Raw genomic sequence first — 115,343 nt, forward strand, 5'->3', positions numbered from 1 at the left:
TGTTGGTCTTTTGATGGGGAGAAAGAGTGGTCTTGCTCTAGAGACGTTGAATTAACAGATTCTGTCGGCTTTTTATCCATCGCGATTTCGTCTTGCGTACTACTGTTTTCCATAACAGGCTTTGGTACAACCGTATCATTTGTTGATGTAACAGATGATTTATCCTCAGTTGAGGTGTCTTTTGGTTGATCAGTTGAATCCTGATTCATGTGCATTTCCCCAGTCTAAGTTTAACGGATGTAATCGGTGTGTGATTGATTGATATAGCTTTGGAACTGGTCAATGCTCCCGTGACTTTGTAGCAGTGTTGCGAGTGACATCACGTATTTATAAGCATTGAGCGCCATTTCACTTTGTAGCCCACTCAGTGCATTTTGTGCATCAATCACTTGTGTGGCTGTTCCCATATCTTCCTTAAATGAAAGTTGTTGGATTCTTAAATTTTCTTGTGCGGCTTTTAGATTTTGCTGTAACAACAGGTGACTTTGCTGAGCGCTGGTGACTTCATTAAACGAGCTATAAATCAGACTTTCAATTTCTTGTTTGGTACGTTCAGTCATTAACTCAGAAGCATAGCGTTGAAGTTCGGCAGCTTGTACGGATTTGTTTTTATCAATACCTGAAAATAAGTTGTAGCGAGCGGCAACACCAACGATCCAGTTTTGTTTATCGTCGAGACTATATTCGCCAAATGCAAAGACGTTGGGTTTTTTTGCTGCGCTTTGGGCTTTCACATTGGCACCGGCCAATTGACTGTCCAATTGCATTTTACGCACCAAACTAGACTTATCCTGATAACTTTTTAGTAAGGCGGTTATATTTTGATTGTGTTGCTGATTGATAAATAATGGTGTTGAAAGATCAGTAATTTGGCTGCTTTGCATTAAGTTGTTTAACTTAAATAAGCTAGAGCGGAGATTCGCTTCAGTATTTTGAAAAGTGCTGAGCGCATTATTCTTCGCCACTTCAAATTGCATACGCTGGCCTTTGCTAATGAAACCCTGTTGTTCCATTTTGAGTGCATTGGCATAGTGTTGTTGCATCGCATTTAAATTGAAGCGGCTGCTTTCGACTAATTTTTTTTGTAATTGAGCATTGAAGTAGGCTTGGATTAATTCAAAACGTTGCACATCTTGTTGTTGTTCACTGCTTATCGCGCTGCGTTTGGCTTGGATATTGGCAATTTCCTTGGCGCTAGACGTTAACCCACCGGTATACAGCGGCATCATTACGGAAACGGTAGGGCGGATCACTTGATCATCTAAGACCACTTGGGAAGAATCTGGAATTAATCCGACACCATCACGGATTGGCTGTTGCAGACTGTCTTTTAATGGGTCTGCCAAATCACTCGGTAAGCTTTCATCAATTTTATTATTAATGCCATTACTCAGCGTTTGTTCTAAGTTGTTTTTTAAGGCGCCGAGAGGAATATCGAGTTCATTATGAAAGGCATAGGCACGGACGTTTAAATCCACACGAGGTAAACCAAGGCCTTTAATGGCCTGAGCTTGAAGTTCGGCAGATTGTTGTAGCGCTTGGTTGGCCTGAGTACTATACGAACTAGTGAGTAGACTTTGTTCTGCTTGGCTATAACTGATACTTTGCGCAAGTACCGTGGGGCTAAAAAAGCCACTGAAACAACCAAGGCCAAGCAGTAAACCTGAACGAAATGTATGTTTAATTTTTATAGAATAATCTGTTCGAGGTAAAGGCATAAAAATACACTCACAGCTAGGATGGGTTCATTATAGTCATTGTGATGAAGTTGGGTAAATTCACTAAGTTGTTGTATTGTTTCATATACATATGTAAATAAATTTTATCTTTGTAGCGCACATCATTTTTCTCACATCAAGACCTTAAATTAGCATCAATTCAAGGGATAAAAAATATCAGTAAATCTAATAATTTGAATTAATAAGAATTAATTTTGATCTTTATTGAAAATTTGACTTCAAATGTCAGACAGCATTGGAATATTTTCAGCTTTAACTACTGCAAGCACGCGTCAGATATGGTTAAATGCCATCATTTTATTGTGTTTCACTTTGAAAGGAAAACTCATGCGCGCGTACAACTTCTGTGCTGGTCCTGCTGCATTACCCACTGCCGTTTTAGAAAAAGCTCAAGCTGAAATGCTTGACTGGCAAGGCAAAGGCCTTTCGATCATGGAAATGAGCCACCGTAGTAAAGACTATGTCGCTGTGGCAGAGAAAGCAGAAGCTGATCTTCGTAAGCTGATGAATATTCCAGACAACTATAAAGTGTTATTCCTTCAAGGTGGCGCATCACTTCAATTCTCTGCGATCCCATTAAACCTATTGGGTAAAAACAGCAAAGCAGACTATATCCACACTGGTATTTGGTCTGAAAAAGCGTTGAAAGAAGCACAGCGTTATGGCGACATTAATGTTGTTGAAGCGGGTACCACCATTGACGGTAAACTTGCGATTACTGATCAAAGCACCTGGAACTTATCTGATGATGCGGCTTATGTGCATTATGCAGATAATGAAACCATTGGTGGTCTTCAGTTTGCCAACATTCCTGAAACAGACAAACCATTGGTTGCCGATTTTTCATCAAGCATTTTATCTGCACCATTAGACGTATCTAAGTTCGGTTTAATCTATGCAGGCGCTCAGAAAAATATTGGTCCTGCTGGTTTAACTTTGGTGATTATTCGTGATGATTTATTGGATCAGGCGAAAGCAGATATTCCAAGTATCTTGAAATATTCAGCTCAAGCAAAAAATGGTTCAATGGTGAATACACCATCAACCTATGCATGGTACTTATCTGGCCTTGTTTTTGAGTGGTTACTTGAGCAGGGTGGTGTAGACGCAATTTATAAAGCGAATATGGCAAAAGCTGAATTGCTTTATGGTTATATCGATTCAAGCGATTTCTATGCGAACCCAATTGCAAAAGAATTCCGTTCAATCATGAACGTACCATTTACTTTGGCGAACCCAGAATTGGAAAAACAATTCTTGAAAGAAGCTGAAGAAAACCACTTGCTGAATTTAGCCGGTCACCGTTCAGTGGGTGGTATGCGTGCAAGTATTTATAATGCTGTTCCACTTGAAGGCGTTCAAGCACTTGTTAACTTTATGGATGACTTTGCGAAACGCAACGCATAATTGTAAAGGCATAAAAAAACCGGCAAATGCCGGTTTTTTTATTGAATAGATTAAAAAATAAAAGTATGTAAAACGTATGCACAAATCAGCATACCTAACATAAAAAATAAGCAGGACATTGGCTCGATTTGATATCGAGATTCCATGTGATGGTCAACTTGCGATAAGTTTTCTTCTTGCACGACTTTCATAGATATTCTTTCCGATCTATTTATCGTTAATAACTGTTTCTTAAACGCATTTTTAACATAATTATTTGATTAAATAAAGTACTATCTGCCGTAAACTTACTAAACTATTTAGTTTATTTAAAAATAAGCAACTGAATTGATAAATTTAGTTTCATAAATTTCCTATCTTATTTATTTATATTAAATTTTTATATTTTATCCTTTGCAGATGGATTTATTTAGCAGCATTATTTTGAATTTAATATTGTGGATAAGTTATTTTAATTTGAATTTAAAAATAGAATATATTGACTGGCTTGTGGATAAGAAATAATCAATCATTTAAATATTCAGCGAATACACATGATTAGCGAGAAATAAAAAAACCGCACTGAGGCGGTTTTTTTTATTTGAAATTGGGTTTTTGAATTTAAATTAGGCAGATTTCGCGTAAATATTGGCTTGTATCCACAGGTTGCCACGAATATATTGCCCAACATTGAAATCTTTATGCGCTGGATTTCGTGTTGCAACACGAACAATCACCGCTTCTTGGTTTTCTTCGTGGATTAAGGTCACATCATACAGCGTATAGTCTTGCTCTTTAAATTGCATGGCGGTTTTGCCAACTATATGCCCTTGGAACCATGCTTCATCTTCTTGTCCAAGATTTTCACCATATAGGTATGCAACCATTTTAGAAAAATCGACGGTCACTGGCGCTTTGTCATCTTCAGACTTTGGTTGCCATGCTTTAATTTGTTCGTGTAAGTCTGCAGGGGCAACACCGTTGTTTGCTGCCAAGATATCGTTTAAAGCACGATGATGTTTAATCGATGCAGGATCGTCAACGACAAGCTGTTCATGTTCTGCGACAGCTTCGAGTTCATAGGCCCAAGCATTGAGTTGCACACTGTAGCTTGCATCTTTTTCATATTGGTCGTGATTGACGCTATATAAACTATCAAAAGCATACACACTGGTATTTGCGCCTAAGTCGAGGCAAAGCACAGCTTGCGTATTGGATTTACAGGTAATAATACGTTCAATGGTGGCTTTGGTTTTATATGGGCTATCAAAACTTGGAAATGCAGTTTTAACGGCTTTAGGTTTATTATTTTCTACAGCAATCACTTGGCAAAGTTGAATAGACGCTTGAGATGGACCTTGAATCAGCCATGTACTTTGATCCATATCAGATTCTTGTGCACATAAGCCCATCGGCATAATGGGTGCATCCAATGCCTGACCCAGCCAAACTGGTACATCTGTTGTCGGGTTGCCGGTGAGCAAATTCCAATGTTCAACATGACTACCAAAAGTTTGATCTTCAATAGTGATAATTTCAGGGCTATTTTGTTTTTTCATATGCACAATTGATATTGGGTTGGTTTCATAGTTAATAAATCGAGGGTTATTTGAAATTTTCAAGTCACCGACGTCATATTTATCATGAAATCATGCATAAAAAATGTTTTCAGTAGGATTTAAATGTAAAAGCATTGGAAAATAAGCCCAAGTTGGAGTCATTTTGCAGCTTTTCGATTCTCATGATTAGAGAAATGTAGATCCATTCAGCGGATGCAGATTCCCAAATTGTCATGTAGATTTGTTACTATGGGCCATGTTTAAAAGTGAATGGAAAATCAGTGCTGCCATTTAAATTATGGGTGGATGCAGATGCGTTACCACGCATTTTACGTGATGTAATTATTCGTGCTTCTGATCGTTACCAGTTAGAAGTCACTTTTGTCGCCAATCAAAATGTTGGGATAACGCCTTCGGTGCGAATTAACTCGATTCAAGTCATGAGTGGGGCAGATGCAGCGGATAAAGAAATTATTCAGCGCATGAAAGAGCACGACATCGTGATGACACAGGATATTCCACTTGCTGCTGAAGTGATTGAGCGGGGCGGTATAGCGATACATCCACGCGGAGAGATTTATACCACAGCAAATGTCAAAGCACGTCTACACTTACGCGACTTTATGGATACTTTACGGGGCGCAGGTGTGCAAACCGGTGGTCCAGCACCGATTTCTGAACGTGATAAGCGCGAATTTTCCAGCAGCTTAGATCAAACCATTCAAAAGCAAAAACGTAAAACGGCGCAGAAGTAAAAACTATGCCATCTAAAACAAATCTAGCGACGACTTATGCGTTGTTGGTGTTCATTTGGTCAACCACGCCACTTGCCATCGTTTGGAGTGTAAGTGATATCAATGCGTTTTGGGCACTGACATTACGCTTTTTTATCGCATTACCCTTGGCTTTCGCATTATTGTTTATTTTTAAACATAAACTGCCGATGGATAAAACCTCCCTGCACAGTTATTTGGCAGGGGCGTTTAGTTTTATTGGTTCTCAGATTTTTACCTATATGGCAACGGCCTATCTTAGCTCAGGCATTATTGCCCTGATGTTTGGTTTGGCACCAATTATGACGGGTCTGATTGGTCGTTTCTTCTTTCATACCTATCTGCATCGCTTGCAATGGATGGGGATGTTGATTGCCGTCTGTGGTTTAGCCATTATTTGCTTAGGCGGCAGTGATCAGCACGTACAGCCTGTTGGTATCGTCTTAATGTTAATGAGCGTATTCGTCTACTGCATGTCGATTTTTTGGGTGAAAAAAGTCAATGCGCCATTACAGCCCATGTCTCAAGCCACGGGTTCGATTCTTATCTCAGCACTATTTTCTGCTGCAATGCTACCTTTTATTTGGCAGTATGCACCTACACAGATGCCTTCGACCAAAGCACTCATTGGCTTATTTTATGCAGTGATTATGGCTTCATTGATTGCAATGTTTTGTTATTTCAAACTGGTACAAAACATCAAGGCGACAACTTTGTCTTTAACAACGGTACTCACACCCATGCTTGCTATGCTCTTTGGTGCTTTACTGAATGATGAAAAATTATCATTGATGGTTTTACTTGGTGCTGTGATTCTATTATCAGGCTTGTTTGTTTATTTTTATAAAGATTTTCGGGCGAACAGAGAGCTCGCCCACAAATTAAAACATTGATTAAAAATCACTCTTTGTTTTGGGTCAGTGCGATACACTCTGCAAGTTTGACGCGGTCTTGAGGGAGCAGTGTGATAAAATAGGCACCCGTACGGTATAAGTTGCTTTCTTCTTCACGGCTATAAACCACTTGCGCAGTTGCCGCAATATGGAAGAAATTTTCAGGGTGGCTTAAGGTCACATGGATATAAGTACCTTCTTTAATCGCGCGTTCGCTAAAAAAGCTCAAACCAGTCTCTGAAAAATTCACATGCTCAGGCACTGGTAACATGCTTTGTACAATTGCGTCGTATAAAGAACCCGTAATAAGGTTTAACTTTTGGTTAAATAAGGATAAGATTCGAGCAATTTGTTGATCTTTCTCAGCTAATTGTTCTAATTCGTAGTTGAGTGCATGATCAAATTGATCTAATTCAGCAAGTAGTAGAAAATAGCGCGGCAATACAAAATTAGGATCGTAAGGATCATTCAGTGCAACATCATCAGAGATAATCTGATAGTTGATGCGCAAAGCAGCATCGATACGCGACATTACACGGCGTTCAGTTTGAACACTTTGATGCTGTAAATTTTCCATAATATATTACCTCGGACTAGATGGTTATGTTTAAACCAATCTCGCTGTATATAGGGTTGAGATACACTCGCGCTCGGCGCAGTAACCACTTTATTTCTTTTATTGCTCTGGTATCCATGATCGGCCTCACGCTTGGTGTGGCAGTCCTTATTACAGTTTTATCTGTGATGAATGGTTTCGATCGTGAGCTGAAAACTCGTGTCTTAGGAATGATACCTCAAGCCACTGTTTCTTCAACACAAATTTTAACAAATTGGCCTGAACTTGCAAAAAAAATTGAGCAGCATGAGCATGTTCAAGGGGTCGCACCATTCACCCAATTACAGGGAATGTTGACGGCACAAGGTCAAGTGTCTGGCATTATGGTCAGTGGGATTGAACCGCAGTATGAAAAAAAGGTATCAATTATCCAAGACCATATGGTGGAAGGCAGTATCGATAACCTGAAAAAAGGTGAGTTTGGTATTGTCCTTGGCAAGCAAATGACAGATGCCTTGGGCTTAGGTTTAAATGACAGTGTGACCTTGGTGCTTCCCGAAGCAACACCTTCTCCGGCTGGCGTTGTTCCGCGTTTTAAACGATTTAAAATTGTGGGTATTTTCAGTATTGGTGCAGAAGTTGATTCGATGATGGGCTATGTAGCCCTGAACGATGCGTCGACTTTATTAAGACTGCCAGATGGTGCACAAGGCATCCGTATGAAGTTGGATGATATTTTTGCAGCGCCACAAGTGTCTCAAGAAATTGTGCGTGATTTACCTGCAAACTTTTATGCTTCAGATTGGACTTATACGCACGGTAATCTGTTCAGTGCGATTCAAATGGAAAAGGCAATGGTAAGTTTATTGCTGTTCCTGATTGTATTGGTTGCAGCATTTAATATCGTGTCTTCATTGGTGATGGTGGTCACTGATAAAAAATCCGATATTGCCATTTTGCGTACTCTAGGTGCTTCACCGGCTACAATCACGCGGATCTTTATGGTGCAAGGTACAGTGATTGGGGTGATTGGTACGGTGTCTGGGGCAATTTTAGGGATTATTGCTGCATCTAGTATTAGTAATTTAGTCGGTTGGTTGAATACAACATTGGGCTTAAATATGTTTGATGCTTACTTCATCAACTATTTACCGTCTTATTTAAGATGGCAAGATGTTGTGGTGATTGTGTCCTTATCATTGGGTCTTAGCTTTATCGCGACTATTTATCCGGCTTTACGTGCAGCTAAAGTTCAACCTGCAGAGGCTCTACGCTATGAGTAATTTAGTTTTAGATGCCCAAAACATTACCAAATCTTTTACTGATGGGAAGTCTACAGTCGATGTGATTCGTGGACTTTCATTACAAGTCAAAGCAGGTGAGTTTGTTTCGATTGTGGGGTCAAGTGGTTCTGGTAAAAGTACGTTGTTGCATGTATTGGGTGGCTTAGATCGTCCAACATCGGGTCAAGTGTTGATTAATGGTCAACGCTTTGACACTTTAGGTGAAGCAGAGCGTGGTTATATCCGTAATGAGCATTTAGGTTTTGTATACCAATTCCATCACTTGCTGCCTGAATTTACCGCCTTTGAAAATGTGGCAATGCCATTGATGTTACGTAAGTCGAGTAACTTCAAAGAAGTGAAGCAGCAAGCTGAATATCTTTTGGAACGCGTTGGACTTTCCCACCGCATGACGCACAAACCGGGTGAGCTTTCAGGCGGTGAACGTCAACGTGTGGCTTTGGCTCGTGCATTGGTAGCAAGACCTAAGTTGATGATGGCTGATGAGCCAACAGGGAACTTAGACCGCAAAACCGCGGTGAAGATTTTTGAGTTGCTATCTGAGTTGCGTAAAGAATTTAACATGGCAATGCTAATTGTGACCCATGATGAATATTTAGCTCAATCTGCTGATGCGATTTTGCATATGCAAGATGGTTTATGGGTAGATGACTAAGCGCTAAATTGATTTTGTAAAAAAAAATTAGTGGATTAAGATTGTTTGATTGAAGCTCACCGCGGTGGGCTTTATTATTGCCAGCACATAATAAAAATAATGACGACTCATGTTACAAAGTTTTTGTATTGGCTGGATTTTAGGTATTTCTTTTATGGGGTTCATGTTTTGGAATCCACAACTCTCGACAGCTCAGTTGCTTTTTATTGTCCTGATTTGGCTAGTGCTACAGCTCTACATTTCACCAAAACTAAAAAGTATCTTTTCGAAAATCTTACAGCTCAGTGCAAATCTTTGCATAGGTGCAATTCTCGGCTTTAGTTTCGCCAATACTCAACTCGATCAGCGTTTGGCATTGGTTGAACATCAGAGCAGACAAGGCGAGTTTATAGCGTATATTCCACAGATCAGCCAACTCAAAGACCAAGCAATTCAGCAAAAAATTGAAGTGCTCAATGTGAATCAGCAGATTCAATATTTTATGGCGTATTTACCCAATTCAATTTTGCAAAATAATGAACAGACGATTCAGTTGGTCCCTGGACAATACTATCGTATGTATGGTGAGTTACGACCTACCCAAAGCTATGTGACAGAAGGTGCATTTGACCAAGAGCGGTGGAGCGTACAGCAAAATATACATGCCAGTTTAAAGGTGAAGTCGGTGGAATTAATACCACCTCAACATGTGATTGCGATGGGCTATGGGCAGCAGTATCAACGACATCAAGGTGTGTTGCATCAGTTCAAAATAAAAGTCGAACAGCAGCGTTTATATTTAAGAGCATTTATATACCAACAGCCGCTGCGGAATCATGGCTTACTGCTAGCATTGCTTACAGGTGATAAAAGTTTACTGACTGATGGAACCAGTGAATTATTTCAACGTTTTGGCATGAGTCATTTACTGGCGATTTCTGGACCGCATGTACTGGTTTTTGCCAGTATGTTCTGTTGGGCGATGCAGTTGGGTATCCGTAAATATTGTCCCAAAATTTATCTCAAATGGCCTAAACAATATGTATTGGTCGTGCCCTTTATCTTCTGTGTCCTTCTATATTGCGCATTTACTGGCTTTGAAATACCTGCACTGAGAACGCTGACGATCTGCCTAGTTGCCAGTAGCATGCTTTTGTTACGGCAAACCATTCAGCCTTTTCAACTGCTGGTTTTTAGTGCAGCTATTTTATTGCTCGTGGATCCCTTTAGTATTTTATCCGCGGCATTTTGGTTGTCTTATGGCGCCTGCTTTATTTTACTGCGGATTTATCAAACCTTAAGGAAGCATTTACTGGCTCAAACGGACGCCAGTTTTTGGCAAAAGTTAAAGCATTCAATGTGGTTGATGGTGGAATCACAATGGAAAATCTTTGTCGCCTTATTTCCATTGATGGTGATTTTTTTCAAGCAAGTGACTTGGATTAGCCCATTAAGTAATTTATTCGCCATCCCGTGGTTAGGGGCTGTGGTGGTTCCTTTAGATATCATCGGAGGGGCACTTTCTTATATTTCTACACCTTTGGCGCATTTGGTTTTTTTATTCAATGATCTGTGTTTGGAAATATTGCATGTGTTTCTCTATGGCTTAGATCGACTCTTTGCACCAAAAATGCAAGATGTCGCATTGACGTCAACTCAAATCATACTGTTGATACTCGTTATAGTAATCTTATTTTTACCTGAAGGTATCTTGCCAAAATATTGGACGGTCATTGCCTTTTTTGCTCTGTTTATCCCATGGAGAAATTCAGCAAATTTTCAGCTTTCAATTTTAGATGTGGGGCAAGGGCAGGCGATTTATATCCGATCTGTAGATCATCATATGATGGTGGACTTCGGTGGAAACTATGATGAAAATAAATTTAGTGTCGGGCGGAATATCATCCGACCATTTTTGAGTGTGCAAGGTGTCCATCGACTAGATCGGGTGTTATTGACTCATTTAGATCAAGACCATAGTGGTGGCTTTTTCTCATTGGAGCAACAACTTGATATTGGGCAGCTTTCAAGTAATGAGCGGGTACAAACCATAAACCAAGCTCCACAGCGCTTATGTCAGCGTGGTCAGCAGTGGAATTGGGATCAGCAAGTCTATTTTGAAATACTCTCGCCAAAGCCTGAAGATCTGACAGATGCCAAATGGAATGCCAATGAACGTTCTTGTGTTCTATATGTCACGGTCAAAGACGTCAATGGCCCACGACATTTTCTATTGATGGGGGATGCGGGTTGGGAGACTGAATATCAAATATTAAGTGATTATCCAGACCTAAAAGTCGATGTCTTGGTGCTCGGACACCATGGTAGTCGGCACAGTTCATCCTATGCGTTTTTAAACCATTTTAAGCCCAAGTTGGCGATTGCTTCTGCAGGGCGCTTTAATCGTTATGGACATCCTGCAAACATGACCCAAACACGCCTCAAACAATTAGACATTCCACTTTTGCAAACTGCACAAAGTGGAAGTATCCATTTCAAGCAAAATAAACAGCAAATTGAACTAATTGAAGAGCGGACAAAGTATAAATGGCTCGATCTATATCGCAGGCTATCTAAAGAATCCGAATAGAAAAACTACTTCAAGTATATTGTTTGAAAATGTCATTCTGCCACATTTTTAATTTTTTGCTGTCTTTGATATTCCTCACGAATATCACGAATGCGTTGAGCGGCTTCTTCATCACTAATATTGTATAGATTTCTCAATTTTGGATTGGCTTTAAAGCGTTTATAGCTCCAGTGATAATGCTCTGGATAACGATGAATTAAATCTTCCACTGCTTTAAAGATAACTATAGAGCCATCATCTGCATTGCCTTGATAGATATTCTCATCCATAGGTTCGATATGCATATCAAAACCATGATTATCGTTACGAATGGCATACAGTAAGAGCGCACGTGCTTTGGTTTTTTGAATTAATTTTGCACTTAAGTTGCTGGTTTTTAGTGGAATACCAAAGTATGGAATCATTTCGCCGCCGGCATTGGGGGTATGATCTGGCAAGATCACAGTCGTCCCACCTTGTTTTAAGGCTTTGAAAATCTGACGTACACCTGATTCATCCGTAGGAACCAATATTGCTTGCTCACGGCTTCGAGCAGCACGGACAAAATTGTTGGCAGATTCGCTTTTTACCGGCTTGTACATGATGGTCATTTGAGTGTACTGCGCAACCCATGCATTCATGATTTCCCAAGTACCAAAATGTGGTACTACGAGTACAACGCCTTTTTGTAGGGCGAGCGCTTCATGTAAATATTCAGCGCCATGTACGTGATGAATTCGTTGAATATTTTTTTCTGTACTTGCACCCCAAATGTTAAAAAATTCAAAATAAGAACAAAGTTCGTTTCGAATCGCTTGTTTAGTGAGTTGAATGCGAGCTGACTCTGATAATTCAGGCAATGCAATTTTAAGATTGCGTTGAATCGTAGAGTAGGTTTTAGAGATTTTTAAAACATTGACTAACCCAGCCAAACCTTTTGCAATTAATCTTGAAATTTGAATAGGTTGACGGCTGATAAATTTTAACAGGTGATATGTGGTGTCCTGTGAATTTTGGTCGGTCATCTTATTTAAGTCTGAAAGAAATGAAAGAAAATTTAAAATAATTATAGGGGAAAATGAATTGATTAGACAGTTATAGCGATTAGCGTGTATATAATGACTACAAATTAACGATCAAATGGGTTTTTTTATGTCCGAATGGCCACCAAAACCTGAAGAAAAACAGCAAAGTTCTTCAAACAATATTCAGCAGCCAACTGGAAATGAATGGAAAATATTAGAAAAAGCCGTGCTTTCTTCCGTTGAAGAACAACGTAGAGCACGTAGATGGGGTATATTTTTTAAATTTTTAACCTTTGCTTATTTGTTATTTATTATCATTGCGATGGCAAAAAGTTGCAGCATGTCGTCATCTGATCCAGCAGCGACAGCGGGTTCACATATTGCTGTGGTTGATATCATTGGGACCATTGCGGCGGACAAGCAAAGTGTAAACAGCGCAAATACCATCAAAGCTTTGAAAAAAGCCTATGAAAACAAACAAAGCAAAGCGATTGTTTTAAATATTAATTCACCAGGTGGTTCACCTGTTCAGTCTGATGAAATTTGGCAAGAAATTCAGTACTTGAAAAAAGCCCATACTGATAAAAAATTGTATGCCATTATTGGTGATACAGGCGCTTCAGGTGCGTACTATATTGCGTCTGCGGCAGATGAAATTATTGTCAATCCTTCAAGTTTAGTGGGTTCGATTGGCGTGATTATGCCGAATTATGGTGTTAGTGGTTTGATGCAAAAATTCGGTGTAGAAGATCGCACCATGACTTCGGGTGAGAACAAAGCCATTTTATCCATGACTCAACCTGTAGATGCAGCACAAAAAGCACATGTTCAAGGTGTACTTGATAATGTTCATGCGCATTTCATTAATGCAGTGAAGGAAGGTCGCGGTAAGAAATTAAAATCAAATGATCCAGCTATTTTCTCAGGTTTATTTTGGACGGGTGATCAGGCTGTGAAGCTAGGTATTGCTGACCGTACAGGTAGTTTAAATAGCCTGAAACGTGAATTGAAAACTGAAAAAGCCGTGAACTACACCATTGAAAATAGTCCGTTTGATTCTGTACTAGGTCGTATGGGAAGTTCATTTGGTCAAGGTTTGGCAAGCGCATTGTCACAACAGGTTCAATCTGAAAACAGCACGAAATTACAATGAAACCGTTAATTCATTTTGCGCACGCCAATGGCGTGCCATCACGGGTTTATCAAAAATTGTTTGATTTACTGAGTGATGAATATGATGTGATCTATGTGCCGTTACTTGGGCCAGATAAGCGTTACCCAATCGATAACCATTGGAAAAGCTTAACACAGCAAGTCATTGACAGTATTGTACGTCAGGCCAATGGTCGTAAGGTGATTGGATTAGGTCACTCATTAGGTTCGGTTTTAACATTTCAGGCTGCTTTACAACGCCCAGAATTATTTGAACAAGTGTTAATGATTGATCCGCCTATGATCATGGGGAAAGAGTCTTTTGCTTTGCACATCGCAAAACTCCTCAAACTTAAAGTCCTCGATAAAATGTCCCCAGCAGGATTGTCGAAGCGTCGTCGTGATCATTGGGACAGCCGTGAACAAGCAGCAGAGCTTTTAAGGCCGAAAGGTTTTTATAAAGATTTCGATCCAGACTGTTATCAAGCTTATATTGATCATGCCTTGATGGACGATAAACTGCGTGGTGGGGTGGAGTTGACGATTTCACGTGATGATGAAGTTCATATTTTTCGAACCAATCCTTCACTGTGGTGGTTACCTCATGCTCAACCGCAAGTACCTGTACAGCAGTTAATTGCAGAGCAGGGACCATTTTTAGCTCGGCACTTTCCACAAATGGTAGAGAAAAAATTTGCGATTCCATTTAAAGTTGCTGCGGGGAGTCATATGTTCCCCTTAGAACATCCTGTAGAAACTGTGGAATTGATCAAAGATTTACTTAAATCGTCTAAGCGTCATCATTGAACCTTAAAAACGACAACACAAAAAAAGCACTCTATAGAGTGCTTTTTTTATGAATGAAACATTCTACTTTCTACTTTTGAGATTTATTTCGCATTTTCAAATTGTAAAACAACTTTGTTGTTGGCATCTAAAAATTTCAAATGATCTTTAGAGGCATCATAATGAGTGACTTGGCTCAATGCCTGCGAAAAATGTTGAGGAATATTTGTCGCAGTCAAACACGCTCTTTGTGTTGTAGCAAGGTTTGAAAATTGGATTTTTGTGTTTTGCACAGCGTAACCGCCCATGAATCGATTACAACCATCAGAACCACTTACACGAGTATCGTCGAAAGTGATGGTGGGTACGTTCGAATTGTTAGGGTCAGCTTCAAGCTTAACGCCTTGAATTTCACTCGCAACCCAATTTTTGTTTTGTAATTTATCTAAATTACGATCAGTAGCCGGATTTGATGTCGTAGCACAACCAATCATACCCAGTGTTATACATGCACAAGTCGCCAGTGTGATGGATTTTAACATGTGATTTTCTCCACTTTTTTTTGACGGATGTAATATTTCAAGATTTATAAGGTTTACTAATTGCAATATAAGCTTATTATTTTAATGATGCTAAAAGCTTTAATTTAACTAAAAACTACATATTGATCATAAAGTTGAACATTCTGCAAAAATGGATTTTAGATTTTAGATTTTAGATTTTAGATTTTAGATTTTAGATTTTAGATTTTAGATTTTAGATTTTAGATTTTAGATTTTAGATTTTAGTAATAAATAGAGTTTTATTTGGCACTGAAAAAACAAAACGCACCCTAAGATGCGTTGATTGTTAAGTTATACAGTTGCTTAGAACTTACAGAATTGAACAGGTTGTTGCAAAGGCTCGCCACGATATAAAACACCGTTTTCAGTGTGTTGAATGGTGCCATTACAAATCCATTCTGCCACTTGAGGGTAAATCACATGCTCAAGCACGTGAACCCGATCTGCCAGACTTTCAGCATGATCATGCACATTGACTTTAAGTACGCCTTGAGCAAGCGCTTGACCAGCATCCAGCTCTGCAGTTACATAGTGAACTGTACAGCCATGGAAGACATCACCGGTGTTTAAAACACGTTGATGAGTATGCATTCCTTTATAATTTGGCAGCAGAGAAGGGTGGATGTTAATCATTTTTCCTTCCCATGCTTTGACAAATTTTGCGCTTAAAATGCGCATAAAGCCTGCCAAAATGACCAAATCAACATCCCAGTCGAGCAGTTGTTGATGCATCACATCATCAAAAGCTTCACGACTTGGATATTGCTTATGTTCAATGACTGCATTTGCAATATTTGCTTTTCTTGCACGTTGCAGTGCAAAAGCGTCAGGTCTATTGGAAATCACCCCAACGATTTGACCTGATAGATTGGCATCGATCAGGGCTTGCAGGTTAGATCCACTGCCTGAAACAAGTACAGCAATTTTAATCATGAACGTTGCTTATGCGAAAACTACACGGATTTTTTCGTCAGCGCCTTCAACAGATTCAGCATTATCTGCAATGTGACCCATTGTGAATGCTTTTTCGCCAAGGCTATTGAGTAATTCAACAGTTTTGTCAGCATCGGCTGCATCAACCACGAGAACCATACCTACGCCACAGTTAAATGTGCGGTACATTTCAAATTGTTCAACACCACCTTCTTTTTGAAGTAGTTTGAATAATTCTGGCCATTCCCAAGATGCTTCATTGACTACCGCTTGAGCACCATTTGGAAGTACACGAGGTAAGTTACCCGGTAAACCGCCGCCTGTGATGTGCGCCATAGCGTGTACATCCACTTCTTTCAATAACTGAAGAATTGGTTTTACATAAATACGTGTTGGTTCCATTGCTGTATCTGCAAGTGGACGACCATCAACGATTTGAGTAAGGTCAACGTTTTTCACATCTAAAATTTTACGAAGAAGTGAGTAACCGTTTGAGTGTGCGCCAGAAGATGCAACACCAACTAAAACGTCACCCGCTTTAACTTTAGAGCCATCAATAATTTTACTTTGCTCAACTACACCTACGCAGAAACCTGCAAGGTCATAGTCTTCGCCTTCATACATACCTGGCATTTCAGCAGTTTCACCGCCAACCAATGCACAGCCTGCAAGTTCACAACCCGCACCGATACCAGTCACCACATTTGCTGCAACGTCAACGTTGAGGTGGCCAGTTGCATAGTAGTCAAGGAAGAACAGTGGTTCAGCACCACATACAAGAAGATCGTTTACGCACATTGCAACCAAGTCTTGACCAATTGTGTCATGACGGTTCAAATTCAATGCTAAACGTAATTTTGTACCAACACCATCTGTGCCAGATACGAGAACAGGTTCTTCATAACCTTTAGGAATTTTACAAAGAGCGCCGAAGCCGCCTAGGCCGCCCATTACTTCAGGACGTGCAGTACGTTTCGCGACAGATTTGATACGATCGACTAACGCGTCGCCCGCTTCAATGTCGACACCTGCATCTTTGTAGCTTAAACCAGTGTTTGGGGTAGAAGTTGAGTTGCTCATAATGAAGTCTCCGCATTCGCGCGGGGATTATAACCTGAATATGCAAAACTCTTATGCTATTTCGCACTAAAATGTTATCTTTATTAAAATATTTTCCTTTCTATAACGATTACATTGAAAAAAGGTGACTTTATATGGGTGATCGCACCTTGCGCCGAATATTTATTCTTGCTGGGATAGCATTGATCATATGGGTTTTATACTTATTAAAGCCTGTAGTTGTTCCTTTTATCGGCGCATTTCTAATTGCATATTTATTTAGCCCTTTAGTCGATAAATTACATAATATTGGCTTGCCGCGCTGGTTATCTATCAGTTTGGTCTTTATTGGAATTGGTGTCGCTATATTCCTTTCAATGTGGTTCCTCGTACCACTGGTATGGGAACAGTTGATGTATGCGAAAAACAATATTCCAAGCAATATTCATTGGGTCAACTATACATTCCTGCCGTGGTTATCAGAGACATTTAATCTTGTACCGATGGAAATTGATACAGAGCAAATGTCAGCAGCGATCATGGAGTATATTCAAACCAACTATAGTGCAGACAGTATCCAAGCCATGTTGTTAAAAGTGGCACAATCGGGTCTGAATTTCATACAGATTGGTGGCACGATTGTCTTAATTCCAATCATAGCTTTCTATTTCTTATTAGATTGGGAACGAATGTTAGAAAACATGCGTCGACTTATTCCACGTAAATATGAAAAAAGCACGCTCACAATCGTGGGCGAATGTCATGAAGTTTTAGGTGCATTTGTAAAAGGCCAATTCTTGGTAATGTTCTTATTGGGCGTTGTTTATGCGGTTGGACTCCAATTAGTCGGTATTGAGGTTGGTATCATCATTGGGATGATTGCGGGTCTAGCCAGTATTATTCCGTATTTGGGTTTTGCGGTTGGTATTATTTCGGCAATTGTGGCTTGCCTGTTCCAATTCGGTTTGGATTGGGTGCATTTGGCCTTAGTACTGGTGGTATTCATGGTAGGGCAGGCAATAGAAGGTTATATTTTACAGCCTTTCTTATTAGGCGACAAAATTGGTTTGTCTCCTGTGGCAGTGGTATTTGCAGTCCTTGCAGGCGCGCAATTGGCAGGACTCCTCGGAATGCTCATTGCACTACCCGTTGCAGCGATTATTGTAGTCTTATTACGTCATGCACGCGAAAATTACGAGAAAAGTAATTTATACCGAAATGATGTACTTGTCGTAAATGATGCTGCAAGTGGCACTTTAAACGTAGAAACCAATCAAGTTGCTGTCGATATTGAGCTCAAAAATCAGTCTGCAAATTCGCTGCAAGATCCTGAAATTTCGAGTAACATTGAAAGATCAGAACATAAAGATTGATAAGGCCAAAATATAGATATGCGTCAATTGCAGCTAGATATAGAACCACAACTCGATGCCCGAATTAGTGATTTTTCTGGGCCGAGTTGGGGGCATGTAATCGATGGTGTTCGTCAGTTACATGCTGGTTTAATGAATCGTTTCTATATCTATGGTGGAGCTGGCACAGGAAAAAGCCATTTACTGTCTGCAATATGTGACTCCTATTTAGAAATTGGCAAATCAGCAATTCAAGTTTCATTGCTTGAATTGCTAGATGCTCCCACTGAAGCGATTACTTCGCTCGATCGCTATGACTTAGTGGCTTTAGATGATATTGAAGCCATCAGTGGAGTTCCACATTGGCAAAAAGCTGTTTTTCACCTGATTAATTATAATAACGAAGAAGGGGGGCAATTGGTCTTTTCATCTCGGCTGGCGCCCATTGAACTCAAACTTGAATTGCCAGATTTACAGTCTCGATTAACTCAGGCTGTCAGTGTAAAAGTACCAAATGGTAGTTTATACGCAGACCGACAAGCACTCGTAAACTCTGTTTTGGCGCGACGTGGCATCCATATGGATCAACAAATTGTAGATTATTTGTTGGCACATGGGCCGCATCAGGCATCCATTTTACTTAGATCTTTAGAACAACTGATTCAGATGTTAAAAGGTGAAAAAGTCAAATTGAGTCATGCCAATTTAAGACAAATTTTTGCCCTAATTGATGAATATCGGTAAGCAATAAAAATTCTTGAGTAATTACTCAAGCTGTGACAAAGTACGTAAAAATATTTTAATGTTGCAAGGATTGTGCAACTTAAGAATAAAAAGATAAAAAATATTTAAGGAGATGGATATGCTCAAACAGAGCATAGGTATTGGCATGCTTCTCATAGCAGGTCATGCATTTAGCGCAGAAATTATCGTTACAACCACTGAAGATGTTGTAAAGGATGACAAGGAATGTTCACTTCGTGAAGCCATAGAATATATCAATAATGGTATGCCAGAAGCCGGATATAATGGTTGCGGAGGTAAAGACGCCTATGCCTCAATTTCTCTGAAAAAAAATGAAGTTTATAAACTCACTAAAAAAATTGATATTAAAGCAGAACTGAATCTGAAAACGGCGTATGACAGTAACGTCAATGAAGATGTCGTACTCGGTCTTAATAATGCCGTCATTGAAATGACGGGTAAGGATCAAATTTTTAATATTAATGATGGCGAAAAAGAACTACTTGCGATCAATTTTAAAGAAATTTCATTTAAAGGATGTAAGCAAGATCAATGTGCTGATAAAGGCGGCATCATTTTTAATAATGAAAAACTCACACTTGAAAATGTAAAGTTTGAAGATGGCTATGCACGACTTGGTGGTGCAATCTACAATGTTGGATTCTCAGAAGATGGCGCAGCTGTAGCAAGCCGTCTATATATACGAACCACGATTTTTCAAAACAACAAAGCGGTAGATGGTGGTGCAATTTACTCAGAAGCACCGGCTTATGAAATCTATACATCTTTGTTCAAAAATAATGAAAGCACTTCAGGTCGAGCGATTGTTTACAATCAAAATGGGCTCGCGGACATCAGCAAGTTGGTGTTCAGTAACCCTCAAAATATCATTGCCAATAGTACCTTTTTCAAAAACAAAGGTTTTGCTGTCAACTTACGTGATGGTTTAGCACTCAATAATATTACAGTACTGAAGAACAGTGGCGGTATCGAACTAAATAGTACCTCTGAGCATGCTTATTTAGCCAATAGTGTGGTGATTGGTAATGCGCTCAGTGGTACCGCTCAAGATTGTAAAGTCGTGAACTCAGGAACAGACCAATCTGTTTTTTATAACAACTTAGTGGCTGCGAGTTGTCCTGTTGGGCCTGCTGCAAATTTAAATGATGTATGGTCTGGGACGAGTTTAATTGCGGGTGAAGATGAAGGTAGCTGTAAAACCTTAACAGAAGATCGTAATGCACTTTTCTGTCCATTTACCACAGCAAATAACGCATTTATTGGTTATTTACGTCCTCGTATTTTATTAGATTACGAAACGATTTTCTCAAGCCCGATATTAAATAAGGGGAAGACCACAGCAGATGGCAATGAGCATCATGTGTATTGCGAGTCTTCTGATCAGCGAGGAAAAAATCGTAATTTGGATGATGTTTGGTGTGATCGTGGTGCAATCGAAATTGTGGTTCCTGTGAGCATGCCTCGATTAGGTAAAGACATTCGTACAGGTGAAGTGGCCAAGTTTAATATTTTAGATGCATTAGGTGACAGTGATTTAATTCCAAAAGAAGAATGTACAAAAGTGATGGGTATGGCAAATCCAACGGGTGAGCCATGGCAAGATGGTTGCCCAATAATTGTACAAAGCACCGAATCTAAAGGTAAATTTACACTGAATTTGAATGGTGATTTTGAATACACGCCAAATGGAAATTGGCATGGCGCAGATATTTTTGAATTGCGTGTGGTGACGTCTTCAACCCGTTTTAATACTTCGGCAAAAAATTATTTAGCTGCAGTAGTGCGTATTTTCCAAGAACCAAACAATGAAATGGAAAGTAAAACTGTTAAAACATCGGGTGGTGCTCTAGGCTGGGCGAGTATTTTTGCGCTGCTTGGCTTAGTTGGATTTCGTCGCTTTAAAAAATAGTCTGGATAGAATTAAGGACAGCACATGAAAAATTATAAAAAAGGATTGCTGGCGGTCATGGTCCTTGCGGCTATGTCATCTATGGCAGCGACAAGTAACATCATCAAAGTTACGACCTTTGATGATGAAAATGGTGAAAATCTCAATCAATGTTCTTTACGTGAAGCGATTGAAACTGCACGTAAAAACAAATCTTTTGGTGGATGTAATGTCGGTAATCCAAATAATGGGCAGACCGATTATATTCAACTTGAAGCAGGTGAATATCTTCTGACTAAAGGTGAGTTAGTTCCGCTCAATCAGATCGTGATTGAGGGGAAAATTCGCTTTAACTATGATTCAAAAAATTTACTGACGCAGAAATTTCCTGCCTATGAGGATATTAGAACGACGATTAATGCCCAAGGCAAATCGCGTATTTTTAATACTTCACGCTCAGAAGCCAACTTTATCGTCAATAATGTACGCCTTACTGGCGGGATGGCAGAAGACCGTGGTGGTGCCTTGTATTTAGGGGGAGCATTTACCTTAAATAATGGTGCAATAGAAAACTCTCAGGCCAAAGTTGCTGGCGGTGCGATCTACTCCGTTGCGCATAATATGTCGAAAAAAACATTATTGGTGAGCAGTTTAGTTCAGGGCAACATTGCACCTAAAGGTAGTGTTGTCGCTATGGATTGTATCGGGAACTTGGGGGATACCCAGCCTGAAATTGTGTTCCAGCAAAGCAGTATTATTCAAAATGGTTCATCGACGAGCAATAGTGTGATGGACTTCTGTGGAAATGCCAAGGTTGAACTGACAGCAAATACGATTGCAAAAAACCAAGCAAATCCAAGTACGGGTAGTATTATCCGTGCCATTTCTCAGGGAACGGATCGTTTAAGTGCTTTTTCTAGCTTCGTTTTAACCAGTAATACAATAGTCGAGAACAATGCGGCTAGTACCTATTATTATGATAACAATGGTACAAAGGCTTGGTATTTCAATGTATTGGCCTACAATACTGGTGGAAAATCTTGTCGTTATCTGAATAATGCAGTACCTGATAATGGTCAAAAATTTGTGGCAAGTAATAATGCATTTGAACTGGCAGCCGCACAGTGTGATTTACCAGAAAGTGTGCTGAATAGTACGGAAAGCTTTCTGCAAAACCATGATGTAAGTAGTTATGCTATGGGGACTTTATTAAGCGCCCTACAAACAAAATCTGCTTATAATTTGTATTTACCTTTGTATTACCCGAAAGCAATCGGCAGTGGTTTTGACTTGATCAATCTGGGCTTAGACGGCTGTAGTGATGCGGATCAACGGGGCATTTTGCGGATCACAGATGGTACTTTACAGTTATCACCTACGCAAAGAAACACATGTGATATTGGTTCGGTTGAGTTAATGAATTTAACCGCAGCAGATATGGCAGATATTACCAATGAGTCTTTAACAGCTCTGCAAGATAAGTATCAAAATACAATTGATGCTTTGAAAAAGGATATCGACGATCCAGATTATGCAGAATACAAAGTTGCCAATCAGGATGATTTAACAAAATACGAAGCGGCATTCAGTGCATTAAAAAATAACCTCAAATATCGTGCGGTTTATTTTGATCCATTCCCAGCATCATTACCTCAAGAAGAGTCTGTGAACGGAAGTGCTGAAACACGACAAATTGCCTTAAATGCTGACAACTATACCGTGACGACTTCACCAATCGGCATTGGTAGTGAAATTACGGTGTCTAGTACAGGCGAAGCAAGTATTGTGGGTAATCCACCACATGACCTGCACTGTGATTGGGATGCTGGAATAAAACAAATCGTTATATATCGCACCAGTGGGGCAACAACAGCGCCTACCGAATACGGTTTTTGTAAATATACGCTAAAACAAAAGACAGGGAGTCAGGCGGAATCCTCTGGTGTAGTACGTGTGGCATTTAAAAATATGACCCCAGTGGCCAAAGCTGCTCAATACACAATTAGTCCGTCAAATAATTTGTCTGTTACCGTCAATAATTTATTAGAAAATGCTAATGATGATGGTGATGGTCCAGTTGCATCTATGCCAGCGGGTAAATCGGTATGGCATAAAAATGAAGAAGGCCAAATTATTCCAATTCGTTTTACGAAAATCCCAGCAGGTTTAAACTTTGAAGCTGAGTATAGTGGCAGTTGCCCAGCAAGTTATTTAAAGGAAACTTGCTACGGTGGAAAAATTACCTTCTCAGTAAAAAATGGCTTTAGCCAGTTTGACTATCCTGTTGAATATAGTGTTGTCGATAGTGATGGCATTGCATCAAGCAATGCAATTCTGACTCTTAAGAATACCGCGAAGAACACCAACTCTTCTTCTAGCGGCGGTGGTTCGATGGGATTATTTGGGCTGTTGACACTGATTGGTTTAGGTATGTATCGTAAGCGTCGGTTGAGCAAGTAATACAATAAAAAAGCCTCGATAAGAGGCTTTTTTATGGCTTAACTAATGTAATTGATTTGATTTTCGCAACATGCTGCTGTTTTAGATTAGTGAGTGACAGCGATAGGCTGTAAATATTTGTTGATATACTCATCGCGAATAGCTGGTCGTTCATCAGGACTAGCTTTTTGCATACGTGTCGCGAGTTCTTTACGTTCTAAAGTACTCATTTTTTGCCAAGTTTCGCGCATACGTTGCTTTTCACTATCTGGAAGTTGAGTGAACCAATCCATGCGCTGTTGCAAGCTGACACGTTGATCTGCAGGAATCTCTTTGAGTGCCTGATACTTTTTAATTAAAGCCTGTTGTTCTGCTTCAGATAGCGAATCCCAAGTTTCATTGACTTGAGTATCTGCATCTTTTGAAAATATCCAAAAGCGATCAAAGCCAGCAAAACTGGTTTGCAAAAAACTAAAAGCACAGAATGCAATTGCTAATTTTTTAGCTGCCATGTGGAACTTTGTCCTCACCCAGAACCATCAACATTTCAAGATCTTCTACCATTTGAGGGGAGAGCTTAGGGGTTGAAATCACCTGATTTTGTGGTTTGTCATCCAGTACAGTCGCATTCGGTAAAATGACGAAACCTGCAATTGCTGCTGCAAGTGCAAAGCCAGACATTTTCCAGAAACCATAACGAGAAGTTTCGCGCTGATGAATATCTTCAAGCACGTTATTCATGACAGTTGCTTTGTCTTTATGGTGCTGTGCGAGTCCATCAAGTTTGGAAGTTACTTGCTTTAAGAAATCATCTTGTTTCATTCGGATGATCCTCCCATATGTGGATTCAAATGTGCCAAAGCGGTACGTAAACCTTGAATGGCACGGTGGTAATGTGTTTTCACACTGCCTTCGGAACAATTCATAATTTCTGCAGTTGTATGCGTATCAAAGCCTTCCCAAGCTCGCAACATAAATGCTTGTTGCTGGCGGACTGGAAGTTCTGCGATAGCATCTTGTATTTCCTCTGCAGTGACAGCCTGATCCAGAAAGTCGAAAGGGTTTGGTGTAGTTTCATCTACCACATCCTGTATCTCGACATCGTCGTCATCTAGGCTGACTTTTCTAAATAGGGAAAACGGCTGTGAACGACGTGCTTCTTTTCGACGCCAGTCTTGCAGCTTGTTATTTAAAATGGTGTAAAACAGGGGATACCATTCCTCTGTGGACTTTTCAGCATAAGCTTTATGTAAGGAAATAAAGGCTTCTTGCACCAAGTCCATGGCAATGCCATGTTGACCGTGCGTTGCACTTTCCATCATTACTAAAGCACGCCCCGTCACTTCATTCATGAAGTTTTTCAGGCGAGACTCAGCCGTGCTTTTTAAAACACTGCTGTCTTGCGTCTCGGACTTTTTGGGTGCTAAATCCATAGAGATGGAAAATCCTGTCATCGGATACCCACCATTATTTCCATATTCATATACAAATAACGATGGAAATAACGGTTAGGTTGACAAAAAGAATTATTATTTTTTCTAGTGTAGTCTATTTTTTTCAGGCTTAAGCGCTAAATACAATAAAATAACGATTTTACTGACGCTGACGTACCATTTCAAAAAAACAGATCGAGCCAGCAATGGCTACGTTTAGTGATTCTTGACCACCCGGTTGAGGAATCGCAACGGCTTCTGCATGTTGTAATGCATACTCAGAAACACCTTGACCTTCATTGCCTAAAATCCACACACATTGTTTGCGTAAATTTTTGCTATATAGGTTTTCAGACTGATGTGAGCTTGTTGCATACACTGGAATTTTGAATTTAGTCAAAATATCTTCAAGGGCAATATTTTCAAAGGTATTTAATGAAAAATGTGCGCCCATACCTGCGCGTAATACACGCGGTGACCAGAGCGATGCAGAGCCTTTGGTACAAACAACTTGCTCAATACCCGCCGCGGCAGCAGAACGGAGTAGGGTGCCTACATTACCGGGGTCTTGAATATTGTCTAAAATTAAGGTGTCTTCACTGAAGTTAAGCGCTTCACTTGAACTTGGTAAATCCACAATTGCTAAGCAAGCAATAGATGTTCCAAGTGTACTGATATCTTTATATAAAGATTCACTTAGAATGAACACCGCACCTTGATATTGTTCCGCAATGCGGTCGAAATCAGCATGGTTAATTGCTTGTTCAGTGGTGAAAATCGATTTGATTGGACGTTTTGAGTCTAACCATGACAACACCAAGTGTGTGCCTTCCAAAACAGTTTGACCTTGTTTTTTACGGTAGGCATTTTGTTCGATTAAGCCACGGAGGTGTTTAATTTTAGGGTTGTCTTTTGATTCGAGATAAATCAGAGCCATGAGGGAGATATCCACGAAAGTCAGCAAAAAATACTGACTTTCGTTATAAGAAATTAATTATGGTATGACGTAACTAGGTCAACTTCGTTTTTAGAACCAATAATCACAGGAACACGTTGATGAAGTTCTGTAGGTTGGATGTCTAGAATGCGGACACGGCCTGTTGTAGAAGCACCGCCAGCTTGTTCCATCAACATACTCATTGGGTTTGCTTCATACATTAAACGTAGACGGCCTGCTTTTTTCGGATCTTTGAAGTCGTATGGATACATGAAGATACCGCTACGGCAAAGAATACGATGAATATCACCCACCATACATGCGACCCAACGCATATTGAAGTCTTTTTCACGCGGGCCAGTTTTACCTGCAAGAAGTTCGTCGATATAACGTTTTACAGGCTCTTCCCAGTGACGTTGGTTCGATGCATTAATTGCATATTCTTTAGTGTCTGCTGCAACCGCAATCGCATCTTTAGTTAATAAGAATTCTTTGCTTTCTGGATCAAAAGTAAAGAAGACTACACCAGCGCCAACAGTTAGAGCCATCATTGTTGATGGACCATACAGTACATAACCTGCAGCCGCTTGGTTAACACCCGCTTGCATGAAATCTTCAGCTTGCGTTACCGCATTTTTTGAAGGAAGAATTGAGAAAATTGTGCCAACACACATGTTGATATCGATGTTGCTTGAACCATCTAATGGGTCGAACAAGACAAGATAATCGCCATTTTCTTGAGCTGGTGTGAATTCATCTAATTCTTCAGATGCCAAACCACCGACATGTGGATGAACTTTTAATGCATCGATGAGGTAATCATTTGAAATGACATCAAGTTTCTTTTGTTCTTCACCTTGAACGTTTTCGTGTTGCGCGCTACCCAATACACCAGCCAAAGCACCTTTTTGTAAAAGAAGGTCGATGTCTTTGCATGTATTACCAATTGTTTCAATAACTTGTGCTAATGCAGGAGTAAGATTACCACTTTGTTGTTGTAGAAATTGGGAAAGGGTGAGATTTGACATAACCGGAAAACTCCAAATATTAATTTATCAAAAATGATAAAAATGTGATTGTGCAACATTTTAGATGAGAACGAAGGAAAAGAAAAATTAAACTAGACTATTTGTCGTGATTTTACCCTTGCAAGTCCTGAATAACATGCTATGTTGAATCTAATGTATAAATCGAAAGACAGGGAGTACAACAATGACCACACAAAAATTTGATGCGACTCCAACTGCAACTGAGGGATTGAATTTAGACGATATTTCTGCGGATACCGTTAAAGCTGCATGGAGCAGTTACGAAGCTAAAGCAGAGTATAAAAAGTTCAATAAACATGATCTCATTGAGTCGATGCAAACAGAAAAAGAAAATGCTGAACATCCGGAAGCAGAAGCATAATGATTTGGATTGTTAAGCTAATTTTCTAGTTGGTAAAGCTAAGGATATCGTTTTAAAAGTCGTTCATTTGCATTTTTAATTGGATATTTTTTTAAGTTCTAAAGCCGCTAATCGAATTTATCCTGAGTTAAAGGGCTAAATTGAGTTAAAGCAAAGAACATTGCAATAGAACGGTGCAAATGAAACGATATAAATTAAATGATATAGGTTAAATCAAAAAAGCACTCATCAATGAGTGCTTTTTTTAGCTCAGACTTATTCAAGTCTTATTCAAGTCTTATTTAAGTAGTGGAGGAACCGCTTCGTAGTTAATTTCTACACGGCGGTTTTCTTTCCATGCATTTTCATCATGACCCGCATTGATTGGCATTTCTTTACCATAACTAACTGCTTCAAGCTGATTTGGACTTACGCCTGTTGTAATCAGAAAGCTTTCAACAGCTTTGGCACGACGCTCACCAAGCGCCATGTTGTATTCACGAGTACCACGTTCATCGGTATGACCTGTTAAAGCCACGCGTGAGTTTGCATTAGCAACAAGAAACTGTGCATGAGCTTGAAGGGTTTGTAAGTCTTCATTGCTAAGCTCTGTACTGTCGTAGTCAAAGTGTACTACGCGCTTCGCTAAAAAAGCTTTATTCGCTTCAGTTACACCTTTCGATGATGCACCCGCTAGGTTTTGTGCATTGAGTGCTGCATCTTCACTTAAACCAGAAGTGTTTACAGTGGTTGAGCTATTTGGGTTTTGTCCTGCTTGTACGTCTGCTGCAGGTTTACGGCTGGCACAACCAGTCATTACTAATGCTGTAGCTAAAACAGGTAATGCAATCAGTTTTATCGCTTTCATATTGATCTCCATGACGGTTATTTATGATGTTTCATTAAAAAGTTATTGTTGAATAAATCATGCAGTGTTTATTTCGGTGCCCAAGCTGGTTCACGAACTTCACCTTGTTCACTTGGTAAGTTCATGCGGAAACGACCATCTAAAGACATGATCGAGAGCAAACCACGGTTTGCTTCACGTGTTGCATACACCACCATTTGACCATTTGGAGAGAAGCTTGGGGATTCATCTAAACTTGTTGGTGTTAAAATATTGGTTACACCAGAACCAATGTCTTGAACCGCAACTTTATAGTTACTACCGCTAGGACGATGCACCAAAGCTAATTTTTTACCATCAGCACTTAAAGTGCCACGGGCATTGAAAGCGCCACGGAAAGTCAAACGTTTTACGCTTTCAGTACTTAAGTTGTAGGTATAAATTTGTGGAGAGCCACCACGGTCAGAGGTAAAAATAAATGATTTACCGTCAGGGGCATAACGTGCTTCTGTATCAATCGCTGTGTCATTGGTCATGCGTTTTAATTGGCGAGTCTGTAAATCCATTTGATAGATTTCAGGATTGCCATGCATTGAAGCGGTAAACAACATAGATTTACCGTCAGGTGAGAAGCTTGGAGCACCATTTAAACCACGGAAACTTGCAACTTTTTCACGGTTACCACTTGCTAAGTCTTGGATGTAAATTGCAGGGCGTTTGGTTTCAAAAGAAACATAAGCTAGCTTTTTAGCATCAGGTGTCCAAGCAGGGGACAAGATTGGATCACGTGAAGTCAAAATGGTACGGGGTTGTTCACCATCCGTATCTGCAATTTGTAGGGTATAGCGCTGATCTGGTGTTGCTGCATTACGCAATACATAGGCAATACGGCCGCTGAAGTCACCTGGAATGCCAGTTAAAGCTTGATAGATTGCATCACTGATCATATGCGCTGCTTGACGGTAACGTGAAGCAGGTACAGTGAGTAGTTCATTTAACAGGTATTGTTTTTTTTCAACATCATACAGTTGGTAGTGAATTTCATAAGAGCCATCTGCTGTTGTTTTTGATGTGCCTGTCACGACATAGGGTACGCCCGCAGCTTTCCATGCTTCTGCATTAGGTGAATTTATTGTTGCAGTTGCAGGTAAGTTTTTAGAGGCACTGGTAAATTTACCTGAGCGGTTCAAGTCATTTTCAACCACTGGATAAATATTTGAGTCATTACTAAAAGGCACGATCGCAATTTTAGGTGCCTCTTCAGGCGCCTTGGTGATTTCAAGATGAAGCTGTGCATGTGTTTGAGTGATTAAAACTGGACTCAAAGCGGTCATAATTGCTAAGCAAAGAAGATGTTTACGCGTCATTTCCATCATTCGCTAACTACTCTAAAAATGTGAGTTATTGTCTGTATTAGGTTGTGTCACATAATGGCATGATTTTGGATTATTAAAAGCATGAAAATATGACTGAACTGTTATAACACTGTGAAAAATGCAGAGATTTTATTCGAGTTCACTGAAGTTTATCTTAAAATTGGTGCAGACAACATCACATTTTGAATTGGAAATGATAATTCTATATAGTTGAAATTTAATTTTTGAATCAAATGTTTAGAAGAAATAAGTAGCTCTTGATTAGGCTGAGTTAGTAAAACTTATATATATGTCATTTTATGAAAAGTGTCGACCAAATAGAATTTGTTTCATTCAAAAAATCAGTGAATGAACCCATCTAATCAATAAATTTTCCAAAGTTTGCCATATTCAGAAGAAATATAAAAAAATCCCCGCAATCAATGCAGGGATTTATCAAACTTAATTTGAAGATCTAAATGTAGAGGTAAAGCTTTGTGCTTCACGTCTAGCATCAGGGTCGCTTGGCATTGGGTACGGTGCTGCAGCACGAACCGCGGCTTCAATACTGGCTTTCATATCAGGGTCACTAGAGTTCACAATAACTGATCGGACTGAACCACTTTCTGATAATGTCACCCGAGCAGTTGCCGATTTACCCGCAGAGTCAGAAGGTGTGTCCCATGCACGACGGATTTTATTTTCAAAATCTTTCTTTGCAGTAGATGCAATCTTCTTCGCTTCAGCCTTTTTCTGTGCGGCTTCTTCAGCTGCTTTTTTAGCTGATGAAGCTTTGGCTTCTTCGGCTGCACGTTCGCGTGCTTCGGCATCGGCTTTAGCCTTTGCATCTGCCTTGGCTTTTGCATCGGCATCTGCTTTACGTTTTGCAGCTTCTGCATTGGCCTTGGCTTTCGCATCAGCATCTGCTTTACGTTTTGCAGCTTCTGCATTGGCCTTGGCTTTTGCATCAGCATCTGCTTTACGTTTTGCAGCTTCTGCATTGGCCTTGGCTTTCGCATCAGCATCTGCTTTACGTTTTGCAGCTTCCGCATTGGCTTTAGCTTTCGCGTCTGCATCTGCTTTACGTTTTGCAGCATCCGCATTGGCCTTGGCTTTTGCATCTGCATTGGCTTTTGCCGTTGCTGCAGCTTTGGCTTTGTCAGCTTCTGCTTTTCTTAAAGCATCGGCACGGATTTTTTCAGCCTTGGCTTTGGCATCAGCATCTGCTTTACGTTTTGCTGCTTCAGCATTGGCTTTCGCCGTAGCATCTGCGTTTGCGTTTGCGTTTGCTTTTGCCTTGGCCGCATCCGCTTCGGCTTCTTGTTGTGCTTTTAGTTTTGCAGCTTCAGCCGCTTTAGCTTGTTCTTGAGCACGCTTTGCATTGTCCGCAGCTTTTTGTTCAGCAAGTTGTTGTGCTTTTGCCGCAGTGAGTGCCTGTTGAGCAGCAATCTGTCGATCTGCCTTAGGTGGTTCTGCTGGCTTAGGTGGTGCAGCCGTTGGAATCTCGGGTGCTGGTTCAACGCTAGGTTCTGCTGTTTGCGTGATTTGTTCAGCTACATTTTCATGCGCGGTTTCATCAAACTCAGTGACTTCACGTGTTACAGGTTTTAAATCTTCCGGTTTTACCAAAACAGTGGTTATTTTTTTAGGGGGCTCAGGTGGTTTACTCATGCCAAGATAAAGTAAGCCAACCACAGCGACGATATGCACACCTAGTGTGAAACCAATCGCAACGGCTTTTTGTTTAAAAGGCGGCTTGTTGAAATCTTTCATAAATTATTTTAATGGCTCAGTCAGTAAACCTACTTGTGTTAAACCTGCATCTTGAAGGGCAGACATGAGTTTCATGACTTCACCATAAGGACGAGATTCACTGCCGTTAATCAGGACACTCATTTGCTTTTTCTGTTCGCTCGCTTCATTTTGCGAGGTCGTTAAAACAGATTTAAGTTCATCGAGTGTGAGTACATCATCTTGATGATTTTTATCTTCGAGAGTGATCGTGCCATCTGCTTTCAGTGTAACAATCGCTCTACTATCTTCCGCTTGCATAGGCGTGCCATTTGCCTGTGGTAAGTCGACTTTGACGCCTGTGGTGATCATAGGTGCAGTGACCATGAAAATCACCAAAAGAACTAACATGACATCAATATAAGGTACGACGTTCATGTCACTTTTTAATGGTTTTTTGATGCGCTCAAAGCGTCCAGAACGTTGAATAGCCATTAGTCATTGTCCTGAGTTGAACCTACAGACTGGCGTTGTAATAACGCAACCATTTCTTCGGCAAAAAGCGCACGATCGTTATAAACGGCTTCACCTTTGGCTGTGAAATGGTTAAATGCAAGTACAGCAGGAATCGCTGCAAAAAGACCAATTGCCGTTGCAATCAATGCCTCTGCAATACCAGGAGCAACCGTAGCAAGGGTGACTTGGTCAACATCTGCCAAACCAATAAAGGCGTTCATAATGCCCCAAACGGTACCAAATAAACCGACATAGGGTGCAACCGAACCAATACTCGCAAGCGCACCTAAACCATTTTCTAAATGTCCTTGGTCGCGACTTAAACCCACACGAAGAATACGTTCTGTACCTTCAATTGATTGTTCTGCACTGGCATTACGCTTTTTAAGTTTGAAAAACTCGCCTAAACCTTGATAGAAAACATCTTCAAGGCCAACACGTTTCGAGTTGAGTTGAGCATTGTTGTATAAAGTGTTGAGTTCGGCGCCAGACCAAAAGATTTTTTGGAAATGTTCATCATCAGCCTGCGCTTTTTTATAACTCATGTGTAACTTGGCAATCAGATACCAACTGAATAACGAAGCTAAGAGCAGCAGGAGCATTACCAGTTGTACGACAGGACTTGCTTGTAAGATGAGGTCTGAAACTTTGAGTGTTGATTCGAGTTGAGTTGCCATAGTTACTACATGTGCCAAATAATTTTTTTAATCTTGTTCCAATTCTTTCAGAATCAGTTCACGTATTTCATCAGGAAGGCGACGGGGTTTCATCTCTGCACTGATACATGCCAATTCTACCTCACCTGATGCCAGCATAATATCACCACGATAAATATTTTGTTGCAACACAAATGACGTAGCCTTACACGAAACTACACTTGCTGTAACAGTAATTAGGTCATCCATTAATATAGGGCGTGAATATTTCACATTAATTTTATGAACGACAAAGTTGTAATCTTTTTGATGCCAATAATGGTCTACACCTGAAGCGCGCAGCCATTCTGTGCGGGTACGTTCCATAAAGCGAATATGATTTGCGTGGTAAACAATGCCACCTGCATCTGTATCTTCAATATATACACGAATGTTGAATTCGAATTTATTCGCCATGAGAGTGTTCCGTCTTTATAAAATCTGAAAAATATTGTTCTGCACTTCAGCAAAGAATTAGAGCATTTAAAAATGGCGATAATTCAATGATTCGTCAAGTGCTTCAATGACGGGCAGTTTAGCACCGTGAGTCATCAGTCCAATGGCACAAGGTTTCAACTCACGTAAATCTTTAACTTTCGTAGATGTTATTATTGATTAAAAAAGAGACTGCTTTTAATTTGTTTGTTCATCTAATTTAAATTTTGCATCGACAAAATCCTGTAGATGAGCTGCTAAATATCCCGCAATATGAAAGTGAGTTTCTTCCATTTTCTTTTTCTGTTGCTTGGGGAGTAATGCCTTCAAAGATTCATACATATACGTTAAGCAGCAAAAGCCAAGGCCAATAACTAACATGAGTAAAAGTTCATTAGCTAGATCTATCCAGAAAAACACATAAACGAGTATGACTAAAGCAAAGAATGAGAAGCTGAAATACAACGTATTAATTTTTGCTGGTTTAAAGTTTTCCTTGACCAAAACTTGTACGTCGTCGTGATAGTACGTCCCAATAAAAATGAGGGCAGAAGTATAGTTGAAGCTCAGGTTTTTTATACGATATGCAGAAGGCGATTGTTTAATAGTTAAGATATTATCTTCACTTACTTCTATGGTTTCTTTGCTGAGAATTTTTTCACATTCGACAGTGATAAAATAATTGTATTCGGCGTGAAATAAGCTTTCAAAATCACTCATTTGTTTAGGGCTAAATGAACTGATGGGTTGTTCTCTGGGAATGTTTTCAATGGCACTGTCTAATGGAAGGTTTTGAATGTATTCGCTATTAATTTTGTTAATTATTCTATTCTCAAGATTTATCATTTTAGTTTGCTGTTTGTAGTGGATTGAATTTATTTTAAAATTTAAATAAACATTCAGGGAGCATTTAACTCCCTGAAGTCGTTCAGTGAATAATCGTCTATTTATCTTTCGGCTCTGGTGGTGTCATCCCAAACTGTAAATAAGCCATATTGGTGGCAATACGTCCACGTGCAGTACGCATGACATAGCCTTGCTGAATGAGGTAGGGTTCGATCACATCTTCTAGGGTCCCTGAGTCTTCTGCCATAGCAGCAGCTAAAGCTTCTACACCTGCAGGGCCACCATCAAAACGCTCTAGTAGCATTGATAAATAACGGCGGTCTAGCGTATCTAAACCATCTTTATCGACATTTAGCATGTCCAAAGCACGTTGAGCCATCTCTTGGGTTACTTCACCCGTACCTTTAACTTGCGCATAATCACGGACCCGGCGTAATAAACGGTTTGCAATACGAGGTGTCCCACGAGCACGGCGTGCAACTTCTTGAGCACCTTCGGCAGTCATGGGTACATCCATCAAGTTTGCAGATCGAGTCACAATATGCGTTAAGTCTTTGACAGAATAGAACTCTAAACGTTGTACGATACCGAAACGGTCACGTAAAGGAGAGGTCAGTAGGCCTGCACGAGTCGTCGCTGCAACAAGAGTGAAGGGTGGTAAATCCAGTTTGATCGAACGGGCAGCAGGGCCTTCACCAATCATGATGTCGAGTTGGTAATCCTCCATCGCTGGATAGAGAATTTCCTCAATGACAGGTGAAAGACGATGGATCTCATCAATAAATAAAACATCACCTTCTTCGAGGTTGGTTAGCATCGCAGCCAAATCGCCTGCACGCTCAAGGACAGGGCCTGATGTAGATTTTAAGTTGCCGCCCATTTCACGCGCAATAATATTGGCCAGTGTGGTTTTACCTAAACCCGGTGGGCCAAAAATTAAGGTGTGATCGAGTGCTTCTTCACGGCCACGTGCAGCACCGATAAAGATTTCCATTTGTTCACGGACGACAGGCTGCCCGATGTAGTCATCGAGGGATGTTGGGCGAATGGCACGGTCGAAGTGGTCTTCGGGTTTTTCTGAACCACTGATAAGACGGTCTTGCATAATTATTTAACTAATCTCTATATCGTTGTGGAAGAATCACAGCCTCAAAAAGCGATTGAACTTTAAATGCCATTGTATAGGCGATTCTCACTTTTGACTGGGCAAAAGTGACAAAACCCATTTGTTAAACTGATGCTACGTCCTTGTAGCACAGTTTAACGGCGACATCCTTGTCGCCTGCGTGATTCACATACTGTCTATAACCCTAAAAGGCAAAGGATGCGGTGCTCATTAGAAACTACAAATTATTTATTCATCGACTTTAATGCAGCACGGATAATGTCGCTGGCTTCAGTAAAGTCACCTTTGGCAGCATTCACTAATTTTTGTGCTTCAATTGGTTTGTAACCTAATGATTGCAATGCCGCCTCAGCTTCGGCAACTGCAGAGTTGCCTGTAAATTGAATTTGTTCAACAGTTGAATTGGTTGGTGCAGTGCCTGAAGCCATGGCTTTAAAGCGATCACGAAGCTCAATCATGAGGCGTTCAGCGGTCTTTTTACCCACACCCGGAACTTTGACTAAGGTGTTTACATCTTCGTGTTCAACCGTATGAATTAGCATTTCAACACTTAAGGTCGACAAAATGCCCAGTGCCATTTTAGGGCCTACGCCGTTAACTTTTAACAGTGTGCGAAAGATCAGTTTTTCTTGAGCATTGCTAAATCCATACAGCAGTTGTGCATCTTCACGAACAGCCAAATGTGTCCACAGGGTAATTTTTTGACCTTTTTGTAGTTGGCAAAATGTTGAAAGTGGGGTGTCAATTTCATAGCCCACACCATTTACATTGAGTAATACCGTTGGTGCTTCCAATGCCAGCACTTCGCCAATTAAACATCCGATCATGTCATTTATTCACTTTATTTCAGTTTAGTCTGAGCCATTTGCTCAATTTCAATTTGTTGTGAGATTAGCGTGAAGGCCAGCGAATTACTAGCCTTCACATTTTTTCAGCTTTAAAAGAAACCAACTTTATTGCCTTGAAGTTCCTGTGCAAGGTTATAAGCCTGATGGTCTGAAAATTTAGAGATAATATCCAATACTTGCATGATGTTTTCATAATGCAACGGCCCAAAATGTGCCCCCGAACGGTGGAGAATGGACATCAGTCGCTGTTCTTTAAAACTCAAGGTTTTATTTGGCGTAGTTAGAGGAATAAATGCGTCTAAAATATTTTGCAGACTTTGGTGTGCAATAATCTCTAAGCCTGCTTTTTGTGGATGTTCAAAAATTTTATCGCGAGCTAATTCTTTCGCTCGGTTAATTCCACACTCGATATCTTCACTGCAATACTGCAATAAACTGCCTTTAAGTTGACCTGACAAAATTTCATGATGATGGCGGGCGAAGGCTGTCGTGACTTCTTCGACTAGACGTTTCATCACTCGACCACGTAATGCGGCAATTTTTTGTTGCCAAGTGGTATCAGTCATCGCCAATTCGGCAGGTATGCCATAGTCACCGACCAAATCAAGGAAAATTGGCTCAACTTCATTATAACTCAACATATTGAGAATAATGCCATCTTCCAAATCAATCAGGGCATAACAAATATCATCTGCGGCTTCAAGCAAATAGGTCAACGGATGACGACAGTAGTGATATTCGCCCAGTTGAATTAAACCCAATTGTTCTGCAATTTGCTGCAAGATTTCTTTTTCTGCTTGATAACAACCAAACTTTGCTCGTTGGCTTGCAGGTTTATTGCCTTGCGATGCAATGGTTTTTGAAAGCCACGGGTATTTTAAATATGCACCTAAAGTTGCATAGGTTAAACGCATACCACCATCATTCGGGTGATAGTCAATTTTAGTCAGTAAACGTAAGCCTTGTGCATTACCTTCAAACTGACGCACATCGGCTTCTTCTTCAGGGCTTAAGTCCTGTAAAAAGTTGGTATGCGATGCGTCATCAAACCATTCTCGAATGGCATATTCGCCTGCATGGCCAAAAGGTGGATTACCAATATCGTGTGCCAAGCACGCAGCTTGAATAATTGCACCGACATCGGCAGGTGAAATCCACATCGGGAGTTCATCTTTAATTTTTTCAGCCGCCAGCATCCCCAATGAACGTCCAATACAAGACACTTCTAAAGAGTGAGTCAGGCGAGTATGAATACCATCGTGTTGGGTGAGGGGATGGACTTGGGTCTTGCGGTTTAATTGTCGAAAGCTTTGCGAAAAAATAATGCGGTCGTAGTCTTTGTGGAAGGGGCTACGTGCCTGTTCAGAACTGTGTTTATTGCTACCAATACGAACTGTAGAAAGAAGTTCAAGCCAACGCATTTGAGTCATTTATCATTATTCAATTATTACTTGAATTGAATAATGCCAAACTTAGCAGAAAAGCACTAGTGTGGGACGACACAACTTGTCTTAAAAGATGTATGAGTGATTTGCCTTAATGAAATGCAAAACAAAACAGAAATTTAAAAATGGGCTGCTAGTATAGATGGGCAAATTTTACCTTTTATCCCATTTTTTAATTTTTAATGAGAATAATTTAAATGTATAGAAAACAATTTCTTCCTACGTTGACTGCACTAAGTTTGGGCGTGACATTTTTTTTGTCAGGTTGTACAAGTTTCAATACAGAAAAAAATATAACGAAAGTGCAGCCAAACCAAAATGTTGCTGCATCTGAAAATAGCATGATGCATCATTTACAAACATTTGAAGAAATTGCGGAACAAAATGGTGGCAATCGTGCAGTAGGTACAGCAGGTGGATTGGCTTCTGCACAATATATTCTTGAACAAGCCAAGAAAGCAGGCTTGCACGCGCAAATGTTGCCATTTGAAAATCGAGAAAAGACCGTTGGGCAAAATATTGTGATTGAGATTGAAGGGCAATCCAAAGATACCGCTGTTATTGTCGGCGCGCACTATGATTCGGTGAAAATGGGGCCTGGGATTAATGATAATGCTTCAGGCGTTGCAGTATTGTTAGCATTATTACAAGACTATGCGAAGCAAAAGGTAAAACCTAAACACACACTATATCTTGCTTTTTGGGATTCGGAAGAGGTTGGTATTGCAGGTTCACAAGCTTTTGTGAAATCACTCAGTGAGAAACAGCTTCAAGGCATTCAAGCCTATATCAATGTTGATATGGTGGGAACAAAGAATCCGAATATCATGATTGCCGATGGTGACCATTCATCAATTGCAGAAATGGCGGCACAGTTTAAAGCCAATGGACTTGCACAAAGTGATTATCAGCCAATCTTAGACAGCATGAGTCAATTACCTAAGCACCCGCAGGATGCTGCATTAGAACAAAGTATGCGTCAATATTTTAAAACCAATAATATGCAGATTAAAGATGATGTAACGACTTTAACAGCAAGCGATACTTTGCCATTTTTAGGGAAAGTTCCCGTTACTTCACTAATTTTATTTAATGAGCAAATGAAAGGTGATGAACTCGAATTTGCACCGTGCTACCACAAGGCTTGCGATACGATTGATGGTGTAGATGTAAACTCACTGAACTTAGCCCTTAATGTAATTCAACATCTATTGTCAGATTTGAATAAATAAAATGTTTCAATTTCAAATGTGAATTGATTTTAGTCTTTTATGAATTTCAGGTTTAAATCTCACACATTTAGACCTGAAATTCATTTTCAAATATGGTTTGAACGCTTGATTAAAAAGTGATTTTTTGTTGAAAAATAAAAATTTTTATAGTTTGAATATTATTCTTAGGGTGAAATGAAAAAATCAGATAATTTTGTGTTAATCTGTGCGACTAAATTCAATTTTATTATTTAAAAATAAAAGCATTATTGCCTAAAGTTGCCGATATAAGCACTACAATTTCACTTTCACATCTAGCTGATTTAACTAATACACAGTAGAATATGCGCTCTCTCAAGTCACATTGTGGCATGGTCTTTTCGATCATCCCGTGGAGCCAAAATCAGCATGTTTATCGTTGCCGGTGCACCTGCACATTCTTCATTTAAGAAAACTCAACTATTATCACGTTTAACGTCAATTAGTTCTGTTCAATCAATTGAAAGTCAATGGGTTTACCTTTTTGACCAAGCGCTCAACGAGCAACAACAGCAATCCGCTTTACAGCTTCTCAACGATGGTCAATCTTTTGAATTGCACCAAGCAGCAAGTGACGAAGTCCAAATTTTAGTGACGCCACGTGTTGGAACCATCTCTCCGTGGTCGTCTAAGGCAACAGACATTTTTGCCAACTGTAATACACCGGTTCATCGCCTTGAACGCGGTGTTTTGTTTACTTTGAAGGGCGTAAATGCTGTTTCTGATGAAGTAAAACTAGCATTACATGATCGCATGACCGAAAGTGTTTTCAATGCTATTGAAGATGCTGCGGCACTTTTCTCTGAAACTGAACCAAAGCCGCTAAATGCAATTGATATTTTAGGTCAAGGCAAAGACGCTTTAGTGAAAGCAAACTCTGAGTTTGGTTTTGCACTATCTGACGAAGAAATTGATTATTTAGTTGCGGCGTTTAACAAGCTTGGCCGTAACCCGCATGACATCGAATTGATGATGTTTGCCCAAGCGAACTCAGAGCATTGCCGTCACAAAATTTTCGGTTCTGAATGGACAATTGATGGTGAAGTTCAACCATTGTCATTGTTCCAAATGATTAAAAACACCTATAAAGAATCACCTACAGATGTATTGTCGGCATATAAAGACAACGCTTCTGTAATTGTTGGTTTTGACACACAGCGTTTTTATCCAAAACAAGACGCTGAAACAGGTCACCACGTTTATAAATACAAGAGTCAAGCCGCTCACATCTTGATGAAAGTGGAAACACATAACCATCCGACAGCGATTGCACCATTTGCTGGTGCAGCAACAGGTTCGGGCGGTGAAATCCGTGACGAAGGCGCAACAGGTCGTGGTGGTAAGCCAAAAGCAGGTTTAACAGGTTTCACTGTTTCTAACTTGAATATTCCAGGCTTTGAACAGCCTTGGGAAGAAAACTACGGCAAACCATCTCGTATGGCATCTCCACTTCAAATTATGATTGAAGGCCCATTGGGCGGTGCAGCCTTTAACAACGAATTTGGTCGTCCTGCGTTAAACGGTTACTTCCGTACATTTGAACAAAATGTCAATGGCGATGTAAAAGGCTTCCATAAGCCAATTATGATTGCCGGCGGTTACGGTAACATCCGTCCTGACCATGTAGAAAAAGATGCGATTCAACCAGGCGATTTACTCATCGTACTGGGTGGTCCTGCAATGCTCATCGGCTTAGGTGGCGGTGCAGCGTCTTCTGTAGACAGCGGTAAGTTGGGTGAAAACCTAGATTTCGCTTCTGTACAACGTGAAAACCCAGAAATGGAACGCCGTTGCCAAGAAGTCATCGATGCGTGCTGGCGCATGGAAGATCATAACCCAATCGTGTCTGTACATGACGTAGGCGCGGGCGGTATCTCAAATGCAATGCCTGAACTTGTGAACGATCACGAGTTAGGTGCGGTACTTGATCTGCGTAAAATTCCATCGCTTGAAAAAGGCATGTCTCCGATGGAGATCTGGTCGAATGAAGCGCAAGAACGCTATGTATTGGCAATCCGTCCATCATCTTTAGAACTCTTTGAATCACTATGTGCACGTGAACGCTGTCCATTCGCCGTACTAGGTGAAGCGACTGAAGCGCGTCATTTGACTGTTGAAGATCCATTATTCGGCAACAAAGCTGTGGATATGCCAATGCAAGTGATGCTTGGCGGCACACCGCGCATGAGCCGTTCATACGAAACGATTGAACGCAAAGGCGATGACTTTGATGCGTCTAAAGTGACTGATCTAAAAGATGCAATTTACCGCGTTCTTAAGAATCCAACTGTTGCATCTAAATCGTTCTTAATCACCATTGGTGACCGTTCGATTACAGGTATGGTTGCACGTGATCAGTTCGTCGGTAAGTGGCAAGTGCCTGTAGCGGATGCTGCGGTAACAACAACTAGCCTTGTAGGTTATACAGGTGAAGCAATGGCAATGGGTGAACGTCCGCCAGTTGCATTGTTAAATCCTGCTGCGTCTGCACGTTTATCAGTAGCAGAGTCCATTTCAAACATCATGTCTGCAAAAATCGACCAGATCAGCGACATTAAATTGTCTGCAAACTGGATGGCTGCTGCAGGTCAACAAGGTGAAGACCAAGCATTATTCGAAGGTGTTAAAGCCATCGGTATGGAAATGTGTCCTGCACTAGGTATTGCAATTCCAGTAGGTAAAGACTCATTGTCTATGCGTACAACGTGGAATGACGAAGGCATCGATAAATCTGTAACTTCTCCAATGTCAGGCGTGATCACTGCATTTGCACCTGTGACTGATGTTCGCAAAACATTGACACCTGAATTGAAAAATATCGAGTCTGTACTGGTACGTATTGATTTGTCTAAAGGTCAATTCCGTCTTGGCGGTTCGATCCTTGCTCAGGTTTATAAAGCAATTGGTTCTGTAACACCTGACGTAGACAGCTTCGATGACTTCAAAGCATTCTTTGCATTGGTTCAAGACTGGAACAACCGTGGTCTAATCAAGGCTTACCATGACATCGGTGATGGCGGTCTGCTGGCAACTGTTGCAGAAATGATGTTTGCTTCACGCCTAGGTGTAGCACTTGAAGATCAATCTACTGCAAGCTTGTTTGCAGAAGAAATTGGTGCAGTGCTTCAAATCAGCAAAGCGGATTGGGCTGCCTTAGAAGCTGAAGTTGCAGCGTCTAGCCTTAAAGATGCAATTGCGGTTGTAGGTACTGTAAATGATACAGATATTTTAACTGTAAATGGTTTGTGCTTAGACCGTGCTGAATTACAGCAAGCATGGACAGAAGTGTCACATCAAATCCAACGTCTGCGTGACAACGTAGAAACTGCGGATCAAGAATATGCGCTGATTGCTGACAAATCACATGCAGGTTTAATTGCAAAACCAACATTTGATTTGAACGAGCCTATCGAAGCACCGTACATCAATGAACGCCGTCCAAACATGGTGATTCTGCGTGAACAGGGTGTAAACGGTCATGTAGAAATGGCTGCTGCATTCGATAAAGTCGGCTTCAACACTGTAGACGTACACATGAGCGACTTGCTTGCTGGCCGTATCAGTCTTGATGACTTTGAAGGTTTAGTTGCATGTGGCGGTTTCTCTTACGGTGACGTATTGGGTGCAGGCGGCGGTTGGGCTAAATCTGTATTGTTTAACCCGAAACTTCGTGACCAATTTGAGAAATTCTTCAACCGTGATGAAACTTTCTCTCTAGGTATTTGTAACGGCTGTCAAATGCTGTCTCAGCTTGCACCATTAATTCCGGGTGCAGAAGCTTGGCCTCGTTTCCACCGCAATACTTCAGAGATGTTTGAAGCACGTGCTGTCAACGTACGCGTTGAAAAATCGAACTCTGTATTGTTAGAAGGTATGGAAGGTTCGATTCTTCCTATCGCTGTAGCACATGGTGAAGGCCGTGTAGTTGCTAGCGCGGAAAACATTGCAGCATTGAATGCTGGCGATCAAGTGATCTTGCGTTATGTAGATAGCCAAGGCAACCCAACACAGCATTACCCAATGAACCCGAATGGTTCGCCAGAAGCGATTTCAGGTGTAACGTCTAAAGACGGCCGTGCAACAATTATGATGCCGCACCCTGAACGTAACTTCCGTGCTATTCAGCATTCTTGGAAACCAGAAGATTGGGATCAAGATGGTGCTTGGTTACGTATGTTCCGTAATGCACGTAAATTTATTGGTTAATCTTAGATAGATGAATCATAGAAAAGAGCCGCCTTCGGGTGGCTTTTTTTATGGTTAAAATTTACCAAAAGATATATTAATTATTGTGAATGCTTGTTTTTACACATATAATCGCTTTCGATTTTTAACCACCTGCGGGTGGTTTTTTGTTGGTTTTAAATTTTTATTTCTCCCACTGAACTTGGTTTAGATTTTGCTTTTATACTTGTAGAAACATGCTAGTGTGTATTTTATGCACAATAACTATGCAAGATTAAAGACAGCAAGATAAAAGAAAGATGGATAACTAAACAAGTTCGGTATCAACACTCATGATGAGGTGATGACATGATTAAAACAGTAGAATATTCGGCAGTGGATAAGTCTGCGCTGCGTAAAAAGGGCTGGAAGCTTTTTGGTGCAGTGGTATGTTTGCAGTTGGTGTTTTTAGTTTTGGGCTATGCTTTAAACTAAAGCAATGATTTTAAAAAAATATATACCGCCAAGAGGCGGTTTTTCTATACAATTTAATAAATTATTAATACTCTTTAAGTATATGAATCAGATTGAAAAATTAGAATTGCTACAACAAATTTTGATTGCTAGAGCTACTCATAAGCATCAGGAAGGTGATAATCAAGAGTATCAATTATTACGAAAAGAATTTTATAACTCTGATTTTAAAGAATATTTACCAGCAATGGTCAAAACCTCAAGAAATTTTGATCAATTTTGGCAATTTATAAAAGTAAAATTTCAACATTATGATGAAAGAAGAAATTTTATATATACTGAGTTTCAGTCAACATTTGAACGTTGTGAAACATCAAATATTGTGCCTCTTGATAAAGTAATTGAGCAGGCTATTTTAAAAATAGATTCTAATTATATTCATGAAACATGGAACAAAGCATTAGAGCGTAGGCAAGTTGATCCTCAAGGTGCAATAACTATTGCAAGAACTCTATTGGAATCAACTTGTAAATATATATTGGATAATGAAAAGATTGATTATGGAACAACGCCAGATTTGAATCATTTATATAGAATGACTGCAAAATTGTTAAATATTGCGCCATCAGATCACACAATGCCTATTTTTAAACAAATTTTGGGTGCTTGTACATCTGTTGTAGAAGGTTTGGGTGCCCTTAGAAATAAAATTGGCGATGCGCATGGACAAGGTAAAGTGAATTTTAAACCTGCGCCAAGACATGCAGAATTAGCCGTAAATTTAGCTGGAACAATGGCTGTCTTTTTATTTTCAACATGGGAAATTAAAATAAGTGAATTATAAAAAAACCACCCGAAGGTGGTTTTTTTGATTAAACAGCCAATTGAATCTGTTTTAGCACCGCTTTTAAGGTATTTTCATAATCAAATGCAGCATTGGTACTGTCTTGGTATCGCCAAGCGACATAACCATCTGGACGGACTAAGACTGCGCCTGATTCATGGATTTCAGATTTCGCATTCCATGTACCATACACATCACGGTATTCACGTGAACCAATTTGAATCACATCTAAATAAGGCAGATTCAACGATTCGGCAGCAGTTTTCCAACCTTTGCCTGAAAGACCTGTCAGTAGGGTGAAACGACCATGCCCTGTAATATCTAACGTTGATTGCTTATCGCCTTTGGCATCAATAATCCAAGTATGTGGAACTTTAGCCCCCGGACGCGTGGTTGCTTGCAAGTAAAGCTGTTGATCTTTGGCAAAGATCTCAGGTTCAGATTCAGCAATCATGGCATTGGATGTATAGCGCTGATTCAACTCTACACCTTGGGCATTAAACTCAAAGTTTTTAATTTCTAAGGCTTGATATAGCTTTTGACGAATTTCTGCAGCTTGTTCATCTTCCGCAAAAATACGTTGCATCATTTGAGCTTGAGTTGTGATGCCTTGGTCAAAGCCAAATACCTCTTTGAGATGCTTATAGTCAAAGCGAGATTGATTGGCACGCGCCACGATTTGCTTGCCGACAGGCGCACGCTCAGTGGTATAAGATTCAAGTAGAGCTGGAGCAGCCCAACCTTTGATGGCATACGCCAATTTCCAACCGAGGTTAAAGGCATCTTGCATACAGGTATTTGAACCTAAGCCACTTGATGGTGGATGACGATGCACCGCATCACCACCGCAGAATACACGACCTTTTGAATATTCAGTTGCCCATGTTTGGTTCACATACCAATAAGACAATTTTTGAATTTCGACATTTTCTACTTCAGCACCGACAAAGGCATTTAAACGCGCACGAACTTGCTCTTCGGTGACTTGTGGTTCGCCTTTGGAAATATCAAAGCCCCAACCCATAATCCATTCATTCCAAGGTGTAATGGCACGGAGTAAGCCCATGCCCAGATCACCAAAGCTCGCTTCAGGGTTAACAATCCATTGCAAAATAGCAGGGCGGTTTTTCACATATTGAGAGAGATCTGCTTTAAAAGTCACATACACCGTTCCTGCACGAGCCATGATCCCTTCGAGGGGTAAATCAAGCTCTTCAAGCACTTTAGAGCGAGCACCATCCATACCAATTAAATATTTGGCACGTAAGCTAAATTCAGTTTGGGTAATGCGATTAAGGAATGTTGCTGTTACGCCATGTTCATCTTGTATATGCGATAAATATTCAGTATTAAAATTATAAATCGCACCACGCTCGGCTGCATTTTTTACCAACAAAGCTTCCATTTTCGGTTGAATAAGATCGACTAATGGACAGGGGCTACCTTTAATATAATCGCCATGACGTTCATCGCCCGTGCCCCAAGCACTCATACGGGCAATTTCTTCACCGACAAGACTTGTGGTAATGAGGCTTTCACCCATCTGCTCCCAAGGCGTTGCAATTTCTTTGACCTGTTCTTCGATACCTAAGTCACGCAACACTTCCATCGCACGTTGGTTGGTAATATGGGCACGAGGACTATTGGCTAACCAATTAAATTGGGTAAAAAGCTGAACCTGAATACCGTAATTTGCCAAGGCTAAACCTAAAGTAGAACCTGCAGGCCCTGTGCCAATAATCAGAACATCGGTATCGTATTGCTGTGTCATACAAAACTCCATGTGTATGTGAAGCGCAAACTTGGAATAGTTCGCAGTCTAGGCAAATGATTTTCCGAGTAGAATGGATATTCATATAAACTATAGATCTATTGGTATTTTGACTGCATGACACGGGTGATGTAGTGAGTGTGTGGAGTGAAGCGAATGGAATTACGACATTTACGTTATTTTGTGACGGTGGCGAAAGAACAGAGTTTCACTAAGGCAGCGGAAAAACTATTTACAGCACAACCATCGCTCAGTCAGCAAATTAAAGACTTAGAGCAGGAGGTTGGGGTGCAATTATTTGAACGTTCTGCCCGAAAAGTCTTACTGACCGATGAAGGGCAGGCTTTTCTCAAATATGCCGAGCAAGCAATTCAAAATGCCAAACAAGCTGTAGCTGCAGCTCGCCACGTGGCGCAAGCTAAAAATAACCAAATACATATTGGCTTTTTAAATGTCGCAGAATTGAAAATTATGCCGAGTATTTTGGCGCAATTAAAACAACATATCCCAGATTTAAAAATTCATTTACATAGCTTGACGTGTACAGAGCAAATCCAAAAACTCAAAAATACTGAATTGGATATTAGTTTTACTCGTTATCACTTAAGTCATGACGACTTTACCAATATTCAGGTTTTAAGTGAGCAGATCTATCTAGTCGGTGCAGCGCATCTGCATCCATCAGATCGCATCTTAAAACTTCAAGAGTTAAAAAATCACACCATTATTATGTGTGAACAAAATGCTTCTCCTGTTTTTTACGATACCTTAAATGCCTTGATTCCTTTTGATCAGCATCAACATGATCACATGCTGTGGGTGACTAATGTCATGCAGCATTTAAATTTGATTAATATGGGCATGGGACTGAGTTTTGTGCCCGAGTATTTACTCAAGTTTTTAAATGATTCGGTCAAAGTTATTCAAACAGATGTGGATTTACCGAAATTAGGTTTATATGCAACCTATCCGCATGCATCGAATAATGTTGCATTAAAAATGATTTACAGTGCTTTAAATAATGTAACTGCACAATAGCGTCTGGAATAACCAATGTTAAAACTGATTTATTATGTACCTGAGTCTCACTTAGAGTCGACTAAACTGGCCGTATTTGAAGCAGGAGCAGGCGGTATAGGCAACTATGAACACTGCGCTTGGCAAGTAATTGGAACAGGGCAGTTTAAACCTGTAAAAGGTGCAAATCCATTTATTGGTGAGTTGGATCAGCTTGAATCTATCCCTGAATGGCGTGTGGAAACCATCGTGCCTGAAGAGAAGGCGAGTGAGGTCGCAAGGGCTTTAAAAGCAAGTCATCCTTATGAAGAGCCGGCATTTGAGTTTATTCAAATGGTGGATATTCAATTTTAATGATGCTTTTAAATTTTTAAGTTATAGAAAAAAGTAGATACACGAAGGGTGACATGGATGTCAACCGTTAGACAGAGATTTAAGGATGAATCTTCTGTCTAACAAGGGATTTTGGTTACTTTGATCCTTCAAAGTAACGTAATACCTACGCGTTATACACTAAAGTCACGTAGCTAATTGAGGTTGTGAGTATTCAATTGAAAGCAAGTTAAACCTTCTGAATAAATAAATCACGATCAAAACGATACTGCGGGAAGAACACACCATCTTTAGCACGTTCACCTGCACCAATCACCATCACTGGGTATTGCTGAGCATTTAATCCTAAAATCTTCTTCACCAAAGGTTCATCAAAACCTTCCATCATACAACTGTCAAAACCATAGGCGCGTAAAGCCAAAACTAAGTTTTCACAAGCCAATGCTGTAGTTTTGCTCGCCCAAAGTTTAGCATCTGCTTCATTAAATGCTGTTACAGGCAATTGTTTATCCAGTGTACGTGCAACTTTGAAAGCAACTTTCTTAAAGTTACCTAGGGCGTTGAAGTAACCAGTTTTATAGTTATAAGGAATAAACTTGTAATACTTCTGTACCGCTGCAGGTGCTTCAGGAAATGGAAATTCCGAAATATTCCGTTTTGCCATTTCATCTACACGGTCGGTACGCGCGACACAGACAATCAATTCAGCAGCAGTTTTTGCAGCTAATTGCCCTAAGCAAGCTTTCACCAATTGTTTTTTCTTTGCGGGATTCTGAACGACATAGAATGTCCACGGTTGTAAATTCGATGAATTCGGTGCAAGCAGGGCAAGGTCTAAGCATTCATCTAAAACGTCGTTTGGAATGGCCTTGTCGGTAAACTTACGTACAGAACGACGGCTTTGTACAACTTTTTTAAAATTCTCGATATCGATGCCTTCAGGCGCAGGCTCGTAGTAGCGTTTCTTTTCAGGTTTAGTTTCAGTTTGTGATACTGCAGTCATGTGGAAACATCCAGTTTTTTAATTTAGAAAATAGATTGGGGCTGAGATGAAAAAAACCACCCAAATATGAGTGGTTTTTTAGTTCCATTAAAACATTAATTGAACTGAGAGAAGTCAGGTTTGCGTTTTTGCATAAAGGCGGCAACAGCTTCCATCATTTCTGGAGAGCCTACTCGATCCATGAAAATTTCAGCTTCATGGTCAATCCATGCCACGATTTCATCTACATTATGTTTCATTAATGCTTTTGATTGAACCAAAGATGCTAGTGGAAGTGCAGATAACTGTGCTGCTTTTTTCGCAGCTGTCGCATAAGCATCTTCTTCAATGCTATTGACCAAATTTGCTGAAAGCGCTGTCGCACTATCAAACTTCTGAGCAGTTAACAGTAATTCCGCCGCTTTATGGTAGCCGGCTTGTTGAACCAATAGCTTGCTCGATGCACCTTCAGGCGATAGACCAAGGCTCACAAACGGAATTTGGAATAGGGCAGTATTGTCGCTGTAGACTAGATCGCAATGAAGCAGAATCGTAACACCAATCCCAATGGCAACACCACGAACCGCAGCAATCAGCGGCTTAGAAAATTGAGCAGCAGATTTTAACAAAATAAAAGGTGCGCCTTCTGAAGCTGGAGCTTGTCCTTTTTGAGCAGCAGATTTCATAAAATCTTGCATGTCATTGCCCGCACTGAAGTCTGCATCTTGACCACGGAGTACTACTACACGCACTGAAGTATCTTGATCAGCTTCATCTAATGCTTTTGCAATCCACAGATATAATTCTGTATACAGCGCGTTCTTCGCCTGAGGTCGGTTAATGGCTAAGGTCAGTACGCCATTGTCCAAATTCGCATTCAAATGTTCATGGGGTTGTTGAATACAGCTCAGTGTCATCGTACTATCCTTGCGTAAAAGTTTCGTTTTGATTTTATGCTCGACATTATGTCGCATATTTCAGCCTGTGGCACAACTGCTCAGTTCATAAAAAGTTTGATTTGATATGAAATATACATTTGATTATTTGGTTTTCATTGGGCGTTTTCAGCCGTTCCATTTAGCGCATTTGCAAACCATTAAAATTGCCTTACAACAAAGTCAATATGTGCTTTTAGCACTGGGTTCGGCGCAAAATGAACGTAATATCAAAAATCCATTTTTGGCTGTAGAACGTGAGCAGATGATCCTGTCGAATTTTTCAGAGCAAGATCAGAAGCGAATCAAGTTTGTGCATGTGATAGATGTATATAACGATGAAAAATGGCAAAAGTTAGTCAAATCTTTGGTGAATGATGTAATTGAAACGAATGCAAAAGTCGGTTTGATCGGGCATTTTAAAGATGATTCTTCTTATTATTTAAAATTCTTCCCCGAGTGGGAAATGGTTGAGCTGGATAGTCTAGAAGGGGCGATTTCTGCGACACCAGTACGTGAAGCGTATTTTCGTGGTGAAATTGAACGAGATGCCTTTCCTCAAGGTACCATTGATTTTTTGCAAAAATTTCAACAGACAGACATTTATAAACAACTTCAACACAAATTTATGACTCAGGATAAAACAAATCTGCTATAAAAAAACGCTAAATTTCTAGCACCACAATGGAGTAAAAAAATAAACATTGTAGTGCTTTTAGGCTGTGTTTTATTCAGGAGAAAAACATGAATTTGCGTCAGGGAACGTTTGCAAAATATATGGGAGCCTTCGCTTTATGTTGCGTATTTCCCCTACATGCTGCTGAATGGACGCTAACGCCTAATAGTCAGGTCACTTTTGGTATTAAATCTGTGGGGCTGTCTATTGTAGAAGGCCGCTTTAATAAGGTTCAATCGAACCTAAAATTTGATCCTGAAATTCCGCATAAAGGTTCAGCGCATTTAGTGTTAGATGTCGATAGCATCAGTTTTAATAACCCAAGCTTGAAAGGATTAATCTTGGGGAGCGAATATTTTGATGCTGCTGAATTTAAGCAAGTGAAGTTTGTCAGTAAACAAATCGAACCAGTCGCTTATGCCAAGTATATGATTCGAGGGGATCTCACCATTCGTGGCATCACTAAACCTGTGATCTTTGATACCACACTTGCCCCTAGTCCACAAAATCCAAAAGTGTTGGATGTTCAATCTTTAGCAACCATTAAACGTAGTGATTTTGGTATGCGTAAAGCACTTGGTGGTGTAGGGGAGCAAGTATTAATACAACTCAAAGGCCAATGGCGGATTGAATAACCCTATTTTGCTGGCTTCAACACATATGATCTTTGGCGTGTTGTAGCATAAAAGCAGTTATTTTCTGTAATTGAATTGATTGTTGGTTCCAATGATGCCAATACAAGGCTAAATCAATACTGAGTTCTGTTGAAAGCTCTATCAATTTTCCCGCTGCTAATAAGTCTTTGCTTTGATAGTCGGGTAACCATCCATAGCCCAAGCCCATCGTAATGGCATCAAAAAATGCAGTTGAAGAGGGAATGAAATGATGCGGATATTGTGAAGGATTGAGCCCGAAATTTTTCTGAATCGATTGCGTATGTAGGTCATCCTTCTCATTAAAAATCAGTGCAGGCGCAGCCCTTAAGGCATTTCGCGTCACGCCTTGACCGAACCATCTTTGGATAAAATCAGGGGTTGCTACAAATCGATAATGCATTTCACCCAGATATTCTGCAATGCAGCCCTTCATGGCTTCCGATTCTGTTGTGACACAGGCATTGACTAGTCCTGCTTCTAATAAATGATGTGTTTGTGACTGATCATCGACCTGAAAATGAATCACTATTTTTTCTTCAATTAAGAGATTTTTGAGTAGCGGAAGCAACCATGTCGCAAGTGAGTCAGCATTGGTTGCAATATTGACTTGATAAAACGCATTCCCCGTTTGTCCTGTTAGATTTTGCAGAAAATTATGTTCTAATAATTTGCTATGTTGTAGATAATGCAATAAAGATTGGCCTGCGAGTGTTGGGCGGCAGGGCCGTTCACGCACAATGAGTACATGACCTAATTTCTTTTCTAAGGTTTGCAGCCTGAGCGTGACCGCAGATGCCGTAATGTTTAAACGCAGTGCCGCTTGTTCAAAGCTTCCTGTTTCAGCAACTGCAAGAAAAGCTTCGCTATGTTTGCTTTGTAACATGAGTCACCTATGAGCATTAGAAATTTCACAAACTAAGAAAAACTTAGTTATATTGATATTTATTTATAAATACTTATTTTTAACAATAAGCTTCGATAATAGCAAGATTCATTTAATGCTTTAAAAGTGTAGTTAAAAAATGTTGCACAGTTATATGCAAGGGCTCGCAATTGGATTTAGCCTAATTATCGCGATTGGTGCGCAAAATGCGTTTATTCTTAAGCAAGGGTTAAAAAAGCAGTATGTCTTTTGGCTCTGCGCTATTTGTGCTGCTTCTGATTCGATACTCATCTTATTGGGTGTACTCGGATTCTCCCAATTGGTTGAAAGTTATCCGGAAATTGTCAATGGAGCTAAATATTTGGGCGCAACTTTTTTAGCAGTTTATGGAGCACAGCATTTTCTGCAAGCCTTCAAAACTTCGAGCAGTTTAGCGCCCAGTGAGAAGAATGAAACCAAACTATTGAAGTTGGTGCTGATTTGCTTGGCTTTAACGTGGTTAAATCCACATGTATATCTCGATACGGTTGTGCTGATTGGGTCTATTTCAACGAAGTTTGAATCGACAGTCGTATATTTTGCGATTGGGGCAATTACAGCTTCATGGGTATTTTTCTTTGTCCTCGGATTTGGTGCACGCTATTTATTACCGCTCTTCCAAAGTGCAAAGGCATGGAAGGTTTTAGACTTTATTATTGGCGTTGTGATGTGGGGAATTGCAATTTCATTATTGCTCTAGTTAGATGACCTCATTAAGTTTGAGCCTAATCCTATAGGAGCAGGCTCAAATCATTTATTTTATGCTGCTTGTAGTGCTTTTAAATCTTCTAAGACTTGTTCTGCATGGCCTGCAGCTTTGACTTTACGATATTCTTTTACCAGCTTGCCATGATGGAAAATAAAGGTTGAACGTTCGATGCCCATAACCTTTTTGCCATACATATTTTTTTCTTTAATCACGTCAAAATGCTGACATAGCACTTCTTCTTTATCACTGATTAAATCAATGCTTAGATTTTGCTTTTCAGTGAAGTTTTGATGGGCTTTAACTGAGTCACGAGAAATGCCGTAGATTGGGGTATTAAGCGCATCAAACTGATCTTTTAAGCATGAAAACCCAATGGCTTGCGTCGTACAACCCGGTGTTGAATCTTTAGGATAGAAGTAGACGATCAGCCAGTCATTGTTGAGTTCTGCAAGGTTGACTTCACCTGAGGTGGTTGGGAAGGTTTGATTTGGTAAGCTAATTTCAGTCATGAAGATTTCCTTTTTCATGTCTTATCCCTAAACGGGCTTAAACAAAGTATGTGAAATATGACCATCATACAGAATTTACTTTGAACTTAAAGCAATAAAAAAGCCTGCAATTGCAGGCTTTTTTGAGACGAAAAATTATTTTTTCGCTTGAGCAGATTTCATTGCTTCTTCAGTTAAATTTTTTAATTTACCTGTTAACTGAGGACCGAAGCATGCTTGTAAATCTTTATTTTGTTTTTGAACAAAAGCGAGTGTTGCAGGGCTTTTCTTCTGGTTGATTGTGCTTTGGATTTCCCATTTTTGAGCATTGGTTAAACGACCATCTGCTTCAACAGCACAAGTACAGTATTTGCTAACTTCAGCGGCAGTTAGTTTTTTACCTTTGCCAGTTTCTTCTTTACAAACATTAATTAACGAAGATTTTACGTTAGTGCTCTTATATGCTTGTTGAAGCTTGTCGTTGTCAGCGTGTGCAACTGAAGCAAACAATGCAGCTGCAGAGAAAGCAGCAGAAAGAATAATGTTTGATTTTAAATTTTTCATAAACCCTACCTTGTTATTTCGGTATGTAACGTGTCGGATCTTCAACACCTGCGTCAACGAAACCTTGTTTACGAAGACGACAGCTATCGCATTTACCGCAAGCACGACCTTGGTCATCTGCTTGATAGCAAGACACCGTTTGACTGTAGTCTACGCCATGTTCTATACCTAAGCGAATGATATTTGCTTTGGATAAATGTAACAGAGGTGTTTCAAATTTAAGTGGTTTTCCTTCAACGCCAACCTTTGTTGCAAGGCGAGCCATGTTGGCAAATGCTTCGATAAACTCTGGACGACAGTCTGGATAGCCTGAGTAATCAACTGCATTAATACCAATGACAATCGCTTCTGCACCAAAAACTTCCGCCGCAGCTAAAGCATATGACAAGAAAATCGTGTTACGCGCTGGTACATAAGTTACAGGAATACCGGCTTGTTCATGATCAGGAACTTCAATGCTATGGTCAGTTAACGCAGAGCCACCTAAGTTACCTAAATCGATATTAATGACACGATGTTCTACACCAGCCTGCTTGGTTAACTCACGAGCAGCATCCAGTTCTGTCGTAGAACGTTGACCATACATAAAACTTAAGGCGATACATTCATAACGTGCTTGAGCCCAAGCTAAACAAGTGGTTGAGTCTAAGCCGCCAGACAATAAAACTATGGCACGAGGGCGCATATGCATTACTCCAAATAATTCTTTAAAACTTAACGACCAGTTTCATCGTTCCAAAGCAATTTATGTAATTGCAATTGGAAGCGAACAGGGAGATGGTCTTCTAAAATCCATTGTGCTAAATCACGTGCAAGCTGAGGCAAACGAACAGCACCTTTTTCAATGGCAAAGGCCGGAGAGAACCAAATGGTGCTAACTTTTTCGTTTAGCTTATAGCGCTCAACTTGCTGTTTTGACCATTCATAGTCTTCACGATTACAAATTACAAATTTGATCTGATCATGCGCTGTTAAATGGTCGAAGTTGCTAAGCAAGTTTCGTGCAACTTCACCCGATGTCGGGGTTTTTAAATCCATAACCTTTGAAACACGTGGGTCAACTTTAGACACGTCTAAAGCACCACTTGTTTCTAAAGAAACTTCGCAGCCTAAATCGGCCAGACGAGTCATAAGGGGAAGGGCGTTCGGTTGAGCAAGCGGCTCACCACCCGTCACGCAAATATAAGGGGTTTTAAAATCTAAAGTAGTTTGAATAATTTCTTCTAATGATTGGCGTTCACCGCCTTCAAACGAATAGGTTGTATCACAATAAGTGCAACGTAACGGACAGCCCGTTAAGCGGATAAAGACCGTAGGCAAACCTGCGGTATTGGCTTCACCTTGCAATGAATAAAAAATCTCCGTAATACGTAAACCCGCAGACGGATCAGAAACAGGAATAGCGGAAGATCGAAGGGTATTCATAGCAAAATTAACCAGATATAAAAAAACAAAAAATCTCTACGATTATTGCTAACCGTAGAGACGAGGAGCGATAGAAGCTCCACGGAACACGAATGCTCCGCTGAAATAAAACTTAGTCTTCGCGTAATAATTCGTTCAAGCTTGTTTTCGCACGAGTTTTCGCGTCAACTTTTTTCACGATTACTGCAGCATATAGGCTGTATTTACCGCATTTAGAAGGCAGGCTGCCAGAAACCACAACAGAGCCAGCAGGAACACGACCGTAATGGATTTCGCCAGTTTCACGGTCATAAATCTTAGTCGATTGACCAATAAATACGCCCATTGAAATCACAGAACCTTCTTCTACGATCACACCTTCAACGATCTCAGAACGCGCGCCAATAAAGCAATTGTCTTCAATGATTGTTGGGTTCGCTTGAAGTGGTTCAAGAACACCACCAATACCAACGCCACCAGATAAGTGAACATTTTTACCAATTTGAGCACATGAACCAACGGTTGCCCATGTATCAACCATAGTACCTTCGTCAACATATGCACCAATATTGACATATGAAGGCATCAATACAACATTTTTTGCTTGGAAAGAACCTTTACGTGCTACAGCAGGTGGTACTACACGTACACCAGCAGCTTTAAATTGTTCTTCAGTCCAGTCAGAGAACTTAGTATCAACTTTGTCATAGAAGCGTAAGTCACAAGCTTCCATTGGTTTGTTGTCGTTCAATTTGAATGAAAGCAAAACGGCTTTTTTCACCCATTGATGAACAATCCATTCACCATCAATTTTTTCAGCAACACGTAATGTACCGTTATCTAGGCCAGCGATCGCTTCTTCTACTGCTGTACGTACTTCAGCAGGACAGTCAGCTGCAGTGAAATTAGCACGGTCTTCAAACGCTTGTTCAATGATTGTTGAAAGCTGAGACATGTTCTTCCATCCAGAAAAAAATTTTCCAAGATTTTACACTAAATCGAGTTAAAAATAGATGGTAAATCGGCCTAGGATCGGAATTAATTATTAAGCAAGTACTAAAACCAAGAAATTAAGAGTGATGAATTTAGCATTTTCATAAGGTTTGTATAAAAAATACGCAAAATATACAGAATTGTTCCTTAACATCATTATTATATTTAAAAAAATGAAACAAAAACTCTTTATTAATCAATATTAAAATCTAAATGTATCAAAAGTTAACAAAAAATCAGTAAATTTGCATAAATGTTGAGCTGTGTTTCCTTTTAACATGTGCCATATAACAAGTCTGTAAAATCTGAATAACAGTTTATTTTGAGGAGAAACACATGAAATCATTACGTTTATTAACAGTAGCTGCTCTACTTACTGCTGCAGGTACTGCAATGGCAGATACCTCTGTAGTTCATGATGGCTATGCATTTGATCAAAACCAACTTATCCCAACTGGCGCTCGTCTAGAAGTGGGTACGACTGGTTATGGTGGTGCGTTACTTTGGACTGCGAACCCATACGTCGGCCTTGCATTAGGTTATAACGGTGGTGATATTTCATGGTCTGATGATTTATCTGTCGATGGCGTAAAATACGACATGGATATGGATAACAAAGTTGGTTACTTAAATGCAGAAGTTCGTCCTTGGGGTGCAAGTGCTAATCCATGGGCTCAAGGTCTTTATGTTGCTGCGGGTGTAGGTTATATCGACACTGAATATGGTTTGAAATCTACAGCGAAAAGCGGTGAAATCGAAATTGATGGTAAAGAAACTTCTTTCGAACGCCTAAACGGTAAAGTGTCTTACGATAACGATATCGCACCATACCTAGGTTTTGGTTTTGCACCAAAATTAAATAAAAACTGGGGCGTATTCGGTGAAGTAGGTGCTTATTACACTGGTAACCCAACTGCAAAATTAACGGCTGTTGGTGGTACTGCTGCTGACCGCGAATTACTTGCTGACCATGAACGTAGCATCGAACAAGATGACAAATATGAATGGCTTCCAGTAGGTAAAGTAGGTGTGAGCTACCATTGGTAAGTTCTTACTGAAACAAAAAAAACGAGCTTCGGCTCGTTTTTTTTGTTTTTAGAAAGCGTTTAAAATCTGTGACCAAATTTCAGACCATAGATCATGGCATCATTGTCTGAGACACTTGCAAGACCTGAAATATGAGATGTTTCAGTATTCGATGGTTTTGAGAGTTTCATATAATACAGGCCAGTCGCTAGAAAATTGTTCGGGTTAAATTTATGCATCATACCTAAACCTAAACCTCGATAGCCATCACTTGGGTTTAAGGTAGACGCCGCATTTCCTGTCCCGTTGTCCCAAATAAACTCTGCAGCAGCGAGCCAACTCGGATTCAATTGATGTGCAATCCCTAACTTTCCTGACCATTGATTTTTCTGATATTCCACCAATTGGATATCAGCTAAATCACGGTATTGTGGATCGAGTGCTGCATATTGAAGCACGGCATTAAACTGCGGTGGCTGAATGTTGAAATCTTTCCAATTAATCCACCGAACTGTGCCAAATACAACATTGTGTGGGCTAATGGCTGTTTGAAAATCAAAATTGACGCTTTGTGGCGTTTGAATTGAGGTATGGGTGTCAAGTACTAATTGAAAAGGACCATTTGAATATAAAGTTGATTCAGAGGTCTTATTTTCATGTTTGATTTTTGAACGATAGGTTAGGCTAGTTTTAATAGCATATTCAGGGATTTGATAACTGAATCCGAGCAGCCAACCAAGCGCTTCATCTTGTTTAAAATCGGCATGGTAGCCATTGAGAGCAGCATATTGTTGTCCAGAAATTTTTAAATCACCTTTAAATGTTTGTAGGCTTAAACCGCTATAAATATTCCAATTATTATTGGGTTGATAGCCTACCAGTCCAGTTAGGTTATGCGTTCTAAAGTTAATATCGGCGCTTTCAATATCGATATTTGAGCTATCTGGTAAGCGAGGACTATATTGATAACTGATATCGGTATGAAAGGGTTGCTCATAAATCACCCCCGCAGAAATATTTTCATGTGCTTGAACCTTGAGTGCAAATTTTCCGGAAAATTGTTGATGGGCGAGATTCCCTGTAGAAAAATCAGTTACGCCTAGTTCACTAATTAAACCTTGGTTCTGTACTTTCCCGTCAATTTGAGCATCAACATAAGCGAAACTGGCTTCAGTATAATTTCCGGGTTCAAGAAAGGCCGAGATCGATTGATCTGAGTTTTCTATCCCTGCTGCATACATGATTTGTATGGGGCAGACGATACCGACTGCCACTGCGACGAATTGATTTTTCATAAAGTCCTGGCTTATGGGTCGGAAGTAATGAGGTTTTAATTTTCATTGTGTTGGATGTATTTTAATCACAATTAAAAATAAAGCCAAGAAAACCTAGATAAAATATGTGTTTACCAAAAAAAGAGGACAGCAGGTGTCCTCTTTAATTCGTTAATTGGCCTATCAGTCTTCTGGGTAAGCGACTTTTTTCAACGCTTTGATGTCGGCATCTGGTGAACATAAAGAAATAAACTCATAGCCATAACCGCGTAGTAAATGTCCTTTGCGAACAGCAATCCAAGTGGTATTAACACCAAAAATATCGGTAGGAATTTGTTTTAAACGGTAATCTCGTTCTGGGTCATATGCCACATCGTTGACAATACCCACTCCCATATTAAGTTCAACATAGGTTTTAATAACGTCTGCATCAAGTGCGGACATCACGATATCAACATCAAAGCCTGAATCTTCAAAGGCTTTATCAATTTTTGAACGACCTGTAAAACCACCGTGATAGGTAATAATTGGATAGTTCGATAAATCTTCAATGGTGATATTTGATTTTTGGGTCAGTGGGTGCTCTTTAGGCGTAATGATGCTGTGTTGCCAGTTGTAGTAAGGCACGCTTGCCAGGTTATCTTCATTGGTTAATGATTCGGTTGCGATCCCGATATCCGCTTCACCTTGAAGGAGCATTTCTGTAATTTCAATAGGGCTTGCTTGTTGCAAAATTAGATGAACTTTTGGAAATTCTTTTTTAAATTGGTTCACAATCGGCGGCAAGACATAACGTGCTTGCGTATGTGTGGTCGCAATCGTCAATGTCCCTTCATCTACTTTGTTAAAGTCATCTGCCAGACGTTTAATATTGTCAGCATCCACGAGCATGCGTTCAACGATACCCAATAATGACTGGCCTGGTTCGGTTAAACCGAGTAGACGTTTACCTTTACGGATAAACAGCTGTACACCAAGTTCATCTTCTAGATCTTTGATGTGTTTACTCACGCCAGACTGCGAGGTGTAAAGTGCAGCAGACGCTTCTGTTAAATTAAAATTCTGACGTACTGTTTCTCGAATAATTCTTAATTGTTGGAAATTCATAATTTTATTTTACCTTAAAAGCAAGTGGGGCTTGTGAAGGCCCCAACTTATTGTTTTATGCAACTTGGTTTTCAAATAAATGCAAGTTAGTTGCACTTAACCATACCGTTTGATTTGGGCGGAATTGATGTGCTTTCGCTTCATCTGCCGTTAATGAAATTTCAATCAGATTGCCTTGACGGTCATGCAGTTCAGCAATGACTTTACCTGCAATCCAAAGCTCACGTACAAAAGTCGCTTGGATGGCATTTTCTTGCGGCTGTGCATGAATACGCAGTTCATCCGGACGAGCGAAGGCAATGACATTTCCTTGCGGCGCATTGGAGTTTTGTGGCAACAAAATTCGGTCTTCACCAATTTGAATGAGGCCATTGCTATTTTGACCTTCAAAACGGTTGGCTTGACCTAAAAAGTCAAATACAAACGGTGTTGCAGGTTTTTCATAAACTTCACGTGGCGAGCCAATCTGTTCTACGTTGCCTTTGTTCATCACAATGATTTGATCAGCCACTTCAAGCGCTTCTTCTTGGTCATGGGTCACGAAAATAGAGGTGATGTGGAGTTCGTCATGCAAGGTACGTAACCAGCGGCGTAATTCTTTACGAACTTTGGCATCCAATGCACCAAAAGGTTCATCCAGTAATAACACACGCGGTTCAACCGCTAATGCACGTGCAAGGGCAATACGTTGACGTTGACCACCTGAAAGCTGAGCAGGGTAACGGTCAGCCAAGAAACCAAGTTGAACAAGATCAAGCAAACGAGTAACCCGTTTTTTGATTTCCGCTTCAGATGGACGTGTTGCACGTGGGCGTACGCGTAAACCAAAAGCAATGTTGTCAAATACGGTCATATGACGGAATAGTGCATAATGTTGGAATACAAAACCAACTTCACGTTCACGGACATGAACTTTAGTGGCATCTTCACCTTCTAGAATGACTTGACCGCTATCGGCAGATTCAAGTCCTGCAATGATACGGAGCAGGGTGGTTTTACCACAGCCTGATGGGCCAAGCAACGCAACGAGCTGGCCATCAGGGAAATCTAAAGAGATATTTTTAAGTGCATGGAATGCACCAAAGTGTTTTTCAATATTTTTTACTTGAATACTCATGAGGTCATTCCTTAAGAAACTTGTGAATCTTCTTTACGCTTGTCTTGTCGTTCCTGACGTAGTTCAACCCATGTTTTTAAAATCAGGGTCACAATCGCCAAGAGCGCTAATAGTGAAGACACAGCAAAAGCAGCACTAAAGGTATATTCGTTATAAAGGATTTCTACGTGTAGCGGTAAGGTATTGGTTTCGCCGCGAATGTGACCTGAAACCACAGAAACAGCACCAAACTCACCCATTGCACGTGCATTACATAGAATCACGCCGTAGATTAAGCCCCATTTGATGTTTGGAAGTGTCACTTTCCAGAAAGTCTGCCAGCCTGAAGCACCCAATACGATTGCTGCTTCTTCTTCCTCTGTTCCTTGAGCTTCCATTAATGGAATCAACTCACGTGCCACAAAAGGAACGGTAATAAACACAGTAGCAAGGACGATGGCTGGAACGGCATATAAAATTTTGATGTCGTTATCCATTAGCCAGCCGCCTAACCAACCTTGAGTACCAAAAATCAGTACCAACATTAAGCCAGCAATGACCGGAGAGACTGAAAATGGCATATCAATTATCGTGGTTAAAATAGATTTACCACGGAAATTAAACTTGGCAACACACCATGCCGCAGCTACACCAAAGACCACGTTTAGCGGTACGGCAATCACAGCTGTTAGTAATGTTAGTTTCACCGCAGATAATGTATCTGGATGAACCAGTGCTTGGAAGTAAACGCCAACACCTTGTTTAAAGGCTTCAATGAAAACCAAAACCAATGGCAGAATCAGGCAGCTTAAGAAGAAAATTAAAGCAATGATGATCAGGGTATAACGAACCCATGTCGGTTCACGCGTTGCATCACGCGACTGTAATTTTTCCGCAAGCGCATTACTGTTCGTATTCATCGTGCAGTTCTCCCTGTACGGCGACTTGCCCATGCTTGAACCAAGTTAATTAAGAATAAAATGGCAAAAGAAATCACCAGCATCACAACCGCAATCGTGGTCGCACCTGCATAATCATATTCTTCAAGGCGAGAGATAATCATCAATGGGGCAATTTCAGTCTTGAAGGGTTGGTTACCTGCGATAAAAATCACCGATCCATATTCACCCACACCACGAGCAAATGCCAAAGCAAAACCTGTTAACAGCGCAGGAAATAGAATAGGTAAGATCACTTTGGTCACGATCTGAAAGCGATTTGCACCCAGTGCAGAAGCTGCTTCTTCAAGTTCAGTTTCTAGGTCGCTCAGTACAGGCTGTACAGTACGAACCACAAAAGGAATACCAATAAAGATGAGGGCCAAGGTAATACCGATCGGGGTATATGCGACTTTAATGCCAATGGGTTCAAGGTACTGACCGATCCAACCAGTCGGTGCATATAACGAAGTCAGTGCAATACCCGCAACGGCAGTTGGCAATGCAAAAGGTAAATCAACCAATGCATCGATAATACGTTTACCCGGGAAGGTATAGCGAACCAAACACCATGCTAAGAGCAAACCAAAAACCACATTGACTAACGCAGCAATAATAGCGGCACTAAAACTCAGTTGTAACGATTTTAAAATACGTTCTGAGCTTAAAATCTCCCATAGTCCTTCCCAACCGATACCTAAAGATTTAATAAATACGGCCGAAAGGGGAATGAGCACAATTAAGGATAAATACGCTAGGGTAAAGCCTAGAGAAAGACCAAATCCTGGCAGCACTCGGGATCGCTGCGACATGATGACTCCTCAAAATGAGAAAAGCTGACTTAAAAGGTCAGCAAAATTGAATAAATGATTTTGCGACAAGCTTAATGCTCAGTACTTAAAAAGCAAATTGAAATAAATACTTGTTTTCATCAGTAAAGCTGATATGTTTCATGTGGTTTTCTGAAATTAAGTAATTGAAAATTTCAGGAAACGGTCCAAAACCTGATGCAACATTAATGTGACCCACAGCACCCATATTCACAGGGTAAAGCTTCCAAGCATCAGCAAGTTGTTTTGCATCTTCAAAGCCAAGCCAAGGATCATTTTCACTAATCAACATTGTTGTCGGCACACGAATACTCAGCTGATGAAAAAATGCTTTGTAATCCGTTGTACTGTCGCGTGCAAAGCCGTTTTCTCCAAAGCGAGCTGGATTGGCTGGCGCAACCAAAACTAAATTTTTGATTTTTTTATTCAGTTCAGGATGCAAGGCCAATGCTGCCACTGTGGTCAAACAACCAAAGCTATGCGCCACAATTTGAATTTCACCCTGTAGAGGTCGTACGGTTTGAACAAATTGTTTAATCCAGTCTTTTAGTACAGGGTGATTCCAATCTTTTTGCTGAACACGAGAGCTAGACATGAGCTGACGTTGTAACCAAGATTGCCAATGTGCGTGTTCACTACCGCCTACACCCGGGACAATTACTGTATGTGTCATGTCAAGTTCTCCTGATTCAGTCAATGACTGGTCTTATTTTCCGTTGTTGGCTTTAACGATTTGGTCAAACACGCCGCCATTTTCAAAGTGTGCTTTTTGGACTTTATCCCAACCACCAAATTCTTTATCAATGGTTACGAGTTTAAGTGGCTTAAAGACTGATGCGTATTGTGCAAGCGTTGTAGCGTTACGTGGACGGTAAAAATTCTGAGCTGCGATTTGCTGACCACGTGGTGAATAAAGGAAGTTTAAATAGCCTTTGGCTAAATAAAGATTGCCTTTTTTCTCCGCATTCTTTTCTAGAACAGCAACAGGTGGCTCAGCTAAAATTGAAAGTGAAGGGGTCACAATTTCAAACTTACCCGGTTGTTCACGAATCGCTAAATGTGCTTCATTTTCCCAAGCCAGCAATACATCACCAATACCACGTTCAGCAAAGGTCGTAGTCGAACCACGTGCGCCTGAATCGAGCACTTTGGTGTTTTTATAAATTTTACGAACAAATTCTTGAGCCGTTGTATCATTACCACCCGCTTGATGTTTTGCCCAAGCCCATGCAGCTAAATAGTTCCAACGTGCGCCGCCTGAGGTTTTCGGGTTTGGGGTGATAATACCCACGCCTGGTTTAACTAGATCGCCCCAATCTTTAACTGCTTTGGGGTTGCCTTTACGGACTAAGAATACAATCGTTGAGGTATATGGCGTTGAGTTTTGTGGAAGTTTCTTCTGCCAATCTGCGGGTAAAAGTTTGGCTTTTTCTGCAATCACATCAATATCCGCTGCAAGTGCTAAAGTCACTACATCGGCATCTAAGCCATCAATGACTGCACGCGCTTGTTTGCCTGAACCACCATGAGATTGTTTAAAATTAATTTTTTGACCTGTACGGCTTTCCCAATATTTGCTGAAGTCTTTATTCACACTTTCATAGAGTTCACGCGTTGGGTCGTAAGATACGTTTAAAAAATCTTTCGCAGCTGCGCCAAAAGAAACCGTCGAAATGACTGCAGCAAGAACACCCAATTTTAATTTTGCGGAAATACTCATGTGAACCTCAATAATTTTTACTTTATCTGTAACATGGGTGAAGAATAGCGCCAATCTTTATGCATAAAAAATAATTAAAAACGAATTTTATATGAATAAAAAAGATAAAAGGCATGTCTATGAAAAAAAAGCATCGACCTTATACGAAAGGAAGATGCTTTTCAGTATTTAAAGCATTATTTTGAATTATTGATCTTCACGATTTGGTCAAAGACGCCAGCATTTTCAAAATGTTTTTTCTGCACTTTGCTCCAACCACCAAACTCTTTATCAATCGTGACGAGTTTTAAAGGTTTAAAAACATTTTTATATTTTGCTAAAACTGCCGCATTACGTGGACGATAATAGTTCTGTGCGGCAATAGTTTGACCTGCAGGTGAGTACAGATAATTTAAGTACGCTTTGGCTAAATTTTCATTGCCATCTTTCTTGGCATTTTTTTCTACAATCGCAACAGGCGGCTCGGCCAAGATAGAAAGTGAAGGGGTCACAATCTCAAACTTACCTGGCTGTTCACGAACTGCCAAATGTGCTTCATTTTCCCAAGCCAGCAATACATCACCAATACCACGTTCAGCGAATGTAGTTGTTGCACCACGTGCGCCTGAGTCGAGAACTTTGGTTTGCTTATAAATTTGACGGACAAATTCTTGGGCTTTTGTATCATTACCACCTGCTTGATGTTTGGCCCAAGCCCACGCTGCTAGATAGTTCCAACGCGCACCGCCCGATGTTTTTGGGTTCGGGGTAATAATGTCGACACCCGGTTTAATTAAATCGCCCCAGTCTTTGATGCCTTTCGGGTTGCCTTTATGTACTAAGAACACAATGGTTGACGTATACGGCGTTGAATTTTGTGGGAATTTCTTTTGCCAGTCTTTTGCAACTAAACCACGTGCAGCAATTTCATCAATATCTGCAGCCAAGGCCAAAGTGACGACATCGGCATCTAGACCATCAATAACAGCACGAGCCTGTTTACCTGATCCACCATGAGATTGTTTAAAGTTAATGTCTTGGCCTGTGGTTTTTTTCCAGTAAACACTAAAGTCTTTATTGAAGTTGTCATACAATTCACGGGTTGGATCATATGACACATTTAAGAAATCTTTGGCAGATGCACTGAATGCTGTGGCAGAAATGAATGCAGCCAAAACCCCAAGTTTTAATTTAGATAGATTCATGTTGTCCTCAATTTTTATACATGTTTTGTTGGATGAGGCAAGAATATCTGTAGTTTTAATGCAGAAAAAATAATTAAAAAAGAATTTAATATGAACAAAAAAGAAATATATGCTGAGCGATTATTTTTTAAAATAAAGTGATGTAATTGGGATGACGACGTATGCAGTGTTTTAAAAATGCGCAGCAAATAGAACAAGTTGATTTACTTGATCGCGCCTTTCACTATGGCGATGGCTGTTTTAGCACGGCACGTATTCGCCAAGGACAAATAGAACTTTTAGCTTTGCATATTGCACGATTAAAACTGAGCAATGAGCGATTAAAGCTAAATGCAGATTTAAACCTTATTGAAGACACTTTAAAATTGTTACGTAAACAAGATGTCGTCAATGGCACTTTAAAAATTGTGTTGAGTCGTGGTATTGGTCAGCGTGGCTATAGTTTACCTGAGCACCCAGCAGATGTTTGGGTGTTTTATTACCCCAAAACCGTTGCAGATTTTGAGTACGAAACTGTCGAAAGTGGTGTATTACATCAAGCTATTGGGTTAACCATGCCAAGTTTGGTGGGCTTAAAGTCCTTAAATCGATTAGAACAAGTCATGCTCAAAGCAGAGTTGGATCAAACTCCATGGGGCGAAGCTTTGGTGACGGATGTGCAAGGTACAGTTGTTGAAGGTGTGAGCAGTAATTGTTTTATTCGTACAAATGAAGGATGGATTACGCCTGAACTTCGTTATAATGGCGTGCATGGTGTCATGCGTGCAGAAATTTTAAAACGGATGCAGCAGCATCAGATTCAATGTACTCAACGTCACGTCAATATGGATGAAATTACGCATTTTCAGAGTGTTTTTTTCTGCAATGCTTTAAGTCCCATGAAAATTGCATCAACTCTGAATGGGGTTGAGTTAGATGTTCAAGCTTGTATTGAACTTTTCCGAACACTTCAATTAAGTCAGATTCGTTAATATGTCCACCGCGTCTAAAAAAACAAATAAGAAAAAATCTGCCAAAGCAGGTTTTCCATTTAAAGCATGTTTGGTTGTGCTACTTGGTATCGTTGTACTTGTGGCGATTTTACTGTGGTCGAGTTTATTTAAAGCCTATCCCGTGGAAGGCAAAAAGCAAATGTTGGCGATTGGTGCAGGGGATACCTATTCAGGATTTATTGACAGACTAGCCAAAGAGAAACAAGTTCATTTTCCTATTATTTTGAAGTTGTACCAAAAGTTCATGATTAATGACACCTTAAAAGCAGGTGTGTATGAAATTCATGAAGGTATGAGTGTACGAGAAGTTATGGAGTTGATTTCGAATTCTGAAAATGCGCAAATGAATCGAATTCTAGTGATCGAAGGGACGACATTTAAGCAACTGATAGATGCTTTAAAAAATGACCCTTTGGTGACGCATGACATCAGTCATTTACCGTATGCAGAAATCTTAAAAGAGCTCGGCATTCCCTATTCACACCCTGAAGGATTATTTGCACCGAATACGTATTTCTTTGCAAAAGGCGAGTCTGATCGAAAAATTTTGAAGGATTTATATAACCGACAAATCAAAGCCTTAGATCAGGCTTGGACTAATCGAGCTCAAAATTTACCGTATAAAGATAAATATGAAGCCTTGATCATGGCATCGATTATTGAAAAAGAAACCAGTATTGATAGTGAGCTTGAACAAGTGTCTGGTGTATTTGTGCGTCGTCTCAAACAAGGGATGCGTTTGCAAACAGATCCAACTGTGATTTATGGCATGGGCGATAAATACCAAGGCAATATCACTCGCCAAGATTTACGTACACCTACTGCATATAATACTTATACGATCAACGGCTTACCGCCTACACCGATTGCTTTGCCGAGTCAAAAAGCAATTGAAGCCGCGATGCATCCAGATTCATCTAACAATGTATATTTTGTTGCAACAGGAAATGGCGGCCATAAATTTAGTAGTAATTTGCAAGACCATAACCGCGCGGTACAAGAATATTTATCTGTAATTCGTGCGAAAAACTAAGGAGTGAGCATGTTTATTAGCTTTGAAGGTACGGAAGGTGTGGGTAAAACTACACTCATTCGTAAATTACATGATCATTTCCAAAATTTGGGTAAAAATGTCGTACTTACACGTGAGCCGGGTGGTACACCTATGGCTGAACAAATTCGTGCATTACTTTTGGCCGTCAATCATGATGAAGCAATGAGTGATGATACAGAGTTGTTACTTATGTATGCTGCACGCGCACAGCATTTGGCGCGCGTGATTTTACCTGCATTGGCAGAAGGTAAAATCGTTTTATGTGATCGTTTTGCCGATTCGAGTTTTGCTTATCAATGTGCAGGACGTGGTTTAGATCGTGACAAGCTCAATGTCTTAAATGCAAGTTTTGTTGCGCGTATACCGGATATTACCTTTTGGTTGGATGCTCCAATTGAAACGGGGATGTTACGTGCACGTGAACGTGGTGCTTTAGATCGTTTTGAGCAAGAGAAAGCAACTTTCTTTGAAAAAGTGCGTTCAGGTTTTGCTGAAATTCACGAAAATGAACCTGCACGCATGAAGCGCCTTGATGCGACGCAAACACCTGAAGAGGTTTTTCAACAGGCATTATCGCAACTACAGCAGATCTAAAATGCCATAGTAATCTTTGGGTATTTGATTTAAAAATTATTCATAGCATAAGTTATGGATGATTTTTTATGCATGCTACAAAACAGGAGATTATCAATTTCCTTAAGACTGAATTTGCGCCAAGCTTAAAGCATTGCACTATCGTTGAAGTTGGTGAAAAGGCTGCCACTTTAATTTGGCATGTGACTGAAAAAGATTTGCGGCCTGGCAATACTGTTTCAGGCCCGACTATGATGACTTTGGCGGACTTTGCATTGTATGTGGCAATACTTGCAGAGATTGGAATTGTCGGACTTGCAGTCACCACAAGTATGAATATTAACTTTTTAAGGAAGCCTGAGGCGAATAAAGATTTGCGGGGAGAATGTCGATTACTTAAAGTCGGTAAAAGCATCATTTATGGTGAGGTATTGGTTTATTCAGAGGGTGTTGAAGAGCCTGTGGCTCATATTACCGGTAGCTATTCGATTCCTCCGCAGCGATATTGAACTGAAAATATGCAGTTGATCCATTAGATTGGATTAAAATGCAGCAGTCTGTCTAAATAAATTGTGCATTGGTTGGTGAATTTTCTGCGTAGTGTATTTTTATTTGCATAATTTCAATAGCTTAGTAGAAATCAATTAACTCATAAGTGTTATTTTAAATCTATAATTGAATCACAGATTTGATTGGTTAAATACATGACTGCTACTGCACATGAAGTTGTTCGGCTCTTTCAGGAGCATGCATATCCTTTGTCAGAAAAATTGACAGAAATGCTGAATGAGCATTACTCACATCAAACAGAACGACGTGGCTGTGGATATACTCAAGCCACACGTGTTTTAGCTGAATATATTAATTTGCCGCGTGCATCACATGAATTTCAAGATCTCAAACTCTTTGATCAATATGACACGCATGGTTTACGCAAAATTTTAGATCAAAGTCGTGCTTATCATTTAGATTTGTCAGGTTGGCGTCATCTAGATTTAAATCAAAATTTAAATCAAAATATTCAGCAATTGAAACAATTTACAGACTTTTACGAGGTTTTACAGAAAGAATTACATCTTCAAAAAAGTTTGCGTCAAATTCAGCAACATGCAAATTTGGAAGAAAGTAAGCTTATTTGTACCTTGATTGAAGATCTGATTTTGCCAAAATCGTCAACTGAAAACCAAATCGTTGAAGTACAAGCACTGGCTAATAAGCCAAAAGTTGGCTCTTGTCCAATGGCTGAAAATTTCTTTTTAAAAATTGCACATCGACGTGTATTTCGTAGCGGTGAAATTAATATTTTTGTAGATGAATACGGTCAGCCCTTATTTATGGAAAAATTAAATATGGGGGATAACCATTCTTGTATCAGCTTGAAACCTGTACTCATGAATGGTGTCCGTATTCCAGCCGGTTCACTTTTTTCCGTCGATTATGATGCAGAACAATTAGTTGAAAAACGGGGGAATCGTGAATTTAAAGGTTTTGTGATTCCTTATCAGGCCATTTCTGGGTGGTGGTTTTTACGCTTAACGACTTTGGCTGTGTCGCCACAAAATCGAAAACGTGCATTCAGTACACATTTTCAGCAGCAAGTGGATAATGGTCTGTATAGTCCAGGTACGACTGAGCTTCAGCAATTAATAAATGTGGCGATAGCGCAACTTTGAGTGTTTCCATCATGTTAGATGTATGCTTTTCGCCAAAATATTTTGCTCATACTCATACCAATAGTATGGAAAAATTATTGGCGGTTGGAACAGCTTTAGAACAATGGCAGAACATCAGAATACATGAGCCTGAGTGTATCGACGCTGAAATTTTAAGCCAAGTACATGATCCTGTTTATGTGGATGCTTTTATGACAGGGCAGCCCGCTAAGCTTGCGACCTTTTCAGGTTTTAAGCCTTGGAATACTCAGCTTCGAGATGCCGTGCTGAGAATCAATGCAGGGCAGTTGATGGCTGCAGATTTGGCTTTGCAAAAAGGTATCGCAGCGAATGTTGCACAAGGTTTTCACCATGCAGTGTATGAATATGGTGGATCATTTTGCACCTTCAATGGTTTGGCTTTTGTGGCACAGCAGAATCCGAATAAAAAAATCTTTGTACTCGATTGCGATCAACATGGGGGGAATGGTACAGCTGAGTTTACTAGACGCTTAGAGAACCTTTTTAACTTTAGTATTTATGGGCTACGTTTTGGTTGTCCTACTTATGAACGTTCTTTAACTCGGCATGTGCATAAAGATCGTGGAAATTTTGCACAATATACCTTGGCTATACATGAGGGAATACAGCATGCCAAAGCATGGGGTGCAGATTTAATCATTTATCAAGCAGGAATGGATTGTCATCAAGCTGACCCATTTGGCTCATCATGGTTTAGTACCGCTTTGATACAGAAACGCGAAGAAATGGTCTTTAAATTGGCTAAACGTGCAGATATTCCGCTGATGTTTGTATTGGCTGGGGGCTATCAAAATATGAATGATCTTGTAAATCTGCACTTAGAAACTTTCAAAGCGGCATTACATATTTATGGGTAGTAAAATCAAAAAAAAGCCGACTTCATGTGCGGCTTTTTTTGATTTAAAAGTTTTAAGAGACTAACTCAGTATTAACTACAGGGCAATCAACCGTGAAATCGGGTGGACTTAACACCGTTTTACGTAGTTCGTCTGCTTGTTCAGGATAGTCCAAAGTGAAATGCAGTCCACGAGATTCTTTACGTTCCATTGCACAGCGCACAATCATTTCTGAAACCAATACTAAGTTACGTAGTTCAATCAGATTTTTACTGACTTGGTAGTCTTGGTAATACTCGGTAATTTCACGATTAAGCATTTCAATACGATGGAGCGCTCGTTGAAGCCGCTTGGTCGTTCTGACAATGCCCACGTAGTTCCACATGGTTTGGCGAAGCTCGTCCCAATTTTGCAAAATCACTACATCTTCATCAGGGTTAGTCACTTGCGAGTCATCCCATTCTGGGACATGAGGCGCCTGATAAGTCCCTTGATGTTGTGCTGTGATATGTGTTGAAGCACTCATACCATAGACGAAACATTCAAGTAAGGAGTTACTCGCCATACGGTTTGCACCATGTAGGCCGGTATAAGAGGTTTCCCCAATGGCATATAGGCCTGGAATATCGGTCTGACTGTTTTCATCAACCACAACGCCACCACAGGTGTAGTGTGCTGCAGGAACCACTGGGATCATTTCTTTGGTAATATCAATACCGAGTTCCATTAAGCGTGCATACAATGTTGGGAAATGTTCTTTGACAAATTCTGCAGGTTTATGGGTGATATCAAGCCAAACATGACGGATTCCTAGACGTTTGATTTCATAATCAATAGCGCGCGCTACGATATCGCGTGGTGCTAATTCGGCACGCTCATCAAAGCGCAGCATAAAGCGTTCACCATCTGGAAGACGTAAATAGGCACCTTCGCCACGCATCGCTTCGGTAATTAAGAAAGAGCGAGCTTGAGGATGGTATAAGCAGGTTGGATGGAATTGGTTAAACTCCATATTGGCAACACGGCAGCCTGCACGATACGCCATGGCAATACCATCACCCGTCGCAATGTCGGGATTTGATGTATATAAATATGCCTTCATGGCACCACCACAGGCAAGGGCAGTGAACGGTGCTAAAAAGGTATGTACTTTTTCGGTTTTTTCATCTAAAGCATATAGACCGAGAGCACGGTTTTCAGCTTCAGGATTTAATTTTTGTGCGGTGATTAAATCGATTGCAATAAAATTTTCAAAAATATGAATATTGGCTTTTTCTTGCGCACGTTCAACCAATGTTGTGGAAATAGCACGACCTGTGGCATCTGCTGCATGGATAATCCGCCGTTGAGAGTGACCACCTTCACGTGTCAGATGTAACTGTTCTTGGTCGTCTAAAGTAAATTGCACACCCTGATTCAGTAGAAAATCGACAGAAGATTTACCACCTTCAACGGTTTGTTTTACCGCTGCCATTTCACATAAATGCGCACCGGCAATCATGGTGTCATTGATATGCTGTTCAATAGAATCTGTTTTATCGAGGACGGCAGCAACACCACCTTGGGCATAATATGTACTGGCATCCGTCAGCGTCGATTTAGCTAAAACAGCAATATTAAAATGATCTGGTAACGAGAGGGCTAAACTTAGGCCTGCACCGCCACTTCCCACAATAATCACATCAAATTGATGTGTCGTGTTTAAATTAGACATGTCCATCAGCTAATTTTAAAAATGTCCGATCATCACAACTGTTTTTGCCTAAAAACGCAATGACTATAAATTAACTAAATAATGAAAAATATTCATAGATCTGTAATATTTAAGGAATGTTTAAGATTGTTTATCATAAATAATCATCAAACATTTTATTACGAAGCTTAGACTTGCATTGTGATAAAAACTAACGTATTTCAAATGATAAGCACAATTGAGTGAATGCTAACAATGAATAAATCGTATTTACAAAAGGGACTCTATGCGGCTGTGTTTACGGTTGCTAGCGTGCAGACTCAGGCAGCGGGTCCTGTTGATTTTTCCAATTTGGTTGAACAAGTCAGCCCAGCTGTCGTAAGCGTGAATGTGGTTAAAAAGCTTAGTCAAGAAGAGCTTTTGCAGCAACAAGTCCCAGAAATATTACGACGCTTTTTCGGTAATCAGGTGGTTATTCCGCAGCAAAAAATGCCGCAAGAAAAGACCGGTTATGGAAGCGCATTCTTTATTAGTAAAGATGGTTATTTATTGACAAATCACCATGTGGTAGAAGATGCCTCGAAAGTCACCATCGTACTGAATGACCGCCGTGAAATTGATGCCACAGTTGTGGGTAGTGATGAGCGGACTGACGTGGCTTTGTTAAAGGTCAAAGGTTCAAATTTTCCTGAGCTACGCACAGGCAATGTTGACCGTTTACGTGTAGGTGAGCCAGTGTTGGCCATTGGTTCACCATTTGGCTTTGACTATTCAGCTTCGGCAGGAATCGTTAGTGCTAAAATGCGTAATATGATGGGAGAAACCTCGGTTCCATTCATTCAAACCGACGTGGCATTGAACCCGGGTAATTCTGGTGGTCCATTATTTAATCAGTCTGGTGAGGTGGTCGGGGTAAATTCTCGTATCTTTAGTGGTACAGGCGGTTATATGGGGTTATCGTTCTCGATTCCCATTGATGTTGCAATGGATGTTGCAGACCAATTAAAGAAAAACGGCAAGGTAACACGTGCTTATTTAGGCGTCATGCTACAAGATATCGATCGTAATCTTGCAGAGTCTTATAACCTTTCAAAACCAGAAGGCTCTTTGATTACTCAAGTTGCACCAAATTCACCTGCTGCAAAAGCTGGCTTTAAAGTGGGTGATGTCATTTTGAAATTTAATGGCACACCAATTTCACGTACAGGCGAACTGCTGAATTATCTTAATCGTACAGGTCCAAATCAAAGTATTCAGCTTGAAGTGCTGCGTGATGATAAACGCCAAAATATTTCAGCAACCTTGATCACAGCACCAGATGATACGCCTGCAAAAGCTGAAACGACATCTGTGAAAAAAGGTCCAGTGATTGGGGTGTCAATTCGCAACTTAAACGCAGATGAATTAAAACAACTGAGTCTAAAAGGCGGTGTCTTAATTCAAGATGTACGTGCAGGAGGTATAGCTTCACAAGCACGAATTCAGCCGGGGGATGTTGTCACCCAAGTTAATAATAAAGTCGTAAACAATGCTGAAGATTTTGTGAAAGTTATTTCTGAGTTGAAAAATGGTAGCATTGCACGTGTTTCTTTGATTCGTCAGGGACAGCGTGCGATTGTGGGCATGCGTATTCAGTAATGAGTTACTAAATGAAAACCACTCCAAGCGAGTGGTTTTTTAACTTTAGCGTTTTTGCAATTCACCCTTAGATAAAAATGGGTAGACTGTGGGCCACAATTTAAAATTTGCAGGACGCTATGAGCGATATCTTTGATTTAAAAATTACAGTTCAAGCTGAACATATCGACACATTAAATCATGTGAATAACGTGGTGTACGTCAGTTGGATGCAAGATGTCGCGACAGCACATATTGAAGCTTTGGGTTTAGGCTTAAAAGAATATATTGAATTGAAGCATGCCATGGTCGCTGTTGAGCATCATGTGCAATATCGTAAAGCAGCGCTCGAAGGTGAGGAGATTATTTTACGAACTTGGCTAAATGATATCAATGCATTGTATTCGTTTCGGCAGTACGTATTTTATCGCCCTAAAGACAAAGCGATATTATTTACAGGCAATACACAGTGGGCATGCATTGAAATTGCTACAGGCCGTCCAAAGCGCATGTCGCCAACATTTACCCAAGCTTATCAACCCATCGCAGATAGCATAAATCCGCTTGATTTTAGTGCTTATGATCTCTGAGTTTTAATTGAAACCTCATATTAATGCGAAGACTAGTTAAGTTGTACACGCAGGAAAAGTGGTTAGCATAAAAGCAATGCATTATTTTCGATACTTTGAAAAATCCATCTGCTATAATCCTCGGCAATTTCTATTCGGCTTTTGCTATGCATAAAGAATTGCATGCATAGCGCTTTTATTTTTCCAAGGTAGCCCATGGCGCAAGCTAAAAAATCTGTTGATATAAAAAACATTCGTAACTTCTCGATCATTGCGCATATCGACCATGGTAAGTCGACGCTTGCCGACCGATTTATTCAAACTTGTGGTGGCCTGCAAGATCGTGAAATGCAGGCACAGGTTCTAGATTCTATGGAATTAGAACGTGAGCGTGGTATTACGATTAAAGCTACGTCTGTGACTTTGTATTACACTCATCCTAACGGTGAAGAATACCAGCTTAACTTTATTGACACACCTGGGCACGTTGACTTTTCTTATGAAGTTTCACGTTCACTTGCTGCATGTGAAGGCGCATTATTGGTGGTCGATGCTGCACAAGGTGTAGAAGCCCAGTCTGTTGCTAACTGCTATACAGCAATTGAACAAGGCTTAGAAGTCCTACCTGTTTTAAATAAAATCGATTTGCCGCAAGCAGAGCCAGAGCGTGTTATTCAAGAAATTGAAGACATTATTGGTATCGAAGCGACTGAAGCACCTACATGTTCAGCTAAAACCGGTCTAGGCATTGAAGGGGTGCTTGAAACACTAGTCAATGTCATTCCTGCACCCGAAGGCGATCGTAATGCACCATTACAAGCCTTAATTGTTGACTCTTGGTTCGACAACTATTTGGGCGTGGTTTCTTTAGTTCGTATTAAAGAAGGTCGTGTGCGTAAAGGCGATAAAATGTTGATGAAATCAACTGGTCAAACGCACATCATCACCTCAGTAGGTATTTTTAATCCTAAACATACAGAAACTGACATGCTCGAAGCAGGTGAAGTTGGTTTCGTGATCGCGGGTATTAAAGATATTTTTGGTGCTCCAGTTGGTGATACGATTACCTTGGCAACTACACCAGAAGTTGAAAGCTTACCGGGTTTCAAAAAAGTGAAACCACAGGTCTATGCAGGTTTATTCCCAATCGATTCAAGTGAATTTGAACCGTTCCGTGAGGCGCTGCACAAACTGCAAATTAATGACTCAGCGTTGTTCTTTGAACCTGAAAGTTCAGATGCACTTGGTTTTGGCTTCCGTTGTGGCTTCTTGGGTATGCTGCACATGGAAATCGTACAAGAGCGTTTAGAGCGTGAGTATGATCTTGACCTGATTTCTTCAGCACCAACCGTAATTTATGAAGCGGTGATGAAAAATGGTCAAACTATTTACATCGATAGTCCTTCTAAAATGCCGGATGGTTCAACAGTTGAAGATTTACGTGAGCCAATTGCTGAATGTCACATTTTAGTACCGCAAGAATACTTGGGTAATGTGATGACTTTATGTGTTGAACGTCGCGGCGTTCAAAAGAATATGAAGTTTATGGCGAACCAAGTGGCCATTACGTTTGAAATTCCAATGGCTGAAGTAGTGATGGATTTCTTTGATAAATTGAAATCATGTTCACGCGGTTTTGCATCGTTAGACTATAACTTTGTGCGTTTTGAGTCTTCATCCCTAGTTAAGGTGGATGTGTTAATCAACGGTGAAAAGGTTGATGCCTTGGCCATGATTTGCCACCGACAAGATGCACGCCATCGTGGTATTGCACTTGTGGAAAAAATGAAAGATTTGATTCCACGTCAAATGTTCGATGTGGCTATTCAAGCAGCAATTGGCGCGCAAATCATTGCACGTTCAACTGTAAAAGCGATGCGTAAAAACGTATTGGCAAAATGTTATGGTGGTGACGTGTCACGTAAGAAGAAACTTCTTGCGAAACAAAAAGAAGGTAAGAAACGTATGAAGCAAGTGGGCAGTGTTGAAATCCCACAAGAAGCGTTCCTTGCGGTATTGAAAGTAGAAAGATAATAAATAGAGGTTTATGAGCTCATGGATTTTGACTTTAATTTGATCCTTGTTCCTGCCACAGTCATTTTTTTCTTAATTTGGCTGTTGGATAAGTTTGTCTGGAAGCAACGGCAGACCAAAGGTAAAGGGAATGAAAATGTCGTTATCGCATGGGCTTATGACTTCTGGCCGATTCTAGCGATAGTCTTGGTAATGCGTTCATTCTTATATGAGCCATTTAATATTCCATCAGACTCTATGGTTCCAACTTTAGAGACAGGTGATTTTATTGTGGTGAATAAATATCAGTATGGCGTACGATTACCTATTATTAATAAAAAAATTATTGATGTTGGTGAACCTGAGCGTGGTGATGTCATTGTATTCCGTTATCCACCACAACCAACCATCAGCTATATTAAACGAGTGGTCGGTTTACCAGGTGATCATATTATTTACGATCATGGTCAACTGAGTGTGAATGGTCAAAAGGTGGCAAAAGTTCCTGTAGAATTTAGCCGTGAAAAAGATCAACTTGATACACCTACATCGATTTATCATAAAGAAACCATGGGTAAGCATACGTTTACCATGCGTGAGCTTGAAGGCGTCAATGTTGCGCGCCAAGCACCATTTATCAACTATGTTGAAAATGGTAAATATTCAACAGAAAATGGTTTATATTGGGAAGTTAAGGTTCCTGAAGGTCACTATTTCGCGATGGGGGATAATCGCGATCAAAGTGCGGACAGTCGTTTTTGGGGCTTTGTGCCTGAAGAAAACCTCACTGGACGTGCTTTTTACAAGTGGATGCATAAGGAACCTGGTTTAAAACTGCCTTCATTTAGTCGTAATGGTAGTATTGATTAGTCTTACATCAGGAAAATAAAATGAGACATCAACGGGGAACGTCTTATATTGCAATTTTAATTGCTGTGATTGGTTTTGCTTTTTTAGCTAAAGCTTTAATTGCGGTTTGGGGACCGTATGTTGACGACCGTCTCGTCAACAATGAAATTGAAGAATTGATGAAGAGCAGTCCTAAAAATATTGCTCCGAGTAAGTTTGAGTCACAAATGTCACAGCGTTTAGATATGAATGGTGTGCGTGATTTAAATTTTAAAGATATTGCTCAAGTCACTAATGTAGATGGTCTACAAGTGAAAACAGATTATGAAATAAGAAAACCTTTCTTATTGAATATTGATATTGTGTTGAAGTTCGAGAAAAGTTTTGATCAAAGCTCAGTCCAAGCTAAATGAAGCTCGTTTAGCAAGTCGTATCGGTTATCAGTTTAAGCAACCTGAATTGTTACAACTGGCCTTGACCCACCGATCGGTGAGCCATAAATACAATTATGAACGCCTAGAATATCTGGGCGATTCATTATTGGGTATGATAATTGCCAATTATCTGTACCATGCCTACCCGCATGAAAATGAAGGGCGTCTAACGCGTATGCGTGCGACACTGGTTCGTCAGGAAGCGCTAGGAAAAATTGCCAATGACTTAAAACTCAGTCAAGAATTAATCTTGAGTACAGGTGAGTTGAAATCTGGCGGTCATCATCGTGAGTCTATACTTGCGGATACCGTTGAATCGATCATTGGTGCAATCTATGTCGATTGTCAGGATTTAAAAATTCTGGAACCGATTGTTCTTAAATGGTATGTGCCATATTTAGATCATATTGAACCAACTGATCAACTGAAAGATCCTAAATCACGTTTGCAAGAGTATTTACAAGCACGTAAAAAACCTCTCCCGGTTTACGAGGTTGTAGATATTCAGGGTGATGCTCCGAACCAACATTTTAAAGTTGAATGTACAGTTGAAGGGCTCCCTGTTAAATACGGTGAAGGTTCAAGCCGTCGCTTTGCTGAACAGGCAGTAGCGGCAGAAATCTTAGAAATTTTGGAGAAAAAGTCTTAATGACTACTCATTCCGATCACGTAGATGCTGATCACGAGTCGCAAGGCGACAGTAACGATTTAATTAGTCAGTTTTTTAGTGCACAAGGCACTGAAATTCCTGCCGATTTTAAAAGTGGGTTTGTGGCGATTGTTGGTCGTCCAAACGTGGGTAAATCAACGTTGATGAACCATATTTTGGGTCAAAAACTTTCCATTACTTCTCGTAAACCACAGACCACACGTCATAAAATTGTGGGTATTGACTCACGCGAAAAATCTCAAGCGGTATTTGTAGATACCCCGGGGATGCACAAAAAAGAAGTCCGTGCCATCAATAAAATGATGAACCGTGCGGCACATTCTGCACTTCGTGATGTGAACTTAGTTTTGTTTGTGATTGATGCAGACAAATGGACACAGAATGATGATTTAGTGTTAGAAAAGCTAAAAAATGCCGATTTGCCAGTGATTCTTGTGATCAATAAAATTGATACACTAGAGAATAAAAACCATGCATTACCATTGATACAAGAGCGTGCAAAATTAATGAATTTTGCAGAAATTGTTCCTGTATCAGCATTACGTGGTGCAAATTTAGATCATTTGCGCAGCACGATTGAAAAATATTTGCCGTTCCAACCACCACTGTATTCACTTGAGCAATTGACCGATCGTTCAGAGCGTTTCCTTGCGTCTGAAATTATTCGTGAAAAAATCATGCGTCAATTGGGTGAAGAGCTTCCTTATGATTTAACGGTTCAAATTGAGTCGTTTAAAACAGAAGAAGCAACAGTTAATCCAAAAACTGGTCGTCCTAAAGCGGCGTGTACCTATATTGATGCGACGATTTTTGTCGATCGCTCTGGCCAAAAAGCCATTGTTATTGGTGAGAAGGGTGCCAAACTGAAGAAAATCGGTATGGATGCACGTGTAGATATGGAAAAAATGTTCGAGCAAAAGATCATGTTGACGCTTTGGGTGAAAGTCAAAGGCGGTTGGTCTGATGATGAGCGTGCATTGAAAAGCTTAGGTTATAGCGATATCTAATCGTTAAATAACAAACTTTGAGGGAAGAGTAATGATGAAAGTATTGGCCGTAGTTGCATGTGTTTTGTTTCTACAAGGGTGTATTCATAAAATCGTTACTGTTCCTGTCAAAGTGGCTTATAAAACCACAAAAGGCGTGGTTAAAGGTACTGCTGCAGTTGTGGGTGCAGTCATTCCAGATGGGGATGAAGATGAAGACGACAAGAAAAAGAAAGACAAGGATTAATATTTTAAATCATGCGTAATGAGATACTGCATGGTTATTTAATTCACCATCGTAAATATCGTGAAAAAAGTCATATTGTGCACTTGTTTACTCAGGAGCATGGTCGAATTGATGGTATTCTCAGGCAAACGCCACCTCCCCAGTATCAACCAATTTGCTTGCAAGCATCTGGTAAGTCCGAACTTAAAAACTTTAGTAAACTCGAAATTGTAAATCAACCGATTTTCTTTTTTGGGGATGCTTTTTTTTCAGGATTTTATCTAAATGAAGTCTTATTGAGGCTATGTCCGTTAGAGGTTGAGATGCATGAGACATTTGCTCAATATGCACACACCTTGGAACAACTTCAATGCATGTCTGTCCAGGCCAACCCTGATCTATTCTTACGGCAAATCCTTAGACAATTTGAGCATGTGCTGCTTGAAGAGTTGGGTTTTGCATTGGATTTTTCAACTGATGCAAATCAACAGCAAATTCAGCCTCATGAAAATTATCAATTTCATTTAAACGAAGGTTTTCAACCTGTCATTAAAGCCTCACGCGCAACATTGTCAGGTCAACATATTTTAAGTATGTGTGATTATGAAAAAGGTGGGGAATTTAATCCTGAACAGTTACAATTACTGTCTAAGTTGTACCGACAAATGATTACTTCCTTGCTTGGCGATCGTCCATTAAAAAGTCGTCAATTGTGGATACAGAATTCTCAAACTCAACGTCATTAGGAAAGAATTATGGCAGCTTTGCTTGGTGTAAATATTGACCATGTGGCAACACTACGAAATGCACGTGGGACAACTTATCCAGATCCTGTGAATGCCGCAATTATTTGTGAGCAAGCGGGGGCGGAAGGGATTACGCTGCATTTACGTGAAGATCGTCGCCATATTAAAGATGATGATGTACGTCGTATGCGTTCTGTATTAAAAACCCATATGAACCTTGAAATGGCAGTGACCAATGAAATGGTTGAATTTGCCAAAGAGATTCAGCCGCATCATGTATGCTTTGTTCCTGAAAAGCGTGAAGAAGTCACGACTGAAGGCGGTCTAGATGTGGTTGGGCATTTTGAAGATGTAAAAAACGCGACTCAAGCACTCGCGGCGATTGGTTGCGAAGTTTCATTATTTATTGATGCTGATTTTGCTCAAATTGATGCAGCGATTGCCTGTGGTGCGCCTACGATTGAGTTGCATACAGGTGCATATGCAGATGCTGAAACACCTGAAGCGCAGAAAGCAGAGCTGGAACGTATTATTCGAGGTGCTGAATATGCGGCATCTAAAGGATTGATTGTGAATGCTGGTCATGGCTTAAATATTGACAATGTCACTCCGATTGCGCGCATTGCTCAAATTCATGAATTGAATATTGGTCACTCGATTATTGCTGATGCTGTATTTATTGGATTGGCACAGTCTGTAAAACAAATGAAAGCTGCGATTAAATCTGCACGTTAATTTTTAAGTAAAGTATATGTCAAATATTGATTATGATGCCCTAATGAAGCCAGTCATTGGCTTCTTGGGGTGTGAAACACCAAAAGCATGGCTAGATGAAGCTTTAAATAATTTGGATATCCTGATGCAGGATCATGCCAATTGTGAAAAGAAAGCAGCAAGTACTGCAATGAATTTGATGTTTCGTTATAGTTTTTTCTCGGATTTACAAATCAAACTGGCACAGCTAGTACGTGAAGAAATGCTGCACTATGAGCAAGTGCTGGAACTGATGGCAAAACGTGGTCAGGAATGGACTGCAATCAGTGCTGGTCGGTATGCGGGTGGTCTACGCAAAGAAGTACGGACTTATGAGCCAGAAGCGTTAATTGATATTTTGGTGATTGGCGCATTTGTTGAAGCACGGTCATGTGAGCGTTTCTATGCGCTTGCACCACATGTGGATGAAGAGTTGGGGCGTTACTACCGCTATTTGCTAAAGTCTGAATCACGCCATTATGAGGACTATTTAGCATTGGCCATGGATGTGGCGACGACCAATAAGCTAAAGAACCCGAAAGAAGATATTCAGATGCGTATTGAGCATATTCGTGAAGTTGAAAAAAATTTGATTAGCAGCCCAGATGATTTATTCCGCTTTCATAGTGGTGTGCCAGTCAAAGCAGCTTGATAAAATAATCCTCCAGAATGGGGGATTTTTTATGCACTTAAAATAAATGATAATAAGAATTATTTACAATTATATTGGGTGAATCTAAAATGAAACGATCTCTATGAATCAAACAATTTAAGCTCACTTATTTAATATGAAATTACAATTCACTCTACTCTGTATCGCTTTGTGTGCGGTTGGTCAGGCTGAAGCGCATTATCCTTATGTGGCGCCATTAAACTATCAAACATTTAATAATCATAGTGCCATTCTTTCTGGTTTTTATGACAATCCGTTTGTCTCTGAAATAGCCATTAAAAATTTTAATTTCCATGTACATACACCGTCAGGTGAAAAGCTACATTTAACAGATGCCGATTGGGTAAAAACGCAAACGGTCAGTAGTTATAGTTTAGAAAATAAGCAGGATGGCACGTATCGTATTCGTGGTGAAAAACAGGGAAGTACAGCGCGTTTTGCTTACGATCAAAAGCAATGGAAAGCGTTAATCAATGGTGCGCGTGATCTTCAAAAAACTGTGAATGCAAATGTTATTTACACAGCGGAGTTGTCTAAAAAGTCGCAAATCAAAAGCATTCAAACCCAAGAAATCATTGAAACTTTTGTATCACGTCGTGTAACGTCTACAAATGTAGTGAATCATTTGCATGATGGCTTTGATGTGCAATTTAAAACCCATCCGAATGCCATTAAGCAAAATGAGCCTGTGCAACTGAAAGTGCTAGATCAGAAAAAAGCGGTTCCGGGTTTACAGGTTGAAATTTTGCAGCAAACAACGGATTACAGCCGTGAAGGAAAAGTTTATAAAACGCTTAAAACTGATCAAGATGGAAACTTAAATTTTAACCTAGCAGATCGTGGCCAGTATTTACTGAAAATTGACTATCAACAGCCTTTTGAAATGAAGGGAGACGCATTAAAACGATATAAATATACCTTGAGTTTTAATGTGATCTGAGGTGATAAAAAGAGAAAAAGCTCTGCGATTTGCGGAGCTTTTTTATGAAAATAATTTAGCTATTTTTAGGTTCAAGATAAAACATCAATAAACCTATCAATAAAATTAAACTGGTTTGAGTGAAAAAGTGTTTATTAAAACCACCATAATATTGCTGCGAATAGCCTGCAATCAGTAAATAACCCGTTAAATAAAGCAATCGATAATATCGGCTCTCAAAACAATAACAGACACTTGCAAAACATAAAATCAGACAACCAATCACCATATAGTGGATATCCCAAATGATGGTGTTGATTACAAATAAAAGTGCTGAAAGTGCGCCGATAGATAAATTACGCAGGCTTTCAAACCCTTGAAAAATGTGCATCAAAGCTAATATGAAGAATGGCAATAGAGCAAGTGCATATTTTATTCTTATACTGTTTTGCGTCATGAGCATAAAATTTTGCTGTTTCTCAACAATGGGGCTAGTACTGATGCTTAGCCTAAGCCATTGCAGGGTTAAGTGTTCAGGGATGTTGGCTTTAACTAAAAATTTGAGAGTGGCTTATGGTGGAATAATATAATTTTCTTGGAATTCATGGCCATAAAACATCCATGACTTATTGGTCTCTAGTGTGTGATATTGCGTATTTTTTTGAGTTGAGATGTTAAAAAGTTGTCCAGTTGCATTTAACCCAGCTTTCATACATGGTGTTTCTTTCTCGTGAACAATACATAACGGCAGTACCGAAATTTCAAGATCTTTTCGAGTTTGTTGCTGACCTGCAAAATCGATATGAACATATAACTGATCAGATTGGTTTTGCAGCGTAATCGGTGTGCTTGACCAATATTGTCCTTCTGTCATCTCATTCAATACAGATTCAGATATTTCGCGAATAATATTGTGATTTTGAATCTGCTGAGGTGGAACCAACCATTGTAGCTTGCTGTCAAGAAGGGTGTTCGATTCACTATTATATAAATTGGGTGGTGTTTTGAAATGTTGCTCAATTTCACTTTCGGGTGTGCAGCTCACCAAATAAATTGCAAATGGGCTGATAAAAATTAAAAGAAAAATGAATGCAGTGAGATAGTGTTTTAAGGCAGTTTTATTTGATTCAGCATCAACTTGAATGAACATTTTTTTTATTTTAATGACAATGACTTATAGATTATATGTAAATCATAGGCATTAAAAAAGCCCATTTAAATAAATGGGCTTTAGAATTTGGCTCTCCAACCTGGGCTCGAACCAGGGACCTGCGGATTAACAGTCCGTCGCTCTACCGACTGAGCTATTGGAGAATCTGAATGCGATTATAAGCAGATTTTGAAGAGGGTCAAGCTAAAAATACCAATATGAGGAGAAATGCGTGATAGATGTTTTTTATTTGAACAAAAAGAAGGATTTTTTAGAAAAAATGAATCTTAGGCTTGCAAAGAAAAAATTCAATTGATAGTCTGAATGCAACAACAGAGCGTTTAAACATATGTTTAAACAGTGTGGATTTAAACCCAACTTGCCAGCACTAAAATGGCTAAACAGGAGAAAGCGAATGAATACGCTGACTATTTCTCAGATTTTTTCAAATTTTTCTTTTTACCAAGAAAACTATCTTTCCATTATTAGCAATCAAGAGCAATATCAAACACCTGTCGAAGGTGCGTACGTTGACGTTTGGCCTTTGGGTCGACGTGACTTGGCATTGGGAGATTTATTACAACTGTGGTTTAGTGAAAAATGGTTGATCAATGCACCATGTCATTTACGTTTTGAACATCAAGATGATGGTCGTCGTGTGCCTTTGCAACGCAAGCAAGATTTGTATTTATACCAATTGGCAGGTAATGCGTTATCAGGCTCAAATCGTTCTAAAGTATGGTCTATTTCAGAACAACAAGAACTTCGTGTTGAATTAGATAGTGCTTTAAAATATTACTGCTTTCAAAAGGGCAGTAATCGCATTGATCTAAGCGAAGGCCAATTAATTCGTGCCTTACATTCAGCAATTTAAGTTTAAATCTTCATCTGCTCGCATTAAATTGCGAGCAGAACAATAAAAATATTAAGGACGTATAATCATGCAGGTTGCAGTTGCATGTGCATAAAGTTTGCCATTGTCATCAATAATTTTCCCTTCAGAAATCCCTAAATTTTTACTGATATTAATGACTGTTCCTATCGCTGTAAGTTCAACATCCTTTGGGATTGGGCGACACATTTTTATATTTAAGTCGATGGTGCCATAACCTACACCTGCCTCTAATAGCGTGTGAATGGCACAACCTGTCACCGAGTCGAGTACCGTAGCAGCAAAGCCACCATGCACGCCGCCTAGCGGATTTATGTGTCGTGCATCTGCTTTAGCCTTAAAGCTAATACTGCCCTCAGATACTTCATAAGGCTGCATAGGAATAGTTTCGCTAATACTTGCTGGAGGAATTTGGCCTTGCATCATTGCCTTTAAAATTTCTAGTCCAGTCATTTCTTTGATGTTCATTGGTAGATCTCTGGATAGGTTAGTTTTGTGGTTATTTTGGGTTCTAAAATGGAACTTATTTAAATAACATAGCTGAAAACGTAAAAAAGAATGCAAACCAAAGATTTGAATATGAAGGTTAGTTTTAGGTTTTATCGTTTGGTTTTTTAATATTTAAGTCGATTTGAAGGAAGTCAAATGGGCTGGATGAGCTTTGTTATTTAGTTTGAACCGCGAAAAAAATTGATCAAAAGCGTGTTGAAGTGAAGCGTATTTATTTATTCTTTTGATGAGTATAAAAAACCCGCGATATGCGCGGGTTTTTTAAATCTAGCTTTTTAAAAGCAGATTATTTTTCAGCAGCAATTGAAGCAATCGCAGCATCTACGCCTTCGATTGAATCAGCAGCTTTTTTGATACGTGCAAGCGCATCTACAAGTACTTCGTCTGCAGTTGCATAAGAAATACGCATGTAGCCACCAAGACCGAACGCATCGCCAGGAACTACTGCAACACCAGTTTCTTCCAACAACCATGCAGAGAATTCTGTGCAAGATTTTAAACCTTTGGCACGAATTAAAGGACGGATGTTTGCGTATGCATAGAATGCACCGTCAGCAGGAAGGCAAGTGATACCGTTGATGTCGTTCAAACCTTTCACAACTAAGTCGTGACGGCGTTTGAATGCTTCAATCATTGGCTCAAGAACGTCTTGAGGGCCATTCAATGCAGCTTCAGCAGCAACTTGTGAAATAGAAGTTGGGTTTGAAGTTGATTGAGATTGGATTTTTTTCATCGCACCAATAAGTTTAGCAGGGCCCGCTGCGTAGCCAATACGCCAGCCAGTCATTGCATAAGCTTTAGATACACCGTTAAGAACGATTACGCGATCGTAAAGGTCTGGTGCAACTGTTGCGATGTTGTAGAATTCGTCGTCCCAACGGATTGGTTCGTACATGTCATCAGAAGCAACTAAAACTTCTGGGTATTTACGTAGTACGTCAGCTAAAGCAAGCAATTCTTCTTTAGTGTAGATCATACCTGTTGGGTTAGAAGGGCTGTTTAGAACCACTAAACGAGTTTTGTCAGTGATTGCAGCTTCTAATTGAGCAGGCGTAATTTTGAAACGTTGGTCTTCACCACATTTCACGATTACAGGAGTACCTTCAGCAATGATCACCATGTCTGGGTAGCTTACCCAGTAAGGAGCAGGGATAATTACTTCGTCACCTTTGTTTAACAAAGCAAGTGCCAAGTTAAAGAAAGATTGTTTACCACCACAAGAAACCAAAATTTGGTTTGCAGCGTAATCAAGGTTATTGTCGCGTTTTAATTTAGCAATAATTGCTTTTTTAAGACCTGGAGTACCGTCAACAGCTGTATATTTAGTGAAGCCATTGTTGATAGCAGCAATTGCAGCATCTTTGATGTGTTGTGGGGTATCGAAATCCGGTTCACCTGCGCCTAAACCAATTACGTTTTTACCAGCAGCTTTCAATTCAGCAGCTTTGTTAGTAACAGCAAGTGTAGGGGACGGTTTGATGCTATTTACACGATCAGACAGACGTACGTCCACGGCAGTATTCCTTCTTATAGGGATTAAAAAATAAAAAGCACACTATCTTAGCTTAAATGCACAGTAATGGGGAGTGGCAAAATCAACAATGTGCAAAAAAGTGTGATATTCCATCCTAACCCTATAATTAAGAAAATTTACATTGAGTTACTTAAATTTTTAATCAAATTTTATGGAAAAATCTTAAAGTCACGGATAAAAAAGGGCATAAAAAAGGCCACAACCTGTGTGACCATTTTTAATAAAATTTTATACTTCAAATACTTTGCTTATTGAACAAAACGCGATAAATCTTCTTCAGGGCGAGCAGTTAGCACTTCTACACCATTTTTTGTTACAAGTAGCGTGTGTTCGTACTGTGCAGACAAGCTATGATCTTTAGTCACGACAGTCCATTTATCGCCAAGAAGTTTGGTTTTCCAGTCGCCACCATTCACCATTGGTTCGATGGTAAAGGTCATGCCTTCTTCTAAGATCATGCCTGTATTTGGTTGACCATAGTGTAAAACTTGTGGTTCGTCATGGAAAACGGTACCAATACCATGACCACAATATTCACGTACAACACCAAAACGTTCTGATTCAACATATTGTTGAATAGCATGGCCGATATCACCCATGGTTGCGCCTGGTTTTACCACCGCCATACCACGGTACATGGCTTCTTGGGCAACTTTGCATAAACGGTTCGCTAAAATAGATGTTTCACCACCCACGATATACATCATGTTGGTATCACCATGGTAACCATCTTTGATCACAGTGACATCGATGTTTAAGATGTCACCTTTTTTTAATTTTTTGCTTTCAGATGGAATACCGTGACACACCACATGGTTCACTGAAGTGCAGATAACGTGCTGAAATGCTGGACGACCCGGCGCAGCGCCATAACCTAAACATGCAGGAATAGCTTCTTGTTTATTGACAATATAGTCATGACAAATCGTATCAAGTTCTAGGGTAGTCACACCTGGAACAATATGCGGTTTGATCATATCCAAAACTTCTGCCGCCAGTCGACCCGCGACGCGCATTTTTTCAATTTCGTCAGGCGTTTTAATTAATCGACGTGGAGCTTCGTAAGTACTGTTCATGATCTCTAAAAACTTTTGGAAATTTGTATGTGACTATGGTATAAATAGCCGCCCATTTTATCAAATGCTTTTTCGTGAATATCTTTCACGAGCTTTGTGCGATGGGGCAATAAAATCCGCACATATATCGACACATTTCTCTGGGTGCCTTTTTAGGTGGAGAATGCGGGTATATGGAGGCCTAACCCAAACTTTAAGGTAAAGAAAATGGCAGATTACAACGTAAGCATGCGCGACCTTCTTCAAGCAGGCGCACACTTCGGTCACCAAACACGTTTTTGGAATCCAAAAATGCGCGAATACATCTTCGGCGCGCGCAACAAAATTCACATCATCAACCTTGAGCACACTGTTCCTGCGTTAAATGATGCTTTGAACTTTGCTAACAACTTGGCTAGCAAAAAGAACAAAGTTTTGTTCGTTGGTACAAAACGTGCAGCTTCTGCAATCATTCGTGAACAAGCTCAACGTGCAGGTCAACCATATGTTGATCACCGTTGGTTGGGTGGTATGTTGACTAACTGGAAAACTCTTCGCCAGTCAATCAACCGTCTAAAAGACCTTCAAACTCAATCTACTGACGGTACTTTCGCTAAACTTACTAAACGTGAAGCTTTAGAACGTACTCGTGAGATGGAAAAACTTGAACGCGCTCTTGGCGGCGTTAAAAACATGGGTGGTTTACCTGACGCATTATTCGTAATCGATGTTGATCACGAAGCAATTGCAATTAAAGAAGCTAAAAACCTTGGTATTCCTGTTATCGGTATCGTTGATACAAACTCTAACCCAGACAACGTAGACTACGTTATTCCTGGTAACGACGATGCGATCCGTGCAGTTACTCTTTACGCTTCTGCTATGGCTGATGCGATTCTTGCTGGTAAAGAATATGCTCAATCACAAGCAAATGCACAAGCTAAAGGCGAAGAAGCTCCTGCTTCTGAGGCTTAATGCGTTTGACGTAAGCTTGTCATTTTTGCGACACGTGATGGTGGCAAAGTAAGCGTCATGTATGCAGACGGCCCAAGAGACAGCTCTGGGCCGTTTCTGTTCTAAAAAAGAATTCATTTTCTACCGTATTTAGGAGATTAACATGACTGCAGTTACAGCAAGCATGGTTAAAGAATTGCGCGATCGTACTGGTCTTGCAATGATGGAATGTAAAAAAGCATTAACAGAAGCGGGCGGTGACATCGAATTAGCGATCGACAACCTTCGTAAATCTGGTCAAGCTAAAGCTGCTAAAAAAGCAGGTAACATTGCTGCTGACGGCGCGATCACTATCGCTCAAGAAGGTAATAAAGCAATCCTTTTAGAAGTGAACTGTCAAACTGACTTCGTTGCTAAAGACGAAAACTTTGCTGGTTTCTCTGCTAAAGTTGCTGCTGCTGCGCTTGCTGCTGGTGTAACTGACGTTGCTCAAATTGCTGAATTGAAACTTGAAGATGGTGCTACTGTTGAAGAAGCTCGTATTGCGCTTGTTCAAAAAATCGGTGAAAACATCCAAGTACGTCGTGCTCAAATCGTTGAAGGCGACAACCTTGCAGTTTACAAACACGGTTTAAAAATCGGTGTTGTAGTTGCATATGCTGGTGATGCTGAAACTGGTAAAGGTTTGGCTATGCACATCGCTGCATTTAACCCAGTTGCTGTAAACGAAGCTGGCGTATCTGCTGAACTTATCGCTAAAGAAAAAGAAATTGCTGAAGCGAAAGCAATTGAATCTGGTAAACCAGCAAACATCGTTGAAAAAATGGTAACTGGTTCAGTTCAGAAATACTTGAACGAAGTTGTTCTTGAGAACCAAATGTACGTTATCGACAACGATAAGAAAGTTGCAGAAGTTCTTAAAGCAACTGGTACTACTGTTGCTAACTTCGTACGTTTCGAAGTGGGTGAAGGTATTGAGAAAAAAGCTGAACTTTCTTTCGCTGAAGAAGTTGCTGCTGCTCAAGCTGCTGCAAAATAATCTCTGATTATTTGTAGAAAAAAGCCCTCGTTTTTGAGGGCTTTTTTTATGGCTGTAGCTTTGCATAGTTCAAAGTAATTTTGACTTTGTGTCGTGTACATTCTTGTTTATAAATTCTATTTTTATCCATATTAATGACTATAATGAGTTAAAAATTTAGATTTAAACTTAGTTATGGCAAACAAAACAAACTTAACCATCGGCGGAATTATTGTTGCGCTTGCAGCAGCTTATTTCGGAATAGATTTACAACAACAAAAAACTGCACAGGTTCAGACGACAGCTGAACAAAACTCACAGCCACAAATAGAATCAGTACAAACAGTAGATGTTCATCAAAAAGGGCAGAGTGCTGAAGATATTATTGCGCATGCATTTAAAAATAAACTCAGTAATGTTCAGGTTGAGGGTGCGGGTCAAGTGAAAGCGGTACTTCGAGATGATAATGAAGGTAGCCGACATCAAAAGTTCATTTTGACCTTAAATAATGGTCAAACGCTTTTAGTCGCACATAATATTGATCTTGCTCCACGAATTGACGACTTGCAAAAAGGCGATACAGTTCAATTTTACGGTGAATATGAATATTCAGATCAGGGTGGTGTGATGCACTGGACACATCACGATCCGAATGGACGTCATCAAGATGGTTGGTTAAAGCATCAAGGTAAAACCTATCAATAAAAATCACGTAGTCGTTTTTAACTTTAGTTATTTAAATGATCATGATTCAGATGAAGCTATCAACATAAAATTGGATTAGCCATATTGAGTAAAAGCCAGTGTTTAAACACTGGCTTTTTGGTCGTATAAATAGAAAAAATGATTGGAAAAACCAAAGATAAATACACCTATAAACAATAGGGTTTTAAGCATCAAATATGAAGAAAACTGATGTGGAAGAAGTGAAAAAGAGATCTATGAAATTAATCATGCTTTAAATGCTCTTTATTTGCGATTTATGGCGTGTTTTCCAATTACTAAGTACTTTGCTTGCAAATGTGTCTAAACACCAAATAGGGCCAATGAGGAGGAATTGGAGATCTTTGAAAAAAGAGGGCTTTTTACCTTCAATTTTATGGCCATAAAATTGACCAATCCATGCGAATATAAAGAGCGCGATATAAAAGCCATATCCAACTGGTAACACCCAAATTAGCCATGCCATGATTAACGTTAACGCGGCCATTGCAACAGCAAGCACAATGTCTAAACGTGCGTAAAAGATAAATGCTAAGGTAAGTAAGACAGCAGTAAGTAGCGCGCTAAAATGTGCCAATATGCCAACGATTGAAAAATAAATCGTGGGTACGCAAATCCAGTGAATCATTTTATTGGTTTTATTTTGATGACTTTCGCTGTATTCATCAAACCACTCGTTGATTGTTTTCATGATAGTCCTTAATCATGGGGAAGGACTCCAATATAAACAAGAATGGAGGAAGGGTCAAAATTAGGATTACTGATGATTTGAAAGGCTAAGAGGCTACAAATAAAAAACCACGCTAGGCGTGGTCTGTTAAATGCAGTCACTTCATTGGAGAATTAAGAATTTGGACCGTCTACGCGCTCAATGCTCACATTTGCAGTGCCCGCACTGGTAATACCCAATTGCTTAGCAGCACCATAAGATAAATCAAGAACACGGTTACCATGGAATGGACCACGGTCATTTACTTTCACCACGACGCTTTTACCATTATTGCGATTCGTAACACGAATAAAGCAATTAAGTGGCAGGCTACGATGTGCTGCTGTAAGTGCGTTCATGTCAAACGTTTCACCGCTTGCTGTTTTACGACCGTGGAATTGACGACCGTACCAAGAAGCAGTACCTGTTTGAGTGAACTTACGAACAGTATTCGATGCAACTGTATTTAACTTTTCAATCACTGAAGGCTCATCTTCAGGAATTTCGATTTTAGCAGCGATTGTTTGACGACGAATTTTATCGCCAGAACGCTCAGTGATTGAAAGGCTACTTAAATTCGTAAAGTTTGAATTGAAGCTTTGAGCTTCTTTATTCAATACACGAGCTGCAAGACGAGAGTTGTCATTATCATGATTGAATGATGATGACTGAACCATCTCAGCTTGTGACTGACTTAGCGCAACTGCCGTGGCAACCGCTAAGGCATATTTAATAATTGATGACTGCATTGTTTATCTCCCAATGGCATATTTACTGGTTCAACTAAGTCGCTGATATCCATGTAAACACGTCTGATATTTCACTTTTGCAACTACATTTAACGAGATGGATAATATTCATGCCATCAATAGGCTGTCTAGTGTTTAATTAAAATACTTTGAAAATGTCTAAAAAATTAACAATATTTGGTTAATAAATAATCAATAATGTAACAAGGTGTGTAAAATGACGATTAAATGCTCATTTTGGTGAAAATATTTGTTGACTTTTTTGCTTTATAAGAAAAAACCAGTCTTATCGACTGGTAACTTCAGTGCCTAAAAGCCATAGTGCAGTCGCATACATACGGCTTTTGTTATAGGTTGTAATGACCTGAAAATTTGGATAAGTGATGTAATAAATTGGTCCATAACTATCTTGCAATTGGATGACATTGACTAAATCGAGATCATCGATTTTTACCAATGGATTCATAGGGGTTACACCTTGAGCCTTGAGTACACCATAGGGTGTTGGCTGGTTTAAATCCTTTGCAATAATAGCATCTGGGTTGTTTCCGCTATAGCGAGCAGCAAAAGCAATCGGTTGATTACGCTGCCAACCATAATTTGCTAAATAATTTGCAATTGAACCAATGGCATCGACAGCTGAATTACGCAGGTCAACATGACCATTGCCATCGTAGTCCACACCAAATTTTGGAATGTTACTTGGCATAAATTGAGGATAACCCACAGCACCTGCATATGAACCGACGACAGAGTTGGTTGGAACACCATCTTTATATGACCAAGCAATCAGTGCAGCAAGTTCATCTTGGAAATATTGCGCACGGCGTTCATAGCCAAAACCAAGGGTCGCCAAAGCATCACGGGTAATAAAATTACCTTTATTGCTGCCGTAGCCTGTTTCAACACCCAAAATGCCTAAAATCACGGATTGAGGCACACCAAATTGTTGTTCTGCACGATTTAAAGTGTCGGCATATTGATTTTTGAAGCGAACGCCGCGTTGAATTGTACTTTCAGCTAAAAAATTGGTTTTGTATTGGTACCAAGGCTTTGATTCACCAGGTCTATTCATAATGCTAATAATGTTGGGTAGGTTTTTACTGCCTTGCATTGCCCAATCAATTTGATTTTCACTCAGACCATAGGTTTGCATTGCATTTTGTTTAAAGCTTGCATATGCCGGATGAGATTGGAAGTCGTTAGCCTGACAAAAACTGGTCAGTGAAATTGAACCGGCCATAATGGCAATATGTGATAGTTTTTTATAAAAATTTCGATTTAGCATAAATAAAAAATTTCCAGTTGCTTTAGCGATGAGTATGAACAAAATTTCGAGGGGAAAAGATCCTGAAAATTGTGATGACCTTCTGGTTTCATAGCTCATTAAAGGTAAACGTTACCAATAGCAACTAAGATACCACTGACAACGCATGCTTTCATAAATAGATATACAAAAAAAGACAAAGCAAAGGGTTTTTTCGCAGTTAACATATTGAAAAGTGACATATTCATTTACATAACTTGCAAATATTCACAAATCATTTGAAATAAAGATGACTCTAAAACTCATGCGTCATAAAAACGCAGAACGAGTAAACTTTATCGCGTTGCGAAATACTGTTTAGAAGCTACAAAAGTTGCAATGTTATATCTAAAAATAAAGGGACAGGGTTAAAAAGGTACCGGTCTAAAACACCCATATGCAAGCAGTGGTTTATTCATTACATAGTTTTTGTTCGCCAGCGCTTCAATGCTGTTGAAAACGTCGCTATATATAGTAGAAATATAGACTGAATAATAAAAACGAAAGAGATTGAATATTAAAATGGACGCATTGAAATTTAAGCCAAAATGACGGCTCACATTAAAATATGATCTATATTCAGGTTCTTCCTGTTCTTTGTAGATTTTTAAAAATTGTGGATATCAATGTACTGTCTTTCTTTTAATAAAAATCTGTTCAATTCTAGAACTGTGTTTGCATGACTATATAGTCATTGTATCGGGATTCGATTTTATGGCTAAACGCATAAAAAAACCTAGCCAAAGCTAGGTTTTGACGAAAAGCGAGATTTATTTGTTAAACATCGCATCATGTGCTTCTGCAAGGGCACTTAGCTCTTCTTTGGTTAAATTTGGGAAAATCTTATCAATTGCAATATGAATAGCTTTAATCACAGCAGAAGAACCGATATCGGCTGCTTTACGTTTAATCATGCCTAAATCGAGAGTTTTATTAAAGTCATTCATAAAATGACGCACTGCAGCTTCAGCAAACTGTTTATACAGTTCACCAAAAGCAGCTTTATTTATATCTGCGCCCGATTTAATTTCCGCATAACTATTTTTAAGGTTAGTGACTAGTCCTGCATCTAAACTTAGACCTACACGATAAGTGCCAGTCGCGTCTTGAAATAAACTTCGTTCTGAAAATTCAATGGATTGTTTCACCACATCATTCGGAGATTTACCTAGTAGTTGCTTTAACAATACAGCGACTGTTGATTTGACATAGCCAGCCAGTTTTTCTGCTGTGTCGCGCTTATCGCTTGCAGGAAACAGATGAACAGGAGCTAATATAGTTGCACCAATGATTTCTTCATTAATCAGCAAAGCTGTTTTATCACGTAAAGGATAAAGTGGTTCACTCGAATTTTTTTTCGCGTGACCATTTTGGATACTGCTTAGAAGTTCCTCAGAAGGAATAAAACCAAAAAATGGCATCACTAACCTCAATTTTTTTATTGTCGCGCCAATCGAATGGGGCGAGGCATCCATGTTAAATCCGATACACGACAAGGGTTGATATCCAATCCACCACGGCGTGTATAGGCAGCATATACCATCAGCTGACTTGGTTTTAAATGTTGCCAAATATCGGCAAACATTTGCTCCACACATTGTTCGTGGAAACCATTATGCTGACGGTAAGAAATAATATAAGCCAGAATACTACGATAACAAGGCTTAGTACCTTTATACCGTATAAATACCGTTCCCCAATCAGGTTGACCCGTGACTGGACAGTTACTTCTTAATAAATGTGAATAAAGTTGAATTTCAACTTCTTCTTGCGCTGCATCTTCATCTAAAGAGAGTAAAGCTGCATTTGGATGATTTTCTAACTGGGTGGGTTCTAAGTCATCAATACAGATGCCTTGCGGTTTTGAAATTTCAACTTCATCAACATGAAATAGATCAATAGTCACAGCGGCATTGGCTGCAGCAGATAAGTCTTTTTCAACGGTTGCTTTAAACGCTGCCTGAGAATCAAATTTGGTAAAGTTCATACTATTAAAGTAGAGCTTTAAAGATTTCGATTCGATGAGGTTGTCTGAACTTGCAGGCAAAGTTAAACGGCCAATAGCGACTTGAGGCACACCAGAAGCATTTAACCAAGAAATTTCAAAAACATGCCACCAGTCTGTACCTTGGCGGATGCCTTCCACATGGGCATATTGTTCACGTGCAGTGGCACGTGCAATCGGAAACAGAATAGCAGGTTGATATTCTGTTGGGTAATTGGTGTCTTTGCCTAAAAGGGATTGTTCTACACTCATTATTCACGCATTCCTGAACCACGAGAAAGTAAATGATACGCCACGCCATAAAGTACAACGCAACATGCAGTAATAACTGTCAATGAAATGCCGACATTCACATCGCTATGACCTAAAATACCGTAGCGGAATGCATTGACCATATACACGACAGGGTTGATTAAAGAGAGATTTTGCCAAAAAGGACTCAGTGATGAGATGGCATAGAAAACACCGCCTAAATAAGTCAGCGGAGTCAGGACGAAAGTCGGGATAATCGAAATGTCGTCAAAAGATTTTGCATAAACAGCATTAATAAATCCGCCAAGAGAAAACAGCAGCGAAGTAATGAGAACTGTATATATAGTTACGAAGATATTGGTCAGGTGTAATTCAGTAAAAAATAGGCTCATCGCAGTGACAATAAAGCCGACTAAAACACCACGGCAAACACCACCGATCACATAACCCCAAAGCACCATGTGTAACGGCACTGGACTCATGATTAATTCTTCGATGCTTTTTTGAAATTTTGCACTAAAGAAACTGGATGACACATTGGCATAGCTGTTGGTAATGACCGCCATCATAATTAAGCCGGGCACGATGAACTGCATATAGCTAAAACCGCCCATTTGCCCAATGCGTGAACCGACTAAATTACCGAAAATCACAAAGTACAAACTCATGGTGATCGCCGGTGGAAGAAGGGTTTGCGGCCAAATACGCATGAAACGGCGAATTTCTTTATAAACTAAGGTGTAGAGGGCAATACACAGTTGGTTAAAATTCATTGTGCTGCACCTTCAAGATTTTTTTCGACCATACGGACAAACAGTTCTTCTAGTCGGTTAGATTTATTACGCATACTACGAACCTGAATACCTTGAGATTCCATGAGTTGGAATAGATCATTTAAGGTATGGGCTTTATCCATAGTGACCTCTAAAGTGACGGGGTCAACTAAGTTGAAACGAACACCAATAATTTCAATATGGATCGGTTCAATGGGTTCCGCCAAATCGAAAATGAAGGTTTCTTCATTCAACTGACTGAGGAAACCTTTCATGCTGGTGTCTTCTTTAATCACACCACGGTCAATAATTGCGATTCGACGACACAACATTTCTGCTTCTTCTAAATAGTGTGTCGTTAAAATAATAGACGTGCCTTTTTCGTTCATTTCAGTGAGGAAATCCCACATCGAACGGCGTAGCTCAATATCAACACCAGCAGTCGGCTCATCTAAAATCAGTAGTTTAGGTTCATGCATCATGGCACGAGCGATCATTAAACGGCGTTTCATACCGCCCGATAACATGCGTGCTTGGGTACTGCGTTTTTCCCAAAGACCAAGTTTTTCTAAATATTCCTCGGCACGTTTTTCTGCAATCTTTTTGGGAATGCCGTAATAGCCAGCTTGAGTCACTAAAATATCAAATGTTTTTTCAAATTGACCAAAGTTAAATTCTTGAGGGACAACGCCCAAACACTGCTTTGCATGCGAGGGATGGGTATCTAAATTATGGCCAAAGATTTCAACAGAACCTGAAGTTTTACGGGTAAGTGAACTGATAATACTAATCGTGGTTGATTTTCCTGCACCATTTGGACCTAAAAGTGCATAAAATTCACCTTCAGGTACTGTTAAATCAATACCTTTAAGCGCCTGAAACCCATTTTTATAGGTTTTTGACAGCTGCTTTAACGTTAGTGCATCAGTCATAAATAATTCACTCTATAAATAGTGTGAGTATTGTGCGATATCGGGGCAAATAAACCAAGTAAATCGTATGGAATTCTGCATTTTAAAAATAGAACGTTGTATAAAGCTTAAGCAGAAAAAAGCCTAACATCTATATAGTTGCTTTACCTTGCAGTTTTTTTTGTTATGATGTGCGCAATCCAAAATAAGCGCTCATAGCTCAACTGGATAGAGTACAGGTCTCCGAAGCCTGTGGCGTGGGTTCGAGTCCCGCTGAGCGCACCATTTTTTAGTTTTGATTGTTGAACTAAATTTTGCGAATCAATAGCTTTTATTATTACTACTTTTCTATTCAACCCGATCAATCTCAAAGCCCAATATTGCTTTAGCCATCATTGATGTATCTTTTTCTATATATAAAATTCAAAATATTTCTCAGTTCTTTTTATTCTAAGTTCAAAGTCATACAAAACATCTAAATTGAAAGCTTATAAAGAGTGAAAATAGAAAGTTCACTGTATTTATATCTGCATCTAAATGAAAAGAATCTATTGAAAACACGATTATAAAAGTCATGCACCAAAATAGTGGAGCTTGGAAACTTAATAGAACACTTATCGTTTTGTATTGCCTAAATAAAATAGGAAAACGATTGGTGTTTTGGTGTTAACATACTGAAAAATAACAAAAAATTAATTTTGGCATAATGTGTGCAATACAGTATTCAAACTTGGATACAAGAATGAGCACATCAATGAACTCAATAAAAACTTTAGGCTGGACTTTAGCGGAATGGAAAGCGGGCTACACGAATAACACAATTCAACTCGAAGACTTATATGCCTTGGTCGAGCAATTTGATTTTGCAGATCCAGCATGGATTTCCATTGCATCTATAGAGCAATTAACTGCGCAGATTGAAGCCTTAAAACAAAATGAAAATGCTGCGGCCTTACCTTTATTTGGTGTGCCTATTGCAGTGAAAGATAATATTGATGTGGTGGGTTTTGCATCGACGGCTGCCTTTAAATTATTTACCGAAATTAAAACTGAAGATGCCTTTGTGGTGCAACGCTTAAAACAAGCGGGTGCGATTATTGTAGGCAAAACCAATTTAGATCAATTTGCCACAGGATTGGTCGGTACACGTTCACCATTTGGTGCAGTGCCAAATACTTTTAATCCTGACTATGTAAGCGGTGGTTCAAGCTCTGGTTCAGGCAGTGTGGTGGCGCGTGGTTTAGTCCCGATTGCACTCGGTACAGATACAGCAGGCTCAGGACGAATTCCCGCAGCATTTAATAATATTGTTGGTTTAAAACCGACCAAAGGCCGCTTTTCAAATACAGGCTTATTGCCTGCGTGTAAAAGCTTAGATTGCATTTCAATTTTTGCCTTAACCGTCGCTGATGCGACTGCTGTGGCAGATGTTATGGAAGGTTTTGATGTAAGCGACAGCTATTCACGTGTGAATCCTGCAACAGCGCCTGCAACGTTCAGCGCACAATTAAAGTTAGCCATTCCAAAACAATTAGAATTTTTTTGCGATGCTCAATCGGCGGATGCATTTCAGCAAGCACTGACTAAATTAAAAAACTTAGGCGCAGAACTGACAGAAATTGATTTCAGCGCTTTTAGTCAATTGGCGAGACAACTTTACCAAGGGTCATGGGTCGCAGAGCGAACTGCTGCAGTTGCAGACTTATTAGAAACATCGGTACAAGACTTTGATCCAACAGTTTTAGAAATTATTCAAAAAGGGCAGCAGTACACTGCGGTGGATGCTTATAACGCCGAATATTTAAAGCAAGATTTGGCACGCCAAATTCAGCAAACCTTAGCGCAATTTGATGCTTTAGTGGTGCCAAGTTCGCCAACCATTCACACACTGGCTGAAATGGCAGAAGCGCCAATTGAAAATAATAGCCACTTTGGCACCTATACCAACTTTACTAATTTAGCTGACCTCAGTGCCATCGCTGTACCTACAGGCTTTCGTGCCGACGGGCTGCCTTTTGGAATCACATTCATTGCGCCGGCTTGGCACGATACGGCTCTAGCAGACTTTGCAGAAAAATGGCAAAACCACCTGCAATTACCGCTGGGTGCAGTAGCTAAAACATTGCCTGACGCAGCTTCAGTCATTTCTGCACCATCAGCACAGCATTTTCGTGTTGCTGTTGTAGGCGCACATCTCACAGGTATGCCACTCAATTTCCAACTGACAACACGCCAAGCCGTGCATGTTGAAACCACAACGACTTCTGCCGATTACGCCCTCTATGCACTGCCGGGCACAGTACCGCCGAAACCAGGTTTAGCGCGTCAGGAAGCGGGTCAAAAAATTATTGTCGAGCTTTGGGATATTCCAAAAGCACGCTTTGGTGAATTTGTCGCCGAAATTCCAACACCACTAGGTATGGGCAATGTCGAGCTTGCCGATGGACGTTGGGTGAAAGGCTTTATTTGTGAACCTTATGGCCTAAACGGTGCAAAAAATATCAGTGAATTTGGCGGCTGGCGCGCTTATATCCAATCACTGCAAGCAACAACAGCAAAATCAAATTAAAAAAATCGGGGAAATAATCATGTTTAAAACAGTTTTAATTGCAAACCGTGGTGAAATTGCTGTTCGTGCGATTCGTACTCTAAAAAAATTAGGTGTGAAATCTGTTGCCGTGTATTCAGAGACCGACCGTTATGCACAGCATGTGTTAGATGCAGATGTAGCGGTTTCACTTGAAGGTGTTAAACCTGCAGAAACTTATTTAAGTATTGAAAAATTGATTCAAGCAGCCAAACAAACTGGCGCTGAAGCAATATTTCCCGGTTATGGTTTTTTATCTGAAAGTGCCGACTTTGCCCGTGCATGTGAGGAAAATAACATTGCTTTTATGGGGCCAACGGCTGAACAAATTTTAGAGTTTGGTTTGAAGCATCGTGCACGTGAATTGGCTGCGGCCGCCAATGTACCCATGACACCAGGCACAGGTTTATTGGCAAGTTTGGATGAAGCACTCGCATCTGCTGCAGAGATTGGCTATCCAATCATGCTGAAAAGCACCGCAGGTGGTGGCGGAATTGGTTTAACCCGCTGTGATGATGAACAATCATTAAAAGATGCGTATGAAAGTGTAAAGCGTCTAGGCGAACAGTTCTTTAAAGATGCAGGGGTGTTTCTCGAACGTTTTGTCGATAAAGCCCGCCACGTAGAAGTACAAATTTTTGGTGATGGTTTAGGGCAAGTCGTTGCTTTTGGGGAGCGCGATTGTTCATTGCAGCGCCGTAACCAAAAAGTCGTTGAGGAAACACCTGCACCGCACTTACCAGAAGCAACACGTCAAAAATTGCACCGTGCTGCTGTAGAGCTTGGTCAATTGGTGAAATACCGCAGCGCAGGTACGGTTGAGTTTATCTATGATGCTGCCCGTGATGAAGTGTATTTCCTTGAAGTGAATACCCGTTTGCAGGTTGAACACCCAGTCACTGAAATGGTGACAGGATTAGATCTGATTGAATGCATGCTGAAAGTGGCGGCAGGTGATGCTTTAGATTGGGAAAAACTCAGCAATATTCAGCCCAATGGCGCTGCCATTGAAGTGCGGATTTATGCAGAAGATCCAGTGAAAAACTTCCAGCCAAGTCCTGGTGTACTCACGGATGTATATTTCCCTGAAGACATCCGTGTGGATACGTGGGTATCTACAGGCACAGAAATTTCACAATATTTTGACCCGATGATTGCCAAAATTATTGTGCATGCGGCAGACCGAGACAGTGCGATTGCTAAGTTAAAAATAGCCTTGGCGGAAACCCGCTTGAATGGCATCAGCACCAACTTAGACTATGCACATACCGTAGTTTCAGATGCACGCTTTGAAAATATGCAAATCTGGACACGTCTGCTGGATGATTTTAAATATGTGCCCAATGTAATTGAAGTGCTGCAACCGGGCACGCAAAGTTCGATTCAAGACTATCCGGGGCGTGTGGGCTATTGGGATATCGGCGTACCGCCATCAGGCCCGATGGATGATTATGCATTTCAGTTGGCCAATCAAATTGTCGGTAATTCAAAATCGGCAGCAGGTTTTGAATTTACCTTACAAGGACCAAGTCTTAAATTTCATGCCGACAGCATCGTAGCCTTAGCAGGTGCGCCATGCAGCGCGGCTCTAGATGGAGTAAATGTCGATTTTTGGCAGCCGATCAACATCAAAGCTGGGCAAACTTTGGTACTAGGACAAGTTGAATCGGGTTGCCGTACATATCTTGCAATCCGCAATGGGTTAAATGTACCTAAATATCTAGGCAGTCGTTCAACCTTTGCATTGGGTAATTTTGGCGGTCATGCAGGGCGAGTGCTGCGCGCAGGCGACATGATTAAAATGGTCAATCCTAGCCTGCCTTTGGATGGATTGGAAATTGCTACAGCAGCACCACAAGCTTTGGCAGCAGAGCGTATTCCAAGCTATGGCAAAGAATGGAAAATTGGCGTGCTGTATGGTCCGCATGGTGCACCCGATTTCTTTAAACCTGAATATATTGAAGAATTCTTTGCTTCAACATGGAATGTGCACTTTAATTCAAACCGTTTAGGTATTCGCCTAACAGGTCCGACACCAAGCTGGGCACGTGAAAATGGCGGTGAAGCAGGTTTACATCCATCCAATGTGCATGATTGTGAATATGCCATTGGGGCGATTAACTTCACTGGTGATTTCCCTGTGATTTTGGCTAAAGATGGCCCAAGCCTCGGTGGCTTTGTTTGCCCAGTCACGATTGCCAAAGCAGAACTTTGGAAGATTGGTCAACTGAAGGCAGATGACAGCATCAGTTTCTATCCAATGAGTGTGGAACAAGCCAATGCCTTGGAAGTTCAGCAAATTGCCGATATCCAAAACTTTGCCCAAGCACCTGAAAAGTCAGAGTTGGCAAATTTTGAATGCAAGCCAGAAGGGATATTGGCAGTGCGTGAAGCAGATGCGTATGCGCCGAAAGCTATATATCGTCAGGCAGGTGACAGTTACATCTTGCTGGAATATGGCGAAAACGTTCTCGACCTTGCATTGCGCTTACGCGTCTATCGTTTGATGCAACTCATTCGTGAGGCGAAGATTGATGGCATCTTAGAGCTTTCACCAGGTGTGCGTTCACTGCAAATTAAATATGATGGATTGCGTTTTAGCCAAGCGAATTTGATCCAGTTTTTATTGGGTCTCGAAAATGAGATGGGAGATTTGAGCCAAATCAAGATTCCATCCCGTATTATTCACTTGCCGATGGCATTTGAGGACTCGGCCACTTTAGGTGCTGTGGAACGTTATCAAGAAAGTGTCTGTGCCAAAGCGCCTTGGTTGCCAAATAACGTCGATTTCATTCAGCGCATTAATGGCTTAGACAGTCGTGAGCAAGTCAAAAACATTCTTTTTGATGCCAATTACTTAATTTTAGGTTTGGGCGATGTGTATTTAACTGCACCTTGTGCAGTGCCAATTGATCCGCGTCATCGTTTGCTCAGCTCGAAATATAACCCTGCACGTACTTTTACTGCAGAAGGCACAGTGGGTATTGGCGGTATGTACATGTGTATCTATGGCATGGACTCACCGGGCGGGTATCAGTTGATTGGCCGTACATTGCCTATTTGGAATAAGTTTAAAAAGAACAAGCAGTTTGGCGATCAGCAATGGTTCTTACGCTTCTTTGATCAAATTAAATATTATGAAGTCACTGAAGCTGAGCTTGATCAATTCCGTGCTGACTTTGCCAATGGCGTAGCTGAAATTAAAATTGAAGAAACAGAATTTGATTTTGCTGCTTATCAAACCTTTTTGGAAACAGAGAAGGACAATATTGCCGAATTTAAAGCGCAGCAGCAACAGGCATTTACTACTGAAGTTGAACGCTGGAAAGATGAGTTCGATGCACCTGCAGAAATGGAAATCCTGCAAGATGATACCGACTATAGCCAATTTGCAGCCTTGAATGCGTCGATGACTGGCAACATTTGGAAAATTTTTGTCGAAGCTGGACAGTCTGTGAAGAAAGGCGATACTGTAGCCATTATTGAAGCGATGAAAATGGAGCTTCCAGTCTATGCCGATGATGACGGTATAGTGAAAGCGATTATCTGCCGTGCAGGACAAACGGTACATAGCGGTGAACCGCTGGTTTATATGGAATAAACATGACCACAACCACCATTGTTGGGAAAAGCTCAGACAACTTGTCTGAGCTGGTTTTCCAAAAAATAAAAAACGATATTTTTGATTTTCAGCTCAAACCAGGTGCACGTTTTACCGAATCTGAAATTGCAGAATTGTATGAAGTAAGCCGCACACCCGTACGGCAAGCTTTATATCGTTTACAGCAAGATGGTTATGTGAGGGTGCATTTTCGTAGCGGTTGGGAAGTGAAGCCACTCAATTTTAAAGCCTACGAAGAACTGTACGATTTACGGATTTTGCTGGAATGCTATGCCATTGAGCAGCTTTGCAAAATGGATTCAGACCAGCTCAAACAGGCTTTACAAGACTTGGTAAATTTATGGTGTATTCCGCTTGAGCAGTATCTGCATGATTTAAAGACTTTATCGATGCAAGATGAAGCATTTCACTGTCAATTGGTTGAAGCAATTGGCAATAGTGAAATGGCGAAGGTGCATCGAGATGTCAGTGAGAAAATCCGTATTATTCGCCGTTTAGACTTTTCTAAAGATTATCGAATTGAAGCCACTTATGCAGAGCATCAACAGATTTTACAATTGATCCTTGGACATAATGTGATAGCGGCATTGGAGAAAATGCGCAGCCATATTCAGCAAAGTAAAGAAGAGGTGAAAAAAATTACTTTGGAAATGTTGGTACGAATGGCATAGAAGTATTTGCAAAAGATCTACCTCACGGAAGTCTTGGAAAACATGCATTTTATCGAGTCAAGTTGTGTCGTTCGGGTCGCGCTTAAAGCTAAAAATATCTGTATTCATTGGTTAATATGATGGAGAAAAATAAAAAAGACCACGAAGGGGAGATTCTTTATTTCAACTTTAGAAAACGCGATTTCTTTGGCGACTGAACGCCATTTCGGACAAGTCGATAAAGCGGGACAAGCCTATATTCAACATCCACTTCGTGTGATGCAAAATGTGCAGCATCTTGATGCTAAAATCGTCGCTGTATTACATGACATTTTAGAAGATACTGCGACAACGACGGAGGAGCTTAGTGCTATGGGTTTTCAAGCGCATATTATTGACGCGATACTGGCACTGACTAAAACAGCAGGTGAGAACCGATTTCAAGCTGCGCAGCGTACCGCTAAAAATGCAATTGCTTGTGAAGTAAAACTCAGTGATTTGTATGACAATATGGATTTATCGCGCTTAACTTCGGTCACAGCAAAAGATCGACGTCGTTATCAACAATATTTAAAAGTTAAACGTAGATTAGAGCGTGCTCGGAGCGTCCATTTACATCTGATCGATTTAAATCTAACAACAGATTATCCGAGATTTCAATTTCAAAGTTCACAGCAAAATTTTCAGTATCTGCTCAATGCGATGTTTGATCTAGAGCATTCATTAGGTGGCGTTCAGATTGGAAGTCCACAGGAGTGGTGGATTTTATTTGAAGATGTCAGCGCATATTTTGCATATTGCCAAAGAAAGGGAGTGGTTCCCAAGCAGGCAACATTCTTAAATTTAATTTTAACCATAGATCGAGACTATTTCGGGGGTATCTTTCAAACTGAACAAGATCGGCAATTATTTTTCTCTATGTTTAACGTGTTTATGCAAAATCATTTTTATCGCGTGGAAGCTGAAGGCTGATTAGATAGATTGCATCAGCAATAGAATAAAAACACCTTTGATTGATGAATTTTATCTAAATGTTGAGCTACTGAGCGTCATTTAAAAACATCTCAAAATGCTTGATTTCGAGATGTTTAAAGTGATTCCATCCATTGACATCTCCAATGAAACATGTGGCCATGCTTGCTGAACCTTATGCCTCAATCCTACATGGCATCATGGTGGCTGCTGGATTTATTATTCCGTCTTTAGTGTTGATGTGGTTATATAAACGCAGTGAACGCCTTAGCCAAGCTGCATAAAAAAAGCCCCCACATTTGAGGGCTTTTTCGTTATTTTACTTCGGGTAAATCAAACCAAATCACTTGAGCATCTTCAAGCGCTTCAATTTGGCTATCTTCTAAGAACGCAATTGCACCACCAGCTTCAACTTTATGTTCAGCAATTTTCACTGAGCCTGAAATGACATGCACATAGTTAATGTGTTGTGTTGTTTCAATGTCTAAAGATTGACCTTTAGAAATGACTGCTGTTTTCACTTCAGCTTGTTGGCGAATATGCATCGGTGCATTGTCATTCGGTCCAACAATTAAATGCCATTGATCTGGTTGATCACGTGGATCGCATTTAATTTGCTGATATGTCGGCTCTGCATCACGTTCGTTTGGAATGATCCAAATTTGCAATAAATGAACATCTTCATCACCTTGGTTCATTTCACTGTGACGAACACCAGTTCCCGCGCTCATCAGCTGCCATTCACCAGCAGAAATCCCACCATGATTACCCATACTGTCTTTATGGGTAATTGTACCTTTTAGCACGCAGGTTAAGATTTCCATATTGTCGTGCGGATGTTGACCAAAACCTTCATGCGCAGCAATTAAATCATCATTGATTACACGAAGAGCACTGATGCCCATATATTTAGGGTCATACCAGTTACCAAAAGAAAAACTGTGTTTAGACTCAAGCCAGCCCATTTTTACGTGACCACGGTTTTCACTTGGATGTAAAAAAGCATTCATGGCATTCATCCTTATCTTAATTATTGAACATATGCCTATTTTAGGATTGAACTAAATAGGGATATATAGTTTTTTAGCGACAATTCATCCTATTTTTGCAACGCTCAGCCAAGATTGAGTCTTTTGTTATGCATAAAGGCGCAACTATAAAAAAGCCTGCACGAAGCAGGCTTTTTTGAATATGACTAAAATTATTCTAAGAATTTAACAGTCACACCAGATTTCACTTTCTTACCTAAGTCATTTGCATCCCAGTTGGTCAAACGAATACAACCGTGTGACGCAGTTTTAGAGATAGCAGATGGGTTCGGTGTACCGTGAATACCGAATGATTTTTTGCTCAAGCCAATCCAGATATTACCAACAGGACCATTTGGACCAGGTGGTAAAGACAATGGTTTTCTGTTGTTGCCTTGAACAAAGTTAGACGGTGAGTAGCTGTACCAAGGGTTTGGTGCAACACCTGTTACTTTATATGTACCTGTAGGTGATGGTGTATCTGAACTACCAATCGTTGCCGGGAATGAACCGATCATTTGGTTGCGGTTATTAAACAAGTAAAGTTGTTTCGCGCCTTTATGTGCAACGATTAAGTGAATATCTTCAGGAACTTCGTTACGAATATTCGCAACTAAGATTTTTTCACCAGCTTTTTTAAATGTCGCTTTTGGATTCAACTTTTTCAAAAAGTCTTCGTCCATGTGGAATTTTTCACCCAACATTTCAGTCACACGTGTGTAGTACAAGCCTTTCATTTTTGCTTGTAATGCATAGTCGTGTGGAATTGATGCTGCATAAGGACCTTTCAAGTCTGCATCAGTCAACGTATATTCAATGAATGCAGGTTTAGAACCTTGTTTCGCAATCAGCGCATCCCAAGTTTCTTTGGTTAACGTTCCTGTAGGTTTCAACCCATTCATTTGTTGGAATGAAGCGATCGCCTTTAGGGTATTTTTACCACTGGTCCCATCAATTGCACCCGGTGAAGCATGTGCATTATTGAGCATGACATGCGCACGTGCATAAACAGGGAATTGACCTTTACCAATGTTGTCATACCACTGAGCATTATTTAGGTCATTTAAACCCCAAGCAACTTTGGCAGCAGGCGAAGTTGATGTTGGAGTTGTAGCAGTCGCTGTAGCAGGTGCAGCACCGATGTCGGCTTTAACATCTTCTGATTGTTGCAAGCTGTCTAAAGTTTGCGATGCTTGGTTCAGATCTTCTTGTTCTTGAGCGCTAATCTGGCTAGTTGCAGCTGAAGCTTCAGTCGCTAAAGGATCAATGGGATCCTGAACTGCAACATTAGTCACTTTTTTTGGCGTTAATGGTTGTTCAGCAGTAGATGCGGCAATAGCTGTACCAGCAAATATGCAACTTAGGCTCAGTGCGAGCATGGTGCGAACGAACATGTAATTCAACCTTAAGAATTATTCATTTACTGTGTATTAAAAACTGGCTAAGTATTACAGAAAAAAAGTGGAGATGCAGTAGTTGTTTTGTGTAAATATCATTTTTGGCACTCAACATGATCGGTTTTTAAATGCTTGAGAAGTTATTATATTTACAACCTTTTTGATATGATGATGCGAATATCGAATTAAGTTGGGAAAGTGAATGACGACCTTAAAAAATGATCGTTTCTTGCGTGCCTTATTACGTGAACCGGTAGATGCAACTCCGGTTTGGATGATGCGTCAGGCTGGCCGTTATTTACCAGAGTATCGTGAAACACGTGCCAAAGCAGGTGATTTCCTATCCCTTTGTAAAAATACAGAATTTGCTTGTGAAGTTACTTTACAACCTTTGCGTCGTTATGACTTAGACGCTGCCATTTTATTTTCAGACATTTTGACTGTACCTGATGCGTTGGGTTTAGGACTGTATTTTGAGGCAGGTGAAGGTCCGAAGTTTCATAAAACTGTACGTACCGAACAAGATGTACTGAATTTACCTAAGTTTAATGCCAAATCTGACCTAGATTATGTCATGAATGCAGTGACTACGATTCGTTCAGCATTGGGCGGACAAGTCCCATTGATTGGTTTCTCAGGCAGTCCTTGGACACTGGCAACCTATATGGTGGAAGGCGGTTCAAGCAAAGATTTCCGTTTTACGAAACAAATGATGTATGCACAACCTGAAGTGTTGCATGCCTTATTAGACCGTTTAGCTGTGGCAGTGACTGAATATCTCAATGCGCAGATTGATGCAGGTGCCCAAGCTGTACAAATCTTTGATAGTTGGGGTGGGGCATTAGCACACCGTGAATACATCGAATTTTCACTAAACTACATGCAAAAAATCGTGGCAGGTTTACAGCGTGAAAAAGATGGACGCAAGGTTCCTGTGATTTTGTTTACCAAAGGTGGTGGTCAATGGTTAGAGCCAATGATTGCAACGGGTGCAGATGCTTTTGGTTTAGATTGGACTACGCCATTAAATGTAGCACGTCAAACAGTCGCAGGCCGTGCAGCATTGCAAGGTAACTTAGACCCAGCAACATTATATGGTTCGCCTGAAGCAATCGCGAAAGCGACGCGTGCCATGTTAGATGACGCATATGCAAACGGTGAAAAAACCGGTTATGTGGCGAACTTAGGTCATGGTATTACTCAATGGGTAGATCCAGCCAATCCAAAAGCCTTTATTGATACGGTACACGAATATAGTGCCAAGTATTTATAAGGCTTTAGGGAAATAGGTTTAGGATTCAACCGTGGTCAAGATTATAAAATCATGTTTTGAGTTCTCTTATAAGGCAGCTTCGGCTGCCTTATTTGGGATATTACTGCTGATCGCTTTTGCATTAACTGCAGCAATGGGAAGTCAGGAATATTTTGGCTTTTTCCGTTATGATTATTTATTGTTTTATGCACTGATCATTCAAGTGTGTTTACTCTACCTTAAACTCGAGTCTTGGGCGGAAGCCAAAGTCATAGCACTGTTTCATATCCTTGCAATGGGGATGGAAATATTTCTGACCCATCCACACATTGCCTCATGGCAATATCCGCAGCCTGCGATTTTCAAATTGCTGACTGTGCCATTGTTTGCAGGTTTCATGTATTCGGCGGTGGGGAGTTTCTTTGCACGTTCGCTACGTCTATATCAAGTGTCGTTCAGTAACTTACCGCGTTTTTGCAATATGCTGTGCTTAGCCGTTTTGTCATATCTTAATTTTATGACCAAATTTTTTGTGCCAGATATTCGTATGTTTTTGTTTGCTTGGAGTGTGGTGATCTTTTGGAAAACCAAGCTCAGTTTTCAATTACAAAATCATGTGATTCAGTTGCCGATGTTACCAGTACTGTTGATTTTGGCATTTTTGATTTGGATCGCAGAAAATATCAGTACTTTCTATCAAATTTGGTTATATCCAAGTCAGGTCGATGCATGGCATATGGTCGGTTGGGGGAAACTCGGTTCTTGGTATTTGTTGCTATTACTCAGTTTGGTTTTAGTGCTCAAAATTCTTGGAAAACGTGATGAAAATGGTACTTGGTTGCTCAAAAAATAGTGAAAAAGAACGTATTATTTTTAGCCAAGAGTTTTAGATGAAAATGTTTTGCCTTATCTGAAAGATCAAGTTAATCTACAGGTGTGTAATCAAAACTACACATGTTTTAATAATTAAAAACAATGGAATAAAATTCCCTGGAGAAGTGCTATGTTAAAAAAATTAGCTTTAGTTGCAGTCGTTGCACTAGGTTCTACAGCTGCTTTTGCTGACCGTGACGTAGGTTGTGGTGTTGGTTCTCAAGTTTGGGCTGGTCAATCAGGTAAAATTCCTAAAATTTTAGCTGCGACTACCAACGGTATTTTTACTAACCAGTTACTTGGTATCACCTTTGGTACTTTAGGTTGTAGCGGTACAGGTACAGTGACTGCTCAAGCAGTAACATTTACCAATGAAAATGCAGAATCACTTGCTCGTGATATGGCGGTTGGTCAAGGTGAGAGCCTGAATGTTTTGGCTGAGCTTTTAAACATCCAATCAACAGATAAAGCACGTTTCTTTGCTGTGTCTAAAGCAAATTTTGCTGAAATCTATTCAGCTGAAAACCAGTCTTCTCTACAAGTACTTGCTTCATTACAAAGCGTAATGGCGAAAGATGAAGTACTTAAAGCATACGTTTAATCGATGCTTTTAAAACCCTGTCTCTCGGCAGGGTTTTTTATTATCTAATATATAAAAATGGATTTGAATATAACTGAATGAAATCAATTGCTTTATTTTGTACTTTTATGATTCCGAGCATCTTATATGCTCAGCAAGTTGTAGATCCAAACCTCTCTAAAACCGTAGAGCTACAGCGATATATTGAACTTGCACAATCAAAAAAACTGTCTGAACACATCAGTTGGCAACGACTTTTATATACAGATCATAAAGGACAAAGTGAAGTTGCTTTTTCAGGTTACTTTCTAGCTGAAAATGGCCGTCACAATGCCCAAGCCGAATTAGAGGCAGATGTCGCTGCACTATTTCAAACCGCTGAACCTAATCAAGCCTTTCGTTGTCGTTTCCCTGCGCGTAGTCAGTGGCTGATGCAAGAGTTATCCATCCGTTCAGAGCAGTTACCTGTGGTGAGCTGCCCTGAGTTTGATGAATGGTTTGGAAAAATTAAGCCGTATAAAGCAACATTAATCTACGCCACAGACTTTATGGGTAATCCAAGTTCTATGTTTGGACATACCTTATTGCGTCTCGATCCGAAAGATCAAAAAGAACTAAATTTGGTGTCCTATGCCATTAACTATGCAGCGACAGTTGCAGGTGAAGATAACTGGTCTTATGCATGGAAAGGCTTAACAGGGCAGTATCCTGGTGAATATTCATTGATGCCGTACTACCGTAAAGTGAAAGAATATGGTGATTTTGAAAGTCGTGATTTGTGGGAATATGAGCTAGCACTAACCGAGCAAGAAACCAGTTATTTGGTTAAACATATTTGGGAAATGCAAAATGTAAGTTTTCCATATTATTTCGCCAGCGATAACTGTGCCTATCGATTATTGGGCTTAATGGATTTGGTTCGCCCGACACTGAATTTAACCGAAAAATTTAAAGTTGCTTCCATTCCCGTTGAGACGATCAAAGCGATCAATGATGAACAACTGATTCAAGCAGCGGTTTATCGTCCTGCATTAGAAACGCAGCTTTTGTCACAAGCGCAGCAACATGGATATCGTTTAGCACGCGAAGCGCATAAGCTCGCTGAAATTGAACCTGAGAACATGTCGACTGCACTCGCTCAGTTTAATGAAGTAGAGCAAGCGAAAATATTAGAAATGGCGTACGACCATCTGTATTTATTACTGATTGGGAGAAAGGTGAGTGCGGAAGAAACGCAGCCTAAATTACGTCAAATCTTGGCCTTACGTAGTCAATCTTCGCAACCAAAACAACGGACTGAACCTAAGCAGCCAAGTCTAGACCCAGTCAATGGACATCATGCGCGAAATTTTTCAGCTACATTAGGTGAAGTTCAAGGTGAAAAGTATATCGAACTTGGTCATCGTCAGGCTTATCATGATTTGATCGATCCGCAAGGTGGCTTTCGGATTGGTACGCAGTTGATGTTTTGGGATGGCTCGATCCAATATCGAGACGACCAACTCAAACTCAATCATTTTGATTTTTTATCGGTCAATTCTTACAACCCCATTACGCCATTTAAAACACCGCTAAGCTGGGGTTTCAATTTTGGCTGGCAGCAAGTGTCTGTAGATGCAGGTCAATTTAGCGAAACGAAACAACATGGCGTTGCTGAATTCAAAGCACAATCTGGATATAGCTGGGCCAATCAGGAACGTACACATTTGTGTTATGTGCAGTCTCAAATGCAGGTGCAGGGCGGTAAGTCTCTAGATGATGGATGGCGAGTGGGCCTTGGGCCGACACTGGGTTGCCAAAATATTTGGTCAGAAAAACTCAACAGTTTGGTTCAGGCAGAGCTTCCGTATTGGGAAGATACACATCAATGGAATCTGAAACTCGATGCTGAATTACAATATATCATCAACCAACAAAATGCTTTAAGACTAGGATACGAATACCAGCAACAAGATGATCAAGATTGGAATAAATTGAAATTGAGTTATGTATTTTTCTATTAATTTTTAAGATAGATAAAATGTGAAATATCAAATAAATTTGTTTTTTTATGTAAGTAAAGCAAGGTATGATTGCTAACTTTGTAATCGCTGTGGTTTGTGTCACCGAATGAATCAAGAATGTATTACAGGTCTAAGTCAGACTTGGAAAGATATTTGTGATCAATATACTGAAAATGAACATCTTGCAGCTTTGCAATTTATCCAGAAGCATGTTGAGCATTTAGTTACTGTTTTTTATGAAAAAATGTCGAGAGAACCAGCGTCAGCTGAATTTTTTAAAGACGATATTATTCAAAAAAGGCTCATCGACACCTTAAGAAAATGGTTATTAGAAACATTTAATGTTGCACTAAATAATGATTTTGAAATTTCGGTTAAAAGGCAGCAAAAAGTTGGAATGGTGCATGCGCGTGTCGGCATTCCGTCATGGTTGATTATGCGTGGTGTACGTGAAATAGAACGTAAAATATTTGAAATTTTAGAGCTAAACCAAACTCAAAATATTCTCCATATGTGTAGTTATATTGTGCAAATTATGGGATTTAGCACTGAAATTATGTGCCGATCTTATGAGATCAATACGGAAAAAAAGCAAGAAACCAAGCATAATTATCGCTTATTTTCAGCGATGCAAGATGTTGCAGTGCATAAAGATAAACAACGTGGTTCATTGCTCAATTGGGAAAATGAATTGATGTTTAAAATCTTTTCGGGAAATGTCAGTTTTTATCATTCCTTACTTTCAAAATCAGAATTTGGATTGTGGTTTATTCATAAAGCGGCATATGCTTTTTCGGGTTCAGATCAAGTTCAATTAATTATTGATCGAATTTATCAAGTGGATGAGCTAACGCAGCAAACCACACAAATAACGGATAAAGATGAACTGCAACATTTGATTCAACAGATTCGAGACTTAAATCGTGAAATTCAGCATTTAGTCGATCAATTATTTCAGGTGGCTGAATATATTGAGTCAGGCAATGATTCTTTGACGCAACTCCTAAACCGTCGTTATCTTAGTACTATTATTTCACGTGAAATTACTTTTGCACGTCAAAATCAAACGCCTTTGTCTTTGCTAGCCTTTGACGCAGATTACTTTAAAATGATCAATGATAAGTTTGGTCATGCGGCAGGTGATCTTGCACTGAAATTTATTGCCGAAGCTTTGCAGCGTTACAGCCAAGGTAGCGATTATGCATTCCGTATTGGTGGCGAAGAGTTCTTGTTACTCTTGGTGGACACCAATGTAAACCGTGCGATGAAAGTTGCAGAAAATATTCGCCAATATATTGAAAACGGAGTGATCCGAACAGTACAAGGTCAGCAATTTAGTTTAACCGTTAGCGTTGGTTGTGTGCAGTATAATGGTCATCCTGACTATCAACGTTTACTAGATGCTGCCGATATAGCACTCTATGCTGCCAAGAATACAGGTCGTAACCGTATTTACGTTGCTAAAACTGATTAGCAAACAAGATCATCTTCATCCTAAATGGATATTCACTTAATTTTGCTTTGTAGAAAATCTAAAAATTTTGCTTTTTGCTCTACATACTTGGGATGAACTTTAGCTTCATCCCATTTTTGTTTAAATACTCGTGCAGCAGCTGCTTTGACGGGATCCTCTTTTTGTCTTGGAAGCTCTTCGCGTCCATGTGCACCACTTAATCCTTTTTTATCATTAGGGACTGGACCCTCATATTTTTTACCACCTTTATGGTTGGCATAGCGACGTGCACGTGTAAAACCCATCTGCAAAAATTTACGTGCCATATCTGCACCGACAAAATCTTCAGCGTCCAAATACTCTTCAAAAAGTTGCCAAATTTTGGTGCTGCTTTCGATGGCTTTTTCTTCATTAGCAAATCGCCAATAAGGCAAAATTTCAGATTTATAAGGCTCTACGAGTAATACACCTTGTTCACCACGTCCAATTCTATAAAGTTCAGGGTGTTCGCGAAAATTTATTTTTTTAAAATCTAGACTGTAATCAAAACTATTGGAATGAACGCGTAATACACGCTTAGGTGTGGGGATGGATTTATTATTCATATTCACTCCATTACAACCTTACTCTATTTCAAGCTTAAGCTAAAAAAGTAGCCCCAGTTGGGGCTACTTTTATTTTGTCTTTTTGCTGGTGGATTTGGCTTTGGTCGTCTTGGGTTTTTCTCCCTTAGACTTGCTTGCCTTAGCATCCGTTTTCTTTTCTTTTGAAGATTTTTTGGTTGTTTTCTTCTCAGCTTTTGGCTTTTCCTCTTTAACCTTAGTGCTTGTTTTTGATGTGCTGGCTTTTTTAGGGGCCTCTTTTTTGTCAGCTTTAGATTTCGGCGAACTTTTAGTTGACGCAGATTTTTTAGCTTTTACTTTTTCATCTTTAGTTGCAGCTTCTTTTTTAGAAGTGCTGTCCTTAGATTTTTTTTCAGCAGTTTTCTTTGTTGCTTTGTTTGAATCTTTACTCGATGCTTTAGCTGATTTTTTTACTTTATCCTCATTCTTTTTTGCAGTTTTTGCCGTAGTTTTCGCTGTCTTTTTCTCATCTTTTTCAGTTGTCTTTTTTGCGGCTACCATAGTGATCACCCTTAGTTAGTAAAAAAAAGAAAATAGCAATGAATCTAAAGGATTCATCTTGTTTTCAATGTACGGACTAATCTTGAATATGGGGGGTGAAATCATGTTATGAAATGTTTAATTTATGAACAGAAATACATTAAGTAATTGATATCAATTTTATGCTGTAGTTTTGAGTTACAAGTCTTACAGCACGGTTACAAACAATATTTTTAAAAGATATTTTTTCAAAATAAATATTTTGGGCGATTAAACTTCTACAACCACATAGTATTTTTTGACGGCTTCGACAACTTCAAACTTGCCCTGAAACGATGGGGGAATAATGCCCGCATGGCCAGCAGAAACTTCGATATATCCGCCTTGTTGATCATGAATACGTACTAAACCTTCAAGGATAGTAAAAAACTCTTGTTTGTTCGGTGCAAAGACAATATTCCATGCGCCAACTTCACATTGCCAAATCCCGCAGTCCATATTGGGGTGTACATACAGGCTTGCAGTTTCACGTTTAGGATTGCCCTGAACCAAACGGTCTGGGCGAGGGAAGTCTATGCTGTGTTTGGCTTGCGCTAAACCCTGACCGGCAATATATACATCTGACATGATTCATCCTGAAAATAGTGCTTTGCTATCAAAGCAAACGATTTGCGACATTAAAACATAAATAGAAAAAGCCTCAAGAGTTTGAGGCTTTTTTTAAGAGCTAACGCTGAATGTTCTATTAATAGCTTTCAGGCACAGCACTTAAGAATTCACGACGTTCTTCTTTATTGGTTTTAAAGTCACCGACAAAAGAAACGGTACGTGTTGTAGACTCTTGTTTACCTACACCACGCATCATCATGCACATGTGAGCTGAATCAATCACCACAGCAACACCACGCGCACCAGTCACTTCAGCCACAGCTTCAGCGATCTGCTGAGTGAGATTTTCCTGAATTTGTAAGCGACGGGCAAACATTTCTGTAATACGTGCGAATTTTGATAAACCTAAAACATTGCCTTCTGGGAGATAAGCAATATGTACACGGCCATAAAAAGGTAATAAATGGTGCTCACACAATGAATAGAATTCAATATTCTTAACTAAGACCATTTCACGGTTATCTGATGGGAAAACCGCATTGTTGGTCACTTCTTCAAGTGTCTGGCTATAACCAGAAGTAAGATATGAAAAAGCTTTAGCAGCACGCATAGGCGTATCTTTAAGACCCGGGCGATTCAGATCTTCACCAACGGCAGTTAGGATATTTGCGTACGATTGCTGCATAGACATAAGACGTGTTCACTTACACTGAGAGATTGAACAAGGACGGCATTGTAGCAGAAAACTATTACAATGCCTTCTTTTGGAGTTAAATCCGATTATTGTTTAAACTGTGGGTTTTTTTCTGCACGTTTAAGCAGAACCAGTACAGCACCTGTGCCGCCTTGTTTTTCTGGGGCGCTCACAAATGCCAATACATCACGATGTTGACGTAACCAACTATTTACATAAGTTTTTAAAATTGCTTCTGGACCTTTGCCATGCACAATTTTAATGACGTTTTGATTGTCATCTTTCGCCATTTGAATAATTTGCAGCACGGCAGAACGGGCTTCTTCAACAGTGCAACCGTGTAAGTC

114 protein-coding genes, 2 tRNA genes and 1 pseudogene (2 of these 117 only partly in view) are annotated in these 115,343 nt (G+C 40.0%); 56 read left to right on the forward strand and 61 right to left on the reverse strand.

The features are described from left to right. Together LXF01_RS05095 and LXF01_RS05100 are read right to left on the reverse strand one after the other, a co-directional pair. Positions 1-209 carry the 5' portion of an HlyD family secretion protein gene (locus tag LXF01_RS05095; protein ID WP_373684050.1) on the reverse strand. It extends 991 nt beyond the left edge of the window, so the window shows 209 of its 1,200 coding nt (coding positions 1-209); its start codon is at positions 207-209; its stop codon lies off the left edge, out of view. A 21-nt stretch (positions 210-230) separates the two neighbouring features. Beyond that, the gene (locus LXF01_RS05100; RefSeq protein ID WP_233945128.1) at positions 231-1,718 is read right to left on the reverse strand and encodes a TolC family protein; all 1,488 of its coding nucleotides are present in this window, start codon (positions 1,716-1,718) and stop codon (positions 231-233) included. 348 nt (positions 1,719-2,066) lie between these two features. On the opposite strand from LXF01_RS05100, the gene serC reads away from it, so the two are divergent. Then, a complete protein-coding gene (gene serC / locus LXF01_RS05105) occupies positions 2,067-3,146 on the forward strand; it encodes a 3-phosphoserine/phosphohydroxythreonine transaminase (RefSeq protein WP_078192058.1) in 1,080 nt (359 codons plus the stop codon). A 605-nt stretch (positions 3,147-3,751) separates the two neighbouring features. On the opposite strand, the gene LXF01_RS05110 is transcribed toward serC, so the two are convergent. Then, positions 3,752-4,684: a hypothetical protein gene (locus LXF01_RS05110; protein ID WP_180009976.1), complete on the reverse strand. Its 933-nt coding sequence runs from the start codon at positions 4,682-4,684 to the stop codon at positions 3,752-3,754. 266 nt (positions 4,685-4,950) lie between these two features. Here LXF01_RS05110 and LXF01_RS05115 point away from each other — a divergent pair, with 266 nt between their 5' ends. Both LXF01_RS05115 and LXF01_RS05120 read left to right on the forward strand, forming a co-directional pair. Next, entirely contained in the window at positions 4,951-5,439 is a 489-nt protein-coding gene (locus LXF01_RS05115) for a YaiI/YqxD family protein (protein WP_372491130.1), read from the forward strand. A gap of 5 nt (positions 5,440-5,444) precedes the next feature. Next, entirely contained in the window at positions 5,445-6,350 is a 906-nt protein-coding gene (locus LXF01_RS05120) for a DMT family transporter (RefSeq protein WP_233945129.1), read from the forward strand. Between the two features lie 7 nt (positions 6,351-6,357). Here the strand turns inward: LXF01_RS05120 and LXF01_RS05125 are convergent, their stop codons facing one another. Next, positions 6,358-6,927: a PilZ domain-containing protein gene (locus tag LXF01_RS05125; RefSeq protein WP_078192054.1), complete on the reverse strand. Its 570-nt coding sequence runs from the start codon at positions 6,925-6,927 to the stop codon at positions 6,358-6,360. 26 nt (positions 6,928-6,953) lie between these two features. On the opposite strand from LXF01_RS05125, the gene LXF01_RS05130 reads away from it, so the two are divergent. From LXF01_RS05130 to LXF01_RS05140, 3 genes are all read left to right on the forward strand, one after another. Continuing rightward, a complete protein-coding gene (locus LXF01_RS05130; protein ID WP_078190389.1) occupies positions 6,954-8,189 on the forward strand; it encodes a lipoprotein-releasing ABC transporter permease subunit in 1,236 nt (411 codons plus the stop codon). Further along, on the forward strand, positions 8,182-8,865 hold the full coding sequence (gene lolD / locus LXF01_RS05135; protein ID WP_078192053.1) for a lipoprotein-releasing ABC transporter ATP-binding protein LolD: 684 nt from the start codon (positions 8,182-8,184) through the stop codon (positions 8,863-8,865). The genes LXF01_RS05130 and lolD overlap by 8 nt, the downstream gene beginning before the upstream one ends. Positions 8,866-8,974: 109 nt before the next feature. After that, positions 8,975-11,434: a DNA internalization-related competence protein ComEC/Rec2 gene (locus tag LXF01_RS05140; RefSeq protein WP_233945130.1), complete on the forward strand. Its 2,460-nt coding sequence runs from the start codon at positions 8,975-8,977 to the stop codon at positions 11,432-11,434. Positions 11,435-11,466: 32 nt separating this feature from the next. Here the strand turns inward: LXF01_RS05140 and LXF01_RS05145 are convergent, their stop codons facing one another. Next, positions 11,467-12,438, reverse strand: coding sequence for a lysophospholipid acyltransferase family protein (locus LXF01_RS05145; RefSeq protein WP_180083896.1), 972 nt, complete (start codon positions 12,436-12,438; stop codon positions 11,467-11,469). Positions 12,439-12,565: 127 nt separating this feature from the next. Here LXF01_RS05145 and sppA point away from each other — a divergent pair, with 127 nt between their 5' ends. Further along, on the forward strand, positions 12,566-13,591 hold the full coding sequence (gene sppA / locus LXF01_RS05150; protein ID WP_078192397.1) for a signal peptide peptidase SppA: 1,026 nt from the start codon (positions 12,566-12,568) through the stop codon (positions 13,589-13,591). Further along, positions 13,588-14,397, forward strand: coding sequence for an alpha/beta fold hydrolase (locus LXF01_RS05155; protein ID WP_180059246.1), 810 nt, complete (start codon positions 13,588-13,590; stop codon positions 14,395-14,397). The genes sppA and LXF01_RS05155 overlap by 4 nt, the downstream gene beginning before the upstream one ends. A gap of 83 nt (positions 14,398-14,480) precedes the next feature. Here LXF01_RS05155 and LXF01_RS05160 read toward each other — a convergent pair whose 3' ends face one another. The 3 genes from LXF01_RS05160 to purM form a co-directional block, all read right to left on the reverse strand. Further along, entirely contained in the window at positions 14,481-14,918 is a 438-nt protein-coding gene (locus tag LXF01_RS05160) for an META domain-containing protein (protein WP_078192049.1), read from the reverse strand. A gap of 324 nt (positions 14,919-15,242) precedes the next feature. Continuing rightward, a complete protein-coding gene (gene purN / locus LXF01_RS05165) occupies positions 15,243-15,872 on the reverse strand; it encodes a phosphoribosylglycinamide formyltransferase (RefSeq protein ID WP_180126437.1) in 630 nt (209 codons plus the stop codon). 9 nt (positions 15,873-15,881) lie between these two features. After that, the gene (purM, locus tag LXF01_RS05170) at positions 15,882-16,952 is read right to left on the reverse strand and encodes a phosphoribosylformylglycinamidine cyclo-ligase (RefSeq protein WP_078190382.1); all 1,071 of its coding nucleotides are present in this window, start codon (positions 16,950-16,952) and stop codon (positions 15,882-15,884) included. Positions 16,953-17,086: 134 nt separating this feature from the next. Between purM and cxpE the strand changes: the two genes are divergently transcribed. From cxpE to LXF01_RS05190, 4 genes are all read left to right on the forward strand, one after another. Then, positions 17,087-18,304, forward strand: coding sequence for a chloramphenicol efflux transporter CxpE (gene cxpE / locus LXF01_RS05175; RefSeq protein ID WP_180021921.1), 1,218 nt, complete (start codon positions 17,087-17,089; stop codon positions 18,302-18,304). Between the two features lie 18 nt (positions 18,305-18,322). Next, complete coding sequence (hda, locus tag LXF01_RS05180; RefSeq protein ID WP_078190380.1) at positions 18,323-19,027, forward strand: DnaA regulatory inactivator Hda; 705 nt, start codon at positions 18,323-18,325, stop codon at positions 19,025-19,027. A 118-nt stretch (positions 19,028-19,145) separates the two neighbouring features. Continuing rightward, positions 19,146-20,957, forward strand: a complete 1,812-nt coding sequence (gene rbtA, locus LXF01_RS05185) for a rhombotarget A (protein WP_233945131.1) — start codon at positions 19,146-19,148, stop codon at positions 20,955-20,957. Between the two features lie 24 nt (positions 20,958-20,981). Beyond that, positions 20,982-23,396, forward strand: a complete 2,415-nt coding sequence (locus LXF01_RS05190) for a CSLREA domain-containing protein (protein WP_233945132.1) — start codon at positions 20,982-20,984, stop codon at positions 23,394-23,396. Positions 23,397-23,482: 86 nt separating this feature from the next. On the opposite strand, the gene LXF01_RS05195 is transcribed toward LXF01_RS05190, so the two are convergent. From LXF01_RS05195 to LXF01_RS05215, 5 genes are all read right to left on the reverse strand, one after another. Further along, positions 23,483-23,887: a DUF3106 domain-containing protein gene (locus LXF01_RS05195; protein WP_233945133.1), complete on the reverse strand. Its 405-nt coding sequence runs from the start codon at positions 23,885-23,887 to the stop codon at positions 23,483-23,485. Continuing rightward, a complete protein-coding gene (locus tag LXF01_RS05200; RefSeq protein WP_078190377.1) occupies positions 23,877-24,197 on the reverse strand; it encodes a hypothetical protein in 321 nt (106 codons plus the stop codon). The genes LXF01_RS05195 and LXF01_RS05200 overlap by 11 nt, the downstream gene beginning before the upstream one ends. After that, positions 24,194-24,808 (reverse strand): RNA polymerase sigma factor, encoded by a 615-nt coding sequence (locus tag LXF01_RS05205; protein WP_180034434.1) that lies wholly within the window; start codon positions 24,806-24,808, stop codon positions 24,194-24,196. The genes LXF01_RS05200 and LXF01_RS05205 overlap by 4 nt, the downstream gene beginning before the upstream one ends. A gap of 160 nt (positions 24,809-24,968) precedes the next feature. After that, positions 24,969-25,745, reverse strand: coding sequence for a TrmH family RNA methyltransferase (locus tag LXF01_RS05210; protein ID WP_078192042.1), 777 nt, complete (start codon positions 25,743-25,745; stop codon positions 24,969-24,971). A gap of 53 nt (positions 25,746-25,798) precedes the next feature. Next, on the reverse strand, positions 25,799-26,773 hold the full coding sequence (locus LXF01_RS05215; RefSeq protein ID WP_180023325.1) for a class 1 fructose-bisphosphatase: 975 nt from the start codon (positions 26,771-26,773) through the stop codon (positions 25,799-25,801). A 184-nt stretch (positions 26,774-26,957) separates the two neighbouring features. Here LXF01_RS05215 and LXF01_RS05220 point away from each other — a divergent pair, with 184 nt between their 5' ends. Further along, positions 26,958-27,155 carry an NF038105 family protein gene (locus LXF01_RS05220; RefSeq protein WP_078190373.1) on the forward strand — a complete coding sequence of 66 codons (198 nt, stop codon included), beginning with the start codon at positions 26,958-26,960 and terminating at the stop codon, positions 27,153-27,155. A 277-nt stretch (positions 27,156-27,432) separates the two neighbouring features. Here LXF01_RS05220 and pal read toward each other — a convergent pair whose 3' ends face one another. The 10 genes from pal to LXF01_RS05270 all read right to left on the reverse strand — a co-directional run bounded on the left by pal (position 27,433) and on the right by LXF01_RS05270 (position 36,963). Continuing rightward, a complete protein-coding gene (gene pal / locus LXF01_RS05225; protein WP_111883946.1) occupies positions 27,433-28,002 on the reverse strand; it encodes a peptidoglycan-associated lipoprotein Pal in 570 nt (189 codons plus the stop codon). 68 nt (positions 28,003-28,070) lie between these two features. After that, positions 28,071-29,354 carry a Tol-Pal system beta propeller repeat protein TolB gene (gene tolB, locus LXF01_RS05230; RefSeq protein WP_180126505.1) on the reverse strand — a complete coding sequence of 428 codons (1,284 nt, stop codon included), beginning with the start codon at positions 29,352-29,354 and terminating at the stop codon, positions 28,071-28,073. Positions 29,355-29,798: 444 nt separating this feature from the next. After that, positions 29,799-31,109: a cell envelope integrity protein TolA gene (tolA, locus tag LXF01_RS05235; protein ID WP_233945134.1), complete on the reverse strand. Its 1,311-nt coding sequence runs from the start codon at positions 31,107-31,109 to the stop codon at positions 29,799-29,801. Between the two features lie 3 nt (positions 31,110-31,112). Then, on the reverse strand, positions 31,113-31,562 hold the full coding sequence (tolR, locus tag LXF01_RS05240) for a protein TolR (protein ID WP_233945135.1): 450 nt from the start codon (positions 31,560-31,562) through the stop codon (positions 31,113-31,115). Then, the gene (gene tolQ, locus LXF01_RS05245; protein WP_078192037.1) at positions 31,562-32,260 is read right to left on the reverse strand and encodes a protein TolQ; all 699 of its coding nucleotides are present in this window, start codon (positions 32,258-32,260) and stop codon (positions 31,562-31,564) included. The genes tolR and tolQ overlap by 1 nt, the downstream gene beginning before the upstream one ends. A gap of 27 nt (positions 32,261-32,287) precedes the next feature. Beyond that, a complete protein-coding gene (gene ybgC / locus LXF01_RS05250; RefSeq protein WP_078190367.1) occupies positions 32,288-32,695 on the reverse strand; it encodes a tol-pal system-associated acyl-CoA thioesterase in 408 nt (135 codons plus the stop codon). 216 nt (positions 32,696-32,911) lie between these two features. Continuing rightward, on the reverse strand, positions 32,912-33,559 hold the full coding sequence (locus tag LXF01_RS05255; RefSeq protein WP_233945136.1) for a hypothetical protein: 648 nt from the start codon (positions 33,557-33,559) through the stop codon (positions 32,912-32,914). Between the two features lie 97 nt (positions 33,560-33,656). Further along, the gene (gene ruvB, locus LXF01_RS05260) at positions 33,657-34,664 is read right to left on the reverse strand and encodes a Holliday junction branch migration DNA helicase RuvB (protein ID WP_168378058.1); all 1,008 of its coding nucleotides are present in this window, start codon (positions 34,662-34,664) and stop codon (positions 33,657-33,659) included. Positions 34,665-34,909: 245 nt separating this feature from the next. Continuing rightward, positions 34,910-35,512, reverse strand: coding sequence for a Holliday junction branch migration protein RuvA (gene ruvA, locus LXF01_RS05265; RefSeq protein ID WP_168378057.1), 603 nt, complete (start codon positions 35,510-35,512; stop codon positions 34,910-34,912). Between the two features lie 110 nt (positions 35,513-35,622). Further along, the gene (locus tag LXF01_RS05270) at positions 35,623-36,963 is read right to left on the reverse strand and encodes a deoxyguanosinetriphosphate triphosphohydrolase (RefSeq protein WP_233945137.1); all 1,341 of its coding nucleotides are present in this window, start codon (positions 36,961-36,963) and stop codon (positions 35,623-35,625) included. A 212-nt stretch (positions 36,964-37,175) separates the two neighbouring features. Between LXF01_RS05270 and LXF01_RS05275 the strand changes: the two genes are divergently transcribed. The 4 genes from LXF01_RS05275 (at position 37,176) to LXF01_RS05285 (ending at position 43,710) form a co-directional block, all read left to right on the forward strand. Further along, positions 37,176-38,210, forward strand: coding sequence for a M20/M25/M40 family metallo-hydrolase (locus LXF01_RS05275; protein WP_442781351.1), 1,035 nt, complete (start codon positions 37,176-37,178; stop codon positions 38,208-38,210). A gap of 387 nt (positions 38,211-38,597) precedes the next feature. Next, positions 38,598-42,434, forward strand: a complete 3,837-nt coding sequence (gene purL, locus LXF01_RS05280) for a phosphoribosylformylglycinamidine synthase (RefSeq protein WP_233945138.1) — start codon at positions 38,598-38,600, stop codon at positions 42,432-42,434. Positions 42,435-42,761: 327 nt separating this feature from the next. Then, positions 42,762-42,887, forward strand: coding sequence for a KGW motif small protein (locus LXF01_RS17515; protein WP_267967530.1), 126 nt, complete (start codon positions 42,762-42,764; stop codon positions 42,885-42,887). Positions 42,888-42,891: 4 nt separating this feature from the next. Next, on the forward strand, positions 42,892-43,710 hold the full coding sequence (locus tag LXF01_RS05285) for an abortive infection family protein (RefSeq protein WP_233945139.1): 819 nt from the start codon (positions 42,892-42,894) through the stop codon (positions 43,708-43,710). Between the two features lie 28 nt (positions 43,711-43,738). Here LXF01_RS05285 and LXF01_RS05290 read toward each other — a convergent pair whose 3' ends face one another. Then, positions 43,739-45,481 carry an FAD-dependent oxidoreductase gene (locus tag LXF01_RS05290; protein ID WP_233945140.1) on the reverse strand — a complete coding sequence of 581 codons (1,743 nt, stop codon included), beginning with the start codon at positions 45,479-45,481 and terminating at the stop codon, positions 43,739-43,741. A 156-nt stretch (positions 45,482-45,637) separates the two neighbouring features. Between LXF01_RS05290 and LXF01_RS05295 the strand changes: the two genes are divergently transcribed. Then, positions 45,638-46,519: a LysR family transcriptional regulator gene (locus LXF01_RS05295; protein WP_233945141.1), complete on the forward strand. Its 882-nt coding sequence runs from the start codon at positions 45,638-45,640 to the stop codon at positions 46,517-46,519. Positions 46,520-46,534: 15 nt separating this feature from the next. Then, complete coding sequence (locus LXF01_RS05300) at positions 46,535-46,852, forward strand: Nif3-like dinuclear metal center hexameric protein (protein WP_180003281.1); 318 nt, start codon at positions 46,535-46,537, stop codon at positions 46,850-46,852. A 208-nt stretch (positions 46,853-47,060) separates the two neighbouring features. Here LXF01_RS05300 and LXF01_RS05305 read toward each other — a convergent pair whose 3' ends face one another. Continuing rightward, complete coding sequence (locus LXF01_RS05305) at positions 47,061-47,834, reverse strand: nitroreductase family protein (protein ID WP_078192029.1); 774 nt, start codon at positions 47,832-47,834, stop codon at positions 47,061-47,063. A 95-nt stretch (positions 47,835-47,929) separates the two neighbouring features. After that, positions 47,930-48,730, reverse strand: a complete 801-nt coding sequence (locus tag LXF01_RS05310) for an enoyl-CoA hydratase-related protein (protein WP_078192396.1) — start codon at positions 48,728-48,730, stop codon at positions 47,930-47,932. A 106-nt stretch (positions 48,731-48,836) separates the two neighbouring features. Here LXF01_RS05310 and LXF01_RS05315 point away from each other — a divergent pair, with 106 nt between their 5' ends. Together LXF01_RS05315 and LXF01_RS05320 are read left to right on the forward strand one after the other, a co-directional pair. Continuing rightward, positions 48,837-49,406: a nicotinate-nicotinamide nucleotide adenylyltransferase gene (locus LXF01_RS05315; RefSeq protein WP_180063427.1), complete on the forward strand. Its 570-nt coding sequence runs from the start codon at positions 48,837-48,839 to the stop codon at positions 49,404-49,406. Positions 49,407-49,492: 86 nt separating this feature from the next. Next, complete coding sequence (locus LXF01_RS05320; protein ID WP_233945142.1) at positions 49,493-50,059, forward strand: YceI family protein; 567 nt, start codon at positions 49,493-49,495, stop codon at positions 50,057-50,059. Between the two features lie 16 nt (positions 50,060-50,075). Here the strand turns inward: LXF01_RS05320 and LXF01_RS05325 are convergent, their stop codons facing one another. Then, positions 50,076-50,963 carry a LysR family transcriptional regulator ArgP gene (locus LXF01_RS05325; protein ID WP_180115004.1) on the reverse strand — a complete coding sequence of 296 codons (888 nt, stop codon included), beginning with the start codon at positions 50,961-50,963 and terminating at the stop codon, positions 50,076-50,078. Positions 50,964-51,102: 139 nt separating this feature from the next. Between LXF01_RS05325 and LXF01_RS05330 the strand changes: the two genes are divergently transcribed. Next, positions 51,103-51,702 carry a LysE/ArgO family amino acid transporter gene (locus LXF01_RS05330; RefSeq protein ID WP_233945143.1) on the forward strand — a complete coding sequence of 200 codons (600 nt, stop codon included), beginning with the start codon at positions 51,103-51,105 and terminating at the stop codon, positions 51,700-51,702. 59 nt (positions 51,703-51,761) lie between these two features. On the opposite strand, the gene LXF01_RS05335 is transcribed toward LXF01_RS05330, so the two are convergent. The 5 genes from LXF01_RS05335 to dapD all read right to left on the reverse strand — a co-directional run bounded on the left by LXF01_RS05335 (position 51,762) and on the right by dapD (position 55,122). Continuing rightward, complete coding sequence (locus LXF01_RS05335; protein WP_111883962.1) at positions 51,762-52,220, reverse strand: peroxiredoxin; 459 nt, start codon at positions 52,218-52,220, stop codon at positions 51,762-51,764. Positions 52,221-52,355: 135 nt separating this feature from the next. Continuing rightward, complete coding sequence (locus LXF01_RS05340; RefSeq protein ID WP_078192024.1) at positions 52,356-52,763, reverse strand: hypothetical protein; 408 nt, start codon at positions 52,761-52,763, stop codon at positions 52,356-52,358. Between the two features lie 13 nt (positions 52,764-52,776). Further along, positions 52,777-53,448, reverse strand: a complete 672-nt coding sequence (queC, locus tag LXF01_RS05345) for a 7-cyano-7-deazaguanine synthase QueC (protein ID WP_078190349.1) — start codon at positions 53,446-53,448, stop codon at positions 52,777-52,779. A gap of 29 nt (positions 53,449-53,477) precedes the next feature. After that, positions 53,478-54,188 carry a 7-carboxy-7-deazaguanine synthase QueE gene (queE, locus tag LXF01_RS05350; protein ID WP_233945144.1) on the reverse strand — a complete coding sequence of 237 codons (711 nt, stop codon included), beginning with the start codon at positions 54,186-54,188 and terminating at the stop codon, positions 53,478-53,480. Positions 54,189-54,300: 112 nt separating this feature from the next. Further along, a complete protein-coding gene (dapD, locus tag LXF01_RS05355; RefSeq protein WP_233945145.1) occupies positions 54,301-55,122 on the reverse strand; it encodes a 2,3,4,5-tetrahydropyridine-2,6-dicarboxylate N-succinyltransferase in 822 nt (273 codons plus the stop codon). A 374-nt stretch (positions 55,123-55,496) separates the two neighbouring features. On the opposite strand from dapD, the gene carO reads away from it, so the two are divergent. Continuing rightward, on the forward strand, positions 55,497-56,207 hold the full coding sequence (carO, locus tag LXF01_RS05360; RefSeq protein ID WP_180023341.1) for an ornithine uptake porin CarO: 711 nt from the start codon (positions 55,497-55,499) through the stop codon (positions 56,205-56,207). A gap of 59 nt (positions 56,208-56,266) precedes the next feature. On the opposite strand, the gene LXF01_RS05365 is transcribed toward carO, so the two are convergent. The 8 genes from LXF01_RS05365 to LXF01_RS05400 all read right to left on the reverse strand — a co-directional run bounded on the left by LXF01_RS05365 (position 56,267) and on the right by LXF01_RS05400 (position 64,335). After that, positions 56,267-57,481, reverse strand: coding sequence for an OmpP1/FadL family transporter (locus LXF01_RS05365; RefSeq protein WP_233945146.1), 1,215 nt, complete (start codon positions 57,479-57,481; stop codon positions 56,267-56,269). A gap of 162 nt (positions 57,482-57,643) precedes the next feature. Further along, positions 57,644-58,567: a CysB family HTH-type transcriptional regulator gene (locus LXF01_RS05370; protein ID WP_078192020.1), complete on the reverse strand. Its 924-nt coding sequence runs from the start codon at positions 58,565-58,567 to the stop codon at positions 57,644-57,646. Positions 58,568-58,622: 55 nt separating this feature from the next. Further along, complete coding sequence (locus LXF01_RS05375) at positions 58,623-59,684, reverse strand: sulfate/molybdate ABC transporter ATP-binding protein (protein WP_233945147.1); 1,062 nt, start codon at positions 59,682-59,684, stop codon at positions 58,623-58,625. A gap of 11 nt (positions 59,685-59,695) precedes the next feature. Further along, the gene (gene cysW / locus LXF01_RS05380; protein ID WP_233945148.1) at positions 59,696-60,583 is read right to left on the reverse strand and encodes a sulfate ABC transporter permease subunit CysW; all 888 of its coding nucleotides are present in this window, start codon (positions 60,581-60,583) and stop codon (positions 59,696-59,698) included. Next, the gene (gene cysT, locus LXF01_RS05385) at positions 60,580-61,413 is read right to left on the reverse strand and encodes a sulfate ABC transporter permease subunit CysT (RefSeq protein ID WP_180003266.1); all 834 of its coding nucleotides are present in this window, start codon (positions 61,411-61,413) and stop codon (positions 60,580-60,582) included. Before cysT ends, cysW begins: the two co-directional genes overlap by 4 nt. A gap of 85 nt (positions 61,414-61,498) precedes the next feature. Next, positions 61,499-62,104: an alpha/beta hydrolase gene (locus LXF01_RS05390; protein ID WP_078190341.1), complete on the reverse strand. Its 606-nt coding sequence runs from the start codon at positions 62,102-62,104 to the stop codon at positions 61,499-61,501. A gap of 33 nt (positions 62,105-62,137) precedes the next feature. Continuing rightward, entirely contained in the window at positions 62,138-63,151 is a 1,014-nt protein-coding gene (locus tag LXF01_RS05395; protein WP_078192016.1) for a sulfate ABC transporter substrate-binding protein, read from the reverse strand. A 176-nt stretch (positions 63,152-63,327) separates the two neighbouring features. After that, positions 63,328-64,335, reverse strand: coding sequence for a sulfate ABC transporter substrate-binding protein (locus LXF01_RS05400; protein WP_180083946.1), 1,008 nt, complete (start codon positions 64,333-64,335; stop codon positions 63,328-63,330). Positions 64,336-64,496: 161 nt separating this feature from the next. Here LXF01_RS05400 and pabC point away from each other — a divergent pair, with 161 nt between their 5' ends. The 6 genes from pabC to LXF01_RS05430 all read left to right on the forward strand — a co-directional run bounded on the left by pabC (position 64,497) and on the right by LXF01_RS05430 (position 69,505). Beyond that, positions 64,497-65,306, forward strand: coding sequence for an aminodeoxychorismate lyase (gene pabC / locus LXF01_RS05405; RefSeq protein WP_180083948.1), 810 nt, complete (start codon positions 64,497-64,499; stop codon positions 65,304-65,306). 1 nt (position 65,307) lies between these two features. Continuing rightward, positions 65,308-66,360 carry an endolytic transglycosylase MltG gene (mltG, locus tag LXF01_RS05410; RefSeq protein WP_180083950.1) on the forward strand — a complete coding sequence of 351 codons (1,053 nt, stop codon included), beginning with the start codon at positions 65,308-65,310 and terminating at the stop codon, positions 66,358-66,360. A 9-nt stretch (positions 66,361-66,369) separates the two neighbouring features. Further along, positions 66,370-66,975, forward strand: coding sequence for a dTMP kinase (gene tmk, locus LXF01_RS05415; protein ID WP_180083952.1), 606 nt, complete (start codon positions 66,370-66,372; stop codon positions 66,973-66,975). 68 nt (positions 66,976-67,043) lie between these two features. After that, positions 67,044-67,463, forward strand: a complete 420-nt coding sequence (locus tag LXF01_RS05420; RefSeq protein ID WP_180076822.1) for a PaaI family thioesterase — start codon at positions 67,044-67,046, stop codon at positions 67,461-67,463. Positions 67,464-67,658: 195 nt separating this feature from the next. After that, positions 67,659-68,627 (forward strand): hypothetical protein, encoded by a 969-nt coding sequence (locus LXF01_RS05425; RefSeq protein ID WP_111883972.1) that lies wholly within the window; start codon positions 67,659-67,661, stop codon positions 68,625-68,627. Between the two features lie 11 nt (positions 68,628-68,638). Continuing rightward, on the forward strand, positions 68,639-69,505 hold the full coding sequence (locus tag LXF01_RS05430; protein ID WP_078190334.1) for a histone deacetylase: 867 nt from the start codon (positions 68,639-68,641) through the stop codon (positions 69,503-69,505). Positions 69,506-69,557: 52 nt separating this feature from the next. Here the strand turns inward: LXF01_RS05430 and nadB are convergent, their stop codons facing one another. Next, entirely contained in the window at positions 69,558-71,204 is a 1,647-nt protein-coding gene (gene nadB / locus LXF01_RS05435) for an L-aspartate oxidase (protein ID WP_233945149.1), read from the reverse strand. 228 nt (positions 71,205-71,432) lie between these two features. On the opposite strand from nadB, the gene LXF01_RS05440 reads away from it, so the two are divergent. From LXF01_RS05440 to LXF01_RS05495, 12 genes are all read left to right on the forward strand, one after another. After that, positions 71,433-72,815, forward strand: a complete 1,383-nt coding sequence (locus tag LXF01_RS05440; RefSeq protein WP_111883975.1) for a Do family serine endopeptidase — start codon at positions 71,433-71,435, stop codon at positions 72,813-72,815. A gap of 119 nt (positions 72,816-72,934) precedes the next feature. Further along, complete coding sequence (locus tag LXF01_RS05445; protein WP_180101969.1) at positions 72,935-73,384, forward strand: acyl-CoA thioesterase; 450 nt, start codon at positions 72,935-72,937, stop codon at positions 73,382-73,384. Between the two features lie 195 nt (positions 73,385-73,579). Further along, positions 73,580-75,397 carry a translation elongation factor 4 gene (gene lepA, locus LXF01_RS05450; RefSeq protein ID WP_111883977.1) on the forward strand — a complete coding sequence of 606 codons (1,818 nt, stop codon included), beginning with the start codon at positions 73,580-73,582 and terminating at the stop codon, positions 75,395-75,397. Positions 75,398-75,418: 21 nt separating this feature from the next. Further along, positions 75,419-76,246 (forward strand): signal peptidase I, encoded by an 828-nt coding sequence (gene lepB / locus LXF01_RS05455; RefSeq protein WP_168378032.1) that lies wholly within the window; start codon positions 75,419-75,421, stop codon positions 76,244-76,246. Positions 76,247-76,266: 20 nt separating this feature from the next. Continuing rightward, positions 76,267-76,638 carry a DUF4845 domain-containing protein gene (locus tag LXF01_RS05460; protein WP_078192003.1) on the forward strand — a complete coding sequence of 124 codons (372 nt, stop codon included), beginning with the start codon at positions 76,267-76,269 and terminating at the stop codon, positions 76,636-76,638. After that, the gene (rnc, locus tag LXF01_RS05465; RefSeq protein WP_111883979.1) at positions 76,610-77,308 is read left to right on the forward strand and encodes a ribonuclease III; all 699 of its coding nucleotides are present in this window, start codon (positions 76,610-76,612) and stop codon (positions 77,306-77,308) included. Before LXF01_RS05460 ends, rnc begins: the two co-directional genes overlap by 29 nt. Then, entirely contained in the window at positions 77,308-78,336 is a 1,029-nt protein-coding gene (gene era / locus LXF01_RS05470; RefSeq protein WP_233945150.1) for a GTPase Era, read from the forward strand. Before rnc ends, era begins: the two co-directional genes overlap by 1 nt. Positions 78,337-78,367: 31 nt before the next feature. Further along, on the forward strand, positions 78,368-78,562 hold the full coding sequence (locus LXF01_RS05475; RefSeq protein WP_078192000.1) for an NF038104 family lipoprotein: 195 nt from the start codon (positions 78,368-78,370) through the stop codon (positions 78,560-78,562). 8 nt (positions 78,563-78,570) lie between these two features. Continuing rightward, positions 78,571-79,287 carry a DNA repair protein RecO gene (recO, locus tag LXF01_RS05480; RefSeq protein ID WP_233945426.1) on the forward strand — a complete coding sequence of 239 codons (717 nt, stop codon included), beginning with the start codon at positions 78,571-78,573 and terminating at the stop codon, positions 79,285-79,287. Positions 79,288-79,296: 9 nt separating this feature from the next. Then, positions 79,297-80,022 (forward strand): pyridoxine 5'-phosphate synthase, encoded by a 726-nt coding sequence (pdxJ, locus tag LXF01_RS05485; RefSeq protein ID WP_111883982.1) that lies wholly within the window; start codon positions 79,297-79,299, stop codon positions 80,020-80,022. A gap of 16 nt (positions 80,023-80,038) precedes the next feature. Then, on the forward strand, positions 80,039-80,692 hold the full coding sequence (locus LXF01_RS05490; RefSeq protein WP_078191997.1) for a tRNA-(ms[2]io[6]A)-hydroxylase: 654 nt from the start codon (positions 80,039-80,041) through the stop codon (positions 80,690-80,692). Between the two features lie 136 nt (positions 80,693-80,828). After that, positions 80,829-81,653, forward strand: a complete 825-nt coding sequence (locus LXF01_RS05495; RefSeq protein WP_233945151.1) for a DUF4198 domain-containing protein — start codon at positions 80,829-80,831, stop codon at positions 81,651-81,653. 55 nt (positions 81,654-81,708) lie between these two features. Here LXF01_RS05495 and LXF01_RS05500 read toward each other — a convergent pair whose 3' ends face one another. From LXF01_RS05500 to LXF01_RS05510, 3 genes are all read right to left on the reverse strand, one after another. Further along, on the reverse strand, positions 81,709-82,023 hold the full coding sequence (locus LXF01_RS05500; RefSeq protein ID WP_233945152.1) for a hypothetical protein: 315 nt from the start codon (positions 82,021-82,023) through the stop codon (positions 81,709-81,711). 180 nt (positions 82,024-82,203) lie between these two features. Beyond that, entirely contained in the window at positions 82,204-82,782 is a 579-nt protein-coding gene (locus tag LXF01_RS05505; protein ID WP_233945153.1) for a hypothetical protein, read from the reverse strand. An 88-nt stretch (positions 82,783-82,870) separates the two neighbouring features. Beyond that, positions 82,871-82,946: transfer RNA gene (locus LXF01_RS05510), tRNA-Asn, on the reverse strand. 251 nt (positions 82,947-83,197) lie between these two features. Here LXF01_RS05510 and LXF01_RS05515 point away from each other — a divergent pair. Then, positions 83,198-83,656 (forward strand): hypothetical protein, encoded by a 459-nt coding sequence (locus tag LXF01_RS05515; protein WP_180059224.1) that lies wholly within the window; start codon positions 83,198-83,200, stop codon positions 83,654-83,656. A gap of 51 nt (positions 83,657-83,707) precedes the next feature. Here LXF01_RS05515 and LXF01_RS05520 read toward each other — a convergent pair whose 3' ends face one another. From LXF01_RS05520 to map, 3 genes are all read right to left on the reverse strand, one after another. Next, positions 83,708-84,142, reverse strand: a complete 435-nt coding sequence (locus LXF01_RS05520; protein ID WP_180059223.1) for a PaaI family thioesterase — start codon at positions 84,140-84,142, stop codon at positions 83,708-83,710. A 328-nt stretch (positions 84,143-84,470) separates the two neighbouring features. Beyond that, entirely contained in the window at positions 84,471-85,697 is a 1,227-nt protein-coding gene (locus tag LXF01_RS05525) for a pyridoxal phosphate-dependent aminotransferase (RefSeq protein WP_111883988.1), read from the reverse strand. A 269-nt stretch (positions 85,698-85,966) separates the two neighbouring features. Further along, the gene (map, locus tag LXF01_RS05530) at positions 85,967-86,794 is read right to left on the reverse strand and encodes a type I methionyl aminopeptidase (RefSeq protein WP_078191991.1); all 828 of its coding nucleotides are present in this window, start codon (positions 86,792-86,794) and stop codon (positions 85,967-85,969) included. Positions 86,795-87,001: 207 nt separating this feature from the next. Here map and rpsB point away from each other — a divergent pair, with 207 nt between their 5' ends. From rpsB to LXF01_RS05545, 3 genes are all read left to right on the forward strand, one after another. Continuing rightward, on the forward strand, positions 87,002-87,748 hold the full coding sequence (gene rpsB / locus LXF01_RS05535; RefSeq protein ID WP_078190314.1) for a 30S ribosomal protein S2: 747 nt from the start codon (positions 87,002-87,004) through the stop codon (positions 87,746-87,748). A 142-nt stretch (positions 87,749-87,890) separates the two neighbouring features. Next, positions 87,891-88,766, forward strand: a complete 876-nt coding sequence (gene tsf, locus LXF01_RS05540; RefSeq protein WP_180066391.1) for a translation elongation factor Ts — start codon at positions 87,891-87,893, stop codon at positions 88,764-88,766. 174 nt (positions 88,767-88,940) lie between these two features. Then, positions 88,941-89,450, forward strand: coding sequence for a DUF3465 domain-containing protein (locus tag LXF01_RS05545; RefSeq protein ID WP_233945154.1), 510 nt, complete (start codon positions 88,941-88,943; stop codon positions 89,448-89,450). Between the two features lie 253 nt (positions 89,451-89,703). Here LXF01_RS05545 and LXF01_RS05550 read toward each other — a convergent pair whose 3' ends face one another. The 7 genes from LXF01_RS05550 to LXF01_RS05580 form a co-directional block, all read right to left on the reverse strand. Beyond that, a complete protein-coding gene (locus LXF01_RS05550) occupies positions 89,704-90,159 on the reverse strand; it encodes an Mpo1 family 2-hydroxy fatty acid dioxygenase (protein ID WP_233945155.1) in 456 nt (151 codons plus the stop codon). A gap of 152 nt (positions 90,160-90,311) precedes the next feature. Continuing rightward, complete coding sequence (locus tag LXF01_RS05555) at positions 90,312-90,926, reverse strand: septal ring lytic transglycosylase RlpA family protein (RefSeq protein ID WP_078190310.1); 615 nt, start codon at positions 90,924-90,926, stop codon at positions 90,312-90,314. Positions 90,927-91,212: 286 nt separating this feature from the next. After that, a complete protein-coding gene (mltB, locus tag LXF01_RS05560; RefSeq protein WP_078191987.1) occupies positions 91,213-92,214 on the reverse strand; it encodes a lytic murein transglycosylase B in 1,002 nt (333 codons plus the stop codon). 788 nt (positions 92,215-93,002) lie between these two features. Next, positions 93,003-93,653, reverse strand: coding sequence for a hypothetical protein (locus tag LXF01_RS05565; protein ID WP_078191986.1), 651 nt, complete (start codon positions 93,651-93,653; stop codon positions 93,003-93,005). A gap of 17 nt (positions 93,654-93,670) precedes the next feature. Continuing rightward, complete coding sequence (queF, locus tag LXF01_RS05570) at positions 93,671-94,489, reverse strand: NADPH-dependent 7-cyano-7-deazaguanine reductase QueF (RefSeq protein WP_180007650.1); 819 nt, start codon at positions 94,487-94,489, stop codon at positions 93,671-93,673. Then, complete coding sequence (locus LXF01_RS05575) at positions 94,489-95,262, reverse strand: ABC transporter permease (protein ID WP_078190306.1); 774 nt, start codon at positions 95,260-95,262, stop codon at positions 94,489-94,491. Before LXF01_RS05575 ends, queF begins: the two co-directional genes overlap by 1 nt. Beyond that, entirely contained in the window at positions 95,259-96,194 is a 936-nt protein-coding gene (locus LXF01_RS05580) for an ABC transporter ATP-binding protein (RefSeq protein ID WP_233945156.1), read from the reverse strand. Before LXF01_RS05580 ends, LXF01_RS05575 begins: the two co-directional genes overlap by 4 nt. 188 nt (positions 96,195-96,382) lie before the next feature. On the opposite strand from LXF01_RS05580, the gene LXF01_RS05585 reads away from it, so the two are divergent. The 6 genes and pseudogenes from LXF01_RS05585 (at position 96,383) to LXF01_RS05610 (ending at position 104,288) form a co-directional block, all read left to right on the forward strand. After that, positions 96,383-96,458: transfer RNA gene (locus tag LXF01_RS05585), tRNA-Arg, on the forward strand. A 469-nt stretch (positions 96,459-96,927) separates the two neighbouring features. Further along, positions 96,928-98,742 (forward strand): allophanate hydrolase, encoded by a 1,815-nt coding sequence (gene atzF, locus LXF01_RS05590; RefSeq protein ID WP_233945427.1) that lies wholly within the window; start codon positions 96,928-96,930, stop codon positions 98,740-98,742. A 19-nt stretch (positions 98,743-98,761) separates the two neighbouring features. After that, a complete protein-coding gene (gene uca / locus LXF01_RS05595) occupies positions 98,762-102,361 on the forward strand; it encodes an urea carboxylase (RefSeq protein ID WP_233945157.1) in 3,600 nt (1,199 codons plus the stop codon). A 2-nt stretch (positions 102,362-102,363) separates the two neighbouring features. Then, the gene (locus LXF01_RS05600) at positions 102,364-103,053 is read left to right on the forward strand and encodes a GntR family transcriptional regulator (RefSeq protein WP_233945158.1); all 690 of its coding nucleotides are present in this window, start codon (positions 102,364-102,366) and stop codon (positions 103,051-103,053) included. Positions 103,054-103,212: 159 nt separating this feature from the next. Further along, positions 103,213-103,614: pseudogene (locus LXF01_RS05605) on the forward strand (guanosine-3',5'-bis(diphosphate) 3'-pyrophosphohydrolase); the annotation flags it as partial. Positions 103,615-104,150: 536 nt separating this feature from the next. Further along, a complete protein-coding gene (locus tag LXF01_RS05610) occupies positions 104,151-104,288 on the forward strand; it encodes a hypothetical protein (RefSeq protein ID WP_180040818.1) in 138 nt (45 codons plus the stop codon). A 30-nt stretch (positions 104,289-104,318) separates the two neighbouring features. On the opposite strand, the gene LXF01_RS05615 is transcribed toward LXF01_RS05610, so the two are convergent. After that, the gene (locus tag LXF01_RS05615) at positions 104,319-105,014 is read right to left on the reverse strand and encodes a pirin family protein (protein WP_233945159.1); all 696 of its coding nucleotides are present in this window, start codon (positions 105,012-105,014) and stop codon (positions 104,319-104,321) included. A 191-nt stretch (positions 105,015-105,205) separates the two neighbouring features. Beyond that, complete coding sequence (locus LXF01_RS05620; RefSeq protein WP_233945160.1) at positions 105,206-106,426, reverse strand: L,D-transpeptidase family protein; 1,221 nt, start codon at positions 106,424-106,426, stop codon at positions 105,206-105,208. 205 nt (positions 106,427-106,631) lie between these two features. Between LXF01_RS05620 and hemE the strand changes: the two genes are divergently transcribed. The 5 genes from hemE (at position 106,632) to LXF01_RS05645 (ending at position 112,611) form a co-directional block, all read left to right on the forward strand. Beyond that, a complete protein-coding gene (hemE, locus tag LXF01_RS05625) occupies positions 106,632-107,702 on the forward strand; it encodes a uroporphyrinogen decarboxylase (RefSeq protein ID WP_078191978.1) in 1,071 nt (356 codons plus the stop codon). Between the two features lie 40 nt (positions 107,703-107,742). Further along, positions 107,743-108,534 (forward strand): DUF817 family protein, encoded by a 792-nt coding sequence (locus tag LXF01_RS05630; protein ID WP_233945428.1) that lies wholly within the window; start codon positions 107,743-107,745, stop codon positions 108,532-108,534. Positions 108,535-108,684: 150 nt separating this feature from the next. Continuing rightward, a complete protein-coding gene (locus LXF01_RS05635; RefSeq protein WP_078190276.1) occupies positions 108,685-109,155 on the forward strand; it encodes a DUF3015 family protein in 471 nt (156 codons plus the stop codon). A gap of 77 nt (positions 109,156-109,232) precedes the next feature. Continuing rightward, a complete protein-coding gene (locus tag LXF01_RS05640; protein ID WP_233945161.1) occupies positions 109,233-111,137 on the forward strand; it encodes an Lnb N-terminal periplasmic domain-containing protein in 1,905 nt (634 codons plus the stop codon). Between the two features lie 106 nt (positions 111,138-111,243). Continuing rightward, complete coding sequence (locus LXF01_RS05645) at positions 111,244-112,611, forward strand: diguanylate cyclase (protein ID WP_233945162.1); 1,368 nt, start codon at positions 111,244-111,246, stop codon at positions 112,609-112,611. A 32-nt stretch (positions 112,612-112,643) separates the two neighbouring features. Here the strand turns inward: LXF01_RS05645 and LXF01_RS05650 are convergent, their stop codons facing one another. The 5 genes from LXF01_RS05650 to LXF01_RS05670 all read right to left on the reverse strand — a co-directional run. After that, the gene (locus tag LXF01_RS05650) at positions 112,644-113,195 is read right to left on the reverse strand and encodes a DUF4385 domain-containing protein (RefSeq protein ID WP_233945163.1); all 552 of its coding nucleotides are present in this window, start codon (positions 113,193-113,195) and stop codon (positions 112,644-112,646) included. Between the two features lie 69 nt (positions 113,196-113,264). Continuing rightward, complete coding sequence (locus LXF01_RS05655; RefSeq protein ID WP_180108299.1) at positions 113,265-113,714, reverse strand: hypothetical protein; 450 nt, start codon at positions 113,712-113,714, stop codon at positions 113,265-113,267. A 249-nt stretch (positions 113,715-113,963) separates the two neighbouring features. Then, a complete protein-coding gene (locus LXF01_RS05660; RefSeq protein WP_180115029.1) occupies positions 113,964-114,320 on the reverse strand; it encodes a cupin domain-containing protein in 357 nt (118 codons plus the stop codon). A 118-nt stretch (positions 114,321-114,438) separates the two neighbouring features. Further along, positions 114,439-114,987 (reverse strand): GTP cyclohydrolase I FolE, encoded by a 549-nt coding sequence (folE, locus tag LXF01_RS05665; protein ID WP_171262632.1) that lies wholly within the window; start codon positions 114,985-114,987, stop codon positions 114,439-114,441. Positions 114,988-115,082: 95 nt separating this feature from the next. Next, positions 115,083-115,343, reverse strand: the end of a protein-coding gene (locus LXF01_RS05670) for a Smr/MutS family protein (RefSeq protein ID WP_078191970.1). It continues 429 nt past the right edge of the window; only the last 261 of its 690 coding nucleotides appear in the window; its start codon lies beyond the right edge, outside the window — the gene reads right to left on this strand; the stop codon is at positions 115,083-115,085.

This window comes from Acinetobacter sp. SH20PTE14 (assembly GCF_021391555.1).
GTDB lineage: Bacteria > Pseudomonadota > Gammaproteobacteria > Pseudomonadales > Moraxellaceae > Acinetobacter > Acinetobacter amyesii.

Bases quoted from the DNA above. Each gene is read 5' to 3' on its own strand.
- serC (WP_078192058.1), top strand. From the start codon at position 2,067: ATGCGCGCGTACAACTTCTGTGCTGGTCCTGCTGCATTACCCACTGCC.
- LXF01_RS05375 (WP_233945147.1), bottom strand. From the start codon at position 59,684: ATGAGTATTCAAGTAAAAAATATTGAAAAACACTTTGGTGCATTCCAT.
- LXF01_RS05490 (WP_078191997.1), top strand. From the start codon at position 80,039: ATGTCAAATATTGATTATGATGCCCTAATGAAGCCAGTCATTGGCTTC.
- LXF01_RS05300 (WP_180003281.1), top strand. From the start codon at position 46,535: ATGTTAAAACTGATTTATTATGTACCTGAGTCTCACTTAGAGTCGACT.
- LXF01_RS05145 (WP_180083896.1), bottom strand. From the start codon at position 12,438: ATGACCGACCAAAATTCACAGGACACCACATATCACCTGTTAAAATTT.
- sppA (WP_078192397.1), top strand. From the start codon at position 12,566: ATGTCCGAATGGCCACCAAAACCTGAAGAAAAACAGCAAAGTTCTTCA.
- LXF01_RS05160 (WP_078192049.1), bottom strand. From the start codon at position 14,918: ATGTTAAAATCCATCACACTGGCGACTTGTGCATGTATAACACTGGGT.
- LXF01_RS05550 (WP_233945155.1), bottom strand. From the start codon at position 90,159: ATGAAAACAATCAACGAGTGGTTTGATGAATACAGCGAAAGTCATCAA.
- LXF01_RS05660 (WP_180115029.1), bottom strand. From the start codon at position 114,320: ATGTCAGATGTATATATTGCCGGTCAGGGTTTAGCGCAAGCCAAACAC.
- LXF01_RS05315 (WP_180063427.1), top strand. From the start codon at position 48,837: ATGAAATATACATTTGATTATTTGGTTTTCATTGGGCGTTTTCAGCCG.
- purN (WP_180126437.1), bottom strand. From the start codon at position 15,872: ATGATTAAAATTGCTGTACTTGTTTCAGGCAGTGGATCTAACCTGCAA.
- LXF01_RS05400 (WP_180083946.1), bottom strand. From the start codon at position 64,335: ATGAATCTATCTAAATTAAAACTTGGGGTTTTGGCTGCATTCATTTCT.
- purL (WP_233945138.1), top strand. From the start codon at position 38,598: ATGTTTATCGTTGCCGGTGCACCTGCACATTCTTCATTTAAGAAAACT.
- LXF01_RS05390 (WP_078190341.1), bottom strand. From the start codon at position 62,104: ATGACACATACAGTAATTGTCCCGGGTGTAGGCGGTAGTGAACACGCA.
- cxpE (WP_180021921.1), top strand. From the start codon at position 17,087: ATGGGTGATCGCACCTTGCGCCGAATATTTATTCTTGCTGGGATAGCA.
- lolD (WP_078192053.1), top strand. From the start codon at position 8,182: ATGAGTAATTTAGTTTTAGATGCCCAAAACATTACCAAATCTTTTACT.
- LXF01_RS05495 (WP_233945151.1), top strand. From the start codon at position 80,829: ATGAAATTACAATTCACTCTACTCTGTATCGCTTTGTGTGCGGTTGGT.
- pabC (WP_180083948.1), top strand. From the start codon at position 64,497: ATGCAGTGTTTTAAAAATGCGCAGCAAATAGAACAAGTTGATTTACTT.
- LXF01_RS05205 (WP_180034434.1), bottom strand. From the start codon at position 24,808: ATGGATTTAGCACCCAAAAAGTCCGAGACGCAAGACAGCAGTGTTTTA.
- pal (WP_111883946.1), bottom strand. From the start codon at position 28,002: ATGAAAGCGATAAAACTGATTGCATTACCTGTTTTAGCTACAGCATTA.
- LXF01_RS05285 (WP_233945139.1), top strand. From the start codon at position 42,892: ATGATTTTAAAAAAATATATACCGCCAAGAGGCGGTTTTTCTATACAA.
- LXF01_RS05190 (WP_233945132.1), top strand. From the start codon at position 20,982: ATGAAAAATTATAAAAAAGGATTGCTGGCGGTCATGGTCCTTGCGGCT.
- LXF01_RS05420 (WP_180076822.1), top strand. From the start codon at position 67,044: ATGCATGCTACAAAACAGGAGATTATCAATTTCCTTAAGACTGAATTT.
- mltB (WP_078191987.1), bottom strand. From the start codon at position 92,214: ATGCTAAATCGAAATTTTTATAAAAAACTATCACATATTGCCATTATG.
- LXF01_RS05200 (WP_078190377.1), bottom strand. From the start codon at position 24,197: ATGAAACAAGATGATTTCTTAAAGCAAGTAACTTCCAAACTTGATGGA.
- map (WP_078191991.1), bottom strand. From the start codon at position 86,794: ATGAACAGTACTTACGAAGCTCCACGTCGATTAATTAAAACGCCTGAC.
- LXF01_RS05395 (WP_078192016.1), bottom strand. From the start codon at position 63,151: ATGAGTATTTCCGCAAAATTAAAATTGGGTGTTCTTGCTGCAGTCATT.
- tolB (WP_180126505.1), bottom strand. From the start codon at position 29,354: ATGGAAATGACGCGTAAACATCTTCTTTGCTTAGCAATTATGACCGCT.
- ruvA (WP_168378057.1), bottom strand. From the start codon at position 35,512: ATGATCGGATGTTTAATTGGCGAAGTGCTGGCATTGGAAGCACCAACG.
- LXF01_RS05620 (WP_233945160.1), bottom strand. From the start codon at position 106,426: ATGTTCGTTCGCACCATGCTCGCACTGAGCCTAAGTTGCATATTTGCT.
- cysT (WP_180003266.1), bottom strand. From the start codon at position 61,413: ATGTCGCAGCGATCCCGAGTGCTGCCAGGATTTGGTCTTTCTCTAGGC.
- carO (WP_180023341.1), top strand. From the start codon at position 55,497: ATGAAATCATTACGTTTATTAACAGTAGCTGCTCTACTTACTGCTGCA.
- LXF01_RS05125 (WP_078192054.1), bottom strand. From the start codon at position 6,927: ATGGAAAATTTACAGCATCAAAGTGTTCAAACTGAACGCCGTGTAATG.
- LXF01_RS05615 (WP_233945159.1), bottom strand. From the start codon at position 105,014: ATGAATGCTTTTTTACATCCAAGTGAAAACCGTGGTCACGTAAAAATG.
- LXF01_RS05210 (WP_078192042.1), bottom strand. From the start codon at position 25,745: ATGGCTCTGATTTATCTCGAATCAAAAGACAACCCTAAAATTAAACAC.
- LXF01_RS05130 (WP_078190389.1), top strand. From the start codon at position 6,954: ATGTTTAAACCAATCTCGCTGTATATAGGGTTGAGATACACTCGCGCT.
- queE (WP_233945144.1), bottom strand. From the start codon at position 54,188: ATGAATACCCTTCGATCTTCCGCTATTCCTGTTTCTGATCCGTCTGCG.
- LXF01_RS05635 (WP_078190276.1), top strand. From the start codon at position 108,685: ATGTTAAAAAAATTAGCTTTAGTTGCAGTCGTTGCACTAGGTTCTACA.
- LXF01_RS05220 (WP_078190373.1), top strand. From the start codon at position 26,958: ATGACCACACAAAAATTTGATGCGACTCCAACTGCAACTGAGGGATTG.
- LXF01_RS05340 (WP_078192024.1), bottom strand. From the start codon at position 52,763: ATGAAAAATTTAAAATCAAACATTATTCTTTCTGCTGCTTTCTCTGCA.
- LXF01_RS17515 (WP_267967530.1), top strand. From the start codon at position 42,762: ATGATTAAAACAGTAGAATATTCGGCAGTGGATAAGTCTGCGCTGCGT.
- tolQ (WP_078192037.1), bottom strand. From the start codon at position 32,260: ATGGCAACTCAACTCGAATCAACACTCAAAGTTTCAGACCTCATCTTA.
- LXF01_RS05445 (WP_180101969.1), top strand. From the start codon at position 72,935: ATGAGCGATATCTTTGATTTAAAAATTACAGTTCAAGCTGAACATATC.
- LXF01_RS05330 (WP_233945143.1), top strand. From the start codon at position 51,103: ATGTTGCACAGTTATATGCAAGGGCTCGCAATTGGATTTAGCCTAATT.
- queC (WP_078190349.1), bottom strand. From the start codon at position 53,448: ATGCGCCCTCGTGCCATAGTTTTATTGTCTGGCGGCTTAGACTCAACC.
- LXF01_RS05370 (WP_078192020.1), bottom strand. From the start codon at position 58,567: ATGAATTTCCAACAATTAAGAATTATTCGAGAAACAGTACGTCAGAAT.
- LXF01_RS05325 (WP_180115004.1), bottom strand. From the start codon at position 50,963: ATGTTACAAAGCAAACATAGCGAAGCTTTTCTTGCAGTTGCTGAAACA.
- ybgC (WP_078190367.1), bottom strand. From the start codon at position 32,695: ATGGCGAATAAATTCGAATTCAACATTCGTGTATATATTGAAGATACA.
- mltG (WP_180083950.1), top strand. From the start codon at position 65,308: ATGTCCACCGCGTCTAAAAAAACAAATAAGAAAAAATCTGCCAAAGCA.
- LXF01_RS05425 (WP_111883972.1), top strand. From the start codon at position 67,659: ATGACTGCTACTGCACATGAAGTTGTTCGGCTCTTTCAGGAGCATGCA.
- LXF01_RS05460 (WP_078192003.1), top strand. From the start codon at position 76,267: ATGAGACATCAACGGGGAACGTCTTATATTGCAATTTTAATTGCTGTG.
- LXF01_RS05365 (WP_233945146.1), bottom strand. From the start codon at position 57,481: ATGAAAAATCAATTCGTCGCAGTGGCAGTCGGTATCGTCTGCCCCATA.
- LXF01_RS05575 (WP_078190306.1), bottom strand. From the start codon at position 95,262: ATGAATTTTAACCAACTGTGTATTGCCCTCTACACCTTAGTTTATAAA.
- LXF01_RS05500 (WP_233945152.1), bottom strand. From the start codon at position 82,023: ATGCACATTTTTCAAGGGTTTGAAAGCCTGCGTAATTTATCTATCGGC.
- LXF01_RS05305 (WP_078192029.1), bottom strand. From the start codon at position 47,834: ATGACTGCAGTATCACAAACTGAAACTAAACCTGAAAAGAAACGCTAC.
- tmk (WP_180083952.1), top strand. From the start codon at position 66,370: ATGTTTATTAGCTTTGAAGGTACGGAAGGTGTGGGTAAAACTACACTC.
- LXF01_RS05515 (WP_180059224.1), top strand. From the start codon at position 83,198: ATGAATACGCTGACTATTTCTCAGATTTTTTCAAATTTTTCTTTTTAC.
- hda (WP_078190380.1), top strand. From the start codon at position 18,323: ATGCGTCAATTGCAGCTAGATATAGAACCACAACTCGATGCCCGAATT.
- LXF01_RS05275 (WP_442781351.1), top strand. From the start codon at position 37,176: ATGTATAGAAAACAATTTCTTCCTACGTTGACTGCACTAAGTTTGGGC.
- LXF01_RS05215 (WP_180023325.1), bottom strand. From the start codon at position 26,773: ATGTCAAATCTCACCCTTTCCCAATTTCTACAACAACAAAGTGGTAAT.
- purM (WP_078190382.1), bottom strand. From the start codon at position 16,952: ATGAGCAACTCAACTTCTACCCCAAACACTGGTTTAAGCTACAAAGAT.
- LXF01_RS05140 (WP_233945130.1), top strand. From the start codon at position 8,975: ATGTTACAAAGTTTTTGTATTGGCTGGATTTTAGGTATTTCTTTTATG.
- LXF01_RS05520 (WP_180059223.1), bottom strand. From the start codon at position 84,142: ATGAACATCAAAGAAATGACTGGACTAGAAATTTTAAAGGCAATGATG.
- pdxJ (WP_111883982.1), top strand. From the start codon at position 79,297: ATGGCAGCTTTGCTTGGTGTAAATATTGACCATGTGGCAACACTACGA.
- era (WP_233945150.1), top strand. From the start codon at position 77,308: ATGACTACTCATTCCGATCACGTAGATGCTGATCACGAGTCGCAAGGC.
- LXF01_RS05100 (WP_233945128.1), bottom strand. From the start codon at position 1,718: ATGCCTTTACCTCGAACAGATTATTCTATAAAAATTAAACATACATTT.
- LXF01_RS05505 (WP_233945153.1), bottom strand. From the start codon at position 82,782: ATGTTCATTCAAGTTGATGCTGAATCAAATAAAACTGCCTTAAAACAC.
- LXF01_RS05475 (WP_078192000.1), top strand. From the start codon at position 78,368: ATGATGAAAGTATTGGCCGTAGTTGCATGTGTTTTGTTTCTACAAGGG.
- LXF01_RS05310 (WP_078192396.1), bottom strand. From the start codon at position 48,730: ATGACACTGAGCTGTATTCAACAACCCCATGAACATTTGAATGCGAAT.
- LXF01_RS05155 (WP_180059246.1), top strand. From the start codon at position 13,588: ATGAAACCGTTAATTCATTTTGCGCACGCCAATGGCGTGCCATCACGG.
- LXF01_RS05580 (WP_233945156.1), bottom strand. From the start codon at position 96,194: ATGACTGATGCACTAACGTTAAAGCAGCTGTCAAAAACCTATAAAAAT.
- rpsB (WP_078190314.1), top strand. From the start codon at position 87,002: ATGGCAGATTACAACGTAAGCATGCGCGACCTTCTTCAAGCAGGCGCA.
- LXF01_RS05545 (WP_233945154.1), top strand. From the start codon at position 88,941: ATGGCAAACAAAACAAACTTAACCATCGGCGGAATTATTGTTGCGCTT.
- uca (WP_233945157.1), top strand. From the start codon at position 98,762: ATGTTTAAAACAGTTTTAATTGCAAACCGTGGTGAAATTGCTGTTCGT.
- hemE (WP_078191978.1), top strand. From the start codon at position 106,632: ATGACGACCTTAAAAAATGATCGTTTCTTGCGTGCCTTATTACGTGAA.
- LXF01_RS05610 (WP_180040818.1), top strand. From the start codon at position 104,151: ATGAAACATGTGGCCATGCTTGCTGAACCTTATGCCTCAATCCTACAT.
- LXF01_RS05255 (WP_233945136.1), bottom strand. From the start codon at position 33,559: ATGATAAATCTTGAGAATAGAATAATTAACAAAATTAATAGCGAATAC.
- lepB (WP_168378032.1), top strand. From the start codon at position 75,419: ATGGATTTTGACTTTAATTTGATCCTTGTTCCTGCCACAGTCATTTTT.
- LXF01_RS05640 (WP_233945161.1), top strand. From the start codon at position 109,233: ATGAAATCAATTGCTTTATTTTGTACTTTTATGATTCCGAGCATCTTA.
- LXF01_RS05430 (WP_078190334.1), top strand. From the start codon at position 68,639: ATGTTAGATGTATGCTTTTCGCCAAAATATTTTGCTCATACTCATACC.
- LXF01_RS05320 (WP_233945142.1), top strand. From the start codon at position 49,493: ATGAATTTGCGTCAGGGAACGTTTGCAAAATATATGGGAGCCTTCGCT.
- tolA (WP_233945134.1), bottom strand. From the start codon at position 31,109: ATGAAAGATTTCAACAAGCCGCCTTTTAAACAAAAAGCCGTTGCGATT.
- LXF01_RS05645 (WP_233945162.1), top strand. From the start codon at position 111,244: ATGAATCAAGAATGTATTACAGGTCTAAGTCAGACTTGGAAAGATATT.
- atzF (WP_233945427.1), top strand. From the start codon at position 96,928: ATGAACTCAATAAAAACTTTAGGCTGGACTTTAGCGGAATGGAAAGCG.
- LXF01_RS05120 (WP_233945129.1), top strand. From the start codon at position 5,445: ATGCCATCTAAAACAAATCTAGCGACGACTTATGCGTTGTTGGTGTTC.
- folE (WP_171262632.1), bottom strand. From the start codon at position 114,987: ATGCAGCAATCGTACGCAAATATCCTAACTGCCGTTGGTGAAGATCTG.
- rbtA (WP_233945131.1), top strand. From the start codon at position 19,146: ATGCTCAAACAGAGCATAGGTATTGGCATGCTTCTCATAGCAGGTCAT.
- LXF01_RS05555 (WP_078190310.1), bottom strand. From the start codon at position 90,926: ATGCAGTCATCAATTATTAAATATGCCTTAGCGGTTGCCACGGCAGTT.
- LXF01_RS05290 (WP_233945140.1), bottom strand. From the start codon at position 45,481: ATGACACAGCAATACGATACCGATGTTCTGATTATTGGCACAGGGCCT.
- LXF01_RS05565 (WP_078191986.1), bottom strand. From the start codon at position 93,653: ATGCCATTTTTTGGTTTTATTCCTTCTGAGGAACTTCTAAGCAGTATC.
- LXF01_RS05650 (WP_233945163.1), bottom strand. From the start codon at position 113,195: ATGAATAATAAATCCATCCCCACACCTAAGCGTGTATTACGCGTTCAT.
- tsf (WP_180066391.1), top strand. From the start codon at position 87,891: ATGACTGCAGTTACAGCAAGCATGGTTAAAGAATTGCGCGATCGTACT.
- cysW (WP_233945148.1), bottom strand. From the start codon at position 60,583: ATGAATACGAACAGTAATGCGCTTGCGGAAAAATTACAGTCGCGTGAT.
- LXF01_RS05195 (WP_233945133.1), bottom strand. From the start codon at position 23,887: ATGGCAGCTAAAAAATTAGCAATTGCATTCTGTGCTTTTAGTTTTTTG.
- tolR (WP_233945135.1), bottom strand. From the start codon at position 31,562: ATGGCTATTCAACGTTCTGGACGCTTTGAGCGCATCAAAAAACCATTA.
- LXF01_RS05295 (WP_233945141.1), top strand. From the start codon at position 45,638: ATGGAATTACGACATTTACGTTATTTTGTGACGGTGGCGAAAGAACAG.
- queF (WP_180007650.1), bottom strand. From the start codon at position 94,489: ATGAGTGTAGAACAATCCCTTTTAGGCAAAGACACCAATTACCCAACA.
- LXF01_RS05110 (WP_180009976.1), bottom strand. From the start codon at position 4,684: ATGAAAAAACAAAATAGCCCTGAAATTATCACTATTGAAGATCAAACT.
- nadB (WP_233945149.1), bottom strand. From the start codon at position 71,204: ATGGACATGTCTAATTTAAACACGACACATCAATTTGATGTGATTATT.
- lepA (WP_111883977.1), top strand. From the start codon at position 73,580: ATGGCGCAAGCTAAAAAATCTGTTGATATAAAAAACATTCGTAACTTC.
- LXF01_RS05335 (WP_111883962.1), bottom strand. From the start codon at position 52,220: ATGACTGAAATTAGCTTACCAAATCAAACCTTCCCAACCACCTCAGGT.
- LXF01_RS05600 (WP_233945158.1), top strand. From the start codon at position 102,364: ATGACCACAACCACCATTGTTGGGAAAAGCTCAGACAACTTGTCTGAG.
- ruvB (WP_168378058.1), bottom strand. From the start codon at position 34,664: ATGCAAGACCGTCTTATCAGTGGTTCAGAAAAACCCGAAGACCACTTC.
- dapD (WP_233945145.1), bottom strand. From the start codon at position 55,122: ATGTCTCAGCTTTCAACAATCATTGAACAAGCGTTTGAAGACCGTGCT.
- LXF01_RS05440 (WP_111883975.1), top strand. From the start codon at position 71,433: ATGAATAAATCGTATTTACAAAAGGGACTCTATGCGGCTGTGTTTACG.
- LXF01_RS05270 (WP_233945137.1), bottom strand. From the start codon at position 36,963: ATGACTCAAATGCGTTGGCTTGAACTTCTTTCTACAGTTCGTATTGGT.
- LXF01_RS05655 (WP_180108299.1), bottom strand. From the start codon at position 113,714: ATGGTAGCCGCAAAAAAGACAACTGAAAAAGATGAGAAAAAGACAGCG.